Origin of the sequence: Comamonas denitrificans (genome assembly GCF_017368815.1) — a bacterium.
Classification (GTDB): Bacteria; Pseudomonadota; Gammaproteobacteria; order Burkholderiales; family Burkholderiaceae_C; genus Comamonas; species Comamonas denitrificans.
Genome location: NZ_JAFNME010000009.1, coordinates 1 through 103,235 on the forward strand (window position 1 = coordinate 1; position 103,235 = coordinate 103,235).

The following is a 103,235-nucleotide window of genomic DNA, read 5'->3' on the forward strand; positions in this document are numbered from 1 at the left end:
CCCCGGGCTTTGAGCGCTGCGTTGTACGCTGCCCAGTTGGTGGTCTTGTAGCGGGGCTTGGCGCTCTTGGATTCACTCATGTCCCGAGGCTAACAGTTCGGGGGGCAGGGTTTGTGCAACAGAGCCTTCTTGATATAGAAGTCCAGCTCACGGCGCAAAAAGCCGCCCAAGTCTTTGTGGATGAAATAGTCCGCCGTGTTCTTGGTGGTGTAGTCGCTCAGGTGCTTTTCCAGCAGGGTGCGCTGCGGATTTTTCTCGGTCGGCGCGCGCTGGCCCAGCGCCAGCCAACGCGCCTTCACCGCGCTATCTGCCAGCACGGTTTCCACTGCTTTGGTAACCAGCGCCTCCTGCTTGGTGCCTTTGGGCTGGGCGGCATATTCAAAGCGAATGATCAGCTCCTTGCTGCCATCGGCGGTTTGTACTTCCTCAACGGGTAGCAGCTCTTCTTCGTATTCGTCGCCGTTTTCATCCACACGGGTAACAGTTTTGGCCGCTACCAGGGCAAAGCGCCGTTCCTTGTCGTTGTCCTTGCGGTTGTCTTTGGCGGTGTCGGCGGCGGCCAGGCGCAAATGCACCGTGCGGCCGTCTTCCAACTTGAAGCTGTAATTGCTGAAGTTCTCGCCGCTCTTGGTGTAGTACTGATCCTTGTTGGCCCAGTGCAGCATCACCTCTTCGCCCGCGTAGGGGATGGCGTAGGTGTCGCCCTTGTAGCGGCGCTGGCTGATGAAGTCACCATTTTGGTAATAGCGCGAGAAAAAGGTCAGCAGGTGCGAGAACACGGCATTTTCGTGTTCGCTGGCACCGGTGCTGTACTGCGCCAGCTTTTGGCGCAACTCTTGCACTTTCGGGACCGTGGCCGGATCGATGCCGTCTGCCTGGTATTGCGCTTCCTTGTCCTTCAGTTCGCGCGCCACCTGCTCTTGCTGTGCAGCGCCACCTTGGCTGAGCGCGGTTTGCACCTTCTCGGCCAGCCGGTTTTGCAGGTAGTCGTTGATCTCGCCCGCCCGGGCGTTGAGGATGCGGTAGATGCCAAAGTCCAGTTCCGGGCGGTCGATCTGGAAGATCTCGCGCAGCTTGGCGACGAGCTCCTGGAATTTGGGATGTTGTTTGTTGGTCATGGCGTGCCCTGATCTCGGGATTTCTGATGCTTTATAGGATGTGCGTTTCAGGTGACCTGCCAGCGGATGCTGAACAGGGTCTCGTGGCTGGTTTTTTCTTGCAGGCGCTGCTGAAGCGAGGCAATCAGCGCATCGCGCTTGGCGATGATTTCGTCTTCCACCTCAAAAACTTCTTGCCGCAGGCGGCGCTGCTTGCGCTCCAGCTCAGACAGCTCGCGCTGGATGCCGTCTTGCTCCTGCAAGGTGGCGGCTTTGCGGGCGTCGCGCTTGAGCTGTGCGATGCGGGCTTTGGTGTGCTTCAGGGCCTCTTCTGCGGCCAGCAGCTTGTCGTCGGCCCAGCGTTCCAGCTTGTCCCGTTCTTCATGGAACAGGCGCTGGTTGGCTTCAATAAATCCTGAAATAGTAGCTGCTACCGCTTGCTGGCTATTGGCTAGAAGCGTTTTTGGCACAGATTCTTCCAGGGGCGCGGGCTTGCCTGCGGCGGGAAGGGCCATGAGCTTTTCGCAGGTTTCCTGGTCTAGTACCCGCCCATCGTCCGTGAGGCCGGAGAACAGCAGCGCCTCGGTGGTCTCGAAGGCAGTCACTTCCAGCCGGGCCAGCGTCAGCCAGCCGGACTTGCCGCGCAGCCTCTCAATGACGGAGACGCGCGCGCCGTGTTTTTCGTAGTCCAGCTTCACGGTGGCGACGGGCGTGGCTGCGTTCAGACTGGCTTCAATGCTCCACTCCCCCAGCGGGTGGCTAAGGCGGTAGGCGTGTGCCAGCATGTCCGGCTGCGCCGCCCCACGAATAAGTTGATAGCGACCGACAGCGATACCCGCTGGCGGCGTGGTCAATGAGAACGCGTAGGACTGCTCGTCAAAGCGTGCGCGGTCATGGAGGGCATAGCGGGTCACGCCCCAAAACCAGCGCCCGAGTTTGTCGAGGCGTGCTTCGGCCTCGTCCAATCGCAGCTTGAGCCGGTCGTGGACATCCTCATCGAAGTTCTCTAGCAGCTGGGACTGGGTGTCTTTGATGCGGTCGGCTATGGATTCTTCCAGCTCCGCTTGCAGCGCATTGAAGGCGGCTTCGATCTGCGCGGGCTGGCGGCAGGTGTCGTAGATTTGGAGGATGCGTTTTTCAAAATCGAGGCCTCCCTCGATGCGGCCCAGCACTTCATCGCTTGCGCCAAACACCCCAGAGAACAGCTTGAATTTTTCGGTGAGCAGCTCCAGCACACGCTGGTCGGCCTGGTTGCGGGTGTTGAGGAAGTTGATGACCACCACATCAAAACGCTGACCGTAGCGGTGGCAGCGGCCAATGCGCTGCTCAACGCGCTGCGGGTTCCACGGCAGGTCGTAATTGATGATCAGCGCGCAGAACTGCAAATTGACGCCTTCGGCAGCCGCTTCAGTGGCGATCATGATTTCCGCACCACTGCCGTCGTCCTTGCGGAAGTGGTCGATCAGCGCGGTGCGGCGATCGACCTGCGGCGAGCCGGTGACGCGATCCGTGCCTTTGTTCTCTTGCAGCCAACGTTGGTAAATGGCGGTGGAGTCTTCGTGGGTGTTGGTTCCACTGAACAACACCAATTTGCCCGCATGGCCGTTGGCGGAGAGAAAGCGGTGCAGGTACTCCTGCGTGCGCTTGGACTCCGTGAAGATGATGGCCTTTCGTGGCGCACGCAGCTCGGCCATCTTGCCGAAGCCCAGATTGAGCGCCTTCAATAGGGCCTGCGCCTTGGTGTCGGTTTTCAGGGCTTGGGCGGCATCGACGAATGCGGTCAGCTCTGCAATCTCGGCGGTGATGGCAGCGCGGACGGCCTGGGAATCTTTTGCCGCGTCTGTCTTACTGCTTTCTGCTAGCTCAGGCGTGAGGGCTTCGGCGTCTTCGTCGGCCTCGCTGGCTTCCTCTTCGAGGTAGTCCTGCTCCAGATCGTCCTCGGCAATGAGCTGTTCGACCAGTTGGCTGCCGTCGTCTTCCGCTTTGTCTGCTGTGAGCAAGCCCTGCAGCCGCTCGCGAATGGTGACCAAGGTGGCGGCAACAGCGTGCGAGCTGGAGGCCAGCAGCTTGCGCAAAATCAGCCCAGTGAGATGGCGTTGCTGCTTAGGCAGGGCGTAGGAGTCTTCCTTTTGCAGAAAGGCCGAGATGCGCTCGTACAGCGCCTGCTCGTCGTCGGTGGGGTTGAACGGCTGGGTGAGGGCCTTGCGCTCGGTGTACTGGATGTACTCCAGCACGTCACGGCGCAGTGTGCGTTTGGCGAAGCTGGCAAGACGCTCACGCAGCTCGTCCAAGCCGGTGCCGCTGTTCATGAATTGCTTGCGAAAGGCAGCTTCGTCGCCGAACAGGTGCTCGTCGATCAGTGTGGACAGGCCGTACAGCTCCATCAGCGAGTTTTGCAACGGCGTGGCGGTGAGCAGCAGCTTTTTGCGGCCTTGCAGCGCGCGCTTGAGTGCCTGCCCGGTGCGGTTGCTGGCGCGGTGCGCATTGCGCAGCTTGTGCGCTTCGTCAATGACCACCACATCCCAAGGCACGGCACGCAATTCAGCCTCCAGCTTGGCGGCGAACTGGTAGGACATGATCACAACCGCCTTGCCAACCTGCCGCTGCAAGGTGGCGAGCAGGTCGCCCGCAGACTGCTTGCGCAGGGAAACTGCATCCACCACGGTGGTGGGCACGGCAAACTTGTCGTGCAGCTCCTGCGCCCATTGCTTGCGCAGGCTAGCCGGGCATATGACCAGCAGCCGACGACGGCGCTCAGCCCAGTATTGGCAAACCACCAGCGCGGCTTCAATGGTTTTGCCCAGCCCCACCTCGTCAGCCAGCAGTACGCCTTCCTGCAATGGGTTGCGAAGTGCGAACAGCGCCGCCTCGATCTGGTGCGGGTTCAAATCGACGCTGGCATCGAACAGCGATTGGGAGAGGCGATCTACGCCATCGGCAGCGTGCCGCCGCGTCAGCTCGTGGGCGTAGTACTTGGCTTGGTAAGCGCAGATCACCTTTGTCCCCCGGCGGAATCGACAGACTGCGCATGGATCCAGGCATCGATATCCATTTTTCTGAAACGCCACACCCCGCCGACTTTGAAGGCTGGGATCTTTTTAGCGCCAGCCAACCGATAGATCGTCCGTTCTGTGACCTTCAAATAGGCTGCCACTTCGGCCAAAGTCAGAACGCCTTCGTTGGATGTGTTTTGAGTCATTTCTGATGTTTTATTGGTAATGTTGTCTAGTTTAGTGCCATCTATCCAGCAGCCCGCCTGCGCTGCAGCGGGGCATGGCTGCACTTTTTTGGTGCATGGCGCGGCTGCCAAGCCGTGGCGTCTTGGGCACGCTGCACCGCACCAAAGGGTCGCATCGCCCTGAAAATACGGGCCAAAAGCAAAGATTTTTTCAGCTTGGCACGGTTCTTGCTTACATCTTTCTTCAAGCGCCATTGTGCAATTAGGCAGGTGCCCAGGCACCTGTGCATGATGGCAAGCCTTCATTTATTGAATAGCTGTTTACGCTTGTATTTGCTTGTTTTAAAGATTATTTATCTATGAAAACATTTATTTATCAGCGGTAGAAGCTATTGTTTTATTGATTCAACCGGCCAGCTTGAAGAACCCACCATGATCCGCATCAATCCCCACTACCCCAAGCTGCAAGCCAGCTATTTGTTTGCCGACATCGCCCGGCGCGTCAGCGCCTTTCAGCAGCAGCACCCGGACAAACACCTGATCCGCCTGGGCATTGGCGACGTGACCCAGCCGCTGCCGCCCGCCTGCATTGCCGCGCTGCACCAGGCCACGGACGAGATGGCCAATGCCGCCAACTTTCGCGGCTATGGCCCGGAGCAGGGCTACGACTTTCTGCGCCAAGCGATTGCCACGCACGACTTCCAAGCCCGTGGTGCCCAGATCGATGCCGATGAAATTTTTGTCAGCGATGGCGCCAAGTCCGACACCGGCAACATCCAGGAGATTTTTGCGCAGGATGTGCGCGTGGCCATCCCCGATCCGGTGTACCCGGTGTATGTGGACACCAACGTCATGGCCGGGCGCACCGATGCCGCCGTCGATGGCCGCTACCCCGGCTTTGTCTATCTGGACAGCACCGCCGCCAACGGCTATGTGCCCGCCCTGCCCAGCGAGCCGGTCGATCTGATCTACCTGTGCTTTCCGAACAACCCCACGGGTGCCACGGCCACGCGCGCGCAACTGGCTGCCTGGGTGGAGTACGCGCGCCAAAACCGGGCGCTGATTTTGTTTGATGCGGCGTATGAAGCCTTTATTCGCGACCCCGAACTGCCGCACTCCATCTACGAAATCCCCGGCGCACGCGAGGTGGCGATTGAGTTTCGCAGCTACTCCAAGACGGCGGGCTTTACCGGCCTGCGCTGCGCCTACACCGTGGTGCCCAAAGAGTGCATGGCCTGGGACGACAGCGGCCAGCCCGTAGCCCTGCATGCGCTGTGGATGCGGCGGCACACGACCAAGTTCAACGGCGTGTCCTACCCCGTGCAACGCGCTGCCGAGGCGGTGTACAGCGCCGAGGGCCAGCAGCAGGTGCGGGCGCTGATTGACGGCTATCTGGACAACGCCCGCACCATTCGCCGCGCTTTTGAGGCCATGGGCTTTGCTTGCACCGGGGGCGAGAACGCGCCCTACGTCTGGATTGATGCGCAGCGCGATGCCTGGGCGTTTTTCGACCTGCTGCTGCACCGCGCCGGGGTGGTCTGCACGCCGGGGGTGGGCTTTGGCCGCTGCGGCCAGCAGCATGTGCGCATCAGCGCCTTCAATAGTGCAGAAAACGTGGCCAACGCCTTGCAGCGTATACGCCAAGCGCTTCAATAAATACAGCAAACAGAGAATCCACCATGCCCATTTCCAACGATTTTCGCCAGCGCCTGTACCCCCAGCTGCCAGCCATTGCCGAGCACTTCGGCACGCCCTTCCACATCTATGACGAGGCGGGCATCCGCGCCACCGTGGCCCGCCTGTATGCGGCCTTTGCCAAGGTGGCCGGGTTCAAAGAGTATTACGCCGTCAAGGCGCTGCCCAACCCGCGCATCCTGGCCTTGCTGCGTGAGCTGGGCTGCGGTTTTGATTGCAGCTCCATCGCCGAGCTGGTGCTGGCCCGCCAGGCTGGCGCACGCGGCGAGGAGATCATGTTCACCTCCAACAACACCTCGCCCGAAGAATTTGCCGTGGCCGCGCAGGACGGCGGCTGCATCCTGAACCTGGACGACCTGAGCCTGGTGGCCAAGGTGCCGCAGATGCCCGAGCTGGTGTGCTTTCGCTACAACCCCGGGGCCGAGCGCAGCGGCAACAGCATCATCGGCAACCCGCTGGAGGCCAAATACGGCGTGCCGCACGCCCAGCTGCTCGACGCTTTTCGCGCCGCCCAGGCCCGGGGGGCGCGGCGCTTTGGCCTGCACACCATGCTGGCCTCGAACGAGCGCGACCACCGCTACATGGTGCAGACGGTGGAGATGCTGCTGCAAGTGGCCGCCTGGGTGCAGGCAGAGCTGGGCATTCGCCTGGAGTTCATCAACATGGGCGGCGGCCTGGGCATCCCCTACCGGCCCGAAGAGGAAGCATTCGATGTCGAGGCCCTGGGCCACCAGGCGCAGGCGCTGCTGGCCGATTTCCGCACCCGCCACGGCCACACACCCGCGCTGCACATGGAAAGCGGGCGCTACATCACCGGCCCGCACGGCGTGCTGGTGACGCGGGCCATCAACCGCAAAGAGAGTTATCGCACCTACATCGGCGTGGATGCCTGCATGTCCGCCCTGATGCGCCCTGGCATGTACGGCGCGTACCACCACATCGACGTGGTGGGCAAAACCGCCAGCGAGGCCAGCCCGCATGACGCGCTGGTGGATGTCGTTGGCTCCCTGTGCGAAAACAACGACAAATTCGCCGTGCAGCGCCCCCTGCCGCCGGTGGCCGATGGCGATCTGCTCGTCATCCACGACACCGGGGCGCACGGCCACGCCATGGGCTTTAACTACAACGGCAAGCTGCGCCCGCAGGAGCTGCTGCTGCGCCCCCATGGCAGCGTAGAGCGCATCCGCCGCGCCGAGACGCTGCAAGACTACTTCGCCACGCTGCAATTTCCCGCGCGGGAGTGGCAGCCATGACCCTGCCACGCCTGCACCCCCGCCAAAACGCCATTGCCGCCGTGCTGGGTGTGACCCCGCCGTTTACCAACCCGGCCATGCTGGCAGCCGAGGCGCTGCGGCGGCAGGTCTTCATCGAAGACACGCTGCAGGCCAGCGGCCTGACCACCCTGGTGCTGGGCATCAGCGGCGGGGTTGATTCGCTGGTGGCCGGGCGACTGGCACAACTGGCCGTGCAGGCGCTGCGCACCCGCACCCGCGATGGCCGCTACCGCTTCATCGCTGTGCGCCTGCCCTACAGCACCCAGCACGACGAGGACGCTGCCCGCGCCGCTCTGGCCTTTATCCGCGCCGATGAGGAATGCACCGTGCCCATTGAAAACGCGGTGCAGGCCCTGGCTGCGCACCTGCCCAAGCTGTCCACCCTGCCCGCCCGCCGGCGCGATGTTGTGCTGGGCAACGTCAAGGCCCGCACCCGCATGGTGGCGCAGTACGCCCTGGCCAACGCCACGGGCGGGCTGGTGATTGGCACCGACCACGCCGCCGAGGCGGTGATGGGCTTTTTCACCAAATTCGGCGATGGTGCGTGCGATCTGGCCCCGCTGTCCGGCTTGGTCAAGGGCCAGGTGCGCGCCATTGCTGCCCACCTGGGCGCACCGGCCGAACTGGTTCACAAAACCCCCACCGCCGATCTGGAAGACCTCGCCCCAGGCCGCCCGGACGAAGCCGCCTACGGTGTCACCTACGACCAGATTGATGCCTTTTTGCACGGTCAGCCGGTGGATGCCCACGCCTTCCAGCGCATCGTCACCGCCTACGAAGCCAGCGGGCACAAACGCGCCCACCCCCTTACGCCATGACCACGACGAGCACAACGGCTTTGCGCCGCCCACCCCTGCCCTTCACCAAAATGCACGGCCTGGGCAACGATTTTCTGGTGCTGGATGCCACGCGCCAGCCCGTCGCCCTGTCACCAGAAGACATCCGTGCCCTGGCCGATCGGCATTTCGGCGTGGGCTTCGACCAGTTGCTGGTGGTCACGCCAGGGCCAAGGGCGGATGTGGACTTTGGCTACCGCATCTTTAACGCCGATGGCTCTGAGGTGGAGCAATGCGGCAACGGTGCCCGCTGCTTTGCCCGCTTCGTTCACGACCAGGGACTGACGGACCAACGCCGCATCCGCGTGCAGACCTGCGCAGGCACCATCGTGCTGCACATCACCGACACCGGCCACGTGCAGGTGGACATGGGCATGCCGCGCTTTCTGCCGCAAGAAATCCCCTTCAGCGCCCCGGCCCCAGCGCTGCGCTACCCCGTGGCTGTGGGCGATGAAATGGTGCAACTGGCCGTGGTGAACATGGGCAACCCGCACGCTGTGCTGCGCGTGGCGGATGTGGACAGCGCCCCCGTCGCCACACTGGGGCCACAGCTGGAATCGCACCCGCGCTTTCCCGCCCGGGTGAATGTTGGCTTCATGCAGGTGCTGGCCCCCGACCGCATCCGCCTGCGCGTTTATGAACGCGGCACCGGCGAAACCCTGGCCTGCGGCACCGGTGCCTGCGCCGCCGTGGTCGCCGGGCAGCGCCTGGGCTGGCTGGGCCAGCACGTGACCGTGCTGCTGCCCGGCGGGCCATTGCAGATTGACTGGCCGGGCGAAGGCCAGCACGTGCACATGCAAGGCCCGGCCACGCGGGTGTACGACGGCCTGTGGCACTGGCCCGAAGCCGCGCCCGCCGTGTAAACAACAAATCAGCAAAATCAAACGCAAAGCAAAAAGCCCTGAAACTTTTCAGTTTCAGGGCTTTGCATCTGGCGCGGCTGGCAGGAATCGAACCCACGACCCCTTGGTTCGTAGCCAAGTACTCTATCCAGCTGAGCTACAGCCGCGCAAAAAAAAACGATTCACTGGCGGAGAGGGAGGGATTCGAACCCTCGGTGATGTTGCCACCACGCCTGATTTCGAGTCAGGTACATTCGACCACTCTGCCACCTCTCCGCATCGTGGAATCCGCAATTGTAGCTGGATTTTTAGGCCCGCACGAAAAATTTACGCTGAAATATGCTGAAATTTACGCGGCCAAGCGTTCCAAGCCGCCCATGTAGGGGCGCAGCACTTCGGGAATGGTCACGCTGCCGTCCTGGTTCTGATAATTTTCCAGCACGGCCACCAGGCAGCGGCCCACGGCCAGGCCCGAGCCGTTCAGGGTGTGCACCAGCTCGTTTTTGCCCTTGGCATTCTTGAAGCGCGCTTGCAGGCGGCGGGCTTGGAAGTCTTCGCAGTTGGAGATAGAGCTGATTTCGCGGTACTTGCCCTGGCCGGGCAGCCACACTTCCAGGTCGTAGGTTTTGGCCGCGCCAAAGCCCATGTCGCCCGTGCACAGGCTCATCACGCGGTAGGGCAAGCCCAGTTTTTGCAGGATGGCTTCGGCGTGGCCAGTCATGGCTTCCAGCGCTTCGTAGCTGTTTTCGGGGTGGACGATTTGCACCATTTCCACCTTGTCAAACTGGTGCTGGCGGATCATGCCGCGCGTATCGCGCCCGTAGCTGCCGGCCTCGGAGCGAAAGCACGGCGTGTGCGCGGTCAGGCGGATGGGCAAAGTGGCCTCGGGCAGCACTTCGTCGCGCACAAAGTTGGTCAGTGGCACCTCGCTGGTGGGGATCAGGTACAGCGCCGCATGATCGGGCACCGGCTCGCCGTCCTGCCCGCCTTTTTTGGCGGCAAACAGGTCTTCCTCAAATTTGGGCAACTGGCCCGTGCCTTGGAGCGAATCGGCGTTCACCGCGTAGGGCACATAGCACTCGGTGTAGCCGTGCTCCTGGGTTTGCACATCCAGCATGAATTGCGCCAGGGCACGGTGCAGGCGGGCAATGCCGCCTTGCATGACCGTAAAGCGGGCCCCGGAGAGCTTCACGCCCATATCAAAATCCAACCCCAGCGGCGTGCCCACATCCACGTGGTCTTTGGCCTCGAAGTCAAAGCTGCGCGGTGTGCCCCAGCGGCGCACTTCGACGTTGTCCTCCTCGCCCGCGCCCACGGGCACGCTCGCGTGCGGCAGGTTGGGCACGGCCAGCAGCAAGGTGGCTAGCTCAGTCTGGATGGATTCCAGGCGCTGGGCCGAGGCATCCAGCTCATCCTTGAAAGCGGCAACTTGGGCCTTGGCGGCTTCGGCGGCCTCTTTCTCGCCTTTGCCCATGAGCTGGCCGATCTGTTTGGAGAGCTGATTGCGCTGGGCCTGCAATTCTTCCGTGCGCATTTGCAGGGTTTTGCGCTCGGCTTCCAGGGCACGGAAAGCCTCAACGTTCAAGTAGGGTTGGGGATTTTTACGGGTGGCAAGACGGGCGATAACGCTGTCCAAATCTTTGCGCAGCAAAAGAACATCTAGCATGGTGGTGGTATCAGTGAGGCCGTAGCGCGGCAAACCGCTAATTGTGCCTGCTATAACCGCTGGTCTGCACAACCCTGGAGGCTGCCCCCGATGTTCTACGTCTTTAACACCAACGGCCCAATGTACGCTGGCAGCTACGAGCGCCTGAGCCAAATCGCTGCCGTGCGCGGCGTGGCACGGCCGGCGGCGCTGCGCTCCAACACCACGGACGTGGGCGAACGCGCAGCCGGCCATCTGGCCACCGATACCGCCCCCCCGCACACCCAGCGCCAAAGCGCCCAACTGCGCAGCGCCTACGGCCAAGATGCCCCCAAAGAGCGCCGCCCCCTGGAATTGGTGGCCGATGTGATGACACGGGGCGCTTTGACCGTGCGCCCGCACATGTCGGTGGAGGCGGCCTGGAGCCTGCTCAGCACGCACCAGGTGGCCCAGGCCCCCGTGCTCAATGAGCGCGATCGGGTGGTGGGCCTGCTGCTGCGTGCTGACATGGCCCCGCCATCGCTGGCGCGCAGCCCCAGCCCGGCCATGGCCCAGCGCCGCGTGGCCGAGCTGATGCTCACACCCGTTCCCGCCGTGGCGCAAGACACCAGCTTGCGCCGCCTGGCCCATGTGCTGATGGATACCGGCTTGCCCGGCCTGCCCGTAACCGATGCCGAGGGGGTGCTGCTGGGCTTTGTCAGCCGCACCGACATCCTGCGGGCCGTGGCGGCCGATCCGCCGCTGGACATGTGGGGTTAAATAACAGAGCTTGAACCGCTCATAAACAAAGGGCTTCAGAGGTTAAAAACCCTGAAGCCCTTTATTTTCAAGCGCAAATAGCTCTTTATTTTTTCGATTTACTGATGGACAGCGGCTCCAGCTTCAAGCCTTTGGGCAGGGGGAACTTGATGGTTTCCTCCAACCCGTCCATCTTGCGCACGCTGGCCGCGCCCAATGCCTGGATGCGCGCAATCACGCCCTGCACCAGCACCTCGGGGGCCGATGCGCCCGCCGTCAAGCCCACGCGGGTGGCCTGGGCGAACCACTGCGGCTGCAATTCTTCGGGGCTATCAACCATGAAGGCGGGCGTGCCCAGGCGCTCGGCCAGCTCGCGCAGGCGGTTGCTGTTGCTGCTGGTGGGGCTGCCCACGACGATGAGCACATCCACCTGCCCGGCCAATTGCTTGACCGCATCCTGGCGGTTCTGCGTGGCGTAGCAAATATCTTGCTGCTTGGGCTCGCGAATCTGCGGAAAGCGCTGGCGAATGGCGGCCAGAATGCTGGCGGCATCGTCCACGCTCAAGGTGGTCTGGGTGACCACGGCCAGCTTCTCGCTTTGGCGCGGCTGCACGGTGTGGACGTCGGCCTCGTCCTCGACCAGGTAGATGCCGTCCAAGAGCTGGCCCATGGTGCCTTCCACCTCGGGGTGGCCTTTGTGGCCAATCATGAGGAACTCGTAGCCCTCCTTGGCCAGCTTGGCCACTTCAACGTGGACCTTGGTCACCAGCGGGCAGGTGGCATCAAAAATGCTAAAGCCCCGGCGCTTGGCCTCTTCCTGCACGGCCTGGCTCACGCCGTGGGCCGAGAACACCAAGGTGGCACCGGCTGGCACCTCAGCCAAGTCTTCGATAAAGATCGCGCCGCGCGCTTTCAGGTCATTGACCACATAGGTGTTGTGCACAATTTCATGGCGCACGTAGATGGGGGCACCAAATTTGAGCAGCGCCCGCTCGACGATCTCGATCGCACGATCGACCCCGGCGCAAAAGCCGCGCGGCTCGGCCAGGAGAATTTCTTTGGGCTCCATCACCTCAAATGATCCCAATGATTTCAACTTCAAACGTCACCGGCTGGCCGGCCAGCGGGTGGTTGAAGTCAAACAGCACCGCGCCATCCTCGCGCACCTGCACCACGGCACCGGCGTAGCTGCCTTCGCCATCGGGGGTGGGAAATTCCACCACTTCGCCCACTTCGTACTGCTCGTTCGGGTCGCCCTGGGCACTGAGCAGCTTGCGCGATACCCACTGCACCAGTTCGGGGTTGCGCTCGCTAAACGCCGCACCGGCCGGCAACGCAAAGCTGGCGCGTTCACCCTCGGCCAGGCCGATGATTTTTTCTTCCAGCGCAGGGGCCAGCTCCCCCATGCCCAGCGTCAGCGTGCTGGGTTTGCCACCAAAGGTGTTCACCACATCGCCGGTGGCACCGCTTAAGCGGTAGTGCAAAGTTAAAAAAGCGCCCGGCTGCACGCGGGCGGTGTCCTGGGTTGATGCGAAGCTATCGGTCATAAGAGTCCCTTTAAACTGGGCCGCATTGTAAGAAGTTACCCTTAGCCCTTTTTTTACGCCTGCCATGTCGTTCAAAGACTTACCCCCCGATACCCTGCCGCGCGAAAAACTCCTGGCCCGGGGCGCGGGTGCGCTGTCCGATGCGGAGCTGCTGGCCATTTTGCTGCGCACCGGCCTGGCCGGCTGCGGCGTGCTGCAACTGGCGCACACGATTTTGGCGCAGCAAGGCGGGCTGGCTGGGCTGCTCAACGCCAGCGTGCGCGACCTGGCCAGCATCAAAGGCCTGGGGCCGGCCAAGCAAACCGAAATTTTGGCCGTGATGGAACTGGCCCGCCGCGCCACCGCCCAGCAGCTGCAGCAGCGCCCGCTGTTTGACAGCCCCGAGGCCGTGAAACACTATTTGCAACTGCACTTGGCACACCGCCAGCACGAGGTGTTTGCCGTGCTGTTTCTGGACAGCCAGCACCACCTGATTGCCATGGAGGAGCTGTTTCGCGGCACGCTCAGTCAAACCTCGGTGTACCCGCGCGAGGTGGTGCTGCGGGCCTTGCACCACCACGCCGCCGCCGTGGTGCTGGCGCACAACCACCCCAGCGGCAGTGTGGAGCCTAGCCGTGCCGACATCCAGCTGACGAACACCTTGAAATCGGCCCTGGCGCTGGTGGATGTGCGTGTGCTGGACCACCTTATCGTGGCCCAGGGCCAGGCCTTGTCGATGGCCGAGCAGGGCTTGGTATGAAGCCAGCCACCCGCATCCATGGCCTGCACGGACTCAAACCCCTGGCCAAAGAGATCCAACAGCGCCACGCCCAACAATTGGCCCTGCGCCAGGCCCAGGAAGCGGCCGCCCGCCAAGCCGAACGCGAGCGCAATCTGTTTGCTCTTACGGTAGGAGCAGTAACCCCACTGCCTGTAAAAAATATCTATCAAAACAAATCAAAAAACATACCTCCAGAGCCGCTGCAGCTGCATATTGATGAGCAAAACGTGCTGCGCGAAGCCATGAGCGATGAGTTTGACATCAGCACCTTGCTGGAGGTGGATGCCGATTTAAGCTACCGCAGCCCCGGTATCGGCCCGGACGTGTTGCGCAAGCTGCGCAGCGGGCAGTGGAGCATTCAGCGCCAGCTGGACCTGCACGGCCTGCGCACCGACGAGGCCCGCGAGGCCCTGGGCCAATTCATCCGCCTAGCCCACCGCACCGGGCTGCGCTGCGTGCGCATCATCCACGGCAAGGGCCTGGGCTCGCCGGGCAAGGTGCCCGTGCTCAAGGGCAAGGTGCTGCGCTGGCTGGTGCAAAAGCGCGAAGTGCAAGCCTTTGTTCAGGCCCGGCCCGCCGATGGCGGTGCCGGGGCGCTGATCGTTTTATTGCAGCCCAGCCATCGCTCACATCGGCGCTAAGAACGTGTTCATGATCTCGAATGAAGGTGTGGGGGATGCGGTTCGGGATGGGTTGCGAGGCGCAAACCACAGCAATAGCTTGGCTATTGCGAGGATTTGCAACGACGCAGACCGCCCGAAGCCGCGCCCGCACACCCATGAGGAGATCGTGAACACGTTCTCAAGCCCTTTTTTGCCTAAAGGGCTTGGCATAATTGAATGCACACACTGCACCCTCTGCAGTTTTTTCTGCCCCATGCCGCACATCTTTCGTCTATTTTTTGCTGTTGCCTGCGTTTTCGCCGTGGCAGCAGCTTTGCTGGGCTGCAGCCCCCGCTACCAGCCCCCACTGACGGTCGGCACCAATACCTGGATTGGCTACGAGCCCTTGTATTTGGCCCGCGACTTGGGCTACTACGAAGGGGCCAATCTGCGCTTGGTGGAGCTGGCATCAACCACCCAAACCCTGGATGCCTTGCGCGTTGGCAGCTTGGACCTGGCGGGGCTGACCCTGGATGAAGCCTTGCTGCTGGCCCAAGAGGGTGTGCCCATCGCCGTTATTTGGGTGCTGAACACCTCTGCCGGTGCAGATGCACTGCTGGCCAAGCCTGGCATCACCACCTTGGATGCCCTGCGCGGCAAACGCATTGGCGTGGAGCAAACCGCCGTCGGGGGCTACATGCTCAACGCCGCCTTAGCACAAGCGAACCTGCAGGTGTCCGACATCCGCGTCGTGCCCCTGCCCCTGGATGAACACTGGCCCGCCTGGCAGGCCAACGCCATTGATGCCGTGGTCACGTTTGACCCCGTGCGCCAAAAAATTCTTAACGCGGGCGGGCAAATGGTGTTCAGCAGCGCAGACATTCCGGGGCAAATCGTCGATGTCTTAGTAGCGCGGCAATCGGCTTTAGAGTGCTGCCGCGCGCACATTGAACGGCTGATTGCCGGTCAGCAGCAGGCCCTGACCTATTTGCGCGAACACCCCACCCCAGCCTGGCAGCACATGGCCCAGCGCCAAGGCATTGCCCCCCAGGAGCTGGGCCAGGCACTGGCGGGCATTGACATCCCCGATGCCCGCATGAACCACACGCTGCTGACCCAGCCTGACACCGGCTTGGCCGCCACCGCCCAGTACTTGGCCACCGTGATGCAGGCCAGCCGCCTGCTGCCCAGCCCGCCCAATATGGCGGATCTGATTCGGGCCGATTTTGCCCAAAAGGCCACCCCATGACCGCCAGCCCCTCTACTGCGCCGCGCTCCATCCGCTTGCAGGTATGGCTGCCCCTGGCCTTGCTCATCGTCTGCGCCCTGGTGTTTTTCTTGCTAACGCTTTTAGAGCACTGGCACGCCCAGCAAGACCTGCACCGCTTCTCGGAGCGCACGGCCCACTCTCAGCTGCTCAGTACCCGCCGGGCCTTGGAAACCGTGCTGCGCCGAGGCGATGGCAGTGGCGGTGGCATGGATGCCATCGTGGCCGATTTAGGCCTCTCGCCGATGGTCAATTACGCCGTTTTGCTCGATGACAACGACCAGGTGCTGGCCGCCACCCAATTTGCCTGGAAAGGCTTGCCTGCCAAGCAAGCCTTGCCCCACCAAGCCCAGGCCCTGGACACAGTCAGCACCGTACCCGGCCAAGCCGCCCACCTGCACTTGGACATCGAACGCCTGCAGCTGCACGCCATCTCCCCGGTGGCCATGCCCCTGCGCTCCAACGAGTTGCGCACCAACCGCTACGGCAGCCTGTTGATTGAATACGACCTGGCGCCCTTGGTCGCCCAGTCCAGCGCACACACGCGGACGCAAGGGCTGATGTTTCTGCTCATTACCAGCATTGCGGCCATCCTGCTCTTAAGCCTTGCCCGCTACTTCATCCTGCGCCCGGTGGCCGCTCTGGACGCAGCCATGCGCACCATTGGCCAGGGGCAGTTACAAATCGCTGCGCCCTTGACGGGCACCGGCGAGCTGTTTCAGCTGGGCCAATCCCTGCAACACATGGCCCAAACGCTGCATGCCAGCCAAGCGGCACTGAGCACGACCGAGGCACGGTTTCACCAACTGGCCGATGCAACCCTGGAGGCGATCTTTTTTCACGAACAAGGCACCATCCTGGACGTTAATAGCCGGGCCGAACAGCTGTTGGGGCGGCCCGCCCAGCAGCTCATTGGGACTGATATCTTCACCTTAGTGAGCCCGGAATACCGCCCCCTCATCCAACAGCGGGCCACCGCTGGGGCCACGGGCGTGTGGGATGTGAGTTTTCTATCGGTGGATGGCACCCCCATCCCTTGCGAAGTCACCGCCATGCAGCGCGAGGTGGACGGACGCACCGTGCGCACGGTGGTTGCCCGCGATATGCGCCCGCGCCTGCAGGCCGAGGCCAAAATCCGGCAGCTGGCCCACTTTGATACCCTGACCGGCCTGCCCAACCGCCGCCAGATTTTTGACCACATTCACCTGGAGCTTCAAGAAGTAGAGCGCAATCCGAACCGCCGATCGGCCTTGGCGACCTTTAATCTTGATAATTTCAAAGCCATCAACGATGCCTTTGGCATGGCTTTTGGCGATACCGCCTTGCGCACCCTGGCCCAGCGCCTGAGCAGCCAGCAAGTGCAGCACCAGTTTTTTGCCCGCATCCACAGCGACACCTTTGCCCTGCTGCTGACCAACCTGAGCGGCACACTGGAACAAGCCAGCGCCCAGGCGGCCAGCAGCATCGAAAACGTGCTGGCCCAAATCGCCCAGCCCCTGCAGGTTCACCATCAGACCCTGCACCTGTCCGCTGGTGCTGGTGTGGTCATGATCCCCAATGACAGCCAAGACCCGCCCGAGCTGCTGCGCGAGGCCGAAACGGCCATGCACCTGTCCAAAGCGGCGGGCGACAACCGCGTGCGCTTTTTTGCCCACGCCCTGCAAGAAGCGGCCAGCGCCCGGCTGGCCCTGCGCAACGATTTAAAAGCCGCGCTGCACATCACCGCCCCCGCGCCCCAAGAGCTGCTGCTGCACTACCAGCCGCAAATCAATGCCCAAGGCCAATTGCACGGGGTGGAAGCCCTGGTGCGCTGGAACCACCCCCAGCAAGGGCTGATCCCCCCCGGGGCCTTTATTGCCGAGGCCGAGGCCAGCGGCCTGATCGTGCCCCTGGGCAACTGGGTGCTGCTAGAGGCGGCCGCCGCCCTGCGCCGCTGGCAGACCGAATCGGGCCATGCCACCTGGGCGCAGCCGCTGACCATGGCGGTAAACGTCAGCCCCCGCCAGTTCAGAGAGCCCGATTTTGTCGATCGCGTGTGCGCTACCCTGGAGCAGCTGGGCCTGAACGCCCTGTCCCTGGAGCTGGAGCTGACCGAAAGCGTGGTGGCCGACGACCTGGAAGCCACGCTGGCAAAAATGCAGCTGCTGCGCCAATACGGCGTGCGCTTTGCCCTGGACGACTTTGGCACGGGCTACTCCAGCCTGTCCTACCTCAAGCACCTGCCGATTGATACGCTGAAAATCGACCGCTCTTTTGTGATGGACATTGATGCCCAGGCCCCAACCTCCCCCGGTGGCAAACGCCCGGCGGTGTTGATTGAAGCCATCATCGCCATGGCCCACCAGCTGAACATGCAAGTGCTGGCCGAAGGGGTAGAAACCCCCGCACAGCTGGCCCACCTGAAAGCCTCGGGCTGCGATATTTTTCAGGGCTATTTCTTTAGCAAACCCCTGCCAGAAGGGCTGCTGCTGCCCTGGGCCAGCCAACGCAGCCAAGAGCATGCGCCTTAACACGTTCTCAGAACGTGTTTGCGATCTAAGAACGTGTTCATGATCTCGAATGAAGGTGTGGGGGATGCGGTTCGGGATGGGTTGCGAGGCGCAAACCACAGCAATAGCTTGGCTATTGCGAGGATTTGCAACGACGCAGACCGCCCGAAGCCGCGCCCGCACACCCATGAGGAGATCGTGAACACGTTCTAAGGCGACTGCTCATCCTGCTGCAGCGCCATGGCGGGCATGGCGCGGCCATACACCTTGGCAATGCGCGCTTGCAGGGGCGGGTGGGCATCGAGCCAATGCGCCAAACGGCCACTGTCGGGCACCTCGGCCAGCAGCATGTGCTGCACCAGGGGATGGTTCAGCCCCGTGTAGCTGCGCCGGTCACTGTGCCAGCTGCCACGCTGGCGCTGGGCCTGCTGGCGTTGGTACAGCACTTTGCGCAGCACGCCGCCCAAGCCCGCCGGGTTGCGCGTCCATTGCAAGGCGCGGGCATCGGCCAGCCATTCGCGCTGGCGCGAGACGGCCGCTTTGAGCAGCTTGCCGCTGAACCACCCAATCCAGCCCGCCGCCATGATGGCGCTGCCAAACCAGCGGCCCAAAACGCCGGCCTCATCGCGCAAGGCTGCGCCAAAGTTGTAAATCAACTCCAGCCCATAGACCATGCCCACCAAGTGCATGTTGAGGTAGGTATCGCCCTCTTTCAGGTGGGACAGCTCATGCGCCACCAGTCCTTGGAGCTCATCGCGGGTCAGGTAATCCAGCGCCCCTTGGGTGACGGCAATGATGGAATCCTCGGGCGACCAACCAGCGGCAAAGGCATTGATGGCGTCCGCCCGGGCCAGCACCACCACTTGCGGCGGCTGCATGTGGGCGGCCACACACATTTCTTGCACGGTATTGACCAACTGGCGCTCGGCCAGATTGCGCTCGGCCTGCGCTGGCCGCGCCCCCACCAGCAGGGCCAGCTTGCGGCCCCCGCCGCGCATCGCGTCGTGCTCCACCCACCAGCCGCCAAGGATGAAAAACAGCGTCACCCCCATATTCGTCAGCACAAAACCTCGTGGGTAAGGCCAGCCGTGAAACAACAACCACCACGCCAAAGTCAGCCCCAAATGCACGGTGGCCAGGCACAGCAGCACACACACAAAAAAGCCCAGCAGCAGGCCACGCGTGCGCTGGCGGGCCGTGTGCTGGGTATCCCAAAAGCGGGGGGCGCGCGCCATTAGTAAAAATTAAAAGCGCACTTGCGGCGCAGCGCGTTCTTGGGCCGATTCGGTGGCTTGCAACATGTCCAGATGCGCAAAGCCAATCAGCCGGGCGATGAGCAAATCCGGGAACTGGCTGGCCTGGTCGTTGTACGCCAGGATTTCATCGTTATAGGCTTGGCGGGCAAAGCCCAAGCGGTTTTCGGTGCTGGTGATTTCCTCGCTCAGGCTTTGCATTTGCGCATCGGCTTTGAGGTCGGGGTAGCTCTCGGTCAGCACCATCAGCTGGCCCAGGCTGCTGCCCAAAGCCGCCTCTGCCCCGGCCAGGCTGGCCATGGCCGCCGCCTGCCCGGGATGGCGACGGGCATGGGCCGCCGCTTGCGCCGCCTGCCCCCGGGCCCGGGCCACGGCCTCAAGGGTGCTTGATTCGTGCGCCATATAGCCGCGCGCCACTTCGACCAAATTGGGAATCAAGTCGTGGCGACGTTTGAGCTGCACATCAATTTGCGCAAAAGCGTTGTCCACCCGGTTGCGCAGCTGGCGCAAGCGGTTATGCACGGCCGCAGCCCAAAAAACCACGACAACCGCAACGCCGATCGCCATCCACACGGTGGTGCTCATGGTGCTTTCTTTCTTGTGAAACTCAAGCCGCTGTCAAGCCGCTTGTTCGGCCTTGGTTTGGCAGCCAATGCAGCGCAGCGCCGCCGGAAAGGCGTGCAAGCGCGGCAGACCGATGTCGGCCCCGCAGTCCTGGCATGCGCCATAGCTGCCGTCTTCGATGCGTGCCAGGGCAGCGCGCACGGCCACCAGCTCGTCGTGGTCACGGCGGGCTTCGGCATCGCGCACGGCATTCTGGGCCACTTGGTTGGCCTGGGTGGCGTAGGCATCTTGCGGTGCGCTGTCGGCCGATTTCATGCGTTCGCGGTGGGCCACTTGCACAGCATCGAGCTCTTGCAGCAGTTGTTCTTTACGCGCCAGCAATTGGTCGCGCAGGGCGTGCGTTTGGGGGGTGGTCAAGGTAGTCATAGGGGGAAGGATGCCATAGCTGTGCGCAAAAAAGCAAAAACTGTGCGGCTACTGCGCAGCGCATAAGCTTGCCGCCTTTCACGCCTGTTGTGCAACGCTGACCAAGATGACGGATTTACGGATGGATTCACCAACTGCTCCCCCCTCTGCCTTCCTCCCTGCCGACTGGAGCGCCGCGCCCGGCCCGCAATGGCGCTGGCTGGCACAAGATGCCGATGGCCAATGGTTTTGGTACCGCACCGAGCCGCAATTGGGCTGGGCCGGTGGGGTCTGGCGCAGCAATTCGCGCAACCAGCAGTTGGCCGGGCGCGGTGCCCCCAACCCAAACTGGGCCCAGTCCCTGCAAACCCGTCCAGAATAATCAGCATTTAAATAGCTGTTTGCGCTTTAAAACAAAAGGGTTCAGGCAGAAAACTACCTGAACCCTTTTAAATACCAGCGGGTGCAGCTCTTAGAACGTGTTCACGTTCTTAAAACTGCTGTTTACTTTTTGCGGTGAATCGAAATGGTGGGCGCTTTGGCCGCTTGCTCGGTGCTGGCCAGGGCCACTTGCACGGCCACATCGCGGGCCAGTTTTTTGTAGATGGCGGCCACTTCGCTGTCGGGCGCGGCCACCACGGTGGGCTTGCCGCTGTCGGCTTGCTCACGAATTTGCAGCGACAGGGGCAGCGCACCCAAAAAGTGCAGCCCTTTGTCTTGCGCCAGGGCCTTGCCGCCATCGTGGCCAAAAATGTGCTCCACGTGGCCGCACTGGCTGCACACGTGCATGGCCATGTTCTCCACCAGGCCCAAAATTGGCACGCTGACTTTTTCAAACATCTGAATGCCTTTGCGGGCATCGGCCAGGGCAATGTCCTGCGGCGTGGTGACGATGACAGCACCGGTCACCGGGATGCGCTGGCTCATGGTCAGCTGGATGTCGCCCGTGCCGGGGGGCAGGTCGATGATGAGGTAATCCAGCCCGTGCCAATTGGTTTGGCGCAGCATTTGCTCCAGCGCCTGCACGGCCATGGGGCCGCGCCAGATCATGGCTTGGTCGGGGTTCTCTAACAAAAAACCAATCGACATCAGCTGCACGCCATAGCCTTCAAGCGGCTGCATGGTTTTGCCGTCGATGCTTTGCGGTTTTTGGCCGCTGACACCAAACATCAGCGGCTGGCTGGGGCCGTAAATATCGGCATCGAGCACGCCCACGCGGGCCCCTTCTGCCGCCAGCGCCAGGGCCAGGTTGGCGCTGGTGGTGCTTTTGCCCACCCCGCCCTTGCCCGAGGCCACGGCGATGATGTTTTTCACCCCCGGCAGCAATTGCACGCCCGGCTGCACAGCATGCGAGCGCACTTCCCAACGCACATTGGCGCTGACGTTTTGCACCCCGGCCACCGTGCGGGCGGCGGCAATCAATTGCTGGCGCAGGGGTGTCAGCAGGCTTTGCGCCGGGTAGCCCAGCACCACGTCAAAGGCCACATCCCCGCCCTCGATGGTGAGGTTGGTCAGGGCCTGGCTGGTGACAAAATCCTGGCCGGTATGCGGATCGCGCACACTGGCCAAGGCGGTGCGCAGGTCGTTTTCAAGAATAGGCATGGTTACTTTTCGTCGAACGTAAAAATGTCGAAAGTCTAAGCGCCATAGAGAGCCCGTATGACATGTTCGCGATCTGCACGCCCACGCTGCTGGCCGCCATCACGAGAAGGCGCGGCGGCTGGACTGTTACCATTGGCAGCTTTACCTTTCCTCCCCCTCATCGCGCCCTTTTTTGCTTGACATGGCACTTCGTCTTATCCCTTTGGCCTTGGCCCTGTGCTACTGCGCCAAGGCACTGGCCGCAGCACCTTCCCTGGAGGATGTGCAGCAGTTGCTTGATTTGTCGCTGGAAGACTTGATCGCCACCCCCGTGGTGACCGCGTCACGCCAAAGCGAAACACGCGACCAGACACCGGCGCACGTCATGGTGTTCACGCGCGAGCAAATTCGCCAGCGGCGCTACCAAAATTTGGCCGATTTGCTCGAAGACCTGCCCGGCGTGAATTTCCAGCGTGGCACCAAGTCCTCGCAATTCAACCAATTCACGGTGCAAGGCTATCTGGGGCCGAACAAGCTGGTGCTGATGCTGGACGGCATCCGCATTGGCCAGCCCAGTGGCGGCAACATCCCGGTGGCAGAAAATTTAGCCATCTACCATGCCAAACAGGTCGAGGTGGTTTTTGGCCCCGCTGCCGCTTTGTACGGGGCCGATGCCGTGGCCGGGGTGGTGAATATCATTACCGACAACGCCACCAACGCCACCGCCAATGGGGCCACTGGTACCGCCTCGGTGGGGCTGGGGCGCTTTGGCAGCCGCGACACTTCGTTTTTCACCAGCGCCAAAATCAGCGAGCGCCTGGGCATTAGCGTCGGTGGGCACAGCCAGCGCTCTGACCGTGCGCCGCTGGATGAGTTTTACCCCGATGATTTTCAAAAAGTCGATGGCCAATTCAACGGCCGCACCGTGCTGCCCGCAGCCACGCGCGAGGCCTATACCGGCGGCATCCGCAGCAGCAGCGTGTTTGCCCGGCTGGACTTGGGCGAACCATTGACCGCTGGCTTTTACCGCCACCGCTTCAACAGCCTGACCAGCACGGGCGACCCCTATGCCATGGCCCGCTACGACCGCGCAGCCCAATGGCAAACCACCAACGATACGGTTTATGCCCGCTACCGCCACCGCCTGGGCGAGAACCTGCACGGGAAGCTGACGCTGGACCACGCCCAGATGCAAGTCGATCCCCGCGCCTACTACAGCAACGCTTACAACGACTTTGGCCGGGGCTACTCCTACGTGCAGGGCAAACGCACGGGCATCGAAGAAAGCCTGCACTGGCAGGTCAATGAGCGCCACCAGGTGCAAGGCGGCCTGGGCTGGCAGGAATACACGGCGATTGAAGCGGCCTCCATGCCCCAGCCCTACAACACCGACCTGTCCCCGACGGACCAAGGCATGGTGTACCCCAACACACCGGGGTTTCGTTTCGACACCCCGCACACGCGGTTTCACAACCTCTCGGCCTACGTGCAATGGCAAGCGCAGTGGAGTGAGCAACTTTCCAGCGTGGCCGGGGTGCGGCTGGACCGCCATTCGGTCTATGGCAGCAGCGTCAATCCCCGGCTGGGGGTGGTCTTTGTCCCCAACAAAACCCATGTTTTCAAAGCCTTGTATGGCCAAGCCTTTCGTGCGCCGTCGCCTGAAGAGAGCCTGAGCACCATCGGCCACTTTGATGGTCGCCAAGATGCCGATGGCCGCTACATTGGCACCAACTTCCGCGTCGGCAATGAGCATTTGGAGCCAGAAACTGTCCGCTCCCTGAGCCTGACCTGGGATTGGCGGCCTGCGCAGCACCTGAACTTCAGCACCAACCTGTACCACAGCCGCATCAGCCATCTGGTGGTGAACATGCCCACCGCCGATGTCATCACCCCCCAGATGTGGCTGCAGAAACCAGAAACCAAAGGCAACGCCGGCTACCAATTTCAAAGGGGCCTGGATATCAGCGCCCAGTGGCGCTTTCGCTGGGGGCGCAACTGGACGGGCGACCTCTGGGGCAGCGCCAGTTGGATTCACGGGCGCATCAACACCGGCAATGGCATCGAATGGCAAATTCCCTATGTCGCCAGCCGCCAGCTCAAACTGGGCACCACGCTGCGCTGGCGTGACCAATGGAGCATCACCCCCAAGCTGCGCTGGAGCAGCAGCACCACCAATGGCCGCACCAAAGCCCCCGCCAACCCCTTGCTGCCCGCTGCCCACTGCAGCAGCACCCCCAGCGCCCCCACCCGCTGCAGCACGCCAGGGGCCGCCGTGCTGGATCTGCACCTGGGCTGGCACCAACTGCTGGACGGCAAAGCCACGCTGTGGCTGGACGTGACCAACGTGCTGGACAAGCGCTACTACGCCGCCGGTGGCGGGGGCAGCATGACGTTTTGGGACATGCCCCAGCAGCCCCGGCGCTGGATGCTCACCCTCGACTACCGCTTTTAGGCATGCGCACGATTTGCCTGCGGGGCCAGGCCCTCCTTCTGCTACTGATCGGCTGCACCAGCCTGCTCTGGACTGCCCCCACGGTGGCCCAGCCATCGCTGCTGGCTGTCAAAGCCGCTTTGCTCTTTAAGCTGCCACGCTTTACCTACCTCACCCACTTGGAGGGCAACAGCGTGCTCAACCTGTGCATTTTGGGCACCAACCCGTTTGGTGATGCCTTGCACGCCTTGGCCCAAACGCCCATTGATGCGCGCACCGTGGTCTTGCACACCCCCGCAACAGCTGAAACAGCGCAGGTATGCGATATTATTTTTATAGCTGATACCGCAGAAAATAAAAGAAATTTAAATGAAAACATTCAAACATTCAGCACCTACCATGCGCTAACTGTTTCAGATATTGCAGGCTTTGCCCAAGCCGGTGGCATGGTTGAGCTGGCCGCCCACGCACAAGACAGCAGCAAAGTACACATCCTCATCAACCCCACGGCCGCTGCCCGCCAAGGCGTTAAGTTCAACGCCCAGCTGCTGCGCCTGGCCACCTTGCTGCCGTAATGTTTCAGTTTCTGCCGCGTGCGCTGCGCCCCCAAACCATTCGACGCAAACTGCAATGGGGCTTTACTGCCGCCATTGTGCTGGTGCTGCTGCTGACCTTTGCCCTGATGCTGTTGCAACAACAGCGCCTGATTCGCAGCGAATGGAGCACCGCCTTGCAAGCCCAGGCCCAGTTGATCGCCACCAACAGCCAGGCGGCGATGACCTTTGGCGACACCCAAGAGGCCGAGCGCCTGCTCTGGTCCAGCGAGGGCAACGCCGCCATCTTGCGTGCCCGGGTGCTGATTGCGCCTTACACGCCCGGAAAACCGCCCTATGCCGAATTTGCCCGCACTCCGGACATCCGCGAGCATGCCTCGCCCCCGCCACCGCCGCAGGGCAGCGGCATCGAGTTTCATGACGAGGAAGACCACGATCACCTGCTGGTGTGGGCCGCCATTCCCCACGCCGATCCCCCGGCCACGGTAGAGCTGCTGGCCTCGCTGCAGCCCATGCGCCAATCGATCCAGCGCACCACGCGCGAGACGGGGCTGACACTGCTGGCCGTGCTGCTGTTGTTTTTATGGGTCTCCCACCGTGCCGCCCGGCGCATTGCACGGCCGCTGCTGCGCCTCAATCAACTCATGGGGAAGGTGGCCGACAACCCGGCCCTGACCGAACGCGCCAATGCCCACGGGCACGATGAGCTGGCCCAGCTGGGGCGCAGCCTGAACGACATGATCGAGCGCCTGCAAAAGCGCGACCAGGAACTGCAGCAATACCGCGAAAACCTGGAAACCCTGGTCGAACACCGCACCCAAGCCCTGCAACACGCCACCGCAGAGGCCCAAGCGGCCAGCCGCGCCAAGTCCGACTTTCTGGCCCGCATGAGCCACGAAATTCGCACCCCCATGAACGCCATTGTGGGCCTGAGCAAGCTGCTCCTGAAAACAGAGCTTACCGCCCACCAGCGCGATTACCAAGAGAAGGTAATCGCCGCCTCGGACATGCTGCTGGGCCTGATCAACGACATCCTGGACTACTCGCGCATCGAAGCGGGCAAGCTGGAAGTGGAGCACATTGATTTTGAAATCGACCAGCTCATGGGCAGCCTGGTGGGCCAAATGGCGCTGCGGGCCCAACAAAAGGGGCTGGAGCTGCTGCTGCAGTCCGACCCGCACATCCCCAAAATCTTGCGCGGCGACCCGCTGCGCCTGACCCAGGTGCTGGTCAATTTGACCAGCAACGCCATCAAGTTCACCGAATTTGGTGAAGTCATCATCCGCATCCAGCTGCAAGCGCACACCCAGACTGGCGTGCGGCTGGAGTTTTCTGTGACCGACTCGGGCATGGGCATCCCCGCCAACCGCCTGGGCCAGCTGTTCACCCCCTTCACCCAGGTGGATGACAGCATTACCCGCCGCTTTGGCGGCACCGGCCTGGGACTGGCCATTTGCCGCCAACTGGTCGAGCTGATGGGCGGGCAGATTCACGCCACCAGCCAAGAGGGCCAGGGCAGCCGCTTTTTCTTTACCCTGGAGCTGCCCGTGGCCCGCCGCGCCCAGCCGCTATTGCCCCCCAACAGCAGCGCCGCCACCTCGCCGCTGAGCGGCAAGCGCGTTCTGGTGGTGGATGACAACGCCAGTGCCCGTGAAATTTTGCACGCCACGCTGGTGCAATTTGGCATCCAGGCCGATGTGGTGGACAGCGGCCCAGCCTGCCTGCAGCGCCTGCAACAAGCCAATGCGGCCGGCACCCCCTACCACCTGGTGCTGCTCGATTGGCTGATGCCCGGCATGGATGGCATTGAAGTGGCCCGCCATATCCAGGCGGCCAACCTAAGCGCTGGCCTGCCCGGCATCTTGATGGTCACCGCCGGCAGCTACGAAAAACTCAGCCCCCAAGCGGCGCAAGTGGGCCTGCAGCATATTTTGACCAAACCGGTCAGCCCCACCGCCCTGCATGCGGCAATGTGCCAAGCCTTGCTCAGCCCCACAGCCAGCCCTACCAGCCCTACCAGCCCTGCCAGCCCCACCCCAGCGGCCCCGGCCAGCCGCTTCGATTTCAGCGCCATCGCCGGTGCCCGGGTGCTGCTGGTCGATGACGTAGAGCTCAACCGCACCGTGGCCCTGGCCTTTCTGGAAGAAACCGGCGTACAGGTCGAGATCGCCATCGACGGCCATGATGCCGTGACAAAAATACAAACGGCCCCGCCCCAGCACTACGACCTGGTGCTGATGGACATCCAAATGCCCGTAATGGATGGCCTGACCGCCACCCAAACCATCCGCCAAGAAGCCCGGTTCAACCACCTGCCCATCATCGCCATGACCGCCCACGCCATGGAAGGCGACCGCCAGCGCAGCCTGGATGCGGGCATGCAAGACCACCTGACCAAGCCCATCCACCTGGAGGCCCTCTACGCTGCCTTGCTGCGCTGGATTGCCCCGCGCACCGACGCAAGCACGGGCACCCCGGCACACAGCAGCGTTCCAAGCGCTGCCACCACCATCCCAACGCTGCCAGGCATCGACACCGCCGTCGGCCTGGCCCACTGCCTGGGCCGGCCCGATTTGTACCTGCGCATCCTCGACAACTTTGTGCGCGAATTTGCCGATAGCGCCCCGCGCATCCAGGCCGCCCTCACTTCAGGCCCCCCGCACGATTGGCCCACCGCACGGCGCATTGCCCACTCCCTGAAATCAGCCGCCGCCACCCTGGGCGCAGCCACCTTGGCCGATGCCGCCAGAGTGCTGGAAAACGCCTACGCCGCCCAACAAGCGGCAACGCCCACAGAGTGGGATGCCATGCACGCCGAACTCACCCGCGTGCTGGCACTGCTCAGCGCCTTGCGGCCACCCAGCCCGCCCGCAAGTGCCACGCAGACACCCGTGGCAGCCGCTGCCGATGCGCTGATCGCCTTGTTAGACCACTTGGCCGAATGCTTGCGCAACGACGATGCCAGCGCCCTGCGCCTGGTGGGCCAGCTGCCGCCCCTGCTGCCCCACAACCACCATGCCGCACTCGAAGAACTAGAGCTGATACGGGAGAAGATTGAAGATGTTGAGTACGAAGAAGCACTTAATTTTTTATTAAGCCTGCGCAAACAACTATTAAATAAATAGCAATGAACCTGATTAACACCGAATTTACCCTGCTCATCGTCGATGACGAAAAGCAAAACCGCCTGCTGCTGACCGAGCTGTTTGGCACCACATACAAAATCATCCAGGCCAAAAACGGGGTGCAAGCCCTGGAAAAAGCGCGCCAGCACCGCCCCGACCTGATCCTGCTGGATGTGCTCATGCCCGAGATGGACGGCATGGGCGTACTGCGCGAGCTCAAACGCGACGATGCCACCCGCCTCATTCCGGTGATTTTCATCACCGCGCTGGACTCGGCCACCGATGAAGCAAACGGCCTGAACCTAGGGGCCGTGGACTACATCTCCAAGCCCTTTCACCCCCCCATCGTGCGCGTGCGCGTGCACAACCAGCTGCAGCTGGTACACCAGCGGCGCTTGCTGGAGCAGTTGGCCTCGCTGGATGGGCTGACCGGCATCCCCAACCGCCGCCAGTTCGATGCCACGCTGCTCAAAGAATGGCACCGCTGCCAGCGCAACCAGCAACCGCTGTCGCTGATCGTGGCCGATGTTGATTTTTTCAAAAAATACAACGATGCCCTGGGCCACGCGGCCGGCGACCGCGTGCTGCAGGAAGTGGCGGCCACCTTGCGCCAAGCGGCCCGCCGCCCCGGCGACCTGGTGGCCCGCTACGGCGGAGAAGAATTTGTTCTGCTGCTGCCCGAAACCGATGCCACCAGCGCCCAGGCCCTGGCCGAGGGCTTGCAACAATTGCTGCACAGCAAGGCCTTTGCCCACCCCAACTCCAGCCTTGGCCCGTGGCTGACCATGAGCATGGGCGGCAACACCATCGTCCCCAGCACCACCGCACTCGACCCCGAATTTTTCGCCCTGGCCGATGCGGCCCTGTACCGCGCCAAACACCAAGGCCGCAACCAAGTGCGCTGGGCCAATTAAGCAGGCGCTGCCCACCCGCCTAGAATTGGCCGCTTTGTTTCCTCTTTTCATTACCGCTTTTAGCGCTCCTTACCATGTCGCAACGCAAGCTCTTCGTCACCACCGCCCTGCCCTACGCCAACGGCCACTTTCACATCGGCCACATCATGGAATACATCCAGGCCGACACCTGGGTGCGGGCGCAGCGCATGCAGGGCAACGCGGTGAACTTTGTCGGTGCCGACGATGCCCATGGGGCCCCCATCATGATTGCCGCAGAAAAAGCGGGCAAAACCCCGCAGCAGTTCGTGGCCGACATTGCCGCCGGGCGCAAACAGTACCTGGAAGGCTTTCACATCGCCTTTGACAACTGGAGCAACACCGATAGCCCAGAAAACCACGAACTGTCCAAGCAGATTTATCTGGATTTGAAGCAGGCCGGCTTTATCGAAACGCGCACCATCGAGCAGTTCTTTGACCCGCAAAAGAACATGTTCCTGCCCGACCGCTTCATCAAAGGCGAGTGCCCACGCTGCCACGCCAAAGACCAGTACGGCGACAACTGCGAGGTGTGCAGCTCGGTGTACGCGCCCACTGATCTGATCAACCCGTATTCCGCCCTGTCCGGGGCCAAGCCCGAACTGCGCACTTCAGAGCACTTTTTCTTCAAACTCTCGGACCCGCGCGCAGTCGAATTTTTGACCGAATGGACGCAAAACGGCCAGCACGTGCAGCCCGAAGTGGCCGCCAAAATCAAAGAATGGTTTGGCACCCGCACCAACCCCGACGGCAGCACCAGCACCGGCCTGGACGACTGGGACATCTCGCGCGATGCGCCCTACTTCGGCATCGAGATCCCCGACGCGCCGGGCAAATACTTTTATGTGTGGCTGGATGCGCCCGTGGGCTACCTGGCCTCGCTGAAAAACCTCTTGAACCAGCGCGGTGAAGATTACGACGCTTACATGGCCGACCCGGCCCTGGAGCAGTACCACTTCATCGGCAAAGACATCATCACCTTCCACACGCTGTTTTGGCCCGCCATGCTGAAATTCAGCGGCCGCAAAACGCCCACCAAAATCTGCGTGCATGGTTTCATGACCGTAAACAACGGCGAAAAAATGAGCAAAAGCCGGGGCACGGGCCTGGACCCACTCAAATACCTGGGCCTGAACATGAACCCCGAGTGGCTGCGCTACTACCTGGGTGCCAAACTCAACGGCAAAAACGAAGACATCGACTTCAACGCCGAAGACTTCATGCTGCGCGTCAATGCCGATTTGATCGGCAAATACGTAAACATCGCTTCGCGCGCTGCCGGCTTTATCGCCAAGCGCTTTGATGGCAAGCTATCTACTGCAGTTGGCTCATCCGAGGTTCTGAGACATTTGTTTAGCAAGGGTCCAGGTGCCACGCTACTCCCGAGCATTCAGGCAGCTAAGTCAAATATCGTCGCTTCTTACGAAGCACGTGACACTGCCCGTGCTGCCCGCGAAATTATGCAGCTTTGTGACAAAGTTAATATCTATGTGGATTCGTATAAGCCTTGGGAATTGGCTAAGCAAGAAGGTATGGATCAATTTTTGCAGGATGTGTGCAGCACCTGCATCGAAGCCTTCCGCCTGCTGACGATTTACCTCAAGCCCATGCTGCCCGCCGTGGCCGCACAGGTCGAAGCCTTCCTGAAGGTGCCGCCCCTGCAATTTGCCGACGCTGAGCAGCTGCTGGGCGCTGGCCATGAAATCGGCCAATACCAACACCTGATGCAGCGCGTCACCATGGAGCAGCTTGAAGCCCTGTTCGAGCCGCCCGCCGCGCCTGTGGTCGAGGCCGTGAAGCCCGGCGGCGAAAACAATCAAGCCCCCACGCTCGGCGCTTCCGCGTCCTCGCTGCCCCCCGAGGGGGCTGGCTCCGCCTTGGGGCGGCCCGGCGGCGAAGCCATTGCCCCCACCATCACCATTGACGACTTCGCCAAGGTGGACCTGCGCATCGCCAAAATCATCGAATGCAAGGCGGTGGAAGGCTCCACCAAGCTGCTGCAACTGACCCTGGATGCGGGCGAGGGCCAGACGCGCAACGTCTTCAGCGGCATTGCCAGCATGTACAGCCCCGAGCAACTGGTGGGCAAGCTCACCGTGCTGGTGGCCAACCTGGCCCCGCGCAAGATGAAGTTTGGCGTGAGCGAAGGCATGGTGCTGGCCGCCAGCCACGCCGACGAAAAAGCCGTGCCCGGCATCTACGTGCTCGAACCCTTCCCAGGGGCGCAGCCCGGAATGCGCATCCATTGATTGAATAGCTCTTTGCGCTTTTGAATAAAGGGTTTTGTATGGTTTTCATACGGAAATCCTTTATTTATCAGCGCAAACAGCTTCTTTTTTAATATTTTTCAGCCTTTCAGGCCCAGACCTTTCAGTCCCATGCCCATCTACCGTTGCAACAAATGCGGTTTTGTCAGCGAAGACACGCAAACCCCCGTCAATACACCCACCGCTTGCGGGCGCTGCGGCACGCCCAGCACGGTGTACGGCACGGTGTTTTTTGTCGAAGAGCTGATCAAGCGCCTGGCCAGCGTCACGCGCGAACTCAAAACCCTGCAGGCCCAGCCCGTGGCCGCGCCGACCGCGCCAGCAGCTCCTGCTGCAGCCCCCGCAGCCAGCAGCTTCCCCACGCTGGATGCGGCCCCCAAAGAGGCCCCGCACACTGCCCTGGTGCAGTGGTTTGCCCAAAAAAACATCCAAGCCGCCATCGACCCCAGCGCGGCCGATACCAGCGGCTTTTTTGACGAGGCAGCCACCGCCCTGGGCGACGACTACCTGCTGTTTGCCGACCTGCTCGACCGCGTGTGCTACTCGTACCGCAAGAGCTACACCAACGTCAATCTCGAGCTGGCCAAGCTGTCGCAAAAAGACGGGCAGGCCATTACCCAGTTTTGTCGCACGCTGTATGAGCACACCTTTTTTGCCCGCTACCACTACCAAAAAGCCGAAAAAATCGCCCGCCTGACGCTGCAAATGGCCCCGGCCATCCGCCAATTTTTTGAAGGTGGCTGGCTGGAGTGGTACGCCTTGGTGCAAGCCCTCTCGGCCAGCGAGCAGCGCTCGGTGCCCCTGTCCTACGCCCGGGGCGTAAAAGTCACCTTCCCCAACGAAGACCTGCATGAGCTGGATGTGCTGCTGCAACCCCAGGGGCAAGAGCCCATTTGCATCGAATGCAAAACCGGCGAATTTCGCCGCGATATCGACAAATACGTGCGCCTGAACAAGCGCCTGGGGCTGACCAAAAGCCGCTTCATCCTGTGCTGCACCGATCTGAACGCCGAGCAAGCCCAGGGCCTGAGCGCCATGTACGACCTGAGTTTCGTGCCCCTGCCGATGCTCAAACGCCATCTGCACAGCATGATTTAGCGCCACCTCAAAACCGCATATACCAGGCCGGCAGAAGCTTCTAACTTATTGTCGTAAAACACTTCTTAGAATCGCAAACTTCGCGCCATCGGTCCCTGCGAGCAGCAGGCAGCGGCGGTTTTTTGGATGCCAACAGGCGGCTGCGCAAGGCCGCCTGAAGACGGCTTTTGCTCACCCAGGAGGCTCCATGCCCTTTCCCTCTTTCCTGCGCCCGGCTTTGCTGGCCCTGGCGCTGGCTGCGCCTTGGGCTGCGGCCAGTGCCCAGCCTGCCACGCCCGCTGTGGCCCCGGTGTTGCCCGCTGGTTTCAGCGTGCAAAACGTGGCCGTGCTGGCGGGCACCTGCGCCAACTGCCACGGGCCGCAGGGCCGCTCCACCGGCGGCATTCCCACCCTGCGCGGGCAAGATGCCAGCCATTTGCTGCAGCGCATGCAGGCCTTCAAGGCCAACCGCGCAGCGGATGCAACCATCATGAACCGCCTGATGCAGGGCTATGACGAATCACAAATCCAGGCGCTGGCCGCCTGGTTCAGCCAGGAGGTGCAGCCATGAGCTTGCAACGCCGTACCCTTTTGAGCAGCGCCCTGGCCGGTGCTGCCACCCTGGCCCTGCCGTCCATCGTTCGTGCCCAGGCCGGTTCCGCCCATGTGGTGGTGATCGGTGGCGGCTTTGGCGGTGCCACCGCTGCGCGCTACCTGAAAGCACAAGCGCCCCAGGTGCGCGTGACGCTGGTCGAGCCGGCCGAGCGCTTTTACACCTGCCCCTTCTCCAACCTGTACCTGGCGGGCCTGCGCTCGTTCGAGAGCATCGGCCACGGCTACGATGGTCTGCGCACAGCGGGCATCGACGTGGTGCATGCCCGCGCCGAGGATGTCGATACCGCTGCCCGCAGCGTGCGCCTGTCCAGCGGGCAGACGCTGCGCTACGACAAGCTGGTGCTCTCCCCCGGTGTGGACATGCGCTGGAATGCGCTGCAAGGCTACGACGAGGCCGCCGCCCACCTGGCCCCGCACGCCTGGAAGGCCGGCCCCCAAACCCAATTGCTACGCCAGCAAATGGAGGCGATGGAAGATGGCGGCACCTTTGTGATGGTGATTCCGGCCAACCCTTTTCGCTGCCCGCCCGGCCCCTACGAACGGGCGGCGATGGTGGCGCACTACTTCAAGCAGCACAAACCCAAATCGAAAATCCTGCTGCTGGACAGCAAAGACGCTTTCTCCAAGCAGGGCCTGTTCCTGCAAGGCTACAAAGCGCTGTACGGCGACATGATCGAATGGGTCAAGCAGTCTGACGATGGCCAGGTGGTGCGCGTCGATGCCCGCCAGCGCGTGGTGGAAACCGCCTTTGGCACCCAACACCGGGCCAGCGTGCTGAACGTGATTCCGCCGCAAAAGGCCGGCTTCATTGCCGAGCGCGCCGGGGTAACCGATGCCAGCGGCTGGGTGCCCATCAAGCCTGAGAGCTTCGAATCCGCCCAGGTGCCCCACGTGTATGTGCTGGGCGATGCAACGATTGCCGCGCCCATGCCCAAATCTGGCTTTGCCGCCAATACCCAGGGCAAGCTGGCCGCCGCCGCCATTGCAGCGGAGCTAACGGGCCAGCCGCTGCCCACCGCCTCGCTGGCCAACACCTGCTACAGCCTGGTGGGCACGCATTACGGCATCTCGGTCGCGGGTGTGTACCGGGCGCAAGACGGGAAACTGCAAGAAGTGGCAGGCGGTGTCAGCCCCATGCAGGCCGATGCTGGGTTCCGCAAGGCCGAGGCCATCTATGGCGCGGCCTGGTACCAGGCGATCAGCACCGACATCTGGGGTGGCTAAGGATGGCGCAACCATGACGCTGCTGTGGGCCAGTTTTCTTTGGGGTGCCGCCTTTGGCTGCGCCGCCCGCTGGGGGCGCTTTTGCCTGCTGCGCGGCGTGCGCCAAGGCATGGGGCACGACCACAGCGAGCCACGCGGCCACGCCCCGGCGCTGCAAGCCTTTGCGCTGGCGCTGGCCGTGGCACTGCTGGCCTCGCAAGGCTTGCAGTGGCTGGGTGTGATCGATTTGGGGCAGGCCCAGATCGTGCGGCCCAGCTTCTCCCCGCTGGGGGTGTTTCTGGGCGGGGTGATTTTTGCCCTGGGCATGGTGCTGGCCAACGCCTGCGGGGCCCGCTCGCTGGTGCTGCTGGCCGGGGGCAATCTGCGGGCGCTGGTCACCGTGGTGTTTCTGGCCTTGGGGGCACAGGCCAGTGCCACCGGGGTGCTGGCACCGCTGCGCCAGTGGCTGCAAGGCGTGGCCCCGGTGACGCTGGAGCATGCCACGGCATCACAATATTTAATAGAAAAAAGCCTATCAGCGCTTACTGTGTATGCGCTGACAGCTATCATTCCTGCACTTCTGCTGGCGGCTTACGCTGTGCGCCACCCGGCTTTGCGCCGCCATCCTGCACAGGCGCTGTCGGCCCTGGCGATTGGTGCTTTGGTAACGCTGGGCTGGTGGATCAGCGCCACCGTGCAGGTCGATCCGTTTGAGCCCGCCAAGCTGACCTCGCTGAGCTTCATCGCCCCCATGGCCGAGAGCCTGCTGTACCTGCAAGTGGCCGTGGGCCGGGCCTGGAGCCCGGCTTCGGCCATGGTGCTGGGCGTACTGGCGGGGGCAGCGGTAACCGCTATCGTCACCGGCACGGCCCGCTGGGAAGGCTTTGACAGCCCGGCCCAGCTGGCCAAAAGCGCCATCGGCGGCCTACTGATGGGCTTTGGCGGCCTGCTGGCAGTGGGCTGCTCCATCGGCCAGGCGCTGACCGGTGTCACCACCCTGGCCTGGGCCACGCTGCCTGCCGTGGCGGGCATTGTGCTGGGTGCGTGGGCCGGCTTGGCGCTGATGGCCCGCCGCCGCTGAAGGCGCAGCACCGAAGAAGGCGCACCCTGGCCACGCCGAACCGCGCACCAGCACGCTTAGAATGCCCGGCTGACAGCTCTGCTTGTGCCGCGTTGCGGCCAAGAGGGGAATGCACTGCACGCAAGGACGATGCGCCACATCGCCCGACCCGACACCCCTTTGCACACCTTGTTGGCGCCAGCTTGGCGCCCATGCCCGCACGCACCGGCTTGTCGCCTGGAAAAACCCATACCCCACTAAGGAAAAAGTATGACCATGCAACGCCGTCACTTTCTGATGACCCCTCCGGCCCTGGCACTGGGCGCCGCCACTGCCACGGCCCCCATCGCCACCCTGGCCGCTCCCACCATCATGACCCCGCAGTCGCGCATCCTGCCCCGCACGGGCAAGGGCCCGCGCATTGTGATCTGCGGCGGCGGCTGGGGCGGCATGACCGCCGCCCGGTATCTGCGCGAGCTGATTCCCAACTCCGACGTGGTGCTGCTGGAGCGCAACCCCACGTTCTGGTCCGGCCCCATGAGCAACAAGTGGCTGATCGACATCGTGAACACCGATTTTGTGAACCGCGACATGCTGCACCCGGCCAACAAGTACGGCTACCAGTTGCTGCAAACCGAAGTCACCGGCTTCGAGCGCGACAAAAAGCTAGTGCGCACAGCCCACGGCCTGATTGAGTACGACTACCTGATCCTGTCCGGCGGCATCCGCAACGATTACGAGGCCTGGTTTGGCAACGACCAAAAAGCCATCGACTACACGCGCAAGCACTTTCCCAACGCCTACATTCCCAACCAGGAAATGTTCGCGCTCAAGCAAAAGGTGAAGAACTTCAAGGGCGGCACCCTGGTCATGACCCTGCCGCCGCCGCCGCACCGCTGCCCGCCCTCGCCCTACGAGCGCGCCTGCCTGATCGCCTGGCACATCAAGAAAAACAAGATTCCGGGCAAGATCCTCATCCTCGACCCCAAGCCAAAAATCGCCCCCATCGGCGTGGGCTACAAGCAGGCGTTTGAAGAGCTGTACCCGGACATCATCACCCACGTGCCCAATGCCCGGGTGCAAGAGCTCGATCCGTTCAAGAAAAAGATCAAGACCGCCGCCGGTGAGTTTGACTTTGACGATGCCATCCTCATGCCCCCGCACCAGGCCGCCGAAATGGTCTGGGCGGCCGACCTGATCGGCAAAACCCCCGAGGGCAAGCCCACCGGCTGGGCCGACATGGACGTGCGCTACTTCACCGCCAAGGGCGATGACCGCGTGTACTTCGTCGGTGACCTGATGGGGGCCATCTCCGACCAGTTTGGCCACTACCCAAAGAGCGCCCACGTGGCCAACTACATTGGCCGCATCGTCGCCAAGAACATCGCCCAGCGCGTGGCCGGCCAAGAGGTCACCCCGCTGCTGCCCGACAACCTGTGCTACATGATGGTCAATGGCGACCCGCAGGAAGAAATCTCGGTCAAGTTCGAGTACGAAGTCGATCCCACCGGCAAGGTCATCCAGACGCAAATCGACATGGATGTGCGCACGCCCGATCTGGTCAAGGAAGACTTTGCCTGGATCAACAGCCGCTTCAGCGACTTCTTGGGCATCTAAGCCCTACCCAACATTGCAAACGACATGACACCTGCCTCCCCCCGCCTTACCCGCCGCGTGGTGGTTGGTGCCGTTGCCACGCTGGCCTTGCCCAGCGTGGCGCTGGCCCAAACACCGCCCACCAATCCCCCCCTGGTGGGCCCGTTGGCCCCCGATCCAGTGGCTTTTAAAAAGGCTCTCAGCACATTCACCGGCAGCGCCACGCCCCAGGCCGAAGGGCTGCAGCTGGACATCCCCGTGCTGGCCGACAACCCCAGCGCCGTGCCCATCAAGGCCAAGGTGACCCTGCCCATCACCGAGCACGATTGGTGCGAAGAGCTGATCGTGCTGGCCGAACTCAACCCCATCCCGCTGGCCTGCCGCATCCGCTTCACCGCCGAGACGGGCAGCGCCGAGGCGGCCGTGCGCATTCGCCTAAGCCAGTCCCAGGCCGTCCACGTCCTGGCCCGCATGAAAAGCGGCAAGCTACTGGCGGGCAAGCAAACCATCACTGTGGCCGCCAGCGGCTGCGGCATGTAAGGAGCCCACCCATATGAGCATGAAGCAACCGCCCCGCGTCTGGGTCAGCAACGAAAACCCCCAGGCAGGCGACATTCTGCGTGTGCGCGCGCAAATCGAGCACCCCATGGAAACCGGGCTGCGAACCGACCCGGCCACGGGCCAGATCCGCCCGCGCCACATCCTGAACCACTTTGAAGCCAAGCTGGACGAGGCGCTGCTCTTTGTCTGGGACCCAGGCACCTCGATTGCCCAAAACCCCTACATCGAATTCACTTTCAAAGCCCGCCGCAGTGGCCGCTTGCAGCTGCTCTGGAGGGACGACCAGGGCGCCACCTTATCCGCCACCAAAACCATTACGGTCCGTTAGTTTCAGAGGAGCCTGCCGCATGCGCTTGCCCCCGCTTTTGCACCGCCGCCACATTCTGCTGGCCAGCACCGCTGCCATCGCCCTGGCCGCCTGCGGCAAACGCCCGCCCCAGGCCCAGGCCTTGCCGGCCGAGGCCAGCGTGCTGGCCCTGGGCGACTCGCTCACCCAAGGGGTCGGTGCCAAGGCCGATGAGGCCTGGCCCAGCTTGCTGGCCGAACGCACCGGCTGGGACGTGATCAACGCCGGCATTTCGGGCGATACCAGCGCCCAGGCGTTGGAACGCCTGCCCGATTTGCTGCAGGAGCACGCCCCTGCCCTGGTGGTGGTCAGCATTGGCGGCAACGATTTTTTGCGCCAGATGAGCGCCGAGACCGCCCAAGCCAACATCCGCCGCATCTGCCAGCAGGCCAAGGACAGCGGTGCCCAGGTGCTACTGGTGGCCGTGCCGCAGTTTTCTTTGCTGGCCGCTGGCACGGGGCGCTTAAGCGACCACCCGCTGTACACCGCCCTGGCCAAAGAGCTGCAGCTGCCCCTGCTGGAAGGGGCCTGGGCCGAGGTGCTGTCCAACCCGGCGCTGCGCTCTGACCAAGTGCATGGCAACGCGGCCGGTTATGCCCTGTTTACCCAGCAGTTGTTTGATTTTGTACGCCAGCAGGGGTGGCACGGGTAATTTCACGGGCAACTGGCTTGCCCTGGAGCGTCACAGCGCGGTCATAGAGGCTGGTTATCATTGCCTGCGGCAAGTAAAAAATTAGCTTTAACTCCCTTATCGCAAAAGGACCTGAGACTCATGACAACACCCTTTGTCACCTGGGAAGGCACGTACGCCTTGGGCATGGTTGAGATTGATGAACAGCACCGCACGCTGTTTGAAATCATGAACAAGATGTGGCAAGCCATTGTGCGCAATGAAGAAGTAAGTGCCATGGTCGAAATTTTGCATTCGCTGGAGTTGTACGCCGTGCAGCACTTCACGGAAGAAGAGCTCTTCATGGCCAGCTTTCATTACCCGCACTTTGACAAGCACATCCTCTTGCACCAGCATTTCATTCAAAAAATCACCGATGAAAAAGAGCGGGTGACCAAAGGGGGCAAACCCAGCTTGGATTTACTGCATTTTTTACGGGACTGGCTGCTCAACCACATCCTGATTCAGGACAAGCACTACGCGGATTACTTCGAGAAGCAGCAGCAACAGAAAAACAATAAACCATCGTTGCTGAAGAATTTTTTTAAGCGATTTGGCCAAGTCGCTTAATGCCTGCCACACCCTATCCCCAACCCCCCCGCAGCCCCCGTGGCCCCCGTTGGCTGCTCATCACCGCCGCCCTGCTGGGCTGCACCGGTGTCGGCTTGGCCGCTTACACCAGCCACGGCCTGGGCTTTATCGCCGACCCTGTAGCACGGGAGGCCGCCCGTGCCACTTTGCAGCAGGCGGTGCAGCAGCAGTTGCTCCATGCCGTCGTGCTGCTGGCCCTGGGCATTTGGGCGCGGCAAGGGCGCAGTCGCTGGCTGCACCTGTCCGCCCTGCTGCTCACCCTGGGGGTGCTGCTGTTCAGTGGGCTGATTTATCTGCGCATCTTCACCGGGCTAGAAGCCTTGCGCCCCTTGGTGCCCTGGGGCGGCACCAGCCTGATGCTGGGCTGGCTGGCGATTGGCGCGGCTGCGCTGGATGGTCGCCAAGTGCGTTAGTGCGTTAGTAGCCCGCGTTCTGAGAAGACAGGCATAGCCGATTACGGTCAGCGCAGGAAAATTGTGGGAATCGTGCTCGATAGAATGATTTTGCGCACTTTTCCCCAACGCCCGCAGCGCAACGCGGTTCAAAACGGAAAGGTGAGTTTCGATACTATCTATTCAGGAGCATCCCCCATGCGCAAATCGTGGTTTAAACCCCTTTTGGCTACCGCAGTGACCGTATTTTCTTTTGGTGTTGCTAGTGTTGCCCAGGCACAGGCCCCGCTGAAAATGGCCTATGCCTTGTCCCAAAGCTCGCACTATGGCGCAGGCGGTGATGCGTTTGCCAAGTCCCTGGAGGCCTCCAGCCAGGGCAAATTCAAAGTCCAGCAATTTGCCAACAGCGCCCTGGGCGGCGAGCGCGAGGTGATTGAGGGCCTGCAACTGGGCACCATCGACCTGGCCATTTTGTCCACCGGTGCCACGCTCAACTTTGTGCCGCAAACCGGCGTGTTTGATGTGCCATTTCTGATGCGCGACCTGGCCCACGCCCGCAAGGTGCTCGATGGCCAAATCGGGCAGGCCATGCTGGCCGAATTTTCCAAGCGCGGCCTGGTGGCCCTGGCTTGGGGCGAGCAAGGCTTTCGCCACCTGACCAACAGCAAGCGCCCAGTGGTCAGCGCCGCCGATGCCAAGGGCTTGAAAATCCGCACCACGGAAAACCAGGTCCACATCACCGCCTTCCGCCAGATTGGCATCTTGCCCACCCCCATGGCCTGGCCTGAAGTCGCCACCGCGCTGCAACAAGGCACGATTGATGGGCAAGAAAACCCGCTGTCGGTGATTACCTCGGCCAAGTTGTCGCAACTGCAAAAATACCTGTCGCTGACCGGCCACGTCTATGCGCCGGCGGTGATCATGGTCTCGCCCATGGTGTACGAAGGGCTGTCAGCGGCCGACAAAAAAGCCTTTAAAGAAGCGGGCATCCAGGCCGCCCAGGCCATGCGCGACTTTGTCGATAACGTCGAGAAAAACGGCGTTGAACAACTCAAGAGCGAGGGCATGGAAGTGGTCACCAATGTGGACCGCAAGAGCTTTGAAGAGGCCGTCGCCCCGGTGTACCCCGAGTACGCGAAAAAGTTCGGCAAAGAGCTGCTCGACGGCATTAAAAACACCCAGTAAGCCTGCGCTGCTGAGCTAAAAAACCGGGCCGCAGCGCAAGCCAGCCCGGTTTTCTTGTTGGCGGGGCCGCAATGGCCGCAATAGCCGCAATGGCCGCCGTAGAAAGGACAGACAAATGACGTGGTTGCGCTGTGCGGATGCCGCACTGTTTAAATTGGTTTCCCTGCTGGCGCAGTTGTTTTTGCTGGCCGCTGTGCTGGTGGGCTTTTGGCAAGTGGTGACGCGCTTCATGCTGGAGTCGCCCGCTGACTGGAGCGAGATCACCACCCGCGCCCTGCTCATCTGGGCCGTGCTGTTGGGCGTGGCGCTGGCGTTTCGCCACGGGGCCATGCTGGGGGTGGATTTTTTGCGCACCCTGCTGGCCGCCCCGGCCCAGCGCGTGCTGGCCTGGGTGGTGGGGGTGATTTGCATGGGCTTTTTGGGCATGCTGGCCTGGGTGGGTGGGCAAATGGTCTGGCGCGTGCGCTTTCAAACGCTGCCCAGCCTGGAGATTTCGATCTCCTGGGTGTACCTGGCCATCCCCGTCGGGGCCAGCCTGGCCGCGATTGCCGTGCTGGCCCGCTTGCTCGACCGGGCGGCGGTTACCGAGCTGCGCAACGATGCCCAAGGCTAAGCACAAGGAAGCCCTGCCATGTCCCACGTGATGATTCTTTCGATGCTGGTGTTTTTCGGCCTGACGGTGCCCATTGCCATCTCCATTGGCCTGGCGGCCATGGGGGGCGTGGCCATTGCCGGGCTGCCCTGGCTGGTGATTGCCCAGCAAATGTATGCCGCGCTGGACAAATTCCCGCTGGCCGCCATCCCGTTCTTTATCCTGGCCGGTAATCTGATGGAGGCCGGTGGCATCTCCGAGCGGCTGGTGGACTTTGCCAAAAGCCTGGTCGGCGGCGTGCAAGGCGGGCTGGCCATGGCCTGCGTGATCACCTGCATGATTTTTGCCGCCGTGGCCGGCTCCAGCGTGGCCACCACCTTTGCCGTGGGGGCGATTTTGATTCCGGCCATGGTGCGCCATGGTTACCCGGCCCCGTTTGCCGCCTCGCTGCAGGCCACGGCGGCCGAGCTGGGGGTGATCATTCCGCCGTCGATTCCCATGATCTTGTTCGCCGTCTCTACCGACACCTCGACCGGCGAGCTGTTCATCGCCGGGGTGCTGCCCGGCATACTGATTGCCGCTGCGCTGATGGCCTATGTCTGGTTCTACGCCCGCCGCCATGGCTATGGCCTGCAAGACGGGCAGCAGCGCCTGGCGGTGTGGCCCTCGCTGCGCCGGGCGTGGCTGGCGCTGCTGATGCCGGTGATTATCTTGGGCGGTATTTACGGCGGCGTGTTCACCCCGACCGAGGCCTCGGTCGTGGCTGTGGTGTACGCCCTGGTGGTGGGCATGCTGGTGTACCGGCGCATCAGCGTGCGCGGCTTGTCGGTCACGCTGCACCGCTCGGCCATTTCCACGGCGGCCATCATGTTCATCATTGCCAATGCCGGGGTGTTCGGCTTTTTGCTCAACCGCGCCGGGGTGCCCGATGCCCTGGGCCACTGGCTGGCTGAAATTTTCACCAACCGCACCAGTTTTTTACTCGGGGTGAACGCCGCCTTGTTTTTGATTGGCATGTTCATCGAAACCTCGGCGGCCATCGTGGTGCTGGCCCCTTTGCTCTTGCCGGTTGCGGTGGGCTTTGGGGTTGATCCGGTGCACTTTGGCGTGGTCATGGTCATCAACCTGGCCCTGGGCATGATTACCCCGCCCTTTGGCGTAAACCTGTTTGCCGCCGGTTCGATTGCCAAGCTGTCGCTGGAGCACCTGATTCGCCCGCTGCTGCCATTTGTGGCCGTAGTGCTGGCTTGCCTGATGGTGATTACCTATGTGCCGGACATCAGCCTGTGGCTGCGAGACGTGGTGTACCGTTAAAAATAGCACTTCCCGCTTGTATTTATTTGATTTTCAATTGATTAATCATTGAAAACAACAAAATACGTGCGGTAAGTGCTATCGATATTAAATGCTGCCAGGCTGGAGCGCCTGCCAGCCCCCTGAGCACCCATTGCGGGTGCCCGGCCTGCTTAGCTGAAAAAGCGCTTCAACTTGTCCGTCCAACTCTCGCCGGTGGGCGAGTGGCGCGAGCCGCCTTTTTTCAGCGACTCTTCCAGCTCGCGCATCAGCTTGCGCTGGTACTCGGTGAGCTTGACCGGGGTTTCCACCACGATGTGGCAGTACAAATCACCGGGGTAGCTGGCCCGCACGCCCTTGATGCCCTTGCCGCGCAGGCGAAACTGCTTGCCCGCCTGGGTGCCTTCGGGGATGTCAATGGCGGCTTTGCCGGCCAGCGTGGGCACTTCGATTTCGCCGCCCAAGGCTGCGGTGATAAAACTCACCGGCACCTGGCAGTGCAGGTCGTCGCCATCGCGCTCGAAAATATCGTGCGGCTTGATGCGAATCTCAATGTACAGATCGCCCGCCGGGCCACCATTGACCCCCGGCTCGCCATTGCCGCTGCTGCGAATGCGCATGCCGCTGTCGATACCGGCGGGAATTTTCACCTCCAGCGTTTTCTGCTTCTTGATCTTGCCCTGGCCATGGCAGCTGGTGCAGGGCTCGGGGATGATCTTGCCCGTGCCCCGGCAGTGCGGGCAGGTTTGCTGCACGCTGAAAAAGCCTTGGCGCATCTGCACCGAGCCATTACCGCCGCAGGTGCCGCAGGTTTTGGGCTGGGTGCCGGGTTTGGCACCGCTGCCGTGGCAGGTGTCGCAGGTGTCCCAGCTGGGGATGCGAATTTCGGTCGATTTGCCCTTGGCCGCCTCTTCCAGCGTGATTTCCATGGCGTACGACAGGTCGTTGCCCCGGTACATTTGTCGCCCGCCCCGGCCACCAGCGCCACGCTGGCCACCGAACATATCGCCAAAAATATCGCCAAAAGCTTCGGCAAAGCCGCCAAACCCTTCCGCGCCTGGGCCACCGCGCATGTTCGGGTCCACGCCCGCGTGGCCGTACTGGTCGTAGGCCGCGCGTTTTTGGCTGTCGGAGAGCATTTCGTAGGCCTCTTTGACCTCTTTGAACTTCTCCTCCGCCTCTTTGGCTTTGTCCCCCTGGTTGCGGTCCGGGTGGTACTTCATGGCCAGCTTGCGGTAGGCCTTTTTAATTTCGTCGTCCGAGGCGGTTTTGGCTACACCCAGGATTTCGTAAAAATCGCGTTTAGACATTAATAAGCACCCAATAAAAAAGACAAACGCCGCGCAAGTCCTTTACCCAAAGAAAAAGGGGCAAAGGGCAGCGCGGCGGACAGCGGTCAGGTCTGCCGCTGCATGGGGGATTACTTCTTCACTTCCTTGACTTCGGCATCCACGATGTCGTCATCGTTTGCCCCGGCCGCTTGCTGCTGGGGCTGGGCCGCGCCTTCCGCACCGGCAGCAGCGCCTCCGGCGGCAGCCGCTTCGGCCTGCGCCTGGGCATAGACTTTTTCGCCCAGCTTTTGGCTGGCCGTCATCAGCGCCGTGGTTTTGGCTTCGATGGCATCTTTGTCCTCGCCCTTCAGCGTTTCTTGCAGCTCTTTGATAGCAGCTTCAATGGCTTCTTTCTCGGCCGCTTCCAGCTTGTCACCGTGCTCACCCAGGCTCTTTTGCACGCTGTGCACCGCCGCCTCACCCTGGTTGCGGGCCTGAATCAGTTCCAGCTTTTTCTTGTCTTCGGCCGCGTTGATTTCTGCGTCCTTGACCATTTGCTGGATTTCTTCTTCCGACAGACCCGAGTTGGCCTTGATGGTGATCTTGTTTTCTTTGCCCGTGCCTTTGTCCTTAGCGCTGACGTGCAAGATGCCGTTGGCGTCGATGTCAAAAGCCACCTCGATCTGCGGCACACCACGCGGTGCGGCCGGGATGCCTTCCAGGTTGAACTCGCCCAGGGCCTTGTTGCCCGAGGCCATCTCGCGCTCGCCCTGGAAGACCTTGATGGTCACGGCCGGTTGGTTGTCGTCGGCCGTGGAGAAGGTCTGGGCAAACCGGGTCGGGATGGTGGTGTTCTTGGTGATCATCTTGGTCATGACACCGCCCAGGGTTTCAATGCCCAGGGACAGCGGGGTCACATCCAGCAGCAGCACGTCGGAGCGGTCACCGGCCAGCACCTGGCCTTGCACCGCAGCGCCCACGGCCACGGCTTCGTCGGGGTTCACGTCCTTGCGTGGTTCGCGGCCAAAGAACTCTTTGACCTTGTCCTGCACCTTGGGCATGCGGGTCATGCCGCCAACCAAAATCACGTCCTGAATGTCGGACACGCTCAGGCCCGCATCCTTGATGGCGGTGCGGCAGGGCGCAATGGTGCGCTCGATCAGGTCATCAACCAGGCTTTCCAGCTTGGCGCGCGTGAGCTTCAGGCTCAAGTGCTTGGGGCCCGACGCATCGGCCGTGATGTAGGGCAGGTTGATGTCGGTCTGGGTGGAGTTGGACAGCTCAATCTTGGCTTTTTCAGCGGCTTCCTTCAGGCGCTGCAGGGCCAGCACGTCCTTGGACAGGTCCACGCCTTGCTCTTTTTTGAACTCGCCAATGATGTAGTCGATGATGCGCTGGTCAAAGTCTTCACCGCCCAAGAAGGTGTCGCCGTTGGTGGCCAGCACTTCAAACTGCTTTTCGCCGTCCACATCGGCAATTTCGATGATGGACACGTCAAACGTGCCGCCGCCCAAGTCGTACACGGCAATCTTGCGGTCGCCCTTGCCTGCTTTGTCCAGACCAAAAGCCAGGGCCGCCGCGGTGGGTTCGTTGATGATGCGCTTGACTTCCAGGCCAGCGATGCGGCCAGCATCCTTGGTGGCTTGGCGCTGGGCATCGTTGAAGTAGGCGGGCACGGTGATCACGGCCTCGGTCACTTCTTCGCCCAGGAAGTCCTCGGCGGTTTTCTTCATTTTGCGCAGCACTTCAGCCGAAATTTGCGGCGGTGCCAGCTTTTGGTCGCGCACTTGCACCCAGGCATCGCCGTTGTCGGCCTTGATGATTTGGAAGGGGGCCAAGTCCAGGTCTTTCTGAACTTCTTTTTCGTCAAACTTGCGGCCAATCAAACGCTTGGACGCAAAGATGGTGTTGCGCGGGTTGGTCACGGCTTGGCGCTTGGCCGAAGCACCGACCAAAATTTCACCGTCTTCCTGGTAAGCGATGATCGACGGCGTGGTGCGGGCACCCTCGCTGTTTTCAATCACGCGGGTGGTGTTGCCTTCCATGATGGCCACGCAGCTGTTGGTGGTGCCCAGGTCGATACCGATAATTTTTGCCATTTTGAATAGCTCCCAAAAAAGAATGTTGGTTTAGTTGGCCTGTAACTAGGGCTTAACCCCGTAGTTTCAAGCCATTGAAAAAAGAATAAGAACTTGGCCCTGACTGGCCAGGGCCGTTGATTTACTTGGCGGCGGCCACCGTGACCAACGCCGGGCGCAGGACGCGGTCAAAAATCAGATAGCCTTTTTGCAGCACGGTGACAATGGTGTTGGCCTCTTGTTCGGCTGGCACCACGCTGATGGCTTGGTGTTGGTGCGGATCAAACTTCTCCCCCACAGCAGGGTTGATGACCACCACCTTATTGCGCTCCAGTGCCTGCAGCAATTGGCGCAAAGTGGCGGCACTGCCCTCATGCAGTTGCTCGGCGGTGGCATTTTGCAGGGCCAAAGCAGCATCCAAGCTATCGCACACTGGCAGCAGGCTTTCGGCAAAGCTTTCAATGCCAAATTTGCGCGCCTTGGCCACTTCTTCTTCGGAACGGCGGCGCATGTTTTCCGTATCGGCTTTGGCTCGCAAGAACTGGTCGGCCAAATCGGCATTTTTGGCTTTGAGCTCGGCCAGCTCGGTCTGCAAGCGCTGCATTTCGTCGGCCATATGGCCTGCCATGGCGGCTTCCAGCTCTTCGGGGCTGGCATCGGCCGGGGCAGTAAAGAGGGGCGAGGTGGTTTGAGGATCGGTCATGGGATTTACAAAAACATCAAAAAACAAGAAGGGCGAAAACCTTATCCGCCCAGCTAAGGGCCAACGCGCCAATTTCAAGAGCAGCTCAATAACTTCTGCGCATAAACGCAATCGGCGCTACAATCTTTGGCTTTGCCTTGCCCCACTGCTACTTTTTGGCGCAGCAGGGGGCTTTACCCAAAGGGAGTTGTTATGCGTCATTACGAAATCATTTTGTTGATCCACCCGGATCAAAGCGAACAGGTTCCAGCCATGCTGGAGCGCTACAAGGGCATGATCACCCAAGGTGGTGGCAAAGTGCACCGCGAAGAAGATTGGGGCCGCCGCCAACTGGCTTACCTGATCAACAAGCTGGCCAAAGCCCACTACATCTGCCTGAACATCGAAGCCGACCAGGCCGTGATGGCCGAGCTGGAACACGCTTTCAAATTCAACGACGCTGTGCTGCGCAGCCTGATCGTGCAGAAGAAAAAGGCCGACACCGCCCCTTCTTCCATGATGAAAACCGTTGAGCGCGAAGAAGCCCGCAAAGCTTCCCAAGCCGCCGCCGCTGCTGAGCAAGCTTAAATTCCCGGTTCGTTTGGTCTGGAGGTGGAAAACCAGCTGGTACTGAGCGCCCAAATCCAAGCCTGCGCCCCCTTGCGTTTTACGCCAGCCGGTGTCGCCGCCTTGGATGTCCGACTAGAGCACGCTTCTGAGCAAATCGAAGCGGGCAGTCCACGCAAAGTACACGCCAGCATCAAAGCCGTTGCCTTTGGCGACTTGGCCTACAAACTGGCACGGCAAGCGCCGCAAAGCTGCTGGCGGTTTCAAGGCTTTTTAGCCACGCCGCGCAACAGTAAAACGGTGGTTTTTCATATCCAGGATATGCAACAAAATTAATTTTCAAAGAGGTCCAGCAATGGCCACGTTCAAGAAATTCAACAAAGACAAGCGCCCCAAGCGCAACACCCAGTCGCTGCTGTTCAAGCGCAAGCGCTTCTGCCGTTTCACCGTTGCCGGTGTCGAAGAAATTGACTACAAAGATGTGGACACCCTGCGTGACTTCATCGCTGAAAACGGCAAGATCATTCCTGCCCGTTTGACCGGTACCCGCGCCATTTACCAGCGCCAGCTGAACACCGCCATCAAACGCGCCCGTGTTCTGGCCCTGCTGCCGTACACCGACCAGCACAAGATCTAAGGAGTCGCCCTCATGCAAATCATCCTGCTCGAAAAAGTGCTGAACCTGGGTAACCTGGGCGATATCGTCAAGGTCAAGGACGGCTACGCCCGCAACTTCCTGATCCCCACTGGCAAAGCCCGCCGCGCTACCGAAGCTGCCAAAGCAGAATTCGACGCCAAACGCGCTGAACTGGAAAAGCAAGCCGCTGAAAAGCTGGCAGCCGCCCAGGCCGAAGGCGAAAAGCTGAGCGGTCACACCGTCAAGCTGTCGCAAAAAGCCGGTGTCGATGGCCGCCTGTTTGGCTCCGTCACCAACGCCGACATCGCTGAAGCACTGACCAAAGCTGGCTTCACTGTGGCCAAAGCACAAGTGCGCATGCCCAACGGCCCGATCAAAACCGTCTCCGCCACTGCTGTGGACGTGGCTTTGCACACCGATGTGGTGGTCGAAGTGAACGTGGAAGTGACCGGCGAACAAGCCTAAGCGGCAAACCCTTGCTGCCCCAAAAAGCCGCCTTATATAAGGCGGCTTTTTTGTGCGCAGCCTTCAGCGCGGCGGTGCGCTGCTGGATTGCGCCCCCAGCCAGGCTTGAAACACCGCCTGCAAACCATCCGCCTGGGCCCCACCCAGCGCGTGCAGCTGCGCCAAGGCGGCCACACTGGCCTCAAAGCTGGACAGCTGGTGCGCCTGCTGCGCTTTGCGAATGCGGTACTGGGAGGCGGGCAAATCCACCAACGGCAAACGCGGCAAGGCTTGCAGCAGCGGGTTCAGGTAGAGCATCTTGCGGCTTTTGCGCCATGTGCCATCAAGCACGACCAAACGCAACTGCTGCAGCTGAGCGGCCTGCACCCACAGCGCAGGCAAGGCCGGGGGCGCGTGCAGTGGCAATTGCGGATCGGGGGCACTGGGTGGGTACAGCAAAACGCTGCGCTTATCGGCGGCAGCCAACCACTGCGCCAGCTGGGCCGGGGCAAAGCACTCCCCCACTTCGAGTCGGCTGCCTGGCAGGCACAAATGCAGCAGCCGGGCGGTGTTTTTGGCGTGACCATGCTCCAAGGGGTGCTGCAAGATCAGCAACTCAACACCACAAGCCACCGGCTGCACCAAGGGACAAAAGCAATGGCTGCAGGGACGCAGGCAGCGGGGGCAATTAAAACGTTTTTTCATAGCTGTAAGCGCTTGCCATATAAGGGTTAAAGCCTCTTTTAATTCGTATTTACAGCAGGGCGCACGGCTCGCGCTATGCTTGCACCCTATTTTCCCCGGTTCTCGGGTGACCGATTTCCCTCTTTCTCCCTGACTGCCTTTGCATCATGCCTGTGATTACCGCCCAGTTGGACATGGCCCAGCCCTTACACCCCGGCTGTGCCCGCTTGCAAGCCCAATTTGGCCCACCCGCCCAGGTATGGGTGGCCCATACCGCCGACGAGTTGCTGAGCGTATTGGCCCAGGTGGAGGCTGCCGCCCGGGCCGGTGCCTGGTGCCTGGGGGCCGTTGCCTACGAGGCTGCCGCCGCCTTGGAAGCCGATTTGCCCACCCAGCCCGCCAACACCGCGCTGGCCTGGTTTGCCCAGTTTGCCGCCCCGGTGCCGCAGACGGCCAGCGCTGAGGCCTCCGCCTGGGCCACCCCCTTGCACTGGAATGCCGGACAGACATCCACGGCATTTGCCGCCACCTTGGCGCAAATTCATGCTGATATTGCGGCGGGGCGCTATTACCAGCTCAACCTCACCCAGACGTACCACGGCACCAGCCCCCACACCATCGACCGCCACGCCTTGTTTGCCGCGCTGCAGCAGGCGCAGCCGGGCGGCTTCAGCATTTTTTTGGACATGGGGCAGGAGGCGCTGCTGTCGGTTTCCCCCGAATTATTTTTTGACTGGCACCAGCCCGCCCAGGGCAGCGGCAGCATTCTCACCCGCCCCATGAAAGGCACCGCCGCCCGGGGCACCACCCCGGCACACGACGCGGCCCAGGCCGAGCACCTGCGCAGCAGCGCCAAAGAGCGGGCCGAGAACGTGATGATTGTCGATTTGCTGCGCAACGACCTGGGCCGCATCGCGCAAATCGGCAGCGTCAGCGTGCCTGCGCTGTTTGAGCTGCAGGCGTTGCCCAGCGTCTGGCAAATGACTTCGGATGTGCGGGCCCAACTGCCCCAGGGCACCGCGTTGAAAACGATTTTTCAGGCGCTGTTTCCCTGCGGCTCCATCACCGGTGCGCCCAAGCGCAGCAGCATGGCCGCCATTGCCGCGCTGGAGAGCGAAGCGCGCGGCTGGTATTGCGGCGCTGCAGGCGTGGTGCGCAGCGACGGCGCGGGTGGCGTGCGCGCCACCTTCAACGTGCCCATTCGCACGCTGGTGGTGCAAGGTGCCAGCACCGTGCGCTGCGGCATTGGCAGCGGCATCACCGCCGATGCCCACGCCGCCAGCGAATGGCGCGAATGGGCCGCCAAACGGGCATTTTTTGAAAGGGTGAGCATGCCATTTGCCATTTTGGAAACCCTGGCTTTGGATGGCGGCCAGCTGCGCCACCAGGACTTGCACCTGGAGCGCATGGCCAGCGCTGCAGCGCATTTTGCCTATCCCTGGGATGGGCACGCCGCCCACAGCGCCCTGGCCCAACTGGCCCAACAACACCCCCACGGGCTATGGCGCTGCCGCCTGCAACTGCACGCCAATGGGCAGGTAGAGGCGCAGGCCTTTGCCTGCCCGCCCGCGCCAGCGCACATCACCTTGCAGTGGGCCAGCGCAGCTTTGGCGCAAGCGCACAGCGAATTTGTACGCTTTAAAACCACCCGCCGCGCCCATTACGAGGCGCTGGCCCCGGCCGCCGACAGCGGCATTTTTGACAGCGTGCTCTTTAACGAAGCGGGCGAAATCACCGAATGCACGCGCGGCAACATCGCCGCCCAACTGGCCGATGGCCGCTGGGTCACGCCGCCCCTGGCCTGCGGCCTGCTCCCCGGCATTGGCCGCGCTGTGGCGCTGCAGCAAGGGCGGGTGGTGGAGGCAGTGATTCGGCTGGAGGATGCACCCCAGGTGCGGGCCTGGGCTTTTATCAACAGCCTGCGCGGCTGGATCCCGGCGCAGCTATCAAAACCGCACCCCTAGCCGCAGGTAGTACGCCGCTCCGTTAAAACCAAAGGGCGCGTACTGGGAATAAGCAATGGGTTTGCCAACGCCAATAATGGGGTCGGTGGTCTGACCCCACTGGCTTGGCCGGGTATTGAGCAGATTGGTGCCGCCCACGGTCAGCGTGGTGTTTTTGCTCAGGCGGTAGCTCAGCTGGGCATCCAGCGTCCACTGGGCGGCAAAGCCCACCTTGTCGCTCCCGTAGGTGCTGGCGTAGCTGCCGAAGTAATTGAGGTTGAAGGTCAGGTCGTACTGCGCGGTGCTGTAGCGGCTCCACAGCTTGGCGCTGTGCCTGGGCTGGCCCGCTTCCAGGGTGACGCGCGCGTATGGGTCCAGCACCAGATCGGTCATATCCACCCCCAGCACCGAAGGGGCTGCGTTCACGCCGGTAATGCGGGTGGCCGCGTAGCTGTAGGCTGCCCGCAGATGCCAGCGCCGACCAGGGGCCAGGTCGTGCTGGTAGTCCAGGCGCAGATCGACACCGTGGGTGCGAGTGCGTACGGCGTTGGTGAAGTAAGTGGCACCCTCCACCCCGTACTGCTGCAAGATCGCCTGGGCTTGGGGGCTGAGCTGCGCCAGGCTCGATTTGGCAATGTAGCTGGTGGGCATGATGCGATCGTCAATCTCGGTGACAAAGCCATCCATGCTGGCCGTCAGCTGCGGGCTGGGTTGCCAGACCGTGCCGAAGGTGAGGTGCTGGGATTTTTCCGGCTTTAAATCCTGGGCCCCCAGAGCGCGGGCCACCGGGTGGCTAACCCCGTAGTGGCCGTACTGCAAGAGGGCGCTGCCATCAAGCACCGTCGAGGTGGAGGTGAAGCCGGTCTGGGTCAGCGAAGGGGCGCGAAACCCGGTACTCAAGCCACCGCGCAGCAGCCATTGGGGCGTGGGCTGATAGCGCACGGCCAGTTTGCCATTCAAGGTAGGGCCAAAGTCGCTGTAATGCTCGGCCCGCAGGGCACCCAACACAGTCCACTGAGGGTGCAGGGCGTACTTGGCATCCAGGTACACAGCATGGCTGTCGCGCTGGGCGTGGGTGGCGTTGTCCGGGCTGAAGCCACCAAACCCCTGGGCCCCGGCGTACCAGGGTGAATCGGGCCCCAGGGTGTACGAGGCGGGCTCGCCCGCACGGATGCGGTAATCGGCACGGCGGTATTCGTAGCCCCCCGCCAGGCTGTGTGGGCCGAAGTTGTGCTGCACATCGGCGTTGAGGGTGTGCTGAACAAACGCCGTGCTGCCACTGTCAAACCGAGTGGGCGAGTCAGCGCCCAAAGAGCGGTTGAGCGAGTTGCGTACAAAAAACCGGTAGTCGTTCATGCCTGCGGTGTAGGCCAAGCTCCAAGGGCTGCCGCTGGCCAAAATGCCTTTGACCCCGAAGGAAGCGGACAAATCCGTAATGCGCGGCGCAATCTGCGGCAAAAAGCCCTGGGGGTAGATGCTGGGCAGATTTTTATCGCTGTCGGCATTACGGAAAAACGCTCCGGCCCTGCTGTGGCGGCGGCTCAGATGGCCATGGCTGAACAGTGTGGTGTCGCCCTGCGGCAACTCGGCGTTCCAGGCCAGTTGGCCGTCTTGGGTATCGGCATCGCCAAAGTGCAGTCGGGTCTGCCCATCCGCATCAGGCCGGGCCCGGTTGCTGCTGCCCCGGTCGCGCAGCTCGGCAGTGATATTGAAAAAACCATCGCTCGCCAAGGCCGTGCTGTGAAACAGGCTGGCCTGGCGCTGAATGCCATCGCCCTGGGTGGTGCGGCCCCAGCCCAGCAGCGCCTGGTTGGTCTGGCCATAGCCTTTGAGCACGATGTTGATGATGCCGGCAATCGCATCCGAGCCGTATTGCGCTGCCGCGCCATCGCGCAGCACTTCCACCCGCTCCACCGCCAGCAGGGGGATGGTGTTCAAGTCCACGCTGGAGCTGCCCCGGCCAATCGTGCTGTTGGTGTGCAGCAGCGAGCTTTGGTGCAACCGCTTGCCATTGACCAGCACCAGCACCTGGTCGGGGCTGAGGGAGCGCAGGGTAAACGGCGGGGCATGGTCAGTGCCATCCGCAATCGAGGGGCGGGGGTGGTTGAATCCGGGCACCAAAGCGGCCAGGGCGTAGGCCAGGCCCATTTCGCCCACCGACAGCAATTGCTCGGTGGTGTACACATCGGTGGGCACGATGGCGTGCAGGGCGGTATGCGCCCCATCGCGCGTGCCAACATCCGCTTGCAGGGGCACTTGAACACGCACCAGCTCCTCCAGCGGCAGGTCGTACAGGGTCTGGCCAGCGACAACGGGCTCGGCCTGGGCCCTAGGCAGGCCCAGTACAACCAGCGACAGGAGGCACAAAAATAGCTTCATGGCGAATCTTTTCGAAGCACCGTTGCAATCGACAACAACGGGGCAGCAATGCGCAGTCCGGAGGCCAGGGCCGCGTCGTAATTAATTTTGATCTGGACGTTCTGCGCCACCCGGGTCATTTGGATGATGCCACCTTGCTCGGCAAAGCCTTTGGCATCGCTGACCGTCAAGATGTGGGCACGGTGCGCGTAGGCGATGGCCGCCTGACGCTCAGCGACCGTGGGCAGGGCGATAAACAGCAGATCGGGCGGTTGTGGGCCCAGTGCGGCCACACTGTCGGCCTGGGTAATGCGCACGGGCCGCCCATGGATAAGCTTGTCGGCATACAGCGCCTGCAGCTGCTGGCCAAAGGGATTGGGGCCGACGACAGCCATCTCAAAAACCTCGCGCTGCGACCCTTCGAGCCATTGCACGTAACTGGCAAAACGCCCCAAAAAGACGGCTTGCAGCTGCAGCTGCGCTTCGTTGGCATAGGCTGCAGGGCTGGCACTGCACAGGCACATTGCCAACAGCACGCCGTGCCACCAGCGCCGCAGCGTGGCCAGGCCGAGCACTAGGCGGCCCCCTCGGTATGGGCAACTACCCGATTACGCCCCGCTTGCTTGGCGCAATAGAGGGCTTGATCAGCCGCTTCAACCAACTGCATCATGGCTTCAGGGGTGGTGATGCTGGCTTGTACTCCCAGGCTAACGGTAACGCGCAGGGTGGCCCCCTGGGGGGTGGTAAATACCTGCTCGGCAACTACCGTGCGGATGCGCTCGGCCACTTGCACCGCCGTGGGCACATCGGTATCGGCGCAAAGCACCAAAAACTCCTCCCCGCCAAAACGGGCCGCAATGTCGTCAGTGCGAATGCTGGCCTGCAGCCGGTGGGCCACTTGCTGCAAGATCAAGTCGCCCACCGGGTGACCATAGGTGTCATTGACCAGCTTGAAGTGGTCCACATCCAGCAAGATCACGCCCAGCGGGGTTTGGTTGCGCTCGGACTGGGCGGCCAAGGTCTGCATGGTTTCAAGCGCAAAGCGGCGGTTGGCCAGGCCCGTCAAAGGGTCGGTGGTGGCCAGGTGGCTAAGCTTTTCATCGCGCACGCGCACCTCGCGCAGCATGGCGTTAAAGCCCTGGTAAAGCTCGCCAAATTCGTCGGTACGGTCGGTGTGCAGCGTGGTGCTGTAGTCCTTGCTGCTGCCGATGTGGCGCATGCCCTGCACCAGTTGCGTAATGGGTTGGGTGAAAATCAATTGCAAGCGCCAGGACAGCAGCAGCAGGCCGGCAAAAATCAACACGGTCACACCGATTTGCAGCACCATGTATCGCCGCATCTTGGTGTACATGGCCTGGTTATCGGACAGCACGGCCAAACGACCAACGGGACTGCCCTCTAACTCAATGGGGTAGATGACGTAGTGAAACTCCCGATCCATGTGCTGCTGCAGGGCCGAGGGCTGCAGCAGCAGTTTGTGCCAGCGCGTGGCACGGTCGGCCGAGATGCTGGCCGCCTGGTACTGGGCCAGCACGCTGCCGCGCTCATCCAGCGCCACGGCGTACTGAATGTGGGGGTCGGCCTGCAAGGAGTGCAAGATTTTCTGGGCGCTGTGGCCATCGCGAAAGGCCAGGGCAGCGCGCATGTTTTCGCTGGTCACGGCCGCCACCTGGCGCAAAGTGCGCAGCGAGGCCTGTTGCTCGGCAACAAAGGTGGTGTACAGCGCCACGGCCGAGGAGATGAGCAACCCTACCCCCAAACTGACGCCCAGCAGCACCAGAAGTTTGTAGCGGATGGAGAGTCGGTTGAACATCAGGTGGGACGATGCCGCCAAGTTGTTTCTAAATGCTGCACTATAGCGAAGCGGCAAGACAAAAAATCAGGGATGAACCAGAAACCCTCACTGCTGCTGCGCCGGACGGGTGAACGCTTAAAACTCCAGGTTGTCAATCAAGCGCGTGCTGCCCAGCCGGGCTGCGCCCAGGGCGACCAGCGGGGTGTCGGCCAGTTGCTCTGCGGCTGGGCTTTGCAGGCTGTCGCGCAGGCGCACCGTCAGGTAGTCGGTCTGCCAGCCCAGGGCATTGAGGGCTTGGGTGGTTTGCGCCTCCAGCACCGGCAGGGGCTGCTGGCCTTGGCGGGCCGCTTGCGCCAGGCTGTGCAGGGCGGCGGACAGGGCGCGGGCTTGCTCCAGCTGCTCGGCGCTTAAGTAGCCGTTGCGTGAACTCAGGGCTAAACCGCCTTCAGCGCGGGCGATTTCGGCCCCGACGATGGTGATCGGCAACGCCAGCTGCTGCACCATGCGTTCAATGACCAGGCGCTGCTGGTAGTCCTTTTTGCCAAACACCGCCGTGCCGCCGCCGGTGGTGCCAAACACGGCATTAAACAGTTTGAGCACCACGGTGCAGACCCCGGTGAAAAAGCCAGGGCGAAAGTGCCCTTCCAAAATGTCGGCCAGCGCCGGGTCGGGGTGGACGGTGAACGTCTGCGGCTGGGGGTACAGATCGCTTTCTTTGGGGGCGAAAACGATGTCGCAGCCTTGGGCCTCTAATTGCGCACAATCGGCCTGCAGCGTGCGTGGGTAGCTATCAAAATCTTCATGCGGTAAAAACTGCAGGCGATTGACAAAGATGCTGGCCACCAGCACTTCGCCCAAGGGTTTGGCTTGGCGCACCAGGGCCATGTGCCCCGCGTGCAAATTGCCCATGGTGGGCACAAAGGCGGGGCGGCCACGCCCAGCCAGGGCGCTGCGCAGATCGGCAATGGTATGAACGACTTGCATGATTCAATGGCAATAAAAAGCGTAAACAAAAAGCTTAAACAATGAGCTTGCCGCGCAGATAAAGAAAGGGTTTCAGCCTTGATGGGCCTTGAAACGCTTTATTTCAAAGCGGTAACAGCTATTGATAAAGAGTGGATCAAGCGGTGGTCAAGACGTGATTTACCAGGCGTGCAGCGTGTTGTCCGGAAAGCTGCCGTCCTTTACCGCGCGCACGTAAGCGGCCATGGCCTCTTTGATGCTGCCGGTCTCCTGCATGAAGTTGCGCACAAATTTGGGCATCTTGCCCAGGTTCATGCCCAGCATGTCGTGCAGCACCAGCACCTGGCCGGCGGTGCCGTTGCCCGCGCCAATGCCGATGGTGTGGCAGTGCGGCAGCTCCTCGGTGAGGCGGGCCGACAGCTCGGCCGGCACCATCTCCAGCACCAGCATGGACGCGCCCATGTCTTGCAGCTGCAGCGCATGGCGGCGCAATTGGGCCGCGCCTTCATCGCCCCGGCCCTGCACGCGGTAGCCGCCCAGGGCATGCACGGTTTGCGGGGTCAGGCCCAGGTGGGCGCACACGGGGATGCCGCGCTCCACCAAAAAACGCACGATCGGGGCGGTCCAGCCACCGCCCTCCAGTTTGACCATGTGCGCCCCGGCCTGCATCAGCACCGTGGCGCTGCGCATGGCCTGTTCGGCCGATTCTTGGTAGCTGCCGTAGGGCAAGTCGGCCACCACCCAGGCGGTACCCTGGGCGCGGCGCAGTCCCCGGGCCACGCTGGCGGTGTGGTAGGCCATCGTCTCCAGGCTCACGCCCACGGTGCTGGGCAGGCCCTGGCAGACCATGCCCAGCGAATCGCCCACCAAAATCGTCTCCACCCCGGCCGCATCGGCCACGGCGGCAAAGGTGGCATCGTAGGCGGTGAGCATGGTGATTTTTTCCCCGGCCGCACGCAGCTGCGCCAGGCGCGGCAGGCTGATGGGCTTGCGCTGGGGCAAGGGGGAGGCGGGCGGAATGGTGCCGTAAGGGGTGCCAGCAGCGGCGGTATCAGCGGACATGGGAAAGTTCTCTCTTGGAGGGGCTGCAAAAAGAAAAGCCGCAAGTCTATGCCCATGCACCGCCTTGTGCCAACACGGGTGTGGATTGGCACCTGGCCCAAGCCGTGCTGGGCATTGTCCGCAAGGGCCATACCTTTTTGTAATACCGCTATGCTTGGCGCCCTTCAAGCCCCCCTTGAAAACCCCCTTTCGAGACAACGCAACGTGGGTTTCCCCATCCACCTACCCTGTATGACTTTTGACAACATTGCTGCCCAGGCACAAGACGATGTGCGCCGCGCCTTGGCCGAAGACGTAGGCAGCGGCGACCTGACCGCTGCCCTGGTGCCCGCCAACCAACGCATCCGCGCCCACATTCTGGCGCGCGAAGCGGCGGTGATTTGTGGCGCGCCCTGGGCCGAAGCCGCGCTGCGGGCGCTGGACCCCCAGGTGCAATTGACCTGGCATGTGGCCGAGGGCCAGCGCTGCGCCCCCGACCAGGTGGTGCTGGAGATGGTGGGCGATGCCCGCGCCCTGCTCACGGCCGAGCGCACAGCGCTGAACTTTTTGCAACTGCTCTCGGGCGTGGCCAGCAAAACGGCCCACTATGTCGATGCCGTACAAGGCACCAAGGCGGCGATTGTGGATACGCGCAAAACCCTGCCCGGCCTGCGCATCGCGCAAAAGTACGCCGTCAAAATCGGCGGTGGGGTAAACCACCGCATCGGCCTGTACGACGCGGTGCTGATCAAAGAAAACCACATTGCCGCCGCCGGTGGCATTGCCCCGGTGCTGCGCGAAGCGGAAAAAGTCGCCGGCCAGGCCCGTTTTATTGAAATTGAAGTCGAAACCCTGGCCCAGCTGCACGAGGCGCTGGAGGCGGGGGCCAAGATGGTGCTGCTGGACAATATGCCCCTGGCCGACTTGCGCCAGGCCGTCGCCATCAACGCCGGGCGGGCGATTTTGGAAATCTCCGGCGGTGTCACGTTTGAAAGCTTGCGCGCCTTGGCTGAGACCGGGGTCGATCGCATCTCCATTGGCGTTTTGACCAAGGATGTCAAAGCCACCGACTTTTCCATGCGCATGCAGGAGCTGTAATGACCAAAGCTGTGAATGTTATTGACGTTGAATACGAGCAACCCGAGCAAGAAGGCGCTGTTTGCGCCACCAAATACGCCTGGGCGCGCGTGCCGCCTGAGCCCAGCCAGGCCGAGCGCGGGACGCTGAAAGACAAAATCCGCCGCCTGCTGAAAGAGAAAAACGCCGTCATGGTGTCGCACTACTACGTGCATCCCGATTTGCAGGACTTGGCCGAAGAAACCGGCGGCATCGTCAGCGACAGCCTAGAGATGGCCCGCTTTGGGCGCGACCACGCGGCGCAAACCTTGGTGGTCAGCGGCGTGCGCTTCATGGGCGAGACGGCCAAAATCCTCTCGCCCGAAAAAACCGTGCTCATGCCCGACCTGGATGCCACCTGCTCGCTCGATTTGGGTTGCCCGGTGGATGAATTCAGTGCTTTTTGCGACCAGCACCCCGATCGCACCGTGGTGGTGTACGCCAACACCAGCGCCGCCGTCAAAGCGCGGGCCGATTGGCTGGTCACCTCCAGCTGCGCCCTGGAGATCGTCAGCGCCCTCAAAGACAAGGGCCACAAAATCCTTTGGGCCCCCGATCGCCATCTGGGTGGCTACATCCAGCAGCAAACCGGCGCGGACATGCTGTTTTGGAACGGGGCCTGCATCGTCCACGATGAATTCAAGGCGCTGGAGCTGGAGCTGCTGAAAAAAGAGCACCCGCAGGCCAAAATCCTTGTCCACCCGGAAAGCCCGGCCGAAGTCGTCGCCCTGGCCGATGCCGTGGGCTCGACCAGCGCCATCTTGAAAGCCGCGCAAACCCTGGATGCCAGCGAATTTATCGTTGCCACCGACAAGGGCATGATGCACAAGCTGCGCCAGCTCAACCCCAGCAAAACCTTCTACGAAGCGCCCACTGCCGGCAACAGCGCCACCTGCAAAAGCTGCGCCCACTGCCCCTGGATGGCCATGAACGGCCTGGCGGGCGTGGCCCATGTGCTGGAGACAGGGGCCAATGCCGTCCACGTTGATCCGGCCCTGATCCCCCGTGCCCGCCTGCCCATTGACCGCATGCTGGCCTTTACCGCCGGGCTGAAAAACGGCCAATCCCCTGGGGCCTTGGTGCCGCATTTTGGCGCGGCATGAGGCCACTTCAGGCACCATATAAGCGCGGTTAGCTATCAAAAATAACAAAAGGCAAGGTGGATACCTTGCCTTTTTTAATGGCTGCTGGCGCTCAATTCACAAGGTTTTTACTATGTTTTAGCGGCAAAAGCCTTGTTTTATAAGCGCAAGCAGCTCCTTTATTGTTCATGGGCTACCTGGTTGCGGCCCCGTGTCTTGGCCAGGTACAGCTGGGCATCAGCCTGCGCTTGCAGGGCCTGGGCGCTGCTGGTCTGCGGCCCCAGGGTGGCAACGCCGATGCTGGCCGTCACGTGCCCATAGAGGGATTGGGCGTGGGCCAGGCCCAGGGCAGCCACGGCAGCGCGAATGGCCTCGGCAATCTGCACGGCCTGGGCCAGCGGGGTATCGGGCAGCAGCAGAACAAACTCTTCCCCGCCGTAGCGGGCCGCCAGATCGCTGGCTCGGGTAGCGTGCTGCTGCAAGACCTGGGCCACCGCATACAGGTAGTCGTCCCCCGTGGCATGGCCGTAGTGGTCATTCACGGCTTTGAAAAAATCGAGGTCCAGCATCAGCAGGCTCAACGGGCTGCCGCTGCGCTGGCAGCGGGCGTACTCTTGCGCCAGCACCTGGTCGTACCGGCGGCGGTTGGCCAGATGGGTCAGGGCATCGGTTTGGCTGACGCGCTCCAGCTGCGCATTGGCGGCTTGCAAGGCGTGCTGTTGGGTGCGGATTTGTTGGTTGCTGCGCGCCAGTTGGCGGGTCAGGCGGCGGTAATAGTGCAGCGCCACCAAGGCCACCACGGCGAGCAAGGCCGCACCGATGCTGGCCGCCTGCCATGCGCTGCGTTGCTGGCGCTGGGCCAAATAGCGCTCAATGAGCTGGCGCTCGCCTTGCGTATGGGCTTGCAGCGAGGCGCTGGTGTCCAGTGCCTGCACATAGCGGCCCATCACCTGGGCCAGGGTGCGGTGCGCGTCACTTTGCCCCAGGTAAAAGCCATAGCTGCGCGGGTATTCTTTGAGCGCATGGATGATCTCCAGGTCAAACAGCTCGTAGTGGTAGCGCTGCTCCTGATAAAAATCGCGACTAAAGACGGCAATGTCAATCTGCCCATCGCGCAGGGCATCAAACAAACCACCCGCCGAAAACGACTCGCGAAAGCGCAGCAGCTGCGGGATGCTTTGCTGCAAGATCGGCTCCAGCGCCACACCAGCGACCACCCCCACCCGATAGCGGGCCAAGTCTGCGGTACTCGCGACCTCCTGCATTTGCCCTTTGCGGGCAATGGCCACGTAGTGGCTTTGGTACAGCGGCGCGGTGAAATGCCCGCGCTGGCTGCGCTCGGGCGTGGGACTGAGGGGCAAAAAAATATCGGCCTGCCCGTTTTGCACCAGGGCTATTTTTTCCAGCACTTTGAGATGCTGGGCGCTTTCGATATGAAAGCGCAGCCCCAATTGCGCACTGATAAAGCACAGGGCATCAATGCCCAAGCCGCTGTAGCGGTCATGGGCCTGGTCGTACAGGGCCAAAGGCGGGGTGCCCACGGCAACCACGCGCAGCGGCTGGGGCAGTTGCTGCAACGCGGCCTGCTCCTGCGCCGTGACGACCACGGGCTGGCGCAGCTGCACCCGCGCCGGCTGCGGGCACTCGGTGGCGGCGTGGGCACAGGCCCAGCACAGCCCCAGGGCTGGCAGCCAGCGACGCATAAGCAAAAAAATAAACAACCCCTGCGTATCAAAGCATTTGCGTGGGCACTTTGTGGCGCAGCTCGACCTGCTGGTTTTTTTCGTTCACAAACACCAGTTGGGGCTGGTGGCTGGCCACTTTTTCTTCGGCCACCTGGGCAAAGCTGGCAATGATGAGCAAATCGCCCGTGCAGGCACGGCGGGCGGCCGAGCCGTTCACCGAGATCATGCCGCTGCCGCGCTCGCCCTTGATGGCGTAGGTGACAAAGCGCTCGCCGTTATCAACGTTCCAGATGTGAATCTGTTCGTTTTCCATGATGTTGGCGGCATCCATCAGGTCTTCGTCAATGGCGCACGAGCCTTCGTAGTGCAGCTCGCAGTGCGTGGTTTTGACGCGGTGGATTTTCGATTTGAGCAGGGTGCGGTACATGGTGTCTCTCGTAAAAAACGCGAAGTCTATGCAGGTTTTCACGAATTTGTCACATACCGTCCGTGTAATAGCCGCAGCCTCCGGGCTATTGCATAGATAGCTATTTCATTAAACCAATACCGTAGTGAAGACTTTATGAAAACCACACTTTTTGCCCTTGCTGCACTCACCGCCACCGGCGGCGCTTTGGCCCAAAGCTCCAGCGTTACCCTTTTTGGGGTGGTGGATGCCTCTGTCGCCCATGTTTCTACCAAGGATGGCTCTGTCACCGGCCTGGCCAATGGTGGCAACGCCAGCAGCCGCCTCGGGTTTCGCGGTGTGGAAGACCTGGGCAACGGCCTGAAAGCCAGTTTCTGGCTGGAAGGGGGCATCAACGTGGACGATGGGGGCTCGGGCTTCAAGTTCGACCGCCGCTCCACCATCGGCCTGCTGGGCAACTTCGGCGAAGTGCGCCTGGGCCGCGACAAAACCCCCACTTACCAAAACCTGGAAACCTTCCACGCCTTTGGCGATTCGGGCATGGGCGCAATCAATGGGCACAACCTGATCAGCAGCTCCGCCGCCGGCACCATCGAAGGGAGCAACCCCAAGCGCTACTCCAACAGCATCAGCTACCTGCTGCCCAAAATGAACGGCTTCTACGGCCAGGCCAGCTATGCTTTTGGTGAAAAAGCCAAGGGCAATAGCAACAGCCTGTCCAGCAGCATGGGGGTGCGCCTGGGCTATGGCAACGGCCCGCTGAACGTGGCGCTGGGCTACGGCACCACCAAGGGCGGCACTGCGGCCGACACCATCAACTACAAAACTTTCAACCTGGGCGCGTCCTACAACTTTGGCATGCTCACGCCCATGGTGCTGATTGCCTCAGAGCGCGGCAACAACCAGCGCGTCGATTTGTACAGCGTGGGCGTGAAAGCGCCCGTCGGCCCGGGCGAAGTGCGGGCCGCCGTGTCTTGGTACAAAGACAAAAAGCGCAACGAGCGCGACTCGGTGCGCCTGGCCCTGGGCTATGGCTACAAACTGTCCAAACGCACCGAGCTGTACGCCACCGTGGCCCACATGAGCAACGACGACAACGCCACCCGCAAGCTGGGCACCTCGCTGGCGCACACCGTGGCAGCGGGCAAAAACGCCACCGGTTACGAGCTGGGCCTGCGCCACAACTTCTAACCCCCTCATTGCGGCGCTGGGTGCCGCAACGCTTTCATTCCTTTTGACAGAGGAGGCGGCTGCGAAATATTTTTCGCAGCCGTTTTTTGTTGTGGTGTTGCGGCTGTGCCTGCGCGTTCATGCAAAGGGAGTGAATCAGCGCTGGAGTACTGCCCTCGATCTGCCAAAGGATTGCTGGGTTTAGTAGTTGCCACCTTTCGGCCAAAAGCTGGCGTCCAGGGCATTATCGCGAACGACTGGTCGAGGCTGACTTCAGTCGTTCACCTCAGAAATGCAAATGACTGCTGATGTTCATAGCAGTCATTGGGCGGAGGCTTCTCAGTAGATTCTTCCTACCTAGTCTGGTCAAAGTGCAGTGAAGTAGTCCGCTCTAGGCTCGTAACTTAATGAAGTTTTACGTAGCTAGTGCTTTCACTTTTTGGATAAACGGCGAACTGTTCGACCAACTTGGCGCTTCTCGCATCTAGTCCTCGCACTTCAACCTTTGTTCCGCCGCGTCGTAGTTTGAACACTACCCGGTCAAGTGCCTCGACTGAGGTCAAATCCCAAAACTGAGTCTGGCTCACATCAATACAGATGCGCTCCACCTGTTCAAGGTAGTCAAACCTAGCAATGAAGCTTTCAGAAGAGGCAAAAAATACTTGCCCTGAAACAAAATAGGTGCGTTGTTTGCCGTCTGGGCTGAGACTAGAGGTGACGTCCAAAATACGTCGCACCTTGTGGGCAAAGAACACACCGGACAGAAGAACGCCAGTAAGCACTCCCTTGGCCAAGTCATGGGTTGCAACAGTCACAACGACGGTAGCGAGCATCACAACGCTGGATGTTTTGGGGTGGGCAACCAAGTCTTTGATGGAGCGCCAGTTGAAGGTGCCAATCGACACCATCACCATGACTGCAACCAAAGCGGCCATGGGGATCTGTTTGACCCAATCGCCAAGAAATACAACCAGTATCAGCAACACTACACCTGCGGTCAACGTAGACAAGCGCCCTCGTCCCCCAGACTTCACGTTAATGACCGACTGACCAATCATGGCGCAACCGGCCATACCGCCTACAAAACCTGTAGCAACGTTGGCGATACCTTGGCCGACGCATTCACGGTCTTTGTTGCTCGTAGTGTCTGTCATGTCATCGACGATGGTGGCCGTCATGAGCGATTCCAGCAGGCCCACGACACAAAGGGTGGCGGAATACGGCAGGATGATTTGCAGTGTCTCCCAAGTGAAAGGGACATTGGGAATGAAGAAGCTCGGCAGGCTATCAGGGAGTGCGCCCATGTCGCCAACCGTGCGAATGTCCAACCCAAGAACCACATAGGCGATGCTTAAAACGATGATGGCAACCAAAGGCGAAGGAACGGCTTTGGTGATGTACGGCAAGCCATAAATGATGGCAAGCCCTGCAGCAGTCATCGCATAGACATGCCAAGTGACATTCGTAAGCTCTGGCAGTTGAGCCATAAAAATCAATATAGCCAATGCATTCACAAAGCCCGTCACCACGGAACGAGAGACAAACTGCATGAGCTGGCCCAAGCGTAAGAAACCAGCCAGTATTTGGAGCACACCAGCAAGTATGGTGGCTGCCAGCAAATAGTCCAGTCCATGCTCTTTTACCAGCGTCACCATCACCAGCGCCATAGCACCAGTAGCGGCTGAAATCATGCCAGGTCGCCCGCCAACAAAAGCAATAAGCGTGGCAATCGCAAAGGAGGCATACAGCCCCACCTTGGGGTCAACACCAGCAATGATGGAAAAAGCAATGGCCTCAGGAATAAGTGCCAAAGCAACAACGACACCCGCCAGCAAATCGCCACGGACATTAGAGAACCACACGGTTCTGATTTTTTCGAGAGACATAAGCACAAGCGCCCTCCGCAAAGAGGGGTAGAACGCACCAAAACAACCTGCATGACGGGCAGGAGTAGGCGCAATGAAAAAGCGAGCAAGCCTATAGCTCTAGCTATAGGCAATACAAACAGGTGGGGGCAAGAAGTAAAGCGTTCTTGCTGCGCTGGTGCCCAGATTAGGGCGGAGTGACGGAGCGGAAGCGTCCGCGAGGCAGGGCTGCGCCCCGGTAATCAACCGGTTGTTGCGTGAAGTGAGCAAGAGCAGCCATTAAAAATAAGTGTAGCGAAGGAGGCAAAGCACTATTACACGGTTGGATTTGAAAGGCTGCAACGGGTCAATAACGGTCATAACTCCACTATCCGATTGCCCCATTGACCCACCCCCACTACTTCACCGGCGGCACCAAAATCGTCGAGGCCGCGGGGGCGGCCAAATCGGGCCAGTCGCGGCTGAAGTGCAGGCCGCGGCTTTCGTGGCGCATTTGGGCGCTGCGCACGATCAGCTCGGCCACTTGCACCAGGTTGCGCAGCTCCAGCAGGTCGCGCGTGACGTGGAAGTTGGCGTAGAACTCTTGGATCTCGCTTTGCAGCAGGGCGATGCGGTGGGCGGCCCGCTCCAGCCGTTTGTTGGTGCGCACTATGCCCACGTAGTCCCACATGAAGCGGCGCAGTTCGTCCCAGTTGTGCGAGATGACCACGGCCTCGTCGGCATCGGTGACGCGGCTGTCGTCCCACATGGGCAGCGCGGGGCGGTCGGCAAGGGGGGTGGCTTGAATGTGCTTGGCAGCGGCACGGGCAAACACCATGCATTCCAGCAGTGAGTTGCTGGCCAGGCGGTTGGCCCCGTGCAGGCCGGTGCAGGCGGTTTCGCCAATGGCGTACAGGTTGGCAATGTCGGTGCGCCCGCCCAGGTCGGTCAGCACGCCGCCGCAGGTGTAGTGGGCAGCGGGGACGACGGGGATGGGCTCTTGGGTGATGTCGATGCCCAGCTCGGCGCACCGCGCCAGGATGTTAGGGAAGTGCTCTTGCAAAAATTGCGGGCTTTGGTGCGAGATGTCCAGGTGCACGCAATCGAGGCCGTGCTTTTTCATCTCAAAGTCAATGGCGCGGGCCACGATGTCGCGCGGGGCCAGCTCTTCGCGCGCATCGTGCTGGGGCATGAAACGCGTGCCGTCGGGCAACTTGAGTTGTCCGCCCTCGCCGCGCACGGCTTCGCTGATTAAAAAAGATTTTTCATTGGGGTGGTACAGGCAGGTGGGGTGAAACTGGATGAACTCCAAGTTCGCCACCCGGCACCCGGCCCGCCACGCGGCGGCGATGCCATCGCCCGTGGCGGTGTCGGGGTTGGTGGTGTAGAGGTACACCTTGCCCGCTCCGCCGGTGGCCAAGATGGTGTGCGGGGCGCGGAAGGTGATGACTTCGTCGGTGGCCCCGTCCAGCGCATACAGGCCCAGGCAGCGCTGTGGGCCGGGCAAGCCCAGTTTGCGGCTGGTGATCAGATCGACCAGGGTGTGCTGCTCCAGCAGGGTGATGTTGGGCATTTGGCGCACATGGGCAATCAGCGTTTGCTGCACGGCCGCGCCGGTGGCATCGGTGGCATGCACGATGCGCCGGGCGCTGTGGCCGCCTTCGCGCGTCAGGTGCAAGCAGCCGTCTTCCTGAGAAAAAGGCACGCCTAATTGTTGCAGCCAGGCAATGGTGTCGGGGGCGTTCTCGACCACATAGCGGGTAGAGGCCAGGTCGCACAGGCCAGCGCCTGCGGTCAGGGTGTCTTGCACGTGGGCATCAAAGCTGTCGTCCTCGGCCAGTACGGCGGCAATGCCACCCTGGGCCCAGCCGCTGGAGCCGTCTTGCAACTGGCGCTTGGTAATCACTGCCACGCGGTGTGTGGGGGCCAGCTGCAGGGCGGCGGTCAAGCCGGCCAAACCGCTGCCGACAATCAGAACGTCAAAGTCTTGGGTGGTGGTGTGTGTCATGGCTACTTTCAGTGGCTCGCCATGACCCGCGTGGGTCTGGCGGGGGGTGTTAGTTTGCTTCGACCGTTTTAAGCGCCTGCACAGGCAGGGCCGAGGAATAGGTCAAACGCAGGTAAATGGGGGCAAAGGCTTCGGCCTGGGTAATTTCCAACAAACTTTCTTTGGCCAGCTCTAGCAGGGCGATAAAGGTGACGACCAGGACGGCGCTGCCTTGCTCTGGCGCAAAAACGGCTTCAAACGGGACAAAGCGCTGGCCTTGCAGTTGTTTGAGCACGCGGCTCATGTACTCGCGCACCGACAGCGCCTCGCGCGAGATGTGGTGGTGCTGCACCAGCTTGGCGCGGCGCACGATGTCGCGCCAGGCGGCTTGCAGCTCGGCAACGTCCACGTCAGGAAAGCGCTGCGGCAAGCTTTGCTCAATCAGCACCTGGGCCTGCACAAAATCGCGGCCATGGTGGGGCAAGGCGTTGATTTGCTGGGCGGCCAGTTTCATCTTTTCGTATTCGAGCAGGCGGCGCACCAGCTCGGCGCGGGGGTCGGCGGCTTCGTCCTCACCCTCTTTGGCCTTGGGCGGCAGCAGCATGCGCGATTTGATTTCAATCAGCATGGCGGCCATGAGCAGGTATTCGGCGGCCAGCTCCAGATTGCGGCTGCGGATTTCTTCCACATAGCCCAGGTACTGGTCGGTCACCTGCACCAGCGGAATGTCCAAGATGTTGAAGTTTTGCTTGCGGATCAAATACAGCAGCAAATCTAGCGGCCCCTCAAAGGCTTCCAAAAACACTTCCAGCGCATCGGGCGGGATGTACAGGTCGTGTGGAATCTTGAACAGCGGCTGCCCGTACAGACGCGCCAAAGCCACCTGGTCGGTCAGAGCAGGTGGCGCGGTGTCGGCTAAGGGAGCAATATCAGCCGCAAGCGGGCTGACGGCATCCATCACGGTCGGCAGAGGCGATGGGCAAAGGCGGCGGCAGCAAGGCCCGCTTTAGATGGGGGTGGTGCGCTTGCCCACCGGGGTGTAGGAGTAGTACACGTAGGCCTTTTGCGCCACTTTGCCGGCGCGGTAGTCTTGCCAAACGTCGGCATCCACCTCTTTGTCCCACAGCAGGCTGCGGCCTTGCTGTTGCTGGGCATCGAGCTGGGGCTTGTCTTTTTTCAGCTGTTCAATGAAGTTGGTCGCTTCCGACGTGTAGTGGGGGCGGGCAAAAATAGACATGGCGAGGGCTTTCGCGGCAGTTGGACAAAAGGGCCGATTCTAAGGCGCAATCTTGCATTGGACGGCCTGGGCCAGCGCCTGCAGCCCCAACGCGCCGCCCGCGCTCACCGATTGCGCCAGAACATGAATTTGAGCAGCTGGTAGGCCCGCTTGCCATACGGCGGCATGAGCAGGTCCACCGTGCGCCAGCGGCTTTGCTGGAAGACGGGGCGCAGCTTGGAAAACGTTAAAAAACCTTCATAGCCGTGGTAGTGGCCCATGCCGCTGTGGCCCACGCCACCAAACGGCAGATTGTGCAGGCCCGTGTGGATCAAGCTGTCGTTGATGCTGACACCGCCCGAGAGGGTGTGGTGCAGGTAAAAATCCTGCACCGCCTTGTCATGGCTGTAGATGTACAGCGCCAGCGGGTGCTGGCGGGCGTTGATGTACTGCACAACCTCCTCGTGGCTGCGGTAGGTCAGGATGGGCAGGATGGGGCCAAAAATTTCGCGCTGCAGCACCTGCATGGCGGGGGTGGCATTTAGCACCAGAACGGGCGGCAAGATGCGCCGTGCAGCATCGCCCGCTTGGCCCGGCAGCAGGGGGATCAGGGTTGCGCCCTGCGCTTGTGCGTCTTTCAGCATGGCCTGCAGCCGGTCGTACTGGCGCTGGTCGATGATGGCGGTGTAGTCGCCATTGAGCAGGTTGGGAAAACGCGCTGCAGCAATGCGCCGGGCGTGCTCGATAAAGGCTTGCTCGCGCCCCTCGGGCAGCAGCAGGTAGTCCACATTGGTGCAAATCTGCCCGGCATTGAGCAGCTTGGCCCACAGCAGGCGCTCGGCGGCTTGGTCCAGCGCAAAGTCCGGGGCCACGATGGCGGGGGACTTGCCCCCCAGCTCCAGCGTGACGGGGGTGAGGTGGATGGCGGCATTGGCCATCACGGCTTGGCCGGTCTGTGGCGAGCCGGTAAAAAACAAATGGTCGAAAGGCAGTTGCGTAAACAGCGGGCCCAGCGACTGCCCTGGCCCGGCATCGTCGTCGGCAAAAAAGCACAGCTTGTCCGCCGGGAAATACTGCGGGCTGATGCGCTGCAGCAGCCGCGCCAGATGGCCAGAGTTTTCTGACATTTTGACCATCGCCCGGTTGCCTGCGGCAAAGGCACCAATCAGCGGCTGAAAAGCCATCGCTACAGGAAAATTCCACGGTACCACGATGCCCACCACACCCAGCGGCTGGGCAAAGGTGTAAGCCCGCGCCAGCGGGTATTGCAGCATGTCCAAGCGGCGTTGTTGCGGGCGCATCCACCGCTTAAGGTGGCGCAGCGCAGCCAGCGTAGCCTCTTGGCCTTGCAGCAATTCTGTGAGCAGCGTCTCAAAGCGGCTGCGGCAACCATAGTCCTGCTGCACGGCATCGACGATGGCTGCGCGGTGCTCCACCAGCAAGCGGTGCAGCTGGCGCAGATCGGCTCGGCGCTCATCTACGCTGGGGTTGCGCTGCTGCTGAAAGGCCGAGCGTTGCAAGGCAAAGCTGTCGCGCAAAAGCGCAGGCAAATGCGCTGGTGCCGGGGATAAAAAAGGGAGCATGGCAGTGGCTTTCAGGCTGGGCAGGCTCTGTGCGCGCCAGTGTGCTGGTGCGGATTACTCCGCAACCGTGGTGGGCGCAGCAGTCAGCTGCACCCCCCGCAAACTGCGGCTAAAAGAGGTGGCGCTGGGATTGTCCACAAACACGCATTGCTTGCCCATGCGTTTGCAAAAATCTTTCACCCGCCAATAGGCGTTGTGGCTGATGCAGCCGGTTTGGCAGATCACCAAATCGGCTGCTGCCAGCACGGCATCCAGGGCGCTGTGCTTATCGTCAATGCCGCCATCGTGGTGGGCAAACTGGCCACCGGCCTGCTCAATCACCGCGCGGTAGTTGGCCACATTGGTGTGGCGGCCCCCAACGCACACCACTTTTTTGGCGTGCAGCTGCAAGGCCGGCTCAGACACTGGCTCAGCCGCAACAGGGGCGGGTTGCAGGCTTTCGATGGCTTGCTGGCGCACCAAGCGCTCGGCCTGGGCCAGGGCGTGGCGCAGTTCGGCATTTTGGGTTTGCAACTGGTGTTGGTGCTCGGTCAGCAGGGCCAGTTTTTTCTGCAACTTGGCGACTTGGTCGTGCGCGGGCTGGGCATTTTTCAGCTGCTCAATGTCTTGCTGCAAAAACCGAATTTGCGTGGCCTGGCCAATATTGCTGGCGCGCACATGGACCAGCTCGGCGTGCAGTTGCTCGATTTCGGTGGATTTTTCGTTGATCACCCGCGTGCAACGCTCTTGCACCTTGCCCAGCTCCTGGGTCAGCACCGCGTTTTCTTTGCTCAAGGCCTGGAACTGGTGCAGATCCACCCGCACCGCCGCACCGGCCTGGTGCTGCAGCATGTGCATGTCGCGCAGCAGCACTTCTTGCAAGGCTTCGTCGCAGCGTGGATGGGTCAGCGCAGCCCAAAAAGCACCAGAAACATCACCCAAACGCACCGCCTGGGCCCACAGCTGGGCGACGGCTTTGGCCTCTTTGGCCTGCCGAAAAGCGCGAATATGTGGGGCAAACCGCGCTTCAACATCTTTGTGCAGCAGCTCGGTCAGCCGGCTGCGCTTTGCGCATTCGGCCACCGCCCCCAGGTGGATGTCGTAGTCATCGGCCACGGGCGGATTGCCCAAGGCTTTGTGTACCAACTGGCGCAGCCGTGCCAAAGGAAAGCACACGCCTATCACCGGGCAATGGCATTGCTGGGGCAAATCCCACAAACGACGGCGGCGTGAGCCAGTGGAAGCGGTGGGCGAAGGGCTGCAAGCGGCACACATAAACAAGCTCCAGAAAAGTTAAATAAGAACGATTCTTATTTTAAATAAGAATTACTCTCATTCAAGAAGTTTTTGCCTTGCGCCCTGCTCTGCGTGCAGCGCGGCTGTTAATCTTGCTGCTTTTTATGCAAAGGATGGCGCGGCGCAACCTTTGGCGCTAATCGGCGCGGTCTTTGGCGCTTTTTGGCATTCCCTTTGGCACTATCTTTTAATGAAACAGGCCGCCCAAGGACGGCTTGTTCGTTTCTGGCAAGTCAGCAGCGTCCCCGACTCGCCAATCCGCGCTGGCTGGTGCAGCTTCTATCTGGGCGAACAGGGTGTCGATGCTGGGGTCTAGCGAGATACTCTCAGTAAGTCGCACAAGATTGCCATCTCGTAATCTGACCCAAGTGCTAACGGCGTTAGGTACAGACTCCAACAGTCGCTGAATTTCCTGCGGATCACCTGCAAAGGCCAGAACACGATGTGATTGATTCCACTCAACGGCAAAAGACCAAACATTCGCTCCTGGACATTTCCGAATGTGGATCCGAAAGAACCCATCTGCACCATCTCCAGCACACCGATGCTCCCAGCTCTCCGTAAGTTGTAAGAACCATAAAGCATCCACAGCACCCCAGTTTTCTCTCCGAAAAAATCCGAAGTGCATGTAATCGCCCAACACGAAGCCACCTCGACGAGTGGATTCGTTGTAAGTGATCAAGAAAAAAAATGCCGTGAAATGGAACTGTGCCAATTTGTAGACACGGCTGTGATCTATTTGTGGGGGCGCAAAAAATTCTGTTGAGATCTTCGCCGCCCCTCGCTCAAATTCAAGTTGAATTGCTTCCTGACTTTTAGAAACGGGTTTTTTAGTTCGTTCGCTAATTGCTTTAGCCGCCTTACGCGCTATTTCTTTGGACAAGACTGTCTCAGTGGCTGCCTCGCGCTCTACATGCGTGGGTAGCATCGTGATGACAGATATGTCACCTTCTAAATGTGATTTCTTATTGTTGCAGTAACGACAGGCATTCAGAATCAGATTCCATTGCACCGCTAAAGAGCCTTTGGGAACAAACCGTCTTCCGATTACGTGCTCTCTAGTAGACGGCAGCTCATCGCTGAAGTCGCGTCCACAATATGCGCAATTCACATTTTTCAACGCAATCGGTCTCATCATCGGTTTACTGTCAAGCTCGCTCATCTTCAATCTCCTTTAGAAAAGTTCTTATGGCTCTGCCCCTCCGTGCCAACTATAAGTAAGCTGCTCCAGCGATGTAGCATCCCGCTTGAGCGCTTTTATTTCGTTTGCAGGCCTACCCTACAGGGTGGGGGACCAGGTGTCCAACACAGGTGTCGGACACCTTCAAACGCTTGACTTTGCGTGTCGATTTAGGTGCGTGCCGGGCTGATCCACAGCACTTCGGTGCGCGGCCGCTGACTACCGGCAGCGCGGTGCGGGCGCTCGATGCGCTGCCAGCCTTTGAGCATGTCGTCGTACAGCTCGCTGGGGTAGCCAGCCACCACCGCCCGGCCCTGGATACCCAGCAGCCGGGTGAGCAGCTCGATGTGCTGGGCCTCGGTCAGCTCGCAGCGGTAGCCGGTGTCCGAGCGTGTGCTGGGCAGGTACGGTGGATCGATAAAGAACAGCGTGTCGGGGCTGTCTTGTGCCCGAATGACCTCCAGCGCGTCGCGCCGCTCGATGATCACGCCTTGCAGGCGCTGGCAGATGCGCACCAGGTGCCGGGGGTAGCTGGCCCATTCATGGGCCTTGCAGTGGCTGCCGCTGCGGTGGCGGGCATCGGCAAAGGTGCGCTTTTTGGGGTCAAACAATGCGCCGTGGTGGAAAGACATATAGGCCCGCACGATGGCCCGTTGGGCGCGGGTGAGCGGGTCGCAGGTTGGCTCAAAGGCTTGCTCAAATGCGCCGCGTGCATAGGGTGTGCGGCGCAGCAGGCGGATGAGCTGGCTGCATTTTTCGGGGTCTTGCAACTGCTGAAAGATGCCGACGATTTCCGCGTCCAGATCGTTGTAAACCTCAATCGTGCTGCGCGGCTTGCGCATGAGAACGCTGGCCGCACCGCCGAAGGGTTCGACGTAGACACGGTGCGCGGGCAGGTGGCTGATGACCCAGGGGGCGATTTGCCACTTGCCGCCGAAGTAGCGCAGCACAGATCGGGTGATCTTGCTAGAGGGCGTTTGAGTTTTTAAAGAAGCCATGATTGTCCTTTTTCAGAGTGGGACGCTCATGGGCGTGCTGGGTTGGGGTCGATGCCCGAAAGTTGTTAAAGCCGCCACATCGGGGGCATTTGATGGCCAGGCGGATGTATTGGCCTTCGCCCAATTTGCGGTTGCATTTGCCGCAGCGGATATCGTGTGGTTTTTCAGTCATTGCAAGCCTTTTTCAATAGTGAAAAATTTGTTAGGCTGGCTGCGCTCTGTACAGGGTGGGCGGGCCTAGCCTGACTTGCAGGATTGCTCTGCGGTTGGGGGCTTGCCGTGGTGTTCGTAGCACCCCGGCAGGTCGCCCGTTCTTTTTGTGGGCGGTCAATCATCTACATCGCTACACCTCACCTTCAATCCATTCCAGCTCTGGCGCGGGCCCCTCAATCAGCCCATCGCGCACAAACACGCGCTGGCCCTGGGTGGCCTCGCCTCGCGCTTGCAGCACGCCGCCGCCAGGCAGCTCGATGGTGGCGATGCCGTTGTGGGTGCTCTGCACGGTGCCCACTTCCAGGGGGCGGGGTGGCAGCAGGTCAAGAAATTGTTTAAACAGGTTCATGGGCTTCAATCTCCAGGGTCTGGCGCAGGCGCGGGCGCTGCCAGTCGATGGCGGTGCCGCGCACGATGCCGGTTTGCGTGCTACTGGGGCTAGTGCGGTAGCGCACAAACTGGCCGGGGGTGATTACGCCGGTTTCGGCCAGTACGGGCAGGCTGATGCGGATGCGCTCTTGCTTGCCCACGTCCGATAGCTCGGCGCGGCCGCGCTGTCGCCAGGCTGCAGATGCGGTGATCAGCGGGTGGGTGGCCTGGGGGGCGATCTTGTCGCCGGGGGTAGCGGCGCGGGTCAGGGGGCCAAACACGCCCGCACCCTGGCCGCCGACATAGATGCGGTTGTAGAGGGGCTTGTCGATAAATTCGGTGCTTTCCACCTCGGCCAGGGCGCTGGGGATTTCAAAGTCGGGCGTGACCGCGCCCCACTCCCACGGGGCTGTTGGGTATTTGTGCAGGATGCGCAGCACGGGGTCGGTGTTGTGCGGCTGCACGTAGCCGCCGACGGCCTGGGCGATGTCGTTGATGGCGGCGATGTAGCTGCCCTGCAGCGCCCAAGCCCCGGCGGGCACCAGCCAATCATCAAGCTGCCACTCTACGCCCCAGCCAATACCAACGCCGTTGATGGTGAGCGTATTCACGGCCAATTGCTGTGCGGTGTATTCGGCCAGCGGGTTGCCAAACTGCATGACGGGTGCCCAGGGCGCATCCAAGATGGCCGCGCGGCCTTTGCCGCTGACGCTGTAGCGCTCTTGCGGCAGGTGGCGGCGGTCGCGGGCCACGCGCTCAAGGCGCAGTCTAAATTGCACGCCGTTGATGGTGGCCAGCAGGTCGGCGGGGTCGCCCTGGGTATCGCGGCCCAGGTGGGCGGCTGCGGTGTGGTGCAGGCTGGCTTGCCAGCTCCACGTCCACGACTGGTAATCCAGGCTCATGCCAAAGCTGTGCGCCTGCAGTTCTGCGCCCGTGTCCAGGCGGGTAAGGGTGATGCTGTTTTGCACGATGTAAGCCCTCCGGGCGGTGATGATGATGGTCTGGCCCGGCTCTTCGGGGTCGGTGCCGCCACCGCCGCCCTCGGGGGGCCAGGTCTCTTTCACCAGCGCCGGGCCGGGGCGCATGGTGTCGTGGTAGCGCACGCCCGTGGTGGGCTGGGCCAGGTGGTGGGCCAAGCCTGCGCCGGATAGCAGCGGGCCGGTCTGCAGCTCGCCCCAGGTGCGGGGCACGTCAAACTGCGGGGCAAATTCCAACGCGATGCGCCAGCCGGGGCCCAGCACATACACAGGCGGCACGCGCAGGCCCATGTGCCGCTGGATGCCGCCTTGCTCAAAGCGCTCAAGGTGCTGCGCACGGCGCGGGTCTGCGATTTGCCAGGTGTACACCAGGGCTGCAACGGGCAGGCGCTGGGCCTGCTGGGCCTGCGAGTGCAGGGCGTGGTGCAGGGCCTGGGCTACCTCAAACGCACTGGCACTGCGCTGGCGCAGGGGCTGGGCCTGCTGGGCCACATCGCGCACTTGGGCGGGCAGGCTGCGGACCTGTTGGGCGGTGCCCTGCACTTGGGCGGCCAGGGCCTGGGCCTGCTGCACCACGTCGCGCACCTGTGCGCTGGCGCGGGCGGCATCTTGCATAACGGCGGCTAGCGGGCCGCTGCCCAAGGCTTGGGCCTGCTGAAAAACCTCTGCGCGGGCAAAGCGGGCCAGGGGCCGTTGCACCCGGCTGTCGTACTCTGTGACGATGCCGCCAGAAAAACCCAGCGCCAAAGGCAGTGTGCCGCCGGGGGACAAAAAAGCGCGCTCGGCATACCGGCCTGACAAGGCCCCGGCAAAACCGGGCAGCCCCAGCGGTAGCGTGCCGCCGGGGTGCAGCGCAAAAGCGTGCCCAAAGGGTGACACCAGCGCCGTGGTGAGCAGGGTCTGCGCCTGCTGCCATGCCACCACACTCCCATGCACCAGCGGGCGGTGCACGCCGCTGCTATAGGGTGCAGCCAGCGTGCCCGCAAAGCCCAGCGCCGCAAGCGGCAGCGTGCCGCTGGGGGTCAAGTCAGTGCTGCTGCGCTCGGTAAAAGCAGCGGTCAGCGTGCCCGCAAAGCCCAGGGCGGCCAGCGGCAGCGTGCCGCCGGGCGTGAGCTGGTCAGCATCGGGGATGGACTGCTCGGCAAAGCGCAGGCCGACAGCCCAGCCGGGGGGCGTGGCTTGCGGTGTGAGGAGTAACCCAATGCGCCAGCCGCGCAGCTGGTGCATCACGGGGCGCTCTCTTTGTACGGGTGATCTGCAGGAAGTTTATCGACAAGCCCATATCTGTGTGCAGACCACCCCTCTAATCGCAACCTGTCTGCAGGATCAAGCACGCCATCACCAAAAAAAATGCATGCCATATCAACGTCTGCTGCAGTTACAGAGGCACCACTAAACGCGCCAATTGATGGCGGATAATACGATGGCGAGCTCGACGTAACCCCACCACCACTCCAAAGGTTTTGAGCGGTAGCGTGCTCAAAGTCCACCTCAATATCAGCCCTGCGCTGGGCATAATCAATTTGGCCGAAAAGCAGCTTCCAATCCGTTACGCTGTCAGGTGCAAGCGCGAGAGAAGCACTACCAAAGCCATCCGAATCAAGTCTGCGCCCTCCAATATACGGCCGATTCATCGTGGACCCACCCGAATATGCCAGCGCAAAGCGTGATGCCATAGACGATCCGCGCGGAATCCAGAAAACCGGCCGATCGCCCGCGACCGTATCTTTTGAGCGCTTTCGTACTACAGCAAAAACCCAGCCTGCTGCCGCACCACTCATGAGAAGCTTCGCTTTTTCGCTAGCAGCCTGCATAAAACTACGAGTACCATCAAACCGCACAACTCGACGACTATGCAACTCGCCACTGACAATTACAGGCCGATGACCAGCAGAGCTCTGTACAAAGTGATTATCTTGTCCACTTTTGTCGCCCCACTGCGAGCATCCATCTGTATCATCGACGGCGATGGGCGAGTCATCGTCAAGCCATATTTTTGCAGGCACAGCAAGCCTCGCAGGAGTCCATGGGACCTGCACCCGCACCTGCACCGGCACATCCACTAACGCCCCATTGCTGGCTGTGACGCGCACCACGCCCTCCCACAAACCGATGTCGCTTGAAACGCCTTCAATCAGCAACTTGCGCCCCTCCACACGCGCGCTCAAGCCGTATGGCAGCGGCTGAATCACTTCGCACGTAAACGGCCGCAGCCCCGAATCCAGCAGCACATAGCCAGCGAGTCCATCCACATTGCCAAATTCATCTTCATGCGGAACAAGCTGATCCACATACGCAATCACATCGCTGCGTGAGGGCATAGCCCCCACAACGGTCACGTCATCAAACTGGCTTTTTTGCGCCCGCACGACATAGCGCAGCGCAGGATTAAGTCCGGCAATTTGCCAAGTGCCATCGGCAGCGCTTTGGGTGCTGGCCACCAGCACATCGGGCGCTTGCGGGTCGGCAGGGTCGCGCCAGTAAACGCGCACCTGGGCGCTGGTGGGAGTGCCTGCAACGGTGGTCAGGCCGTCCGGAGCTTCTCCAGCGAAAAATCCGGGGCCGGTGAAGTCGGGCAATGTGCTCATCCGATCAGCCCCTCGGTCAGGGTGACAAAGCCACCTTCAAAAATCATGCCGTCCTGGCGCGTGGAGATTTTTAAATCGCCATCGCCCGCGTCGTTGGACACGGTGCAATCTGCAATCGCCATGCCGTCACCATCGCACCACTGGCCAAAAGTGGGCACGCCTGTGGCGGCCACCATGTCGCCCAATGGATCGACTTGGGTCAATTGAATCTGGCCGCCGACGATGGTGCCGCATGGTTTGGCCAGCACGATGGTGACCAAGTGGGTGCGCTCTTGCGTGACGGGATCGGCATCGGTGTACAGGCGCAGCGTGCTGGGGCCTGCGCCCGCGTCGGCCAGCTGCAGGGTTTTTGCATTGGCCGCCGCCTGGGCGGCAGTGGTGCGGGCGGTGTCGTGGGGGGTGGTTAGCGTCCAAGCCATGGCCTTGCTCCTTTAATCACCAATGCCAGGGCGGTCAATGTCCACGCGGGCCAGAATTGAAAAGCGGTGATCCAGCTCGGTGTAGTCGCCCGGCTGCACAGCACGCACCAGGCAAAAGCCTGCGCCTGCGCCCACGGTGTTCAGGCGCACCAGGTTGCCAGCGGCCCAGCCGCTGCCCCAGCCTTCTTTTTTCATGGTGAAGTAGGGCGTGCCAGTGTTGGGGTTGATGGGGGCCAGGTCGTTGGCAATGGGGTGGCTGGCCACCACCACGCCCACGCTTTCGCCCACCACGCGCACGTTGCCGGGGGTTAAAAATTGCAGTGCCCAGCGCTGGGTGATTGCGCCGGTGTTGTCCACCTCGACTGGGGCCACGGTGTCGTTGTACGTGGCGGTGGCCACTTTGCCGCTAACAAAATCCAGGTAGCTCACGCCGTCCCAGGCCTCTTGGTCAAAAAGGTGGCTGACGCGGGCGTAGCGGTCGCCCAGCATGAGGGCGCTGCTGATGTAGCTTTTGCCGCCTGCGGGGAAGTGGTGGGTAAGCGGGCGGTTGAGCGTGATTTGCCCACCGATTTGCGCCTCGCGAATCAGGGCCATGTGCTCGATGCTCCAAGCGATGCGCACGGGCTGCGCCCAGCCATCGCGGTTGAGGATTTGCACCGTGCCCGCGTCCAAGTCACGCGCCCAGCCGTGCAGGATTTCTTTGTCGTCCGCATCCCAGATGACGATGCGCGATAGGCGTTCTACGCCCAAATCAATCGCCTGGTTGTCGGTCACGGCCTGGGGTGGTAGTGCGTCGTGGGTATGCACCACGGCATAGTCGCCCACCTCAAAAATGGGCACGCGGCCATCGCTGGGCAGGCGCACCGGGTTCACGCCAATAATTTCAGAATCGACGGGGATGACTTCATAGGCCACAGCGGCGTAGCGCAGGCTGCCCATTACCTGGGGGTTGGGCCGCCAAGCGTTGCCCGCGCCATCTTCGGTGCTGGGGTTGTACCAGGGCTCGTTTTCAATTTCAGCTTTGGGCACCATATCGCCAAAGGCAATGCGCACCAGGCCAAATTCAAAATCCACCGTGCCCACCACGCCCTGGCCCACTAGCTGGCCCTGGGCGTTGCTGGTGACAATTTGCACGCCACCACCCGGGGCGGGCAGTTGCAAAGAGAGGCTGCTGGGGCGCAGCGGCGCGGCGGCGGTGCGGAACACAAACACGCTGCTCAAAGCCTCGCCCGCCGTGCTGGTGCAGGCCACGCGGGTAATGGTGGGGGCGGTGCGCTCCCAGTTGCTCCAAGCGATGCGGCCCGTCACCAAGTCAATGGTGCCCGCCGTGGCCCATGCGCCGTTGGTGTAGTACTGCACCAGGCCGCCCAGGCGGTCAGATGCCAGCGTGCCCGCCGGTGTGCGCAGCAGCACGCTACCGGCAATGATGGGGGTGACGATGCCTGGCAGCAAATCAGACACAGGGGCAAAGGGCACGGTCTGGGTGTGCTGGGTGGGGCTGGCGGCGGTGTAGTAGCTAATTTTTACCCAGCCGGTCTCGTCATTAGGGTAGGTGCTGGGGGCGGGCTTGTATTCCAGCCCGCTGTAATTCATGCGGCGAATTTGCATAAGCGGCACGCCGTTAAGGCCACCTGTTTCGCCGACGATTTCACCCGGCTCAAATTTAGGTTTGGGGATGAGTATGTGCGTATCGGGCATCCAGTGGACTTTGCCCAACGTGTAATCCACGGTGCCAATAATTTCGCCGTTTAGCAGCAGGTTGCCCGCGCCATCGTCCCGCGCATCTTGCGTTGGGTCTTTGAGTGATGCAACGTAATTTTCTTCAAGCACCCCCACATCGGTCAGCGTGTTCCACTGCACACGCACGCTGCCGGGCACCCAGCCGCCTTGCGTAGCCTGCACTTGCAGCTTGCCCTCGCCGTCGCGGCTGGGGTGCTCAAATGTCTCGGTCGTGGTCGGGGCGGTATCCACCTGCACATTGATTTGCGTGCCCACGGGCGGCAGCGCATTGGGCAAAAATCGGATGCGCTTGTCGCCCACGTACACGCGGCCGGAGGCATCGCCGGTCAGTGTCATGTCGGCAGCGGCCGTGGCGGTTTTGGTGGTCGCGCCGTCTGTCCAGGTGATCGACAGGCCGCCGGGGTAGATGCTAGCCCCCTCGGGCAGGGCCAGATCCAAATCTTGGTACAAGGGCACTTCGGCAGCGGGCCACACGGTTTCTTGCGTGGGCACGCCCCAGCTCAACACAATGCTGCTGCCCACGTCGGGCAGCGCGCCCAGCGTGACCAGGTAACCGCCGGTGTTGGGGTTGTAGGTGCCCGCGCCTTGGCCCGATTCGCTGCCGCGCAGTTGGCCGCTGCCATCATCTTGCAGCACGTACCAGCGGCCCTGCGCCCGGTAGCTGATAGCCAGGGTGCCCGGCTGCGCCAGCGGGAGGATAAAGCCGGTGTAGCTTTGGCTGCGCCCTTCGGCGCTGACCAAAATTTCGGATGTTTGCGGGATGCGCTGCAGATAGGCCGCCGGGCGGTAGGTGATGGCCTTGCTGCCGGTGTAGCTGCCAGTCAAAAGCAAGCAGATGCCGTTTTGATAATCCACCGTGCCCACTTGCGTGCCGCCCGCTAACAGCAGGCCGCCCTTGTCTGTGATGGTGGTGCCCCCCACCACCACCCGCAAACTGCCAGGCAGGCAGCCGCCTGGCAGCACCAGGTTAATGGTGGTGCTCCAGGTCTGCGTGGTGGTAAGCGTGACATCCTCTGCCGCACCAACAGGCAGCGCAGCACCGGCAACCGGCACGCCATCAACGATGGGGCTTTCAGCCTCGGCGCTGGGAACCACGCGCTCATAAATACTTGGCACGCGCACGCTATATTGGCCCAGCACACCCGCATTAAGCAGGGGCTGCACGCCGTAATACTTGGCGGCATTGCCCCAAACGGTGTTGCGGATTTTGGTGCGGGCTTTTAAATTTGCTTCGGTGATTGTGGTGCGCTGGACATCAAAGCCCAAATAGTCACGCTCCAAAGCCTGGCCCAGTTGCAGCGTGACAACGCGCCGCTCAAACGGGCCTTTATCATCCTCGAAAGTCTGCACGGTGTGATCGATCTTGCGCACGCTGATGTACTGGATCGACTCGTCGTTGAAACCTTCGCGGCGCACCAGGGCTAGGCGCTGGCCCACGTTGGGGATGCTGGCATCCACGCGCTGAATAATGTTGAGCGTGCGCATGCCTTGCAGGTGGTCGCCAAAGAGCTGCCCCGAATAAGCGGCCGCAGCGATAAAGCCCGCTTCCAGCCGCGCAATGTCTTGCTGGCGCGTGGCGAAATCGTCTTTGGTGGCCATCAATACGATGGACACATTGGGGTCGCTGGGCGGCTCGCTGACGATGATGTTGGAGCCCATGGCCACGTCGGTGTTGCCGCTGGTAATGCCCAGATGCACTTGACGCATGGACAGATTGCCGCCCGCGCGGTCTTGCTCGCGCACGTCGCGAAAAATGTTGTTGCTCTTGCCCGACTGCAGCACGACGGCGCTGGGGCCGCCGCCGCCCTCGGGCACGTCACTCATGACCTTGCTGGCAAAAAATTTAATGTCTTGGGTGGTGATGGTCATGACCGGTTTAAACCTCTAAAAATTTCAACGTTGGGCGGTACAGCAGCGTGGCATCCACCTCGCCATCCAGCAGCCGCCAAATCGGCTCGGCGGTAAAGCCGCCCTGGGCGTGGTCAAACACCACATCACGGGCCACGCCGCGCACGGTGAGCGTGAGCACTGCGCCCGGCAGGGCGGCCCAAGCGGCCAGCTGCAGCATGGTGGTGCGCGGCATCCAGGCTTGGGTGTCGGTGCCCTGCAGGGTGATGGGGCGGCCCGCCTGGCGCGTGGCCACGTCAATCAGCAGTGCGCCGGTGGTGCTGTAGCTGCTGGCCTGCTCTACGGGGTGCCAGTCAAATTCATCCGTCCAATGCAGGCGGTCAGACAGGGCCAGGTTGGTGCCCGCGCGGGCAAGGGTGATGGTGGTCAAGAGGCTGCTCCTTTGGCCTGGGCCAGATCGCGCAGCAGCTGCTCTGCGGCGCTTTGGCTGTTGGCATCGGCAAAGCGCAATTGGCGGGTGCCGCCGCCACCGGGCAAAGTGATGTTGCTGACGTAGGTGGCACCGCCGCCGCTACCGCCGGGTTGGCCCGCAGCCCCAGTGCCTGCATTGCCGCGCCGGACTGCGGCCGATTGCTGGATGCGCTCTTGCATCTGGATGTCGCGCCGGGCGTTTTCGTACTGGGCTTTTTGCACTTCAAACCAGTAGCGGCTCATGCTGATGCTGGTGCCGCCCAGCTTGGCGTTTTTGCGGGCATAGTCGGCGCTCCATTGCTCCCACCATGCATCCAGCTCTTGCACATCTTTGGCTTGCTGGGCGTAGGCTTGGGCCGAAAAGCTGCCGCCATTGGCCGCGCCAATTTGGTCTTTAATTTCTTCGCCGTCGGTGCCAAGCTGCTTTGCCTTTGCCGCCGCGCTATCAATGGCCGCGCCCACGCCTTGCCACGCGCCCTGCAAATTGCCCGTGGCGGCCGCAGCGTTATTGATTTCGCTGGCCAGCTTGATAACGCTTTTGCCCGATTCATCCACCTGCACCACGTAGCCGCGCTGGGCCGCCTCGGCCCGCACCCAGGCGGGGGCTATGCCATCGGCGGCATCAATGGCGGCCTGGGCCGCTTTTAAAAAAGCCTCGCGCACATCACGGGCGCTGGCGGTGCCGCTTTCGCGGATTACGTCGTACGCGGCGCGGCTTTGCTCGGCAGATTCTTTTAATGCTGCGCTGCTGGTAACACCCAGCTTGCGCATGGCCTCTTCCACGCTTTGGATGCCGGGGGTGGCATCGTCCATGGCTTTTTTAAGATCGCGGGCCTTTTGCTCTGCCTGTTGTAAAAGGCCATCGGTGATCTTGTCACCCAATTGGCTGCGCAGTTGCTCAATCTGGCCGCGCACGGCTTCAATGGCTTTTTGGCTGTCGGCGGTGTCAATGGCTTTGCCGATGGATGCTGTCAGCGCTGCGCCGGTATCTACGCCCTGCTGGGTCAGTAAATCCAAACTGCCTGCAATGGTTTGCACATCGTTGATGGCACTGCGGGCCGCTTCGCCCATGCCGCCAGTAATCGCCCCAAAAGATAAGCCCGTGCGCTGCAAAGCCTGGCTGACCGTGGCCTCGGTAATCTGGGCCATGATTTGTGCCCCTTGCGCCGTACCCGCAAACACTTGCTGCGCCTGTAGTTGGAACAGCTGCAAGTCTTCGGTCTTGAGGATTTGCCCCCAGGCGGCTTTGAGCTGATCGGCGCTCAACTTGCCATCGGCCGCCACTTTATTCAAGGTGGTGCCAAAGTCCCGCAGGCCCTGCTGGGTGGTGGTGTCAAAGCCCTTGGCAATGTCGGCCACGGCCTGGGCTGCGGTTTTACCCTCTTTGGTCAGCTTGGCAAACTCTGCCGTGGCTGCCTGGGCGGCCTTGCTTAAATCAAACTGCGCGGCAATGGCCTGCTGCGCTTTGGCGGCACGGGCAGCGTCTTCCTGAGCCTGCTGGCGGCGCAACTCGGCATTGATTTTTTCCTGGCGCTCCATTTCTGCCAGCGCGGCGGTGCTGGCCTTCATCTGCCGCCCTGCAGCGGTAAAGCCCGCACCCCATTCCACCACGGCGGTAATGCCTTTTTTAATTTCTCCGCTAAACATGGCCAGCGTGACGATGGCCCCCACTGGCCCGCCCAACAAACCCACCAGCCCCCGTACTGCACCGGCCGCCAAAGATACCCCCCGGCCAAACAGCCCGGAAACATTGGCGGCCTCACCTTTGGCGGCGGTGTTGGCGACTGTGGCTGCAGTTTCGACCGCAATGGCGGCTGCTTGGGCACCAGAGGCTGCAACTTGAGTTTTGGTTGCCGCAGCATTCGCCACTTTGGCCCCGGTATTTGCAGCAGTAGCAGCCGTGCTTGCCGTGGTGGCGGCCACCTCTTCTTGCACAGCCAGCTTGGCTGCTGCAATGGCCTTGGCTTTGTCCAGCCACGTTTGCGACATGTTGTAGGCCTTAAAGGCCAGCCAGCCCTTGCCAGCTATCGTCAGCGTGTCTGCCAAAGACTCAAGATTTTCACCAACAAAACTAATGGAGGCGGCTATTTTCTCGGTCACGCCATTGGCCGCGTCGGTGTCGGCCACGTACCGCATAAATGCCGTCTGCACATCAGTGATGGCGCGGCCCACCGTCAGCGGCAGCTTGCCAAATTCAGCCTCCAGCGCCTGCCCCTGGCTTTGCAGGCTTTGAATCACCACGTCGGTGGTCAATGCACCACTTTCGGCCATCTTGCGCAACTCGCCCGTGGTCACGCCCAAACCATCAGCCAGGGCACGGGCCAAGCGCGGGGCTTGCTCCATGACTGAGTTAAATTCTTCGCCCCGCAGAACGCCAGATTGCAAGCCTTGAATCAACTGGGTAATAGCCGCGTCCGATGCGGCTACACCAGCGCCTGAGATAGCTACGGCCTGGTTGATACTCTCGGTCAGCGCAAGGCTTTGCGCCGTGGCTTGCTCAAGGCCTAGCCCGGCATCTTTACCTGCCTGGGCAAGGCGCGTAAACAGTACGCCAGTGGACTCCAATGCAGAGTGTGTGCGCAGGGCCACGGCCTGCACATCATCCATAGTCTGGGCAAGGTGCTCACCTTCGCCGGTCACCAAGCCGATGCGCGACTGCAGGTTTTTATAAGCGTCGGCCAAGCCAATAACGTCTTTGACCGCACCTGCACCAAGCTGGATGCCCAAAAAACCAAGTAATTGCTGGCGGGCGGTGTCTAGCTGGGTGCTGATGGATTGCACGCCATCGCGCACCTTGTGTGTAGATTGCTGCACCAGGCCCGCGCCCTGGGCTGCCTGCTGCGCACCGGCCTGGGTTTTTTGACCCATTTCCTGGGCAGCGCTGCCCACGTTCTTTTGCGCTTCGCTTGCTTTTTTGGCGCTGCCCTGCACTTCATTCAGCGCCTGGGCGGCATCGTCCAGGCCTCGCGCTCCGACCCTGGCACTACCTCGCACTTCATCCAGCGCTTGTTTCAGATTTTTATTAGCCTGCGCAGCAGCATTTGCGGCGATAACTTTTGTCTTCATCGCACCGGCCAACGCTTCCTGCGCCTGGCGGTTTGCTTGCCCAGCTTTTTCCGCCTCGGCGCTAGTTGCACCATATTGAGAGACAGCAGCGGACAGCTCCAATGCTGCTGTTTTTGCAGCTCTATTGGCACTGGCCACCCCTTGAGTGGCCAGCGTCAAGGCTGTTGATGCCTGGGCAGCCGAAGCCGCAGCTTTTCCTGCTTCAGACGTGGCCACTGCCGCTTGCTGGACTCCAGCTTGGGTCTTTCGTCCCATTTCTTGGGCCGCGCTGCCTGCTTCTTTTTGTGCTGCACCTGCCTCTTGGGCGCTGTCCTGCACTTGCTCCAGTGTCTGGGCAACAGCGCCCACGCCCTGCGCCCCAGCCTGGGCCTTCTGCCCCATTTCCTGGGCAGCGCTGCCAGCTTCTTTTTGCGCTGCGCCTGCCCCTTGGCCGCTGTCCTGCACCTGCTCCAACGCTTGCGAGGTATCTTTTAAACCTTGCTGGGCCTGCCGTCCATCGGCGGTGATTTTGATTTCAATTGATTTATCCGACACAATGCGCCTGCCATGAAAGAGAAAAAACAACCCACCGTTTACGCAACGGTCATGACGCTTACAGCGTTTGTGACCTTGGCTGCGCCAGGCTGGGGGATGCCGGGGCTGGTCTTGCTCGGGGTTGCTGCCATGTTTGTAGTTACCGCCCTATGGCTTGTGTGGGATGTGCTTTTCTGACCACCCCATAGCCCGCACTTTCGCGCGTGCGCGACAAAAAAATAAGGCCGACAGATGTCGGCCTTTTGCTTTTGGGGATGGTCTGTTATGGGGCGGTCTTTACGCTTTGCGCACCCGGTAAAACCGGCTGATGCCCGCGCCCTGCTTGCTATCGTCACGCAGAATTGCGCCGCTTACCGGCAGGCTGGCAAAGCCCTTGTCGGCCATCAGCCCGATGCTGCTGGCCACGCCCTGGCTGGCCCGCCAGATTTCAACGATGCAGGGCTTTCCATCATCGGCCTCGTTCAAGCCTTCGAAGATCAGCTCCAGTTCCTTGGCCTTGGTAGTCAGCGCCTCGATCACGGCATAGCTGCCGTGCTTGTAGCTGATGACCACCTCCGCACCATCGGCCAGTTCGGTTGCATTGGCAAACACGACCACCCCGGCGGCGGTGGCTTCCCAATTGCCTGCGGCGGGCACGTCTGTGCCGCCTGCGCCTGCAATGCGTACCTCTACATCTTCGGGCGCAATGTGGGCGGTGCGCAGCAGACCGCCCAGGGTGACGGTATGGGCCTCGTCGGTCACGGTGCCCGCCTCCACCCCGGTGACGGTGCCCAGGCTGGCGCGGGCCAGGTTGACGGCATTCAGGTCGGCCAGTTTCATCTTGACCTCGACCTCGGTCACACGGCGGATTTCGGCATGCTGGCCGCCGCCCAGGCGTGTCATGTCCGGCTGGCTCTGCACATCCTCCTTGTGCGACAGTTCCAGCTCCAAAACGTTGCCAATGGACATGGGCGCGGCGCTGCTGCCGCGCTCGCGGGCGTAGACCTTGCCGACCAGGCCAGCCGGGGCAAAAGTGCGGGAGATAACTTGTTGTGCGGTACTCATGGGGCTTCGTCCTTATCGACTTCAGTGGTGGGGGTAGGTGCTTCGGTGGCGACCACGCCCGCGCTGCGCAGCCAGCGGGCGGCAGCAGGGGGCACGGCCAGCGTGTGGCCTGCCGGGTAGCTGCGGCCCTGGTGGGTATGGGGGCGCAGCAGACGCACCGGCTCCAGCCTTTCCTGGGGCTGTGGTGCCTGCGGCTGGGCCGCAGCGGCACGGCTGCGGGGCGGTTTGTTTTGGGATGCGGTCAAGGTTTCCTCCATTCGGCCCAGTTACGGGTGGTCAACTCCAATACGGCGCTATGACACAGCGCCCCGGCAAACAGCACCGGCCCGGCGCTGCTGACCTGCACGCCGCGTTCTTCGGCCACGCTGGCACCCAGCAGGCCGGGCAGGCCCAGGGCGGGGCTGGTGCGCACGGCATCGCGCATGCGCTCGATCAGGTCGTCAAAAATCAGTTCGCTGGCCAGGGCGTCTTTAAACGACAGGTAGCCGCGCACCGCCCAGGTGTGGGTGTTCAGGATGCGGCCATTGGCCGTCACCTCCCGCGTGCCCGTGCGGCGCAGATACCAGCCGCGCAGGTGGGGCGTGGCCCCGAAGGCATCGGCTGCCGGGTCGGCATGGGTGTACTGGTAGGCGGCTTTAAACCCGCTGTCGCTGTCGGCAAACCGCTCCTGCGCGTGGACGATGCCCACGGCGGGCACGCCGCGCAGCAGCGCCAGCAGGGCTTGGCGGGTGGCCGCCAGGGTGTTGGGGGTACTCATGCGCTGCCCTCGGCAATGTGTGCCGCTACCTGGGCAGCGGCACGCTCAAAAATGGCGATGATTTGCCCCTCGGTGGCCTCCACGGCCCGTGCCATCGGGCGCTGGGCCGGGGTGCCGTGGCGGGCAATCTTGCGGGCCACCAGGAACGCAACATTGCGCACTTCTTTCGGGTCGTGGATGCCCAGCACGGCCTTTACCCAGGGTTGCAGCGCCTCCGAAGGCGGCATGTGCGGCCTGGTGCCCAACTCCACCCAAACGGCGCTAGGCTGGCTGCTGCCCACCACGCCCAGCACCCCGGCGGGGGTGCTGGAAACGTCGCTGTGGATGCTCCCCGCCGTCAGGCCGGTGGCACCACGGGGCATGTTTTCCTGCCACTCGCGCTGGGCCAGCAACGTGGCTTCGAGCATGGCCGCTTGCAGCACCTGGTCGGTGTAGCCCGGTGCTTCACGCAGGCCGCGTGCCAGCCCATCCAGGCCCGCAATGCTGATGGATAGCCTCATAGTCCCGCTCCCCGTCGCACCAGGTTGTGACGCGGGTTGCGCCGGGGCCAGCTGGCCACTGCCGCTGCCGCGCCCTGGCTGGGGGCGGCGCTGGGATCAAGCGGGTCGGCCTGGCCGGTACCCGCGTAGTACGCCTGGCGGTATTCCTTGGCCCGCGCCGCATACGCCTGGGCACGGCTTTGCGTGCGGGCCATGTCCACCGCCAAGGTGGTCTCGCGCTCGCTGCTGTAGCGGGTGGCCAGCTGCTGGCACAGCAGGTAGGCAGCCCATTGGGCCACCGGCAGGCGATGCTCCAGCGACACCTCGGCCTGCGCGGGCAGCGACATATCGGTGTAGTAGCGCAGCAGCGCCTGCGCCGTGGCCCGCTCGCGGGCGTCCGGCGGCAGGGTGTCCTGCTGCTCAGGCACCAGATCGTCCAGCAACGCCTGTAATTCGGCCTGCATTTCAGGCCACCACGGCTTTGGTAAAGGCGCGGAAGTCCGTCACTGCGCCGCCGTAAATGTGCCGAATTTTGTAGGTCAGCTTGTCGGCGGCGAACATGCTGCCCAGCGTGGGCGAGTCCTGCACGAAAAGCTCCGGCTCTTCCTTGCCGTCCAGGAAGCCCATTTCAATTCCAGGGATGTCCAGCGGGTCAGCCGCCGTGCACCAGTCATTGGCATCCGTCCAGTACCAGACCGGGATGATGTTCATCGTCAGCGTCTGGATGAAGGTTTTTTCGTTGTTCGTGGCCAACTTGAACAAGTCCACCGCCGCCTCTTGCAGCTCCACCGGCACGATCAGGCGGGTGGGGGTGATGCCGATGCGATCGTTGCTGTCCATCTCCGTCTGCTTGAGCATGGCCAGGCGGTGCGCGGCCAAGGCGGTTTTGTCAAGTGCGGCGGTGAACAGGTTGCCGTGGTCGGCGTGGAACAGCGCCTTGCCGTCATAAATGGCCTGGTTGTTACGCAAAAAATCAAAAACAAACTTGGCCAGAGTGCGCTTGGCCGCCCGCGAGAGCTTGCCCGGGATGCGCCGAATTACGCCCACGTCGTCGTTCTTGATCATCTCCAGCGTCACGTCTTCAGTGCCGCCGCGCTTGGTGGCGCGGTAGGTGGCTTCTTCATCGGTCGGGCTGCCCAGGGGCTGATAATCAGCGCCCTCAGCCACGGCAGGCAGGTCACCATAGCCGCCCCAGCGGGTGCGGTGCTGCACGCGAAAGTCATTGAGCGGCACCACACTCACCAACTGCCGCCAGCCGTCAAAGTCCACAGCGGCGCGGTAGTCGGCCAGCATGCGGCGGGTGATGCTGTCGCCCAGCACCTCGGCAAAAGAGCTGCTGCCCAGCGACTCGACCATGCGCGACTGGTCGCACTCGCGCAAGCGGCCTGTGACCTGGCGGTCGCCGGTCATCTCTACGTAGCATTCCTTGATGGACTGCACGCGGCCATGGTCTTTGTGACCAGGGTCCCAAAAAGCATCCAGCATGTCGCGCATGGTCAGGCTGCGGTCGCCCACCTGGATGGAGCCTTGGCCAAACATGGGGACACGCACCGCACCGCTTTCGGTCAGGCGGGCCACGTAGCCGCCTTCGTCTTTGATGAGCTGGGCCACTGCCGCCTCGGTCAAGCGGTCAGCGCCCGCCGTGGCCACCTGGGCCAGTAGGCGTTCTTTGCTGGCCTGAGGCAGTTGGGCCGCGCCAATGCGCTCGCGGGCTACGCCGCGCAGCTCGAACACGGCCAGGTCAGCGCGGGTCAAGGGAGTGCTGTCACCCTGGGCTTCGGTCACGCGCTGGGTATTGCTAACACTGCTATCAGCGGCGGGCACCAGCGGGCCGCAAACGGCTTCGTGCAAATTGACCACCTCATCGTCGGTGATCGTTTCAAAATTGACAGCGGCATATTTGGCCGGGTCTTTGGCCTTGACGGCCTCCAACATGCGTTGTTTCCACAGGGGCATGGCTTGGCTTCCTTGTTCAGATTCAGGAGTAGGAGTAGGGAAATCGGGGTCGGCGGCTTCGGTCAGGCGGTCCAGGCCGCCGCCTGCGCCTGGCTCCACGATCAGATCGACGGAATGCACCTTCACGAAGCGCACCGCCTCGCGCAGCTTTTCTGCACCGGCTTTGCGGATGCGGGTGCGGGCATCAGCGTCAATCGACAGGCCCAGCAAGCCCTGCATGCCGCGCTTGACGGCCTCGACCATCTTGGTGACAGCGGCATCGCTGGGGTCAATGGCTTTAAAAGTGCCCACCAGTGCGCCGCTATCGGGCACGGTGCCCTCGATAAAGCGCACGCTGTAGATGCCGCCGATCAGGTTGCGCACGTCCTTACCCTTGCCTGCGATGTGCTCGGCATCGCTTTTGGCAAACACGCGCACACCTTCAAACATGGGCGCGGCTTCGCGCAGCGCGGCATCGGGGTAATAGTTGCGGTTGCCGCTGCGGCCTGCGCGGATCAGCGTCACTTCGATGCTGCCGTCTGCGGCTTCGCGGAATGCGGTCTCCTGGTCATCCGCGTTTGCTTCGCGCACGGATACAGGGGCCGCGCCCACTGGGGCGTAATCCGCCACGACTTCCTGCGCGTCGCCCAAGGACACGGCGTTATCAGCCGTCAAGGTGTAGGGGTAGCTGTACAGCCGCCCTTTGTATTGAACGACTACGCGGTCGGGCCAGATGCCGCGCACGTCAGCATAAAAGTCACCGCCGTTGGCGGACAGGCGCAGCTTGTCGCGGATGGCCTGACGCACCAAATCCAGCAGCTGGCCGTACTCGGTGGTCACGGCCTCGGTCATGCGGGCAAAGCCGCCGCCTGGGGGAATGCGTTTTACCGGCATGGCTTACTCGCCCTTGTCTGCCGCCGCGTCCAGGCTGGAGAGTTTTTGCCCGGCCTTGGTCACCACCACGACATGCGTGCCGTAGTCCTTGAAGTCCAGCACCGCCCTGGCGGGGCATTTCACGCGCTTGGCCGCATCGGCAGCGGTCAGGGGTTCATCGGTGATTTTGGCATCGGTCATCTGCTGTCACTCCATCGGGATTGGGATGGAGCGACTTTCGCCGAGGAGTCAAAAAAAACTGAGGCTGCCAGGGGTCGGCCCGAGAGGGTGGCGCGGAGGTTTTTAGCGCACCTCGGCGCGGCGAGGCTTGCGCCTGCGCGGGTCTATGTTTAAACCCCGTTTAAATCTTCGCGTGTGCGCTTGTATTTGCAAAGGCAGGGGGTAGGCGCTGGCTAGGCGATTCGTGCGCCGTAGCGGGCTTTTTTGCAATACGGGCTGCGGCCATAGTTTAGCTGGTTGCCGCCGGGGGGCGGTTTGCGCCCTCTTGCCGCCGCCCGGCCCGCTTGGCAGCTTGGTCCAGCGCGGCTTTGCGCCCGTCTAATTTCAGCTCCAGCTCGGTAAATGGCTTGGCTCCAGGGGTGGAGACTTTCCAGTGTTTCATCCATGGCAGGCTGATGCAGCCGCAGCGGATGATCTGCTCTGGCGGCGCTTTGGGGTCATGTGGGCACTGCATCAAAGTGATGCCACCACCGGGGTTGGGCACTTTGAAGGACTTGTCGGCATCCACCACCTGCCCGTCCATGATGTCGTGGTACCAGCGGCTGTGGATTTTGCCGCTGCGCCGCCATTGCTTGCCGAGGCCGGGCACGATCTCGGCGGCCTGGTGCAGCCGGTCGCTGCCTGCGACAGCAAAGGCACGGGCCACTTCGGTCTGCACGATCATCGTCGCGCGGGCGGGGGATTCTGTCGCCAGCAGCTTTTGCACGGCCTGGATGGCCTGGTACGGTGTCTGCGCACCGATGGTCACCAGCCCGAGCTGGCGGCCTATCTTGCCTGCGGCTTCCTGGCCCACGTCTTTGAGGCGCAGCATGCCAAAGGCTTTCATCTGCTGGAGCTGGCGCACATCTATTTGCGCCAGGCGCAGCTCCACGGCGTGGCCGATGGTGGCCAGGGGCTTGTCCACGGTGGCCACGCCCAGCTCCCAGGCATCTTGCATACGGCCCTCGAATAGCGCCCCGGCCTTGCCGGTGGCCCCTGCCAGCACGTCTTCAATCTGCCTCAGCAACCGTGCCAAGTGCCACTGCTGCCAGTCGGGCGGCAGGCCCGCCAGGGTGGCCAAAATCTCGGTGCGGACGGTTTTAAGGATTTCCAGCATGCCGGTTTGCCCGGCCAGCAGCAGCCGCCCGCGCTCGCGCAGGTGGCGGGCGATTTCTGCCTCGAAGGCTGCGTCCGGCTTGTCTGCCTGGGGCAGCGGATCAGTCTTGCGGCCCATCGCTCAAGCCATCTTGGCTGCGGTAGATATCGCGGGCATCGCGCTCGGCCTGGCGCTGCGCGGCCTCTTCACGCGCGTCGGCCAGCTCGGCCTTGGCATCAAAGTCTTGGCCGAAGCGCTGGGCCACGTCGGCCACGATTTTGAGGGCAGTCTCCTCGGTCAAAAGGCCGGCCTCGATCATCTGGATCACTGCCGAGACTACCGACTGCATGGCAGAGGCAAATTTGGTCACATCGCGGTTGAGCAGTTCCGGGAATACCGCCGTGACCTGCCACTCATCCGCGGCCCAATCAGGGGTAACGCCCTGAGTGCGAGCATGGCAGAGCAGCACGTAGCGCCCAATCTCTTCGAGCATCCGCTTTAAAAACGCCTGGCGCATCGAATACATCTTGAACGTGGGCTCGCCCATTTCGCTGGCGGCCGCACGGTTGACATCGCCGCCGCCGCCAAACCAATGCTCTGGCACGGTGGCACCGCCCAACACGTGGTTGCGCAGCAGCCGGGCGCTGGCACTGGTGTCTGCGGCTTGCAGGCTGGGGGATTTGGGCTCCAGCTTGACCTGGTCGTTATGCACAAAGCTGCTGTTGGGTTCTGGCGGCACAAACTCGCGCTCAAACTTTTTGACCGTGGCATCGTCCGCCCCGGTCAGGGTCACGTCCCAGACAAAACGGCGTAGGTAGTCGATGCGGTCGAGTTCGGCAAACAAAAAGCCGTCGTAGGCATCCAGCCAGTCCATTTGCCCCAGCAGGTCAGAGCGGCCCCGGGTGCCATTGGGGAATTTATTGACCTGGTACAGCAGGCAGTCACCATCCGTAAAGTCCTTGGCGCGGATTTCTGCGGTACGGGCGCTGAACAATTCAGCATCTTCGCCCAGCACGATCACCCGGTATTTGTAGTGCCGCCCTTTGCTGTCACGCTTGGTAATCACGCCGATGGGCTGCTCGGGGTTATCGGGGTCGTTCACAACCTGGGCAATTTGCCGAGGGTCAAGGTAGCCCAGACGTACAAAGCCGTCGCCCTCGCGCACGTGGGCGACAAAACACTGCTCGCCCAGCAGGCCCAAGGCACGCACGCGGCCCTCCAGCTTTAAAGGCCAGTTGTTGATGGGGTCGGCCCAGAAGGAGTTCAGCAGCTTTTGTTGCCCGTCGTCCACGCATTGCAGCGTCACCCCCTCGGCCAGCAGGTAGGCCAGGGGCAGCTCCACAAGCCGGTTGGCCAGCAAGTTGGTCTGCCACAGGTATTCGGCCAGTTTTTGCATGCGCTCCTGCGCCATCGGCTCCAGGTCGCGGTCATTCATGCCGCCCAGGCCGTCGCCGGTCAAGCGCCGCCAGCCCTCATCGCTGCTGTGGCCCTGGGCGCTGGCCGCTTCGCGCAGGGGCTGGGCCGGGGCAAGGCCCAGGGCGGTTTTGGCGCGGTCGATCCAGCTCACAGCTTGCCCTCCACTTGCAGCTCGGCCACCACCAGGGCCAGGGCTACCTGGCCGTGGTCATTGTGCTGCGCCAGCACTTCGCGCAACTTGGCAGCGGCCAGGTACACGCCCTGGCGCTGAAATTCGGGCAGGTCGCGGATAGCGCCCTGGACGACATACAGTCGGGCTTGGCTTTCATTCATGGGTTTCTCCTGAACATGCGTTTGACTTGGCGGGCATAGCGCTCGCGGGCGGACTGGTTGTGGTTGGGGGTGGTGTTACCGCCCTGGGCCGCTGCGGCGATACCGCCGGTGACGCACAGCATGTAGAGCATCTGCACCATGTCGGGGCCATCGTCGTGGTCGGCTTTTGGAAAGTGGCGGAACTGGTCGATCAGCGTGGTCTGACTGGAATGCAGGCGCAGCAGCCCGTTGTGCATGTGCGGCTGCAGGCTTTCGATGCGCAGCAGTTTGTCGCTGGTGGGTATCAGGGCGCGGGCGGGTACGGGAACGCCCAGCTTGGCGCTGCGCTTGACCAGCTCAGTGCGCAAAAACTCCTGAAACTGGACGCTCTCAAAGCCCCAGACGATGCAGCAATACTCTCGCTGCATCTCAATCACGTCGCTGATGATGCGGTCGGGCACGCGCTTCTTTATCACCGCCTCGACCACGTCCATCACGCCAGTCTCGCGGTTGTAGCCGCCTACGCCGATGGCGCTGGGGTCGCGGCTGTTGCCCGCTTTGCCCAGGCTGGGGTCGCAGGCACCGTAGAAAATCCACTCGTCCAGGCGATTGACCCAGAAGCGGATGGAGTGGGCAAAGGGCGCATCATCCCCGGCCACGGGGTCGTTTTGCTGCTCGCTGTCAAACGCCGCATGCCCTTCGCGGGCGCGGCGGAGCATGAGTTTGACTAGTGGGCGCAGCGCGGGCCAGGACACTTTTGCGCCTGCATCCATGGCGGCCTGGTTGTCCTGGTAGAGCCGCATGGCCGCCGCCTCGCCCTGCTGCGGGGTCTCTCCCGCCAGCAGCAGCCCCTCGAATTGCTCCCACAAGTCCATGCGGTCGGGCCACTGGATGATGGCTTTAAACACCTTGCGGTTCCACAGCGGATTTTTTAAAAACCGCGCCAGCACGCTGTCGTAGTGCAGCACGGTGCCGACCAAGATGGCATCCATGCTGTCATCGGGCGGCCCCAGGGACAGCACGGATTTTGTGACGAAGGCTTGCAGCTTGTCGCGCTGCGCGGGGGTATTGACGTTTTCGTCGTTTTCGATGTCGTCGCAAATCGCCAGGTCGGGCCGGTGCGCCCCGTGCCGGCGGCCCCGGATTTTCTTGCTGCTGCCGAAGGCTTCGACCTTGCGGCCATTGGCCGTGACGATTACCCCGGCCCGCCAGATTTTGCCCTGGCCAGCAGCCTCGGGGAAGTCGCTCATGATGCGCGGGTTGGCTTCCAGCTCGGCTTTGATGGCCTCTAACATCTCTGCGGCCTGCTCAAAGGCATCCATGACGATGATGGCGTACCACTTGGCCCCGGTGACCAGGCACCAGGTCACAAAGCTCATGCTGATCTTGGTGGACTTGGCCTCGCCACGCGGCGCGGCAATGGCATCGCGCTGGCCTTCCGGGGTGTTGATGATCTCCGGCAGGCGCTTGTAAAGGTACTTGTGCAGCTCGGACGGTTCGGCCTTGCCGTAGTGGGGAAAATAGTGCCTGTCCCAATACTCAAAACCGGTCACCGGGTCGCACACCTTGCGGCGGCGCTCGCCAATCGCGGCGGGGGTGACATCCCAGCCGTCCATGTTCGCGTCAATCTGGCGGCGCAGATCGTCGGCCAGGGAGGTCAGACCCGCCAGAAATTCTTTACTGCTTTTTGCCATGTCAGGCTACAGCCACAAAGAGCAAGAACGCTTTGAAATAGTGGCCCTCAAAAAGAAGCCACAGCGCGACAAGAAAGATGACACAGGTATCCACCATCACCGCACCTTTGCCAGCTCTTGGCCAAACGGCTCCAGCATCTCCACCAGCACACTCAGGTGCTGTGGATACCGCTGCTGTGCAAATGATGCAAAGCGCTGCAGCACGTCCAGCTGCACGGCTTGCTTGTCCAACTCCGGGTTCAGGCGCTTGAAGCTGGCCATCGTCTTGTTGAAGCTGTCGCTCATGCTGGCCAGCGTTTCGGCCCGCTGGCGCGGCCCCATGTCCTTGGCATCACGCAGCAAGTCCATCGTGGCCTGGTGCTGCACCAGGTAGTCTTCGAGCAGCTTGGCCGACAGGCTTTTAAAGGTGTCGTCACCCAGCGCAACGGCAGAGCGCACCATGTCCCAGTCGTCGCCCTGCGCGGCGGCCTCTTGCTTCCAGCGGTTGGCTGTGCTGCGGGCCACGCCCAGCTTGGCACAGGCCGCCTCCATGGGCAGGCGCTGGAACACATACAGGCCGCGCAGCTGGGTGCGTTTTTCAGCGGGGTGCGCCATCAGTTGCCCAGCCCGCCGCCGCGCATGAATTGTTTGATGCCTTCGACCACAAGGGCCGTGCCAACGGCCACCGCGCCGCCGGATACGGCACCGGCCACTGCGGCTTTTTTCTCTACCTCGCGCAGGCGCTCGTCAATGCCGTTCAGGCGGGCATCCACCCGCGCATCCAGGTCTGCGATGCGCTTGTCCTGCTGGTTGAGATGGGCCGATATACCGTCCAGCTTGCCGTCGATCTTGCCCAGCAGCATCAACTCGTCTTTGTCCATTGCCATGTCTTTTGCTTCTTTCTTTTGTGCATCAGGGGTGCATCAACTGAGCGCGGCAGGAGGCATAGGCCGCGTTCAGCGTTTCAACTTCGGCAATTACTGCTCCAAGGCGTCGCGTATTGCTTTCTGGTAGTAGCCCGTAGGCCGGGGCAGCGTCTGCTGCACCAGCGTCGGCAACGGCGGGCGCGTGACCTGCGGTGCCACCACGACCCGGCCCACAGGCGGCAGGCTGGGGGACGAGGCGCACCCGCACAGGGCGCTGCTCAAGATCGCCACGCAGGCGATCAATTTCTTGTTGTGCTGCGGCATCGGCCACCTCTTGCAGTTGATAAGCGGCATCCAGCGCGGTCTGGGCGGTGTCGCGCTGGGCGGTAAGGGTGGCCAGGATCTGTGCAGCATCGGCGTTCTGGCGCTCTATCTCGCCGCTCAGACGCTCTAGCTGCACATCCATGGCCATAACTTGATTACGGTAGTGGTCGGTGGCCCAGGCCAGGGTCAGGCACAAAAGCAGCAGGGCGACCACGAGCCAGCGCTCGACTGCAAGCAGAAATCCATTTAGGCGCGGACTCATGGCTGAGCCCCTTTCCAGGATTCGGTGGCAAAGTCGTACTCGGCTCGCAGTAGCGCCACACCGGCCAGACAGCCGGAGCGCTCTTTCAAGCGGCGGTTGTAAAGCCCCTGGACAAAGCGGTACTCCCAAGCCCCCTGGGTGTTTTTGCGCCCCGTTTTGACATAGCTCCAGACCGGCGTTTTGCCGTCCGGCCCGTGGGCCAGTGCATCGCAGGCGGCCTCGTATTTGCGGGCATTGAGCAGGCCCATGGCGCGGCTGGCGCAGGTGGACGGCTCCCCATGGTTGTGGCCGTGGCTGCTGAAGGCATCCAGCACCGGCTGCGTAACGGGCACCTTGATGCAGCCCAGCACCTGCGCCTGGCCGGTGGCCAGCACCTGGCTGCCCACGGCCTGGCACTGCGCATCCGACCAGTAATCACCCAGCACCACCGGCACCGGGCTGGCGTGTTTTGTCAGCCCCAGGCAGGCGGTGGGCAGGCCGCCCGCAAGCTGGTCTGCATACACCACGTTCTTGAACCCCGGCGTGCCATCACGCCGGGCTGGGCCGTCTTCGTAGCCGGAGATGTAGGCCACATACCCTGCACCGCCCAGCACCAGGGGGATGCCGAAGCGCAGGACGGTTTTGCCAATGGATGCTGTATTTGCCATGCCCCGCACTGTCGCGGGTGGGGTAGAAAAAAATAAGGCCGACAAAGGTCGGCCTGGGTGGTGGGGAGCGCTTTTTTAAGGTATCACAAAATCGGGCGATCTACCCTTGATCAACATAACCGCTGCCATCTGGGCGCTTAATCCAGCCTGATAGGGCAAGCTGACCTTTAGGGTCACAAGTGCAGTTTTCAGGGATGACGGCACGCGCTGACGAACTGGTGCTGATGATGGTTTGGTTCAGCGGCTCGCACGCGGGGCACAACCTGGCTCCAGATAGCTGCACCGAGCGGACACCCCGTTTGGCAAGTTTAGCCAAGTCCATCTCAATCAATAGCAAGTACCAGCGCTCTCTTTCTTCGGGATTCCGTGTGCATTTCATCATCTCCAAAACGGCATTCCGGTCACCAGAGAGCGCGGGCTGCGTGAACTGCGCCTGTCTTGCAGCTTGTTGATTGGCATAGTGGCCCGACCACGTCTGTTCCGCCGCATCTGCTTGCGTCTGGGTCATCAGCCGCCGTTCACGGTTGTCTGGTGTGTTTTTTACAAAGACAAACTCGCCACACGCTTTGCACTTGGTTTTGCGCTGGGGTATTTTTGCCAGCGGGGCTTTGCACGATGGGCATTGAGGCGTTCTCCCCATGAGGCTTCTCTTATCGCTCCTTTGCCGCCAATTGCACAGCAGCATCACTGAGATCGGCCAGCATCAGCGACCCTTCTTTTGCCACCCTGGCGAACACAAAAATAGCAATTGCAAAAAACACTCCGCCCGCAAATCCCGCAATGCGGGTCATGCCTTCGCCTTTAGTCAGCGCAAGCAGCCCCATAACCAAGGCTAGCCCAGCCATGACCAACATCACCAGATAAATCACATGCACCAGCCCCCGAAACGTGGGGTACAGCGATGCAGCACGCATTTGCTCGGCAAATTCTTTGATGCCGCGCGGCGATGCCGCCGTAGGTCGTACCGCTTTGGCCGCCTGCTGTGCCATCGCCTGCGCCACGCGACTATAAATTGCGCTGCAGTTTGGGCATGCCTCCATCACATCTCCGGTAGATGTTGGGTTGATATGGCCGCATTTTTGGCAAGTCTTTTGCATATTTTCCTCTTATTTAAATACCGCTGATGTGATCGTCGTTGGCCGCCTCATGCGGCCTTGCCACGCTTGCCCCCTGCACTTGCAGGCGCGAAAGCGCCAAGCGCCGTCTTTACCCCGGCCTGTACTTGCTCTGGGGCCGCATGGAAGTTGTCTAACAAGATACGGTCACCTTTTGAAATTGGTTGCACTGAAGTGGGCGTAGTGGTGGTGCTGCCTACGCGCTGACCCGTCAGGATGTACAGCACATCAGCCCCTGCAGCGGCAATGGCTGCAAGGTAGTTTGAATCTGGAGAACGTTCGTTCTTCTCGTAGTTGATCTGCGATTTTTTCGTTACCCCAGCAATTGTTCCAAACGCTTCTTGCGATAGCTGAAGTGCCTCTCGCTCTTCGCGTAAACGCGCACCTATAGAAACCATTTGTTCACCTTAGTTATCTCTTGAATGGAGAACAATCGTTCTCTATAATCATGCCTAAGACAACGCCGCACATTTGCGCGGCGTGAATTTACCTAACAACTTAGGCAAAGGATAACAAAGCAATGCACCCTGAACAGATCAAGGCCGCAATGCGTATGGCGGGCACCACACCAGCCATGCTGTGTGATGAATTGGGGGTGGCTGCATCTTCTGTTTCGCAAGCGATCAGTGGGCATATCAAGAGCCAACGCATACAAGGCCGTATTGCTCAAATCATCGGCAAGCCCATATCAGAAATTTGGCCCAACCAAATCACGCTGCGCCGCAGCCGGGCACAGATCGAAGCCCAACGTGCAAGGGCCGCCGTATGACCTGGCACACCGCCCGCGAGCTGGCAGGCCTGCCGGGGATGCCCGGCAGCGAACGCCGCACCCGTGAAAAGTTGGCGCAGCTTGCAGCCCCCAGCCGTCCTCGGGTAGGTCGCGTCGGCGGTGGCCGCGAATACGACAGCACCGGCCTGCCTGCCGAAACCCGCGCAGCGCTGGCAACCCGCAAGATCACCGATGCAGGCAGCACGGCCCTGGCCGTGGTGGATACACCCCCTGTGCGGTCTTTTGTCCCTGCGCCCCAGGAGCAGGCCGTAGTGCCTGCCCTGGCCACCAACCGCCAGCCCAGCATGGCCGACAAGGCTGTGGCCGATGCCCGCGTGCGGCTAGTCACACTGGTGCAGGGGCTGGTGCCGCTGCATGGCAGCAAACGCGCCTGCGCCCTGCTGGCCGCGCAATTGGTGACCGGCGAGGCGGGCACAGAGCTGCAAACTATTGCCCGCACGGCCAACCAACGGGCACGTGGCGACATGGTGAGCGCCCGCACGCTGGAGCGCTGGGTTTCCGAACACAACAAAAGCGGCTGGTGGGGCTTGCTGCCCGCCGAGGCTGGCCCGCGCCTGCTTACGGTGGCCGACGATGTGGCAGCAGTGCTGGGCCTGTACCACAGCCGCGATGCCCGCTTTCGCAAACTGACCGGCGCGGCGCAGGAAGTCACGCGCATGCTGGGCCGGGACTTTGACACCTGGCGCACGCTGTATGACCGCGCCCGCCGCGCCCTGGACAAGCTGGGCAAGGATGCGCGGGCCAATACGGCCCTGCTCAAGGCCCGCCACAGCGGAGCGCAGCGCGATGCCAAGTTGCCCTTTAAACGCCGCAGCACCGAGGGGTTTGACCCGCTGGATGTGTGGGTGATTGATGGCCACACCTTCAAGGCCAAGGTGCGCCACCCTGATCACGGTGCGCCTTTTGCGCCGGAATTGACGGTGGTGCTGGATGCGACCACGCGCATGATCGTCGGCTGGTCGGTGGGGCTGTCAGAAAACGTGCGTGTGGTGGGCGATGCCCTGCGCCACGCTATTGGTCAACACGGCATTTGCGCCATTCTGTACGGCGACAACGGCGCGGGCGAGACGGCCAAGGCCATGGATTGCCCGATTGACGGTTTTTGCGCCCGCCTGGGGATTGAGCACCGCACGGGCATCCCCGGCAAACCCCAAGGTCACGGAGTGATTGAGCGCAGCTGGCAAACCCACGCCATCAACGCCGCCCGGCAGTTTTCCAGCTACCAGGGCAAGGATGCAGATGCGGGCACTTTTCGCAAAGTGGCCGCTGAACTGGCCAAAGAGCAGCGGGCGGTGAAGCGGGCCGAGCAGGCCGGGCAGGTGATTGCTCTGTCACCGAAAGCACCCAGCTGGCAGCAATTTATTGATGCCATCGAAACGATGGTGGAGCAATACAACACCCAGCACCGCCACCGCAGCCTGCCCAAGCGCAGCGATGGCAAGCACATGACACCTGCCGAGTATTGGGCCGAGATTTTCGACCCCGCCATGCAGATCAAGCCCTCGCAGCAGGAGCTGCGGATGCTGTTTATGCCCAGCGTTATACGCACGGCGCAGCGCGGGGAGGTGACTTTTTTCAACCAGCACTACCAGGCACCGGAGCTGATGCGCCGGGATGTGGACGGGCGCGAGGTGTCGGTGCGCTATGACATTCACGACCCCAGCTTTGTGCTGATCTACACGCTGGGTGGGGAATACGTGTGCGAGGCGCAGTGGAACGCCAACCGCATCGACTTTTTTCCAAAACCGGTCATCCAGATGGCCCGCGAAAAGCGGGTGGCCGCTGCCATCAAGCGCCGCGAGCAGCAGATCGACACCGCTCTGCGCGAGCTGGGGCCCACCGTGGATATGGACGTGCCCACGGCCTTGCCAGCACCAGCCGCGCCGCTGGTGGTGCTGCCCGCCATCACGCCCAAAGCCACACCTGTATCGGCCCAGGGGGCGACAGCGCCCGCTGCTGCAGTGCGCCCCATGTTTGACATGCCCAGCGATCGCTACGAGTGGCTGATGCGCCACCGCGATGGCTGGACGGATGCCGACCACGCCTGGATTGACCGCTACGTGCAAAGCGATAGCTATGCCGACTTGCGGGATTTTTACGAGAGCAGGGGGATGGGGTGGGATGCCGGGGGCGATGCGCTGCCGGTTTTTAAGAGTGCCCTGTGATGGCGGCCACCACCACAGAGCGAGTTTTTACGAATGAAAAACGAAAGGGAAATGTAAAGTGAAAAAGGGATTTGTGCAAACTGAAAACTTTCGTCTGCTCAAAGAAGCAGAGAAGATCGTCGCCCGCCGGGGTGCCCGCGAAGCGAGCCTGGTCATCATCCAGGGCAAGTACGGTGTCGGCAAATCGGAGCTGACCGAACGCTGGGCCAGTGAAAACGGCCACGTCTTTATCCGCGCTAAAAAGGTGTGGACGAACAGGGCCATGCTTGAAGACATCGCCGCTGCACTGGGCCTGTCGGTGCGCGGCATGGCCAAGGATGTGGAAAACCGTATCACGGCGCACCTGGCCGTCAGCATGCAGGCGCTGATCATCGACGAGGCCGACTATTTGGCGGATATGTCCTCGGCCAGCAAGCTGGAAACTATTCGGGACATCTCGGACGTGACAGGCACGATGGTCTTTTTGGTCGGCATGGAAAACTTCCCGGCCATCGTCCAGCGCTACGACCACATTGCCAGCCGGGTGGCCCGCATCGTGCAACTGCACCCACTGAGTCTTGCCGATGTGCAGGCCACGTGTAAAGCCAAGTCGGATGTGCAGCTGACCTCGGCCCTGGTCGAGCAAATTCACCGTGACTGCATGGGCCGCATGCGCCTGCTGCTCAACGCCATTGCCAATATTGAGGTGTGGGCCGAGGCCAATGACTGGGCTCAAGTGGACGTGACCCACGTCAAAGGCAAGGCGCTGTGCACCGATTTCACAGGGCACTTGGTCAAGCGCGGAGGCAAGACATGAGCGCACCAAAACCGTGGTTTCTTCTTCCAGGCCTTGCCGCTTTGGCTCGCAACATCAAGCAGCGCGGGCGCACTTTCACCGCGCAGGATTTGAGCCGCTGGGCAGACACCGAGCAGATTGATTACAGCTTAAACGTGGCCAAAATGGCCCTGGATACGATGGCAGCCTGGCGGTATGTCCAGCTGCAAAATGCCAAGCTCCAGCGCAAGCGTATCGGGGCCATCAATGTCTGGGTGCTGACCGAGAGCGGGTGGGCTGCGGCCAAGGCCGCGCTGCGAGCTATGCCCGGAGGCCCCCCACAAGGCACCTATGCGCTGGAGCTGGACGTGCGCCTATGGAATCTGCTGCGCATCCGCCGCAAGCTGACCGCTGATGAGGCAGCCCAAACCCTGGTCGATGCCAGTGCCGCCGATTACCCCACCCTTAAAAAACGCATCGCCGCCCTGCTGGCCGCCTGGGCCAAGTACGCACCCAAAGCCGTAGGCCGTGGGGTCAGACGAGAGCCGGGTGGCCACGTGCGCTTTGTGCTGTACCCAGACAACAAACTGGGCCGCTGGCCACCACCCACCAAGGCTGGGGAGATGCACCCAAGCGCGTTTTCCAACACTGCCCCCGTTCCGTCGAATTTTTTAAAGACTCCAAGCAGTGAGGAGCATGTATGAGCCAGCCCGCTTACATGTCCACCCAATGGTTTGCGCTGCTAGTGGCCCAGGTATCACCCCCCGGCGTAGTCCATGCCCGCATTGCCCGGCAGCTAGGCATCAGCGCCGGGGCACTGAGCCAGGTACTGAACGCCACCGGCCTGTACGGCACCGGCCAGGCCAACACCAGCCGAATCGCCAGCCGTGTCATCCACACCTATGGCCGCTATCCCTGCCCGTACCTGACTGACGAGGCAGGAGGGCAAGAGCAGGTGATCACTGCCGAGCAGTGCCGCACCTACGCCCACCGCCCCGCCCCCGGCAGCCCGCGCGAGATGAAGCACTGGCAAGCCTGCAACGCCTGCCTACACAAAGCGGCCTGCGCCCCGCTATTAGCCGCAAAGGAGATATGACCATGCACACCACCTACCGCATCACCATCGCCCGCCCCGGCTACCTGGAGCGCGTGCGCATCAAGGAGTTTGCCGACATCTTTGCCGCCACCACCTGGGCGCAGCAGCGCTATGCCCACGCCCCCAGCGTGCGCCTGTGTGTTGAGCAGGTGCGCCTTGCCGATCTGACCGAGTTGCAGCAGGCTGCACTGGGGTTTGAGCGTGCGCAGGGGGCAGTCCAATGAACGCCCCCACCCGTAAACACCGCCGCCACCCGCTGGCCGCCCTGGTGCTGTGGCTGGGCAGCAGCTTGGCCGCCTGTTTGCTGGCCCTGGCCTTTGCGGTCACGGCTGCGCCCGCAGAGGCCCAGCTTGACAGCGCCTACGACGCTGGCGTAGCCCTGGGCTACACGCTGTGCAGCGCGGCACAGGAGGGCACGCAATGAGCGATTTGCACTGCCCCAACTGCGGCACGGAGCTGGACCTGGCCACCGCCTTTTGCGCCGAGACTGACCGCAAGGCGCTGGAACGCCTGGTGGCCACCAGCGTGCCCCTGGGGGCGCGGGTGCTGCAATACATTGGCCTGCACCAACCGGCCAAGCAGCGCCTGACGGCCGCCAAAAAAATCAAACTGCTGCTGCAACTGCTGCCCGACCTGGAGCGCCGGGCCATCACCCACCGGGGCCGTGACTGGCAAGCGCCGCTACCCGCGTGGGCCGCCGCCATTGACCAGATGCTACTTTCGCGTGATGCAGGCAAGTTGGAGCTGCCCTTGAAGGGCCACGGCTACCTGTATGCCGTGATTGCCAGCAGCGCCGACCGCATTGAAGCCCAGGCCGAGCACCAGCGCGAGGCCGAGCGTGCCGCCGCAGCCCGTGCCCGCTCCCACAGCAGCGGCCAGCCCACCGATGCCGGGCAACTGCTGCAAGCCCCAGCCCCCG

At 62.0% G+C, this 103,235-nt stretch carries 100 protein-coding genes and 2 tRNA genes; 45 read left to right on the top strand and 57 right to left on the bottom strand.

What is annotated here, in order from left to right:
* Nucleotides 1-89: 89 nt before the first annotated feature.
* Genes J1777_RS05545 through J1777_RS14610 form a run of 3 tightly spaced genes read right to left on the bottom strand, consistent with a single transcriptional unit; the run spans nt 90 to nt 4,530 of the window.
* Nucleotides 90-1,118, bottom strand: a complete 1,029-nt coding sequence (locus J1777_RS05545) for a hypothetical protein (protein WP_207574826.1) — start codon at nt 1,116-1,118, stop codon at nt 90-92.
* A 47-nt stretch (nt 1,119-1,165) separates the two neighbouring features.
* Complete coding sequence (locus J1777_RS05550) at nt 1,166-4,093, bottom strand: SNF2-related protein (protein WP_207574827.1); 2,928 nt, start codon at nt 4,091-4,093, stop codon at nt 1,166-1,168.
* Nucleotides 4,090-4,530 carry a helix-turn-helix domain-containing protein gene (locus J1777_RS14610; RefSeq protein ID WP_479723407.1) on the bottom strand — a complete coding sequence of 147 codons (441 nt, stop codon included), beginning with the start codon at nt 4,528-4,530 and terminating at the stop codon, nt 4,090-4,092. Before J1777_RS14610 ends, J1777_RS05550 begins: the two co-directional genes overlap by 4 nt.
* 177 nt (nt 4,531-4,707) lie before the next feature.
* On the opposite strand from J1777_RS14610, the gene J1777_RS05560 reads away from it, so the two are divergent.
* Genes J1777_RS05560 through dapF form a run of 4 tightly spaced genes read left to right on the top strand, consistent with a single transcriptional unit; the run spans nt 4,708 to nt 8,943 of the window.
* A complete protein-coding gene (locus J1777_RS05560) occupies nt 4,708-5,931 on the top strand; it encodes an LL-diaminopimelate aminotransferase (RefSeq protein WP_207574828.1) in 1,224 nt (407 codons plus the stop codon).
* 23 nt (nt 5,932-5,954) lie between these two features.
* Entirely contained in the window at nt 5,955-7,223 is a 1,269-nt protein-coding gene (locus J1777_RS05565; protein ID WP_207574829.1) for a diaminopimelate decarboxylase, read from the top strand.
* Entirely contained in the window at nt 7,220-8,062 is an 843-nt protein-coding gene (gene nadE / locus J1777_RS05570) for an ammonia-dependent NAD(+) synthetase (protein WP_207574830.1), read from the top strand. The genes J1777_RS05565 and nadE overlap by 4 nt, the downstream gene beginning before the upstream one ends.
* Nucleotides 8,059-8,943: a diaminopimelate epimerase gene (gene dapF / locus J1777_RS05575; protein ID WP_207574831.1), complete on the top strand. Its 885-nt coding sequence runs from the start codon at nt 8,059-8,061 to the stop codon at nt 8,941-8,943. The genes nadE and dapF overlap by 4 nt, the downstream gene beginning before the upstream one ends.
* A gap of 69 nt (nt 8,944-9,012) precedes the next feature.
* Here dapF and J1777_RS05580 read toward each other — a convergent pair.
* The 3 genes from J1777_RS05580 to serS form a co-directional block, all read right to left on the bottom strand.
* Nucleotides 9,013-9,089, bottom strand: a tRNA-Arg gene (locus tag J1777_RS05580).
* A gap of 19 nt (nt 9,090-9,108) precedes the next feature.
* Nucleotides 9,109-9,198, bottom strand: a tRNA-Ser gene (locus tag J1777_RS05585).
* Between the two features lie 73 nt (nt 9,199-9,271).
* Nucleotides 9,272-10,588, bottom strand: a complete 1,317-nt coding sequence (gene serS, locus J1777_RS05590) for a serine--tRNA ligase (RefSeq protein WP_207574832.1) — start codon at nt 10,586-10,588, stop codon at nt 9,272-9,274.
* A 90-nt stretch (nt 10,589-10,678) separates the two neighbouring features.
* On the opposite strand from serS, the gene J1777_RS05595 reads away from it, so the two are divergent.
* Entirely contained in the window at nt 10,679-11,326 is a 648-nt protein-coding gene (locus J1777_RS05595; protein ID WP_207574833.1) for a CBS domain-containing protein, read from the top strand.
* Nucleotides 11,327-11,411: 85 nt separating this feature from the next.
* On the opposite strand, the gene ispH is transcribed toward J1777_RS05595, so the two are convergent.
* Nucleotides 11,412-12,374 carry a 4-hydroxy-3-methylbut-2-enyl diphosphate reductase gene (gene ispH, locus J1777_RS05600; RefSeq protein WP_242700407.1) on the bottom strand — a complete coding sequence of 321 codons (963 nt, stop codon included), beginning with the start codon at nt 12,372-12,374 and terminating at the stop codon, nt 11,412-11,414.
* 4 nt (nt 12,375-12,378) lie between these two features.
* Nucleotides 12,379-12,852: an FKBP-type peptidyl-prolyl cis-trans isomerase gene (locus tag J1777_RS05605; protein WP_207574835.1), complete on the bottom strand. Its 474-nt coding sequence runs from the start codon at nt 12,850-12,852 to the stop codon at nt 12,379-12,381.
* 64 nt (nt 12,853-12,916) lie between these two features.
* On the opposite strand from J1777_RS05605, the gene radC reads away from it, so the two are divergent.
* From radC to J1777_RS05625, 4 genes are all read left to right on the top strand, one after another.
* Nucleotides 12,917-13,591: a RadC family protein gene (radC, locus tag J1777_RS05610; protein ID WP_207574836.1), complete on the top strand. Its 675-nt coding sequence runs from the start codon at nt 12,917-12,919 to the stop codon at nt 13,589-13,591.
* Nucleotides 13,588-14,253: a Smr/MutS family protein gene (locus tag J1777_RS05615; protein ID WP_207574837.1), complete on the top strand. Its 666-nt coding sequence runs from the start codon at nt 13,588-13,590 to the stop codon at nt 14,251-14,253. Before radC ends, J1777_RS05615 begins: the two co-directional genes overlap by 4 nt.
* Nucleotides 14,254-14,536: 283 nt before the next feature.
* Complete coding sequence (locus tag J1777_RS05620; protein ID WP_207574838.1) at nt 14,537-15,463, top strand: ABC transporter substrate-binding protein; 927 nt, start codon at nt 14,537-14,539, stop codon at nt 15,461-15,463.
* Complete coding sequence (locus J1777_RS05625; protein WP_242700409.1) at nt 15,460-17,991, top strand: putative bifunctional diguanylate cyclase/phosphodiesterase; 2,532 nt, start codon at nt 15,460-15,462, stop codon at nt 17,989-17,991. Before J1777_RS05620 ends, J1777_RS05625 begins: the two co-directional genes overlap by 4 nt.
* A gap of 188 nt (nt 17,992-18,179) precedes the next feature.
* Here the strand turns inward: J1777_RS05625 and J1777_RS05630 are convergent, their stop codons facing one another.
* The 3 genes from J1777_RS05630 to J1777_RS05640 are packed head-to-tail and all read right to left on the bottom strand — an operon-like array spanning nt 18,180 to nt 20,213.
* On the bottom strand, nt 18,180-19,205 hold the full coding sequence (locus J1777_RS05630) for a M48 family metalloprotease (protein ID WP_207574839.1): 1,026 nt from the start codon (nt 19,203-19,205) through the stop codon (nt 18,180-18,182).
* Between the two features lie 9 nt (nt 19,206-19,214).
* The gene (locus J1777_RS05635; RefSeq protein ID WP_207574840.1) at nt 19,215-19,808 is read right to left on the bottom strand and encodes a LemA family protein; all 594 of its coding nucleotides are present in this window, start codon (nt 19,806-19,808) and stop codon (nt 19,215-19,217) included.
* 33 nt (nt 19,809-19,841) lie between these two features.
* Nucleotides 19,842-20,213 (bottom strand): TraR/DksA family transcriptional regulator, encoded by a 372-nt coding sequence (locus J1777_RS05640; protein WP_207574841.1) that lies wholly within the window; start codon nt 20,211-20,213, stop codon nt 19,842-19,844.
* Between the two features lie 121 nt (nt 20,214-20,334).
* Here J1777_RS05640 and J1777_RS05645 point away from each other — a divergent pair, with 121 nt between their 5' ends.
* Entirely contained in the window at nt 20,335-20,574 is a 240-nt protein-coding gene (locus tag J1777_RS05645) for a hypothetical protein (protein ID WP_207574842.1), read from the top strand.
* Nucleotides 20,575-20,696: 122 nt separating this feature from the next.
* Here J1777_RS05645 and apbC read toward each other — a convergent pair whose 3' ends face one another.
* Nucleotides 20,697-21,794: an iron-sulfur cluster carrier protein ApbC gene (apbC, locus tag J1777_RS05650; protein WP_207574843.1), complete on the bottom strand. Its 1,098-nt coding sequence runs from the start codon at nt 21,792-21,794 to the stop codon at nt 20,697-20,699.
* A gap of 181 nt (nt 21,795-21,975) precedes the next feature.
* Between apbC and J1777_RS05655 the strand changes: the two genes are divergently transcribed.
* The 18 genes from J1777_RS05655 to J1777_RS05740 all read left to right on the top strand — a co-directional run bounded on the left by J1777_RS05655 (nt 21,976) and on the right by J1777_RS05740 (nt 42,284).
* Nucleotides 21,976-24,225, top strand: a complete 2,250-nt coding sequence (locus tag J1777_RS05655) for a TonB-dependent receptor plug domain-containing protein (protein ID WP_207574844.1) — start codon at nt 21,976-21,978, stop codon at nt 24,223-24,225.
* Between the two features lie 2 nt (nt 24,226-24,227).
* Entirely contained in the window at nt 24,228-24,779 is a 552-nt protein-coding gene (locus J1777_RS05660) for a YfiR family protein (RefSeq protein WP_207574845.1), read from the top strand.
* A complete protein-coding gene (locus J1777_RS05665; RefSeq protein ID WP_207574846.1) occupies nt 24,779-27,883 on the top strand; it encodes a response regulator in 3,105 nt (1,034 codons plus the stop codon). Before J1777_RS05660 ends, J1777_RS05665 begins: the two co-directional genes overlap by 1 nt.
* A gap of 2 nt (nt 27,884-27,885) precedes the next feature.
* Nucleotides 27,886-28,797 carry a GGDEF domain-containing response regulator gene (locus J1777_RS05670; RefSeq protein ID WP_207574847.1) on the top strand — a complete coding sequence of 304 codons (912 nt, stop codon included), beginning with the start codon at nt 27,886-27,888 and terminating at the stop codon, nt 28,795-28,797.
* Between the two features lie 74 nt (nt 28,798-28,871).
* Nucleotides 28,872-31,064, top strand: coding sequence for a methionine--tRNA ligase (gene metG / locus J1777_RS05675; protein WP_207574848.1), 2,193 nt, complete (start codon nt 28,872-28,874; stop codon nt 31,062-31,064).
* 129 nt (nt 31,065-31,193) lie between these two features.
* The gene (locus J1777_RS05680; RefSeq protein ID WP_207574849.1) at nt 31,194-32,180 is read left to right on the top strand and encodes a zinc ribbon domain-containing protein; all 987 of its coding nucleotides are present in this window, start codon (nt 31,194-31,196) and stop codon (nt 32,178-32,180) included.
* Between the two features lie 187 nt (nt 32,181-32,367).
* A complete protein-coding gene (locus tag J1777_RS05685; protein ID WP_207574850.1) occupies nt 32,368-32,730 on the top strand; it encodes a c-type cytochrome in 363 nt (120 codons plus the stop codon).
* Nucleotides 32,727-33,998: an NAD(P)/FAD-dependent oxidoreductase gene (locus tag J1777_RS05690; RefSeq protein ID WP_207574851.1), complete on the top strand. Its 1,272-nt coding sequence runs from the start codon at nt 32,727-32,729 to the stop codon at nt 33,996-33,998. The genes J1777_RS05685 and J1777_RS05690 overlap by 4 nt, the downstream gene beginning before the upstream one ends.
* Nucleotides 33,999-34,011: 13 nt before the next feature.
* Entirely contained in the window at nt 34,012-35,058 is a 1,047-nt protein-coding gene (locus J1777_RS05695) for a YeeE/YedE family protein (protein ID WP_207574852.1), read from the top strand.
* 255 nt (nt 35,059-35,313) lie between these two features.
* A complete protein-coding gene (locus tag J1777_RS05700; protein WP_207574922.1) occupies nt 35,314-36,654 on the top strand; it encodes an FAD-dependent oxidoreductase in 1,341 nt (446 codons plus the stop codon).
* A gap of 24 nt (nt 36,655-36,678) precedes the next feature.
* Nucleotides 36,679-37,173, top strand: coding sequence for a thiosulfate oxidation carrier protein SoxY (locus J1777_RS05705; protein ID WP_207574853.1), 495 nt, complete (start codon nt 36,679-36,681; stop codon nt 37,171-37,173).
* 13 nt (nt 37,174-37,186) lie between these two features.
* The gene (soxZ, locus tag J1777_RS05710; RefSeq protein ID WP_377736747.1) at nt 37,187-37,522 is read left to right on the top strand and encodes a thiosulfate oxidation carrier complex protein SoxZ; all 336 of its coding nucleotides are present in this window, start codon (nt 37,187-37,189) and stop codon (nt 37,520-37,522) included.
* Between the two features lie 19 nt (nt 37,523-37,541).
* Complete coding sequence (locus tag J1777_RS05715; protein WP_207574854.1) at nt 37,542-38,192, top strand: GDSL-type esterase/lipase family protein; 651 nt, start codon at nt 37,542-37,544, stop codon at nt 38,190-38,192.
* Between the two features lie 120 nt (nt 38,193-38,312).
* Nucleotides 38,313-38,780: a bacteriohemerythrin gene (locus J1777_RS05720; protein ID WP_207574855.1), complete on the top strand. Its 468-nt coding sequence runs from the start codon at nt 38,313-38,315 to the stop codon at nt 38,778-38,780.
* Nucleotides 38,780-39,214 carry a DUF423 domain-containing protein gene (locus J1777_RS05725; protein ID WP_207574856.1) on the top strand — a complete coding sequence of 145 codons (435 nt, stop codon included), beginning with the start codon at nt 38,780-38,782 and terminating at the stop codon, nt 39,212-39,214. The genes J1777_RS05720 and J1777_RS05725 overlap by 1 nt, the downstream gene beginning before the upstream one ends.
* A 177-nt stretch (nt 39,215-39,391) precedes the next feature.
* Nucleotides 39,392-40,378 (top strand): TRAP transporter substrate-binding protein, encoded by a 987-nt coding sequence (locus J1777_RS05730; RefSeq protein ID WP_207574857.1) that lies wholly within the window; start codon nt 39,392-39,394, stop codon nt 40,376-40,378.
* Nucleotides 40,379-40,493: 115 nt separating this feature from the next.
* Entirely contained in the window at nt 40,494-40,991 is a 498-nt protein-coding gene (locus tag J1777_RS05735) for a TRAP transporter small permease (protein WP_207574858.1), read from the top strand.
* A gap of 18 nt (nt 40,992-41,009) precedes the next feature.
* Entirely contained in the window at nt 41,010-42,284 is a 1,275-nt protein-coding gene (locus J1777_RS05740) for a TRAP transporter large permease (RefSeq protein ID WP_207574859.1), read from the top strand.
* 152 nt (nt 42,285-42,436) lie between these two features.
* Here the strand turns inward: J1777_RS05740 and dnaJ are convergent, their stop codons facing one another.
* The 3 genes from dnaJ to grpE all read right to left on the bottom strand — a co-directional run bounded on the left by dnaJ (nt 42,437) and on the right by grpE (nt 46,315).
* Entirely contained in the window at nt 42,437-43,573 is a 1,137-nt protein-coding gene (dnaJ, locus tag J1777_RS05745; protein ID WP_207574860.1) for a molecular chaperone DnaJ, read from the bottom strand.
* 110 nt (nt 43,574-43,683) lie between these two features.
* A complete protein-coding gene (gene dnaK / locus J1777_RS05750; protein WP_207574861.1) occupies nt 43,684-45,633 on the bottom strand; it encodes a molecular chaperone DnaK in 1,950 nt (649 codons plus the stop codon).
* 121 nt (nt 45,634-45,754) lie between these two features.
* On the bottom strand, nt 45,755-46,315 hold the full coding sequence (gene grpE, locus J1777_RS05755; RefSeq protein ID WP_207574862.1) for a nucleotide exchange factor GrpE: 561 nt from the start codon (nt 46,313-46,315) through the stop codon (nt 45,755-45,757).
* Nucleotides 46,316-46,507: 192 nt separating this feature from the next.
* On the opposite strand from grpE, the gene rpsF reads away from it, so the two are divergent.
* Genes rpsF through rplI form a run of 4 tightly spaced genes read left to right on the top strand, consistent with a single transcriptional unit; the run spans nt 46,508 to nt 47,963 of the window.
* Complete coding sequence (rpsF, locus tag J1777_RS05760; protein WP_207574863.1) at nt 46,508-46,882, top strand: 30S ribosomal protein S6; 375 nt, start codon at nt 46,508-46,510, stop codon at nt 46,880-46,882.
* A gap of 24 nt (nt 46,883-46,906) precedes the next feature.
* On the top strand, nt 46,907-47,197 hold the full coding sequence (gene priB, locus J1777_RS05765) for a primosomal replication protein N (RefSeq protein ID WP_207574864.1): 291 nt from the start codon (nt 46,907-46,909) through the stop codon (nt 47,195-47,197).
* 19 nt (nt 47,198-47,216) lie between these two features.
* A complete protein-coding gene (rpsR, locus tag J1777_RS05770) occupies nt 47,217-47,498 on the top strand; it encodes a 30S ribosomal protein S18 (protein WP_207574865.1) in 282 nt (93 codons plus the stop codon).
* A gap of 12 nt (nt 47,499-47,510) precedes the next feature.
* Entirely contained in the window at nt 47,511-47,963 is a 453-nt protein-coding gene (rplI, locus tag J1777_RS05775; RefSeq protein WP_207574866.1) for a 50S ribosomal protein L9, read from the top strand.
* 63 nt (nt 47,964-48,026) lie between these two features.
* Here the strand turns inward: rplI and J1777_RS05780 are convergent, their stop codons facing one another.
* The gene (locus J1777_RS05780) at nt 48,027-48,647 is read right to left on the bottom strand and encodes a tRNA-uridine aminocarboxypropyltransferase (protein WP_207574867.1); all 621 of its coding nucleotides are present in this window, start codon (nt 48,645-48,647) and stop codon (nt 48,027-48,029) included.
* 146 nt (nt 48,648-48,793) lie between these two features.
* Here J1777_RS05780 and J1777_RS05785 point away from each other — a divergent pair, with 146 nt between their 5' ends.
* Nucleotides 48,794-50,590, top strand: coding sequence for a bifunctional chorismate-binding protein/class IV aminotransferase (locus tag J1777_RS05785; RefSeq protein WP_207574868.1), 1,797 nt, complete (start codon nt 48,794-48,796; stop codon nt 50,588-50,590).
* On the opposite strand, the gene J1777_RS05790 is transcribed toward J1777_RS05785, so the two are convergent.
* The 5 genes from J1777_RS05790 to panB all read right to left on the bottom strand — a co-directional run bounded on the left by J1777_RS05790 (nt 50,573) and on the right by panB (nt 56,747).
* Complete coding sequence (locus J1777_RS05790) at nt 50,573-52,948, bottom strand: TonB-dependent receptor plug domain-containing protein (RefSeq protein WP_207574869.1); 2,376 nt, start codon at nt 52,946-52,948, stop codon at nt 50,573-50,575. The genes J1777_RS05785 and J1777_RS05790 overlap by 18 nt on opposite strands.
* Complete coding sequence (locus tag J1777_RS05795) at nt 52,945-53,502, bottom strand: YfiR/HmsC family protein (RefSeq protein ID WP_207574870.1); 558 nt, start codon at nt 53,500-53,502, stop codon at nt 52,945-52,947. The genes J1777_RS05790 and J1777_RS05795 overlap by 4 nt, the downstream gene beginning before the upstream one ends.
* Nucleotides 53,502-54,761, bottom strand: a complete 1,260-nt coding sequence (locus tag J1777_RS05800; protein WP_207574871.1) for a GGDEF domain-containing protein — start codon at nt 54,759-54,761, stop codon at nt 53,502-53,504. Before J1777_RS05800 ends, J1777_RS05795 begins: the two co-directional genes overlap by 1 nt.
* A 96-nt stretch (nt 54,762-54,857) precedes the next feature.
* Nucleotides 54,858-55,706, bottom strand: a complete 849-nt coding sequence (gene panC, locus J1777_RS05805; RefSeq protein ID WP_207574872.1) for a pantoate--beta-alanine ligase — start codon at nt 55,704-55,706, stop codon at nt 54,858-54,860.
* Between the two features lie 159 nt (nt 55,707-55,865).
* Entirely contained in the window at nt 55,866-56,747 is an 882-nt protein-coding gene (gene panB / locus J1777_RS05810) for a 3-methyl-2-oxobutanoate hydroxymethyltransferase (RefSeq protein ID WP_207574873.1), read from the bottom strand.
* Between the two features lie 231 nt (nt 56,748-56,978).
* On the opposite strand from panB, the gene nadC reads away from it, so the two are divergent.
* Both nadC and nadA read left to right on the top strand, forming a co-directional pair.
* Nucleotides 56,979-57,824, top strand: coding sequence for a carboxylating nicotinate-nucleotide diphosphorylase (nadC, locus tag J1777_RS05815; protein WP_207574874.1), 846 nt, complete (start codon nt 56,979-56,981; stop codon nt 57,822-57,824).
* On the top strand, nt 57,824-58,945 hold the full coding sequence (gene nadA, locus J1777_RS05820) for a quinolinate synthase NadA (protein ID WP_207574875.1): 1,122 nt from the start codon (nt 57,824-57,826) through the stop codon (nt 58,943-58,945). Before nadC ends, nadA begins: the two co-directional genes overlap by 1 nt.
* A 158-nt stretch (nt 58,946-59,103) precedes the next feature.
* Here the strand turns inward: nadA and J1777_RS05825 are convergent, their stop codons facing one another.
* Nucleotides 59,104-60,627 carry a GGDEF domain-containing protein gene (locus J1777_RS05825; protein ID WP_207574876.1) on the bottom strand — a complete coding sequence of 508 codons (1,524 nt, stop codon included), beginning with the start codon at nt 60,625-60,627 and terminating at the stop codon, nt 59,104-59,106.
* A 28-nt stretch (nt 60,628-60,655) separates the two neighbouring features.
* Complete coding sequence (gene panD / locus J1777_RS05830; protein ID WP_207574877.1) at nt 60,656-61,036, bottom strand: aspartate 1-decarboxylase; 381 nt, start codon at nt 61,034-61,036, stop codon at nt 60,656-60,658.
* Nucleotides 61,037-61,171: 135 nt separating this feature from the next.
* On the opposite strand from panD, the gene J1777_RS05835 reads away from it, so the two are divergent.
* Nucleotides 61,172-62,206: a porin gene (locus J1777_RS05835; RefSeq protein ID WP_207574878.1), complete on the top strand. Its 1,035-nt coding sequence runs from the start codon at nt 61,172-61,174 to the stop codon at nt 62,204-62,206.
* A gap of 383 nt (nt 62,207-62,589) precedes the next feature.
* Here the strand turns inward: J1777_RS05835 and J1777_RS05840 are convergent, their stop codons facing one another.
* The 16 genes from J1777_RS05840 to J1777_RS05915 all read right to left on the bottom strand — a co-directional run bounded on the left by J1777_RS05840 (nt 62,590) and on the right by J1777_RS05915 (nt 84,493).
* A complete protein-coding gene (locus tag J1777_RS05840) occupies nt 62,590-64,071 on the bottom strand; it encodes a SulP family inorganic anion transporter (RefSeq protein ID WP_207574879.1) in 1,482 nt (493 codons plus the stop codon).
* A 376-nt stretch (nt 64,072-64,447) separates the two neighbouring features.
* Nucleotides 64,448-66,037 carry an L-aspartate oxidase gene (nadB, locus tag J1777_RS05845; protein WP_207574880.1) on the bottom strand — a complete coding sequence of 530 codons (1,590 nt, stop codon included), beginning with the start codon at nt 66,035-66,037 and terminating at the stop codon, nt 64,448-64,450.
* Nucleotides 66,038-66,086: 49 nt separating this feature from the next.
* A complete protein-coding gene (locus J1777_RS05850; RefSeq protein WP_207574881.1) occupies nt 66,087-66,974 on the bottom strand; it encodes a segregation and condensation protein A in 888 nt (295 codons plus the stop codon).
* 48 nt (nt 66,975-67,022) lie between these two features.
* Nucleotides 67,023-67,253 (bottom strand): DUF3460 family protein, encoded by a 231-nt coding sequence (locus J1777_RS05855; protein ID WP_207574882.1) that lies wholly within the window; start codon nt 67,251-67,253, stop codon nt 67,023-67,025.
* Between the two features lie 104 nt (nt 67,254-67,357).
* Nucleotides 67,358-68,815, bottom strand: a complete 1,458-nt coding sequence (locus J1777_RS05860) for a coniferyl aldehyde dehydrogenase (protein ID WP_207574883.1) — start codon at nt 68,813-68,815, stop codon at nt 67,358-67,360.
* 54 nt (nt 68,816-68,869) lie between these two features.
* A complete protein-coding gene (locus J1777_RS05865) occupies nt 68,870-70,069 on the bottom strand; it encodes a DUF2325 domain-containing protein (protein WP_207574884.1) in 1,200 nt (399 codons plus the stop codon).
* 208 nt (nt 70,070-70,277) lie between these two features.
* Entirely contained in the window at nt 70,278-71,252 is a 975-nt protein-coding gene (locus tag J1777_RS05870; RefSeq protein ID WP_207574885.1) for an HNH endonuclease, read from the bottom strand.
* Between the two features lie 188 nt (nt 71,253-71,440).
* Nucleotides 71,441-72,268 carry a DNA adenine methylase gene (locus tag J1777_RS05875; protein WP_207574886.1) on the bottom strand — a complete coding sequence of 276 codons (828 nt, stop codon included), beginning with the start codon at nt 72,266-72,268 and terminating at the stop codon, nt 71,441-71,443.
* The gene (locus J1777_RS05880; RefSeq protein WP_207574887.1) at nt 72,237-72,440 is read right to left on the bottom strand and encodes a Com family DNA-binding transcriptional regulator; all 204 of its coding nucleotides are present in this window, start codon (nt 72,438-72,440) and stop codon (nt 72,237-72,239) included. Before J1777_RS05880 ends, J1777_RS05875 begins: the two co-directional genes overlap by 32 nt.
* Nucleotides 72,441-72,611: 171 nt before the next feature.
* Nucleotides 72,612-72,830 (bottom strand): hypothetical protein, encoded by a 219-nt coding sequence (locus J1777_RS05885; protein WP_207574888.1) that lies wholly within the window; start codon nt 72,828-72,830, stop codon nt 72,612-72,614.
* Complete coding sequence (locus tag J1777_RS05890) at nt 72,817-75,054, bottom strand: hypothetical protein (protein ID WP_242700415.1); 2,238 nt, start codon at nt 75,052-75,054, stop codon at nt 72,817-72,819. Before J1777_RS05890 ends, J1777_RS05885 begins: the two co-directional genes overlap by 14 nt.
* Nucleotides 75,054-76,415 carry a hypothetical protein gene (locus J1777_RS05895; protein ID WP_207574890.1) on the bottom strand — a complete coding sequence of 454 codons (1,362 nt, stop codon included), beginning with the start codon at nt 76,413-76,415 and terminating at the stop codon, nt 75,054-75,056. Before J1777_RS05895 ends, J1777_RS05890 begins: the two co-directional genes overlap by 1 nt.
* Nucleotides 76,412-76,834 (bottom strand): hypothetical protein, encoded by a 423-nt coding sequence (locus J1777_RS05900; RefSeq protein ID WP_207574891.1) that lies wholly within the window; start codon nt 76,832-76,834, stop codon nt 76,412-76,414. The genes J1777_RS05895 and J1777_RS05900 overlap by 4 nt, the downstream gene beginning before the upstream one ends.
* A 12-nt stretch (nt 76,835-76,846) precedes the next feature.
* Entirely contained in the window at nt 76,847-80,443 is a 3,597-nt protein-coding gene (locus J1777_RS05905; RefSeq protein WP_207574892.1) for a hypothetical protein, read from the bottom strand.
* A gap of 7 nt (nt 80,444-80,450) precedes the next feature.
* Nucleotides 80,451-80,852: a hypothetical protein gene (locus J1777_RS05910; protein WP_242700410.1), complete on the bottom strand. Its 402-nt coding sequence runs from the start codon at nt 80,850-80,852 to the stop codon at nt 80,451-80,453.
* A complete protein-coding gene (locus tag J1777_RS05915; protein ID WP_207574893.1) occupies nt 80,849-84,493 on the bottom strand; it encodes a tape measure protein in 3,645 nt (1,214 codons plus the stop codon). Before J1777_RS05915 ends, J1777_RS05910 begins: the two co-directional genes overlap by 4 nt.
* Before the next feature lie 12 nt (nt 84,494-84,505).
* Here J1777_RS05915 and J1777_RS05920 point away from each other — a divergent pair, with 12 nt between their 5' ends.
* Complete coding sequence (locus tag J1777_RS05920) at nt 84,506-84,670, top strand: hypothetical protein (protein ID WP_207574894.1); 165 nt, start codon at nt 84,506-84,508, stop codon at nt 84,668-84,670.
* Between the two features lie 99 nt (nt 84,671-84,769).
* Here J1777_RS05920 and J1777_RS05925 read toward each other — a convergent pair whose 3' ends face one another.
* The 18 genes from J1777_RS05925 to J1777_RS06010 form a co-directional block, all read right to left on the bottom strand.
* Nucleotides 84,770-85,537: a phage tail tube protein gene (locus J1777_RS05925; protein ID WP_207574895.1), complete on the bottom strand. Its 768-nt coding sequence runs from the start codon at nt 85,535-85,537 to the stop codon at nt 84,770-84,772.
* Nucleotides 85,534-85,782 (bottom strand): DUF7210 family protein, encoded by a 249-nt coding sequence (locus J1777_RS05930; RefSeq protein ID WP_207574896.1) that lies wholly within the window; start codon nt 85,780-85,782, stop codon nt 85,534-85,536. The genes J1777_RS05925 and J1777_RS05930 overlap by 4 nt, the downstream gene beginning before the upstream one ends.
* Nucleotides 85,779-86,294 carry a hypothetical protein gene (locus tag J1777_RS05935; protein ID WP_207574897.1) on the bottom strand — a complete coding sequence of 172 codons (516 nt, stop codon included), beginning with the start codon at nt 86,292-86,294 and terminating at the stop codon, nt 85,779-85,781. Before J1777_RS05935 ends, J1777_RS05930 begins: the two co-directional genes overlap by 4 nt.
* The gene (locus tag J1777_RS05940) at nt 86,291-86,794 is read right to left on the bottom strand and encodes a hypothetical protein (protein WP_207574898.1); all 504 of its coding nucleotides are present in this window, start codon (nt 86,792-86,794) and stop codon (nt 86,291-86,293) included. Before J1777_RS05940 ends, J1777_RS05935 begins: the two co-directional genes overlap by 4 nt.
* On the bottom strand, nt 86,791-87,237 hold the full coding sequence (locus J1777_RS05945; RefSeq protein WP_207574899.1) for a hypothetical protein: 447 nt from the start codon (nt 87,235-87,237) through the stop codon (nt 86,791-86,793). Before J1777_RS05945 ends, J1777_RS05940 begins: the two co-directional genes overlap by 4 nt.
* A 1-nt stretch (nt 87,238) precedes the next feature.
* Nucleotides 87,239-89,602 (bottom strand): phage major capsid protein, encoded by a 2,364-nt coding sequence (locus J1777_RS05950; protein WP_207574900.1) that lies wholly within the window; start codon nt 89,600-89,602, stop codon nt 87,239-87,241.
* Between the two features lie 3 nt (nt 89,603-89,605).
* Complete coding sequence (locus tag J1777_RS05955) at nt 89,606-89,782, bottom strand: hypothetical protein (RefSeq protein WP_207574901.1); 177 nt, start codon at nt 89,780-89,782, stop codon at nt 89,606-89,608.
* A 268-nt stretch (nt 89,783-90,050) separates the two neighbouring features.
* Nucleotides 90,051-91,034, bottom strand: coding sequence for a hypothetical protein (locus J1777_RS05960; RefSeq protein ID WP_207574902.1), 984 nt, complete (start codon nt 91,032-91,034; stop codon nt 90,051-90,053).
* Nucleotides 91,018-92,463 carry a hypothetical protein gene (locus J1777_RS05965; protein ID WP_341352938.1) on the bottom strand — a complete coding sequence of 482 codons (1,446 nt, stop codon included), beginning with the start codon at nt 92,461-92,463 and terminating at the stop codon, nt 91,018-91,020. Before J1777_RS05965 ends, J1777_RS05960 begins: the two co-directional genes overlap by 17 nt.
* Nucleotides 92,460-92,645, bottom strand: coding sequence for a hypothetical protein (locus J1777_RS05970; protein ID WP_207574903.1), 186 nt, complete (start codon nt 92,643-92,645; stop codon nt 92,460-92,462). The genes J1777_RS05965 and J1777_RS05970 overlap by 4 nt, the downstream gene beginning before the upstream one ends.
* Nucleotides 92,642-94,318, bottom strand: a complete 1,677-nt coding sequence (gene terL / locus J1777_RS05975) for a phage terminase large subunit (protein ID WP_207574904.1) — start codon at nt 94,316-94,318, stop codon at nt 92,642-92,644. The genes J1777_RS05970 and terL overlap by 4 nt, the downstream gene beginning before the upstream one ends.
* Nucleotides 94,319-94,414: 96 nt before the next feature.
* Nucleotides 94,415-94,912 (bottom strand): DUF1804 family protein, encoded by a 498-nt coding sequence (locus J1777_RS05980; protein ID WP_207574905.1) that lies wholly within the window; start codon nt 94,910-94,912, stop codon nt 94,415-94,417.
* Complete coding sequence (locus J1777_RS05985) at nt 94,912-95,184, bottom strand: hypothetical protein (protein WP_207574906.1); 273 nt, start codon at nt 95,182-95,184, stop codon at nt 94,912-94,914. Before J1777_RS05985 ends, J1777_RS05980 begins: the two co-directional genes overlap by 1 nt.
* Nucleotides 95,185-95,209: 25 nt before the next feature.
* Nucleotides 95,210-95,749, bottom strand: coding sequence for a hypothetical protein (locus tag J1777_RS05990; protein ID WP_207574907.1), 540 nt, complete (start codon nt 95,747-95,749; stop codon nt 95,210-95,212).
* The gene (locus J1777_RS05995) at nt 95,746-96,396 is read right to left on the bottom strand and encodes a lysozyme (protein WP_207574908.1); all 651 of its coding nucleotides are present in this window, start codon (nt 96,394-96,396) and stop codon (nt 95,746-95,748) included. The genes J1777_RS05990 and J1777_RS05995 overlap by 4 nt, the downstream gene beginning before the upstream one ends.
* Nucleotides 96,397-96,496: 100 nt before the next feature.
* Complete coding sequence (locus J1777_RS06000) at nt 96,497-96,904, bottom strand: hypothetical protein (protein WP_207574909.1); 408 nt, start codon at nt 96,902-96,904, stop codon at nt 96,497-96,499.
* Nucleotides 96,905-97,046: 142 nt separating this feature from the next.
* Complete coding sequence (locus tag J1777_RS06005) at nt 97,047-97,493, bottom strand: hypothetical protein (protein WP_207574910.1); 447 nt, start codon at nt 97,491-97,493, stop codon at nt 97,047-97,049.
* A gap of 47 nt (nt 97,494-97,540) precedes the next feature.
* Complete coding sequence (locus J1777_RS06010) at nt 97,541-97,909, bottom strand: helix-turn-helix domain-containing protein (RefSeq protein WP_207574911.1); 369 nt, start codon at nt 97,907-97,909, stop codon at nt 97,541-97,543.
* A gap of 122 nt (nt 97,910-98,031) precedes the next feature.
* On the opposite strand from J1777_RS06010, the gene J1777_RS06015 reads away from it, so the two are divergent.
* The 8 genes from J1777_RS06015 to J1777_RS06050 form a co-directional block, all read left to right on the top strand.
* On the top strand, nt 98,032-98,280 hold the full coding sequence (locus tag J1777_RS06015) for a helix-turn-helix domain-containing protein (protein WP_207574912.1): 249 nt from the start codon (nt 98,032-98,034) through the stop codon (nt 98,278-98,280).
* A complete protein-coding gene (locus tag J1777_RS06020; protein ID WP_207574913.1) occupies nt 98,277-100,466 on the top strand; it encodes a Mu transposase C-terminal domain-containing protein in 2,190 nt (729 codons plus the stop codon). The genes J1777_RS06015 and J1777_RS06020 overlap by 4 nt, the downstream gene beginning before the upstream one ends.
* A 73-nt stretch (nt 100,467-100,539) precedes the next feature.
* Entirely contained in the window at nt 100,540-101,262 is a 723-nt protein-coding gene (locus J1777_RS06025; protein WP_341352939.1) for an AAA family ATPase, read from the top strand.
* Nucleotides 101,259-101,924, top strand: coding sequence for a hypothetical protein (locus tag J1777_RS06030; RefSeq protein WP_207574915.1), 666 nt, complete (start codon nt 101,259-101,261; stop codon nt 101,922-101,924). Before J1777_RS06025 ends, J1777_RS06030 begins: the two co-directional genes overlap by 4 nt.
* A complete protein-coding gene (locus J1777_RS06035; protein ID WP_207574916.1) occupies nt 101,921-102,316 on the top strand; it encodes a hypothetical protein in 396 nt (131 codons plus the stop codon). Before J1777_RS06030 ends, J1777_RS06035 begins: the two co-directional genes overlap by 4 nt.
* Nucleotides 102,317-102,318: 2 nt before the next feature.
* A complete protein-coding gene (locus J1777_RS06040) occupies nt 102,319-102,540 on the top strand; it encodes a hypothetical protein (RefSeq protein WP_207574917.1) in 222 nt (73 codons plus the stop codon).
* Nucleotides 102,537-102,740 (top strand): hypothetical protein, encoded by a 204-nt coding sequence (locus tag J1777_RS06045; RefSeq protein ID WP_207574918.1) that lies wholly within the window; start codon nt 102,537-102,539, stop codon nt 102,738-102,740. Before J1777_RS06040 ends, J1777_RS06045 begins: the two co-directional genes overlap by 4 nt.
* Nucleotides 102,737-103,235, top strand: a 499-nt coding sequence (locus J1777_RS06050) for a hypothetical protein (protein ID WP_207574919.1), incomplete at its 3' end; no start/stop codon positions are given. The genes J1777_RS06045 and J1777_RS06050, both read left to right, overlap by 4 nt.

Coding starts and splice junctions, on each gene's coding strand:
- J1777_RS05545 (WP_207574826.1), bottom strand. CDS start 1,118: ATGACCAACAAACAACATCCCAAATTCCAGGAGCTCGTCGCCAAGCTG.
- J1777_RS14610 (WP_479723407.1), bottom strand. CDS start 4,530: ATGGCGCTTGAAGAAAGATGTAAGCAAGAACCGTGCCAAGCTGAAAAA.
- J1777_RS05560 (WP_207574828.1), top strand. CDS start 4,708: ATGATCCGCATCAATCCCCACTACCCCAAGCTGCAAGCCAGCTATTTG.
- J1777_RS05565 (WP_207574829.1), top strand. CDS start 5,955: ATGCCCATTTCCAACGATTTTCGCCAGCGCCTGTACCCCCAGCTGCCA.
- nadE (WP_207574830.1), top strand. CDS start 7,220: ATGACCCTGCCACGCCTGCACCCCCGCCAAAACGCCATTGCCGCCGTG.
- dapF (WP_207574831.1), top strand. CDS start 8,059: ATGACCACGACGAGCACAACGGCTTTGCGCCGCCCACCCCTGCCCTTC.
- serS (WP_207574832.1), bottom strand. CDS start 10,588: ATGCTAGATGTTCTTTTGCTGCGCAAAGATTTGGACAGCGTTATCGCC.
- J1777_RS05595 (WP_207574833.1), top strand. CDS start 10,679: ATGTTCTACGTCTTTAACACCAACGGCCCAATGTACGCTGGCAGCTAC.
- ispH (WP_242700407.1), bottom strand. CDS start 12,374: ATGGAGCCCAAAGAAATTCTCCTGGCCGAGCCGCGCGGCTTTTGCGCC.
- J1777_RS05605 (WP_207574835.1), bottom strand. CDS start 12,852: ATGACCGATAGCTTCGCATCAACCCAGGACACCGCCCGCGTGCAGCCG.
- radC (WP_207574836.1), top strand. CDS start 12,917: ATGTCGTTCAAAGACTTACCCCCCGATACCCTGCCGCGCGAAAAACTC.
- J1777_RS05615 (WP_207574837.1), top strand. CDS start 13,588: ATGAAGCCAGCCACCCGCATCCATGGCCTGCACGGACTCAAACCCCTG.
- J1777_RS05625 (WP_242700409.1), top strand. CDS start 15,460: ATGACCGCCAGCCCCTCTACTGCGCCGCGCTCCATCCGCTTGCAGGTA.
- J1777_RS05630 (WP_207574839.1), bottom strand. CDS start 19,205: ATGGCGCGCGCCCCCCGCTTTTGGGATACCCAGCACACGGCCCGCCAG.
- J1777_RS05635 (WP_207574840.1), bottom strand. CDS start 19,808: ATGAGCACCACCGTGTGGATGGCGATCGGCGTTGCGGTTGTCGTGGTT.
- J1777_RS05640 (WP_207574841.1), bottom strand. CDS start 20,213: ATGACTACCTTGACCACCCCCCAAACGCACGCCCTGCGCGACCAATTG.
- J1777_RS05645 (WP_207574842.1), top strand. CDS start 20,335: ATGGATTCACCAACTGCTCCCCCCTCTGCCTTCCTCCCTGCCGACTGG.
- apbC (WP_207574843.1), bottom strand. CDS start 21,794: ATGCCTATTCTTGAAAACGACCTGCGCACCGCCTTGGCCAGTGTGCGC.
- J1777_RS05655 (WP_207574844.1), top strand. CDS start 21,976: ATGGCACTTCGTCTTATCCCTTTGGCCTTGGCCCTGTGCTACTGCGCC.
- J1777_RS05660 (WP_207574845.1), top strand. CDS start 24,228: ATGCGCACGATTTGCCTGCGGGGCCAGGCCCTCCTTCTGCTACTGATC.
- J1777_RS05665 (WP_207574846.1), top strand. CDS start 24,779: ATGTTTCAGTTTCTGCCGCGTGCGCTGCGCCCCCAAACCATTCGACGC.
- J1777_RS05670 (WP_207574847.1), top strand. CDS start 27,886: ATGAACCTGATTAACACCGAATTTACCCTGCTCATCGTCGATGACGAA.
- metG (WP_207574848.1), top strand. CDS start 28,872: ATGTCGCAACGCAAGCTCTTCGTCACCACCGCCCTGCCCTACGCCAAC.
- J1777_RS05680 (WP_207574849.1), top strand. CDS start 31,194: ATGCCCATCTACCGTTGCAACAAATGCGGTTTTGTCAGCGAAGACACG.
- J1777_RS05685 (WP_207574850.1), top strand. CDS start 32,368: ATGCCCTTTCCCTCTTTCCTGCGCCCGGCTTTGCTGGCCCTGGCGCTG.
- J1777_RS05690 (WP_207574851.1), top strand. CDS start 32,727: ATGAGCTTGCAACGCCGTACCCTTTTGAGCAGCGCCCTGGCCGGTGCT.
- J1777_RS05695 (WP_207574852.1), top strand. CDS start 34,012: ATGACGCTGCTGTGGGCCAGTTTTCTTTGGGGTGCCGCCTTTGGCTGC.
- J1777_RS05700 (WP_207574922.1), top strand. CDS start 35,314: ATGCAACGCCGTCACTTTCTGATGACCCCTCCGGCCCTGGCACTGGGC.
- J1777_RS05705 (WP_207574853.1), top strand. CDS start 36,679: ATGACACCTGCCTCCCCCCGCCTTACCCGCCGCGTGGTGGTTGGTGCC.
- soxZ (WP_377736747.1), top strand. CDS start 37,187: ATGAGCATGAAGCAACCGCCCCGCGTCTGGGTCAGCAACGAAAACCCC.
- J1777_RS05715 (WP_207574854.1), top strand. CDS start 37,542: ATGCGCTTGCCCCCGCTTTTGCACCGCCGCCACATTCTGCTGGCCAGC.
- J1777_RS05720 (WP_207574855.1), top strand. CDS start 38,313: ATGACAACACCCTTTGTCACCTGGGAAGGCACGTACGCCTTGGGCATG.
- J1777_RS05725 (WP_207574856.1), top strand. CDS start 38,780: ATGCCTGCCACACCCTATCCCCAACCCCCCCGCAGCCCCCGTGGCCCC.
- J1777_RS05730 (WP_207574857.1), top strand. CDS start 39,392: ATGCGCAAATCGTGGTTTAAACCCCTTTTGGCTACCGCAGTGACCGTA.
- J1777_RS05735 (WP_207574858.1), top strand. CDS start 40,494: ATGACGTGGTTGCGCTGTGCGGATGCCGCACTGTTTAAATTGGTTTCC.
- J1777_RS05740 (WP_207574859.1), top strand. CDS start 41,010: ATGTCCCACGTGATGATTCTTTCGATGCTGGTGTTTTTCGGCCTGACG.
- dnaJ (WP_207574860.1), bottom strand. CDS start 43,573: ATGTCTAAACGCGATTTTTACGAAATCCTGGGTGTAGCCAAAACCGCC.
- dnaK (WP_207574861.1), bottom strand. CDS start 45,633: ATGGCAAAAATTATCGGTATCGACCTGGGCACCACCAACAGCTGCGTG.
- grpE (WP_207574862.1), bottom strand. CDS start 46,315: ATGACCGATCCTCAAACCACCTCGCCCCTCTTTACTGCCCCGGCCGAT.
- rpsF (WP_207574863.1), top strand. CDS start 46,508: ATGCGTCATTACGAAATCATTTTGTTGATCCACCCGGATCAAAGCGAA.
- rpsR (WP_207574865.1), top strand. CDS start 47,217: ATGGCCACGTTCAAGAAATTCAACAAAGACAAGCGCCCCAAGCGCAAC.
- rplI (WP_207574866.1), top strand. CDS start 47,511: ATGCAAATCATCCTGCTCGAAAAAGTGCTGAACCTGGGTAACCTGGGC.
- J1777_RS05780 (WP_207574867.1), bottom strand. CDS start 48,647: ATGAAAAAACGTTTTAATTGCCCCCGCTGCCTGCGTCCCTGCAGCCAT.
- J1777_RS05785 (WP_207574868.1), top strand. CDS start 48,794: ATGCCTGTGATTACCGCCCAGTTGGACATGGCCCAGCCCTTACACCCC.
- J1777_RS05790 (WP_207574869.1), bottom strand. CDS start 52,948: ATGAAGCTATTTTTGTGCCTCCTGTCGCTGGTTGTACTGGGCCTGCCT.
- panC (WP_207574872.1), bottom strand. CDS start 55,706: ATGCAAGTCGTTCATACCATTGCCGATCTGCGCAGCGCCCTGGCTGGG.
- panB (WP_207574873.1), bottom strand. CDS start 56,747: ATGTCCGCTGATACCGCCGCTGCTGGCACCCCTTACGGCACCATTCCG.
- nadC (WP_207574874.1), top strand. CDS start 56,979: ATGACTTTTGACAACATTGCTGCCCAGGCACAAGACGATGTGCGCCGC.
- nadA (WP_207574875.1), top strand. CDS start 57,824: ATGACCAAAGCTGTGAATGTTATTGACGTTGAATACGAGCAACCCGAG.
- J1777_RS05825 (WP_207574876.1), bottom strand. CDS start 60,627: ATGCGTCGCTGGCTGCCAGCCCTGGGGCTGTGCTGGGCCTGTGCCCAC.
- panD (WP_207574877.1), bottom strand. CDS start 61,036: ATGTACCGCACCCTGCTCAAATCGAAAATCCACCGCGTCAAAACCACG.
- J1777_RS05835 (WP_207574878.1), top strand. CDS start 61,172: ATGAAAACCACACTTTTTGCCCTTGCTGCACTCACCGCCACCGGCGGC.
- J1777_RS05840 (WP_207574879.1), bottom strand. CDS start 64,071: ATGTCTCTCGAAAAAATCAGAACCGTGTGGTTCTCTAATGTCCGTGGC.
- nadB (WP_207574880.1), bottom strand. CDS start 66,037: ATGACACACACCACCACCCAAGACTTTGACGTTCTGATTGTCGGCAGC.
- J1777_RS05850 (WP_207574881.1), bottom strand. CDS start 66,974: ATGGATGCCGTCAGCCCGCTTGCGGCTGATATTGCTCCCTTAGCCGAC.
- J1777_RS05855 (WP_207574882.1), bottom strand. CDS start 67,253: ATGTCTATTTTTGCCCGCCCCCACTACACGTCGGAAGCGACCAACTTC.
- J1777_RS05860 (WP_207574883.1), bottom strand. CDS start 68,815: ATGCTCCCTTTTTTATCCCCGGCACCAGCGCATTTGCCTGCGCTTTTG.
- J1777_RS05865 (WP_207574884.1), bottom strand. CDS start 70,069: ATGTGTGCCGCTTGCAGCCCTTCGCCCACCGCTTCCACTGGCTCACGC.
- J1777_RS05870 (WP_207574885.1), bottom strand. CDS start 71,252: ATGAGCGAGCTTGACAGTAAACCGATGATGAGACCGATTGCGTTGAAA.
- J1777_RS05875 (WP_207574886.1), bottom strand. CDS start 72,268: ATGGCTTCTTTAAAAACTCAAACGCCCTCTAGCAAGATCACCCGATCT.
- J1777_RS05880 (WP_207574887.1), bottom strand. CDS start 72,440: ATGACTGAAAAACCACACGATATCCGCTGCGGCAAATGCAACCGCAAA.
- J1777_RS05885 (WP_207574888.1), bottom strand. CDS start 72,830: ATGAACCTGTTTAAACAATTTCTTGACCTGCTGCCACCCCGCCCCCTG.
- J1777_RS05890 (WP_242700415.1), bottom strand. CDS start 75,054: ATGCACCAGCTGCGCGGCTGGCGCATTGGGTTACTCCTCACACCGCAA.
- J1777_RS05895 (WP_207574890.1), bottom strand. CDS start 76,415: ATGAGCACATTGCCCGACTTCACCGGCCCCGGATTTTTCGCTGGAGAA.
- J1777_RS05900 (WP_207574891.1), bottom strand. CDS start 76,834: ATGGCTTGGACGCTAACCACCCCCCACGACACCGCCCGCACCACTGCC.
- J1777_RS05905 (WP_207574892.1), bottom strand. CDS start 80,443: ATGACCATCACCACCCAAGACATTAAATTTTTTGCCAGCAAGGTCATG.
- J1777_RS05920 (WP_207574894.1), top strand. CDS start 84,506: ATGAAAGAGAAAAAACAACCCACCGTTTACGCAACGGTCATGACGCTT.
- J1777_RS05925 (WP_207574895.1), bottom strand. CDS start 85,537: ATGAGTACCGCACAACAAGTTATCTCCCGCACTTTTGCCCCGGCTGGC.
- J1777_RS05935 (WP_207574897.1), bottom strand. CDS start 86,294: ATGAGTACCCCCAACACCCTGGCGGCCACCCGCCAAGCCCTGCTGGCG.
- J1777_RS05940 (WP_207574898.1), bottom strand. CDS start 86,794: ATGAGGCTATCCATCAGCATTGCGGGCCTGGATGGGCTGGCACGCGGC.
- J1777_RS05945 (WP_207574899.1), bottom strand. CDS start 87,237: ATGCAGGCCGAATTACAGGCGTTGCTGGACGATCTGGTGCCTGAGCAG.
- J1777_RS05950 (WP_207574900.1), bottom strand. CDS start 89,602: ATGCCGGTAAAACGCATTCCCCCAGGCGGCGGCTTTGCCCGCATGACC.
- J1777_RS05955 (WP_207574901.1), bottom strand. CDS start 89,782: ATGACCGATGCCAAAATCACCGATGAACCCCTGACCGCTGCCGATGCG.
- J1777_RS05960 (WP_207574902.1), bottom strand. CDS start 91,034: ATGGGCCGCAAGACTGATCCGCTGCCCCAGGCAGACAAGCCGGACGCA.
- J1777_RS05970 (WP_207574903.1), bottom strand. CDS start 92,645: ATGAATGAAAGCCAAGCCCGACTGTATGTCGTCCAGGGCGCTATCCGC.
- terL (WP_207574904.1), bottom strand. CDS start 94,318: ATGGCAAAAAGCAGTAAAGAATTTCTGGCGGGTCTGACCTCCCTGGCC.
- J1777_RS05980 (WP_207574905.1), bottom strand. CDS start 94,912: ATGGCGCACCCCGCTGAAAAACGCACCCAGCTGCGCGGCCTGTATGTG.
- J1777_RS05985 (WP_207574906.1), bottom strand. CDS start 95,184: ATGGCAATGGACAAAGACGAGTTGATGCTGCTGGGCAAGATCGACGGC.
- J1777_RS05990 (WP_207574907.1), bottom strand. CDS start 95,749: ATGAGTCCGCGCCTAAATGGATTTCTGCTTGCAGTCGAGCGCTGGCTC.
- J1777_RS05995 (WP_207574908.1), bottom strand. CDS start 96,396: ATGGCAAATACAGCATCCATTGGCAAAACCGTCCTGCGCTTCGGCATC.
- J1777_RS06000 (WP_207574909.1), bottom strand. CDS start 96,904: ATGACCCAGACGCAAGCAGATGCGGCGGAACAGACGTGGTCGGGCCAC.
- J1777_RS06005 (WP_207574910.1), bottom strand. CDS start 97,493: ATGCAAAAGACTTGCCAAAAATGCGGCCATATCAACCCAACATCTACC.
- J1777_RS06010 (WP_207574911.1), bottom strand. CDS start 97,909: ATGGTTTCTATAGGTGCGCGTTTACGCGAAGAGCGAGAGGCACTTCAG.
- J1777_RS06015 (WP_207574912.1), top strand. CDS start 98,032: ATGCACCCTGAACAGATCAAGGCCGCAATGCGTATGGCGGGCACCACA.
- J1777_RS06020 (WP_207574913.1), top strand. CDS start 98,277: ATGACCTGGCACACCGCCCGCGAGCTGGCAGGCCTGCCGGGGATGCCC.
- J1777_RS06030 (WP_207574915.1), top strand. CDS start 101,259: ATGAGCGCACCAAAACCGTGGTTTCTTCTTCCAGGCCTTGCCGCTTTG.
- J1777_RS06035 (WP_207574916.1), top strand. CDS start 101,921: ATGAGCCAGCCCGCTTACATGTCCACCCAATGGTTTGCGCTGCTAGTG.
- J1777_RS06040 (WP_207574917.1), top strand. CDS start 102,319: ATGCACACCACCTACCGCATCACCATCGCCCGCCCCGGCTACCTGGAG.
- J1777_RS06045 (WP_207574918.1), top strand. CDS start 102,537: ATGAACGCCCCCACCCGTAAACACCGCCGCCACCCGCTGGCCGCCCTG.